121 protein-coding genes, 3 pseudogenes and 1 riboswitch (1 of these 125 cut by a window edge) are annotated in these 108691 nt (G+C 65.6%); of the genes and pseudogenes, 61 read left to right on the top strand and 63 right to left on the bottom strand.

Annotation, left to right across the window (positions count from 1 at the left end):
* From rplV to rpsL, 11 genes are all read right to left on the bottom strand, one after another.
* Positions 1 to 320: the 5' portion of a 50S ribosomal protein L22 gene (rplV, locus tag KK488_RS06930; RefSeq protein WP_214622431.1), read on the bottom strand. It extends 61 nt beyond the left edge of the window; only the first 320 of its 381 coding nucleotides appear in the window; the start codon lies at positions 318 to 320; the stop codon falls past the left edge of the window.
* Positions 320 to 598 (bottom strand): 30S ribosomal protein S19, encoded by a 279-nt coding sequence (gene rpsS, locus KK488_RS06925; RefSeq protein WP_214622430.1) that lies wholly within the window; start codon positions 596 to 598, stop codon positions 320 to 322. Before rpsS ends, rplV begins: the two co-directional genes overlap by 1 nt.
* Before the next feature lie 3 nt (positions 599 to 601).
* Positions 602 to 1438 (bottom strand): 50S ribosomal protein L2, encoded by an 837-nt coding sequence (gene rplB / locus KK488_RS06920; protein ID WP_214622429.1) that lies wholly within the window; start codon positions 1436 to 1438, stop codon positions 602 to 604.
* A 12-nt stretch (positions 1439 to 1450) separates the two neighbouring features.
* Complete coding sequence (locus KK488_RS06915) at positions 1451 to 1771, bottom strand: 50S ribosomal protein L23 (protein ID WP_214622428.1); 321 nt, start codon at positions 1769 to 1771, stop codon at positions 1451 to 1453.
* The gene (gene rplD / locus KK488_RS06910) at positions 1764 to 2390 is read right to left on the bottom strand and encodes a 50S ribosomal protein L4 (protein WP_214622427.1); all 627 of its coding nucleotides are present in this window, start codon (positions 2388 to 2390) and stop codon (positions 1764 to 1766) included. Before rplD ends, KK488_RS06915 begins: the two co-directional genes overlap by 8 nt.
* Positions 2391 to 2392: 2 nt before the next feature.
* Entirely contained in the window at positions 2393 to 3157 is a 765-nt protein-coding gene (gene rplC, locus KK488_RS06905) for a 50S ribosomal protein L3 (protein WP_214622426.1), read from the bottom strand.
* 243 nt (positions 3158 to 3400) lie between these two features.
* The gene (gene rpsJ / locus KK488_RS06900; protein ID WP_129403764.1) at positions 3401 to 3712 is read right to left on the bottom strand and encodes a 30S ribosomal protein S10; all 312 of its coding nucleotides are present in this window, start codon (positions 3710 to 3712) and stop codon (positions 3401 to 3403) included.
* Positions 3713 to 3854: 142 nt separating this feature from the next.
* On the bottom strand, positions 3855 to 5045 hold the full coding sequence (gene tuf, locus KK488_RS06895; RefSeq protein WP_214622425.1) for an elongation factor Tu: 1191 nt from the start codon (positions 5043 to 5045) through the stop codon (positions 3855 to 3857).
* A 111-nt stretch (positions 5046 to 5156) separates the two neighbouring features.
* Positions 5157 to 7250 (bottom strand): elongation factor G, encoded by a 2094-nt coding sequence (gene fusA, locus KK488_RS06890; RefSeq protein ID WP_214622424.1) that lies wholly within the window; start codon positions 7248 to 7250, stop codon positions 5157 to 5159.
* Positions 7251 to 7355: 105 nt separating this feature from the next.
* Positions 7356 to 7826, bottom strand: a complete 471-nt coding sequence (gene rpsG, locus KK488_RS06885; protein ID WP_214622423.1) for a 30S ribosomal protein S7 — start codon at positions 7824 to 7826, stop codon at positions 7356 to 7358.
* Between the two features lie 15 nt (positions 7827 to 7841).
* The gene (gene rpsL, locus KK488_RS06880) at positions 7842 to 8213 is read right to left on the bottom strand and encodes a 30S ribosomal protein S12 (RefSeq protein WP_214622637.1); all 372 of its coding nucleotides are present in this window, start codon (positions 8211 to 8213) and stop codon (positions 7842 to 7844) included.
* 371 nt (positions 8214 to 8584) lie between these two features.
* On the opposite strand from rpsL, the gene KK488_RS06875 reads away from it, so the two are divergent.
* From KK488_RS06875 to ubiB, 3 genes are all read left to right on the top strand, one after another.
* Positions 8585 to 9112, top strand: a complete 528-nt coding sequence (locus KK488_RS06875) for a DUF1993 domain-containing protein (protein WP_214622422.1) — start codon at positions 8585 to 8587, stop codon at positions 9110 to 9112.
* 208 nt (positions 9113 to 9320) lie between these two features.
* Entirely contained in the window at positions 9321 to 10052 is a 732-nt protein-coding gene (locus tag KK488_RS06870; protein WP_214622421.1) for a class I SAM-dependent methyltransferase, read from the top strand.
* Positions 10053 to 10193: 141 nt separating this feature from the next.
* The gene (gene ubiB / locus KK488_RS06865; RefSeq protein WP_214622420.1) at positions 10194 to 11786 is read left to right on the top strand and encodes a 2-polyprenylphenol 6-hydroxylase; all 1593 of its coding nucleotides are present in this window, start codon (positions 10194 to 10196) and stop codon (positions 11784 to 11786) included.
* A gap of 258 nt (positions 11787 to 12044) precedes the next feature.
* On the opposite strand, the gene KK488_RS06860 is transcribed toward ubiB, so the two are convergent.
* On the bottom strand, positions 12045 to 12731 hold the full coding sequence (locus tag KK488_RS06860; RefSeq protein ID WP_214622419.1) for an aspartate/glutamate racemase family protein: 687 nt from the start codon (positions 12729 to 12731) through the stop codon (positions 12045 to 12047).
* Positions 12732 to 12853: 122 nt separating this feature from the next.
* Between KK488_RS06860 and KK488_RS06855 the strand changes: the two genes are divergently transcribed.
* The 10 genes from KK488_RS06855 to KK488_RS06810 all read left to right on the top strand — a co-directional run bounded on the left by KK488_RS06855 (position 12854) and on the right by KK488_RS06810 (position 22287).
* The gene (locus tag KK488_RS06855; RefSeq protein ID WP_214622418.1) at positions 12854 to 14029 is read left to right on the top strand and encodes a hypothetical protein; all 1176 of its coding nucleotides are present in this window, start codon (positions 12854 to 12856) and stop codon (positions 14027 to 14029) included.
* Positions 14030 to 14069: 40 nt separating this feature from the next.
* Positions 14070 to 14543 (top strand): hypothetical protein, encoded by a 474-nt coding sequence (locus KK488_RS06850; protein WP_214622417.1) that lies wholly within the window; start codon positions 14070 to 14072, stop codon positions 14541 to 14543.
* Positions 14544 to 14590: 47 nt separating this feature from the next.
* Entirely contained in the window at positions 14591 to 15853 is a 1263-nt protein-coding gene (gene coaBC, locus KK488_RS06845; protein ID WP_214622416.1) for a bifunctional phosphopantothenoylcysteine decarboxylase/phosphopantothenate--cysteine ligase CoaBC, read from the top strand.
* Positions 15834 to 16292, top strand: coding sequence for a dUTP diphosphatase (gene dut / locus KK488_RS06840; RefSeq protein WP_214622415.1), 459 nt, complete (start codon positions 15834 to 15836; stop codon positions 16290 to 16292). The genes coaBC and dut overlap by 20 nt, the downstream gene beginning before the upstream one ends.
* Positions 16293 to 16356: 64 nt before the next feature.
* Positions 16357 to 17115, top strand: coding sequence for a HesA/MoeB/ThiF family protein (locus tag KK488_RS06835; RefSeq protein ID WP_214622414.1), 759 nt, complete (start codon positions 16357 to 16359; stop codon positions 17113 to 17115).
* Positions 17112 to 17486 carry a DsrE family protein gene (locus KK488_RS06830; RefSeq protein ID WP_214622413.1) on the top strand — a complete coding sequence of 125 codons (375 nt, stop codon included), beginning with the start codon at positions 17112 to 17114 and terminating at the stop codon, positions 17484 to 17486. Before KK488_RS06835 ends, KK488_RS06830 begins: the two co-directional genes overlap by 4 nt.
* Before the next feature lie 3 nt (positions 17487 to 17489).
* On the top strand, positions 17490 to 18743 hold the full coding sequence (locus KK488_RS06825) for an MgtC/SapB family protein (RefSeq protein WP_214622412.1): 1254 nt from the start codon (positions 17490 to 17492) through the stop codon (positions 18741 to 18743).
* On the top strand, positions 18691 to 20208 hold the full coding sequence (locus KK488_RS06820) for a PepSY domain-containing protein (RefSeq protein WP_250890151.1): 1518 nt from the start codon (positions 18691 to 18693) through the stop codon (positions 20206 to 20208). Before KK488_RS06825 ends, KK488_RS06820 begins: the two co-directional genes overlap by 53 nt.
* 58 nt (positions 20209 to 20266) lie before the next feature.
* On the top strand, positions 20267 to 21985 hold the full coding sequence (locus KK488_RS06815; RefSeq protein WP_214622411.1) for an FAD-dependent oxidoreductase: 1719 nt from the start codon (positions 20267 to 20269) through the stop codon (positions 21983 to 21985).
* The gene (locus KK488_RS06810; protein WP_214622410.1) at positions 21982 to 22287 is read left to right on the top strand and encodes a UBP-type zinc finger domain-containing protein; all 306 of its coding nucleotides are present in this window, start codon (positions 21982 to 21984) and stop codon (positions 22285 to 22287) included. The genes KK488_RS06815 and KK488_RS06810 overlap by 4 nt, the downstream gene beginning before the upstream one ends.
* A gap of 18 nt (positions 22288 to 22305) precedes the next feature.
* Here the strand turns inward: KK488_RS06810 and KK488_RS06805 are convergent, their stop codons facing one another.
* A complete protein-coding gene (locus KK488_RS06805) occupies positions 22306 to 23175 on the bottom strand; it encodes a pirin family protein (protein WP_214622409.1) in 870 nt (289 codons plus the stop codon).
* Positions 23176 to 23481: 306 nt separating this feature from the next.
* Here KK488_RS06805 and KK488_RS06800 point away from each other — a divergent pair, with 306 nt between their 5' ends.
* Positions 23482 to 24564 (top strand): branched-chain amino acid aminotransferase, encoded by a 1083-nt coding sequence (locus KK488_RS06800; protein WP_214622408.1) that lies wholly within the window; start codon positions 23482 to 23484, stop codon positions 24562 to 24564.
* 145 nt (positions 24565 to 24709) lie between these two features.
* Here the strand turns inward: KK488_RS06800 and KK488_RS06795 are convergent, their stop codons facing one another.
* Together KK488_RS06795 and KK488_RS06790 are read right to left on the bottom strand one after the other, a co-directional pair.
* The gene (locus KK488_RS06795) at positions 24710 to 25486 is read right to left on the bottom strand and encodes a pyridoxamine 5'-phosphate oxidase family protein (RefSeq protein WP_214622407.1); all 777 of its coding nucleotides are present in this window, start codon (positions 25484 to 25486) and stop codon (positions 24710 to 24712) included.
* Positions 25487 to 25583: 97 nt separating this feature from the next.
* Positions 25584 to 26552, bottom strand: a complete 969-nt coding sequence (locus tag KK488_RS06790; RefSeq protein ID WP_214622406.1) for a proline iminopeptidase-family hydrolase — start codon at positions 26550 to 26552, stop codon at positions 25584 to 25586.
* 105 nt (positions 26553 to 26657) lie between these two features.
* Between KK488_RS06790 and KK488_RS06785 the strand changes: the two genes are divergently transcribed.
* Positions 26658 to 27554, top strand: coding sequence for a pirin family protein (locus tag KK488_RS06785; RefSeq protein WP_214622405.1), 897 nt, complete (start codon positions 26658 to 26660; stop codon positions 27552 to 27554).
* A 72-nt stretch (positions 27555 to 27626) separates the two neighbouring features.
* Here the strand turns inward: KK488_RS06785 and KK488_RS06780 are convergent, their stop codons facing one another.
* The gene (locus KK488_RS06780) at positions 27627 to 29159 is read right to left on the bottom strand and encodes a TetR/AcrR family transcriptional regulator C-terminal domain-containing protein (RefSeq protein ID WP_214622404.1); all 1533 of its coding nucleotides are present in this window, start codon (positions 29157 to 29159) and stop codon (positions 27627 to 27629) included.
* A 220-nt stretch (positions 29160 to 29379) separates the two neighbouring features.
* Here KK488_RS06780 and KK488_RS06775 point away from each other — a divergent pair, with 220 nt between their 5' ends.
* On the top strand, positions 29380 to 29922 hold the full coding sequence (locus KK488_RS06775) for a hypothetical protein (RefSeq protein ID WP_214622403.1): 543 nt from the start codon (positions 29380 to 29382) through the stop codon (positions 29920 to 29922).
* A gap of 291 nt (positions 29923 to 30213) precedes the next feature.
* Here the strand turns inward: KK488_RS06775 and KK488_RS06770 are convergent, their stop codons facing one another.
* A complete protein-coding gene (locus tag KK488_RS06770) occupies positions 30214 to 31104 on the bottom strand; it encodes an SDR family oxidoreductase (RefSeq protein ID WP_214622402.1) in 891 nt (296 codons plus the stop codon).
* A gap of 203 nt (positions 31105 to 31307) precedes the next feature.
* Here KK488_RS06770 and KK488_RS06765 point away from each other — a divergent pair, with 203 nt between their 5' ends.
* Both KK488_RS06765 and KK488_RS06760 read left to right on the top strand, forming a co-directional pair.
* A complete protein-coding gene (locus KK488_RS06765) occupies positions 31308 to 32243 on the top strand; it encodes an SDR family NAD(P)-dependent oxidoreductase (RefSeq protein ID WP_214622401.1) in 936 nt (311 codons plus the stop codon).
* A gap of 139 nt (positions 32244 to 32382) precedes the next feature.
* Positions 32383 to 33372: a zinc-dependent alcohol dehydrogenase family protein gene (locus tag KK488_RS06760; protein WP_214622400.1), complete on the top strand. Its 990-nt coding sequence runs from the start codon at positions 32383 to 32385 to the stop codon at positions 33370 to 33372.
* Positions 33373 to 33481: 109 nt separating this feature from the next.
* Here KK488_RS06760 and KK488_RS06755 read toward each other — a convergent pair whose 3' ends face one another.
* The 6 genes from KK488_RS06755 to KK488_RS06730 all read right to left on the bottom strand — a co-directional run bounded on the left by KK488_RS06755 (position 33482) and on the right by KK488_RS06730 (position 40125).
* Complete coding sequence (locus tag KK488_RS06755) at positions 33482 to 34315, bottom strand: dioxygenase family protein (protein ID WP_214622399.1); 834 nt, start codon at positions 34313 to 34315, stop codon at positions 33482 to 33484.
* 132 nt (positions 34316 to 34447) lie between these two features.
* On the bottom strand, positions 34448 to 35617 hold the full coding sequence (locus KK488_RS06750) for an amidohydrolase family protein (RefSeq protein WP_214622398.1): 1170 nt from the start codon (positions 35615 to 35617) through the stop codon (positions 34448 to 34450).
* 491 nt (positions 35618 to 36108) lie between these two features.
* On the bottom strand, positions 36109 to 37035 hold the full coding sequence (locus KK488_RS06745) for a TauD/TfdA dioxygenase family protein (RefSeq protein ID WP_214622397.1): 927 nt from the start codon (positions 37033 to 37035) through the stop codon (positions 36109 to 36111).
* 289 nt (positions 37036 to 37324) lie between these two features.
* Positions 37325 to 38548, bottom strand: a complete 1224-nt coding sequence (locus KK488_RS06740) for a glycerate kinase type-2 family protein (RefSeq protein WP_214622396.1) — start codon at positions 38546 to 38548, stop codon at positions 37325 to 37327.
* Between the two features lie 4 nt (positions 38549 to 38552).
* Entirely contained in the window at positions 38553 to 39509 is a 957-nt protein-coding gene (locus KK488_RS06735; protein WP_214622395.1) for a D-2-hydroxyacid dehydrogenase, read from the bottom strand.
* A gap of 112 nt (positions 39510 to 39621) precedes the next feature.
* Positions 39622 to 40125, bottom strand: coding sequence for a MarR family winged helix-turn-helix transcriptional regulator (locus KK488_RS06730; protein ID WP_214622394.1), 504 nt, complete (start codon positions 40123 to 40125; stop codon positions 39622 to 39624).
* A gap of 269 nt (positions 40126 to 40394) precedes the next feature.
* On the opposite strand from KK488_RS06730, the gene KK488_RS06725 reads away from it, so the two are divergent.
* The gene (locus tag KK488_RS06725) at positions 40395 to 40820 is read left to right on the top strand and encodes a c-type cytochrome (protein WP_250890150.1); all 426 of its coding nucleotides are present in this window, start codon (positions 40395 to 40397) and stop codon (positions 40818 to 40820) included.
* Positions 40821 to 40937: 117 nt separating this feature from the next.
* Here the strand turns inward: KK488_RS06725 and KK488_RS06720 are convergent, their stop codons facing one another.
* Positions 40938 to 41111: a YegP family protein gene (locus KK488_RS06720; RefSeq protein ID WP_214622393.1), complete on the bottom strand. Its 174-nt coding sequence runs from the start codon at positions 41109 to 41111 to the stop codon at positions 40938 to 40940.
* Positions 41112 to 41191: 80 nt separating this feature from the next.
* A complete protein-coding gene (locus KK488_RS06715) occupies positions 41192 to 42313 on the bottom strand; it encodes an NAD(P)/FAD-dependent oxidoreductase (RefSeq protein ID WP_214622392.1) in 1122 nt (373 codons plus the stop codon).
* A gap of 126 nt (positions 42314 to 42439) precedes the next feature.
* On the opposite strand from KK488_RS06715, the gene KK488_RS06710 reads away from it, so the two are divergent.
* The 10 genes from KK488_RS06710 (at position 42440) to KK488_RS06665 (ending at position 52569) form a co-directional block, all read left to right on the top strand.
* On the top strand, positions 42440 to 42913 hold the full coding sequence (locus KK488_RS06710) for an A24 family peptidase (RefSeq protein ID WP_214622391.1): 474 nt from the start codon (positions 42440 to 42442) through the stop codon (positions 42911 to 42913).
* Positions 42914 to 42963: 50 nt separating this feature from the next.
* Positions 42964 to 43986 carry a Flp pilus assembly protein CpaB gene (gene cpaB, locus KK488_RS06705; protein WP_214622390.1) on the top strand — a complete coding sequence of 341 codons (1023 nt, stop codon included), beginning with the start codon at positions 42964 to 42966 and terminating at the stop codon, positions 43984 to 43986.
* A gap of 1 nt (position 43987) precedes the next feature.
* Complete coding sequence (locus tag KK488_RS06700) at positions 43988 to 45559, top strand: type II and III secretion system protein family protein (RefSeq protein ID WP_214622389.1); 1572 nt, start codon at positions 43988 to 43990, stop codon at positions 45557 to 45559.
* Positions 45560 to 45573: 14 nt separating this feature from the next.
* Positions 45574 to 46233 carry a CpaD family pilus assembly lipoprotein gene (locus tag KK488_RS06695; protein ID WP_214622388.1) on the top strand — a complete coding sequence of 220 codons (660 nt, stop codon included), beginning with the start codon at positions 45574 to 45576 and terminating at the stop codon, positions 46231 to 46233.
* A 1-nt stretch (position 46234) separates the two neighbouring features.
* Positions 46235 to 47542: a CpaE/TadZ family protein gene (locus KK488_RS06690; RefSeq protein WP_214622387.1), complete on the top strand. Its 1308-nt coding sequence runs from the start codon at positions 46235 to 46237 to the stop codon at positions 47540 to 47542.
* A gap of 71 nt (positions 47543 to 47613) precedes the next feature.
* A complete protein-coding gene (locus tag KK488_RS06685; RefSeq protein WP_432653842.1) occupies positions 47614 to 48609 on the top strand; it encodes a type II secretion system F family protein in 996 nt (331 codons plus the stop codon).
* A gap of 16 nt (positions 48610 to 48625) precedes the next feature.
* Positions 48626 to 49609 carry a type II secretion system F family protein gene (locus KK488_RS06680; protein WP_214622385.1) on the top strand — a complete coding sequence of 328 codons (984 nt, stop codon included), beginning with the start codon at positions 48626 to 48628 and terminating at the stop codon, positions 49607 to 49609.
* Positions 49610 to 49702: 93 nt separating this feature from the next.
* The gene (locus KK488_RS06675) at positions 49703 to 50761 is read left to right on the top strand and encodes a mannose-1-phosphate guanylyltransferase/mannose-6-phosphate isomerase (RefSeq protein ID WP_214622384.1); all 1059 of its coding nucleotides are present in this window, start codon (positions 49703 to 49705) and stop codon (positions 50759 to 50761) included.
* Between the two features lie 262 nt (positions 50762 to 51023).
* Positions 51024 to 52028 carry a UDP-glucose 4-epimerase GalE gene (gene galE / locus KK488_RS06670; RefSeq protein WP_214622383.1) on the top strand — a complete coding sequence of 335 codons (1005 nt, stop codon included), beginning with the start codon at positions 51024 to 51026 and terminating at the stop codon, positions 52026 to 52028.
* A gap of 64 nt (positions 52029 to 52092) precedes the next feature.
* Positions 52093 to 52569: a MarR family winged helix-turn-helix transcriptional regulator gene (locus KK488_RS06665; RefSeq protein ID WP_214622382.1), complete on the top strand. Its 477-nt coding sequence runs from the start codon at positions 52093 to 52095 to the stop codon at positions 52567 to 52569.
* 18 nt (positions 52570 to 52587) lie between these two features.
* On the opposite strand, the gene KK488_RS06660 is transcribed toward KK488_RS06665, so the two are convergent.
* Positions 52588 to 53487, bottom strand: coding sequence for a CHAD domain-containing protein (locus tag KK488_RS06660; protein ID WP_214622381.1), 900 nt, complete (start codon positions 53485 to 53487; stop codon positions 52588 to 52590).
* A gap of 236 nt (positions 53488 to 53723) precedes the next feature.
* Positions 53724 to 56534, bottom strand: coding sequence for a DNA polymerase I (polA, locus tag KK488_RS06655; protein ID WP_214622380.1), 2811 nt, complete (start codon positions 56532 to 56534; stop codon positions 53724 to 53726).
* A gap of 481 nt (positions 56535 to 57015) precedes the next feature.
* On the opposite strand from polA, the gene KK488_RS06650 reads away from it, so the two are divergent.
* Genes KK488_RS06650 through ruvC form a run of 3 tightly spaced genes read left to right on the top strand, consistent with a single transcriptional unit; the run spans position 57016 to position 58606 of the window.
* Positions 57016 to 57759: a YebC/PmpR family DNA-binding transcriptional regulator gene (locus KK488_RS06650; protein ID WP_214622379.1), complete on the top strand. Its 744-nt coding sequence runs from the start codon at positions 57016 to 57018 to the stop codon at positions 57757 to 57759.
* Positions 57759 to 58109: a DUF3147 family protein gene (locus KK488_RS06645; protein ID WP_214622378.1), complete on the top strand. Its 351-nt coding sequence runs from the start codon at positions 57759 to 57761 to the stop codon at positions 58107 to 58109. The genes KK488_RS06650 and KK488_RS06645 overlap by 1 nt, the downstream gene beginning before the upstream one ends.
* Positions 58106 to 58606 carry a crossover junction endodeoxyribonuclease RuvC gene (gene ruvC, locus KK488_RS06640; RefSeq protein WP_214622377.1) on the top strand — a complete coding sequence of 167 codons (501 nt, stop codon included), beginning with the start codon at positions 58106 to 58108 and terminating at the stop codon, positions 58604 to 58606. The genes KK488_RS06645 and ruvC overlap by 4 nt, the downstream gene beginning before the upstream one ends.
* On the opposite strand, the gene KK488_RS06635 is transcribed toward ruvC, so the two are convergent.
* From KK488_RS06635 to KK488_RS06625, 3 genes are all read right to left on the bottom strand, one after another.
* Positions 58603 to 58941, bottom strand: coding sequence for a DMT family protein (locus tag KK488_RS06635; RefSeq protein ID WP_214622376.1), 339 nt, complete (start codon positions 58939 to 58941; stop codon positions 58603 to 58605). The genes ruvC and KK488_RS06635 overlap by 4 nt on opposite strands.
* 73 nt (positions 58942 to 59014) lie before the next feature.
* On the bottom strand, positions 59015 to 59563 hold the full coding sequence (locus KK488_RS06630; protein ID WP_214622375.1) for a MarR family winged helix-turn-helix transcriptional regulator: 549 nt from the start codon (positions 59561 to 59563) through the stop codon (positions 59015 to 59017).
* Between the two features lie 77 nt (positions 59564 to 59640).
* Complete coding sequence (locus tag KK488_RS06625) at positions 59641 to 60291, bottom strand: VOC family protein (protein ID WP_214622374.1); 651 nt, start codon at positions 60289 to 60291, stop codon at positions 59641 to 59643.
* 230 nt (positions 60292 to 60521) lie between these two features.
* Here KK488_RS06625 and KK488_RS06620 point away from each other — a divergent pair, with 230 nt between their 5' ends.
* Complete coding sequence (locus tag KK488_RS06620; protein WP_214622373.1) at positions 60522 to 61217, top strand: cysteine hydrolase family protein; 696 nt, start codon at positions 60522 to 60524, stop codon at positions 61215 to 61217.
* A gap of 40 nt (positions 61218 to 61257) precedes the next feature.
* Here KK488_RS06620 and KK488_RS06615 read toward each other — a convergent pair whose 3' ends face one another.
* Genes KK488_RS06615 through KK488_RS06575 form a run of 9 tightly spaced genes read right to left on the bottom strand, consistent with a single transcriptional unit; the run spans position 61258 to position 65983 of the window.
* Positions 61258 to 61713 carry an SRPBCC domain-containing protein gene (locus KK488_RS06615; RefSeq protein WP_214622372.1) on the bottom strand — a complete coding sequence of 152 codons (456 nt, stop codon included), beginning with the start codon at positions 61711 to 61713 and terminating at the stop codon, positions 61258 to 61260.
* Positions 61703 to 62176 (bottom strand): hypothetical protein, encoded by a 474-nt coding sequence (locus KK488_RS06610; protein WP_214622371.1) that lies wholly within the window; start codon positions 62174 to 62176, stop codon positions 61703 to 61705. The genes KK488_RS06615 and KK488_RS06610 overlap by 11 nt, the downstream gene beginning before the upstream one ends.
* A 24-nt stretch (positions 62177 to 62200) precedes the next feature.
* On the bottom strand, positions 62201 to 62854 hold the full coding sequence (locus KK488_RS06605; RefSeq protein WP_214622370.1) for a glutathione S-transferase family protein: 654 nt from the start codon (positions 62852 to 62854) through the stop codon (positions 62201 to 62203).
* Positions 62851 to 63339, bottom strand: a complete 489-nt coding sequence (locus KK488_RS06600) for a VOC family protein (RefSeq protein WP_214622369.1) — start codon at positions 63337 to 63339, stop codon at positions 62851 to 62853. The genes KK488_RS06605 and KK488_RS06600 overlap by 4 nt, the downstream gene beginning before the upstream one ends.
* Positions 63340 to 63386: 47 nt before the next feature.
* A complete protein-coding gene (locus tag KK488_RS06595; RefSeq protein ID WP_214622368.1) occupies positions 63387 to 64151 on the bottom strand; it encodes a VOC family protein in 765 nt (254 codons plus the stop codon).
* Between the two features lie 42 nt (positions 64152 to 64193).
* On the bottom strand, positions 64194 to 64574 hold the full coding sequence (locus KK488_RS06590; RefSeq protein ID WP_214622367.1) for a DUF1428 domain-containing protein: 381 nt from the start codon (positions 64572 to 64574) through the stop codon (positions 64194 to 64196).
* Positions 64571 to 65242: a glutathione S-transferase family protein gene (locus tag KK488_RS06585; protein ID WP_214622366.1), complete on the bottom strand. Its 672-nt coding sequence runs from the start codon at positions 65240 to 65242 to the stop codon at positions 64571 to 64573. The genes KK488_RS06590 and KK488_RS06585 overlap by 4 nt, the downstream gene beginning before the upstream one ends.
* A 48-nt stretch (positions 65243 to 65290) precedes the next feature.
* A complete protein-coding gene (locus KK488_RS06580; protein ID WP_214622365.1) occupies positions 65291 to 65521 on the bottom strand; it encodes a DUF4287 domain-containing protein in 231 nt (76 codons plus the stop codon).
* Between the two features lie 27 nt (positions 65522 to 65548).
* Positions 65549 to 65983 (bottom strand): VOC family protein, encoded by a 435-nt coding sequence (locus KK488_RS06575; protein ID WP_214622364.1) that lies wholly within the window; start codon positions 65981 to 65983, stop codon positions 65549 to 65551.
* 81 nt (positions 65984 to 66064) lie between these two features.
* On the opposite strand from KK488_RS06575, the gene KK488_RS06570 reads away from it, so the two are divergent.
* Positions 66065 to 66778, top strand: a complete 714-nt coding sequence (locus KK488_RS06570) for a winged helix-turn-helix transcriptional regulator (protein ID WP_214622363.1) — start codon at positions 66065 to 66067, stop codon at positions 66776 to 66778.
* A gap of 620 nt (positions 66779 to 67398) precedes the next feature.
* A pseudogene (locus KK488_RS06565) lies at positions 67399 to 68124 on the top strand (magnesium chelatase domain-containing protein); the annotation flags it as partial.
* An 84-nt stretch (positions 68125 to 68208) separates the two neighbouring features.
* Here the strand turns inward: KK488_RS06565 and KK488_RS06560 are convergent.
* Both KK488_RS06560 and KK488_RS06555 read right to left on the bottom strand, forming a co-directional pair.
* A complete protein-coding gene (locus KK488_RS06560) occupies positions 68209 to 69129 on the bottom strand; it encodes a hypothetical protein (protein ID WP_214622362.1) in 921 nt (306 codons plus the stop codon).
* Positions 69130 to 69155: 26 nt separating this feature from the next.
* Positions 69156 to 69389: a DUF6471 domain-containing protein gene (locus tag KK488_RS06555; RefSeq protein WP_214622361.1), complete on the bottom strand. Its 234-nt coding sequence runs from the start codon at positions 69387 to 69389 to the stop codon at positions 69156 to 69158.
* A 96-nt stretch (positions 69390 to 69485) separates the two neighbouring features.
* Here KK488_RS06555 and KK488_RS06550 point away from each other — a divergent pair, with 96 nt between their 5' ends.
* Positions 69486 to 70442: an IS1595 family transposase gene (locus KK488_RS06550; protein ID WP_214622360.1), complete on the top strand. Its 957-nt coding sequence runs from the start codon at positions 69486 to 69488 to the stop codon at positions 70440 to 70442.
* Here the strand turns inward: KK488_RS06550 and KK488_RS06545 are convergent.
* From KK488_RS06545 to KK488_RS06535, 3 genes are all read right to left on the bottom strand, one after another.
* Entirely contained in the window at positions 70439 to 70723 is a 285-nt protein-coding gene (locus KK488_RS06545; RefSeq protein ID WP_214622359.1) for a hypothetical protein, read from the bottom strand. The genes KK488_RS06550 and KK488_RS06545 overlap by 4 nt on opposite strands.
* A 77-nt stretch (positions 70724 to 70800) precedes the next feature.
* Entirely contained in the window at positions 70801 to 71337 is a 537-nt protein-coding gene (locus KK488_RS06540; RefSeq protein ID WP_214622358.1) for a Panacea domain-containing protein, read from the bottom strand.
* Positions 71338 to 71391: 54 nt separating this feature from the next.
* Positions 71392 to 71823: a hypothetical protein gene (locus KK488_RS06535; RefSeq protein WP_214622357.1), complete on the bottom strand. Its 432-nt coding sequence runs from the start codon at positions 71821 to 71823 to the stop codon at positions 71392 to 71394.
* 65 nt (positions 71824 to 71888) lie between these two features.
* On the opposite strand from KK488_RS06535, the pseudogene KK488_RS06530 reads away from it, so the two are divergent.
* Positions 71889 to 72686 (top strand): annotated as a pseudogene (locus KK488_RS06530) (ATP-binding protein); the annotation flags it as partial.
* 18 nt (positions 72687 to 72704) lie between these two features.
* On the opposite strand, the gene KK488_RS06525 reads toward KK488_RS06530, so the two are convergent.
* From KK488_RS06525 to KK488_RS06480, 10 genes and pseudogenes are all read right to left on the bottom strand, one after another.
* Entirely contained in the window at positions 72705 to 73202 is a 498-nt protein-coding gene (locus KK488_RS06525; protein WP_214622356.1) for a hypothetical protein, read from the bottom strand.
* Positions 73202 to 73975: an exodeoxyribonuclease III gene (xth, locus tag KK488_RS06520; protein WP_214622355.1), complete on the bottom strand. Its 774-nt coding sequence runs from the start codon at positions 73973 to 73975 to the stop codon at positions 73202 to 73204. The genes KK488_RS06525 and xth overlap by 1 nt, the downstream gene beginning before the upstream one ends.
* Before the next feature lie 115 nt (positions 73976 to 74090).
* Positions 74091 to 74414, bottom strand: a complete 324-nt coding sequence (erpA, locus tag KK488_RS06515) for an iron-sulfur cluster insertion protein ErpA (RefSeq protein WP_214622354.1) — start codon at positions 74412 to 74414, stop codon at positions 74091 to 74093.
* 105 nt (positions 74415 to 74519) lie between these two features.
* Complete coding sequence (locus tag KK488_RS06510) at positions 74520 to 75149, bottom strand: M23 family metallopeptidase (protein ID WP_432653841.1); 630 nt, start codon at positions 75147 to 75149, stop codon at positions 74520 to 74522.
* A gap of 158 nt (positions 75150 to 75307) precedes the next feature.
* Positions 75308 to 76114: a ferritin-like domain-containing protein gene (locus KK488_RS06505; RefSeq protein WP_214622352.1), complete on the bottom strand. Its 807-nt coding sequence runs from the start codon at positions 76112 to 76114 to the stop codon at positions 75308 to 75310.
* The gene (locus KK488_RS06500; RefSeq protein ID WP_214622351.1) at positions 76105 to 76842 is read right to left on the bottom strand and encodes a sulfite exporter TauE/SafE family protein; all 738 of its coding nucleotides are present in this window, start codon (positions 76840 to 76842) and stop codon (positions 76105 to 76107) included. Before KK488_RS06500 ends, KK488_RS06505 begins: the two co-directional genes overlap by 10 nt.
* Before the next feature lie 235 nt (positions 76843 to 77077).
* Positions 77078 to 79267: a TonB-dependent receptor gene (locus tag KK488_RS06495; protein ID WP_250890148.1), complete on the bottom strand. Its 2190-nt coding sequence runs from the start codon at positions 79265 to 79267 to the stop codon at positions 77078 to 77080.
* Between the two features lie 121 nt (positions 79268 to 79388).
* Positions 79389 to 79853, bottom strand: a complete 465-nt coding sequence (bcp, locus tag KK488_RS06490) for a thioredoxin-dependent thiol peroxidase (RefSeq protein WP_214622633.1) — start codon at positions 79851 to 79853, stop codon at positions 79389 to 79391.
* Between the two features lie 73 nt (positions 79854 to 79926).
* Positions 79927 to 82626 (bottom strand): annotated as a pseudogene (locus KK488_RS06485) (bifunctional [glutamine synthetase] adenylyltransferase/[glutamine synthetase]-adenylyl-L-tyrosine phosphorylase); the annotation flags it as partial.
* Between the two features lie 36 nt (positions 82627 to 82662).
* A complete protein-coding gene (locus tag KK488_RS06480; protein WP_214622350.1) occupies positions 82663 to 83400 on the bottom strand; it encodes a class I SAM-dependent methyltransferase in 738 nt (245 codons plus the stop codon).
* Between the two features lie 188 nt (positions 83401 to 83588).
* Here KK488_RS06480 and KK488_RS06475 point away from each other — a divergent pair, with 188 nt between their 5' ends.
* Both KK488_RS06475 and KK488_RS06470 read left to right on the top strand, forming a co-directional pair.
* On the top strand, positions 83589 to 84905 hold the full coding sequence (locus KK488_RS06475) for an SAM-dependent methyltransferase (protein WP_214622349.1): 1317 nt from the start codon (positions 83589 to 83591) through the stop codon (positions 84903 to 84905).
* Complete coding sequence (locus KK488_RS06470; RefSeq protein ID WP_214622348.1) at positions 84902 to 85411, top strand: GNAT family N-acetyltransferase; 510 nt, start codon at positions 84902 to 84904, stop codon at positions 85409 to 85411. The genes KK488_RS06475 and KK488_RS06470 overlap by 4 nt, the downstream gene beginning before the upstream one ends.
* A 44-nt stretch (positions 85412 to 85455) precedes the next feature.
* On the opposite strand, the gene tgt is transcribed toward KK488_RS06470, so the two are convergent.
* Together tgt and KK488_RS06460 are read right to left on the bottom strand one after the other, a co-directional pair.
* On the bottom strand, positions 85456 to 86637 hold the full coding sequence (tgt, locus tag KK488_RS06465; protein WP_214622347.1) for a tRNA guanosine(34) transglycosylase Tgt: 1182 nt from the start codon (positions 86635 to 86637) through the stop codon (positions 85456 to 85458).
* Positions 86638 to 86677: 40 nt separating this feature from the next.
* Positions 86678 to 87874, bottom strand: coding sequence for an acyl-CoA dehydrogenase family protein (locus KK488_RS06460; protein ID WP_214622346.1), 1197 nt, complete (start codon positions 87872 to 87874; stop codon positions 86678 to 86680).
* A 95-nt stretch (positions 87875 to 87969) separates the two neighbouring features.
* Here KK488_RS06460 and KK488_RS06455 point away from each other — a divergent pair, with 95 nt between their 5' ends.
* Positions 87970 to 88563 carry a TetR/AcrR family transcriptional regulator gene (locus KK488_RS06455; protein ID WP_214622345.1) on the top strand — a complete coding sequence of 198 codons (594 nt, stop codon included), beginning with the start codon at positions 87970 to 87972 and terminating at the stop codon, positions 88561 to 88563.
* Positions 88564 to 88569: 6 nt separating this feature from the next.
* Here the strand turns inward: KK488_RS06455 and KK488_RS06450 are convergent, their stop codons facing one another.
* On the bottom strand, positions 88570 to 88755 hold the full coding sequence (locus tag KK488_RS06450) for a hypothetical protein (RefSeq protein ID WP_214622344.1): 186 nt from the start codon (positions 88753 to 88755) through the stop codon (positions 88570 to 88572).
* A 98-nt stretch (positions 88756 to 88853) separates the two neighbouring features.
* On the opposite strand from KK488_RS06450, the gene KK488_RS06445 reads away from it, so the two are divergent.
* From KK488_RS06445 to KK488_RS06410, 8 genes are all read left to right on the top strand, one after another.
* Positions 88854 to 89765: a MipA/OmpV family protein gene (locus KK488_RS06445; RefSeq protein ID WP_214622343.1), complete on the top strand. Its 912-nt coding sequence runs from the start codon at positions 88854 to 88856 to the stop codon at positions 89763 to 89765.
* 48 nt (positions 89766 to 89813) lie between these two features.
* Positions 89814 to 89922: riboswitch (TPP riboswitch) on the top strand.
* Positions 89923 to 89973: 51 nt separating this feature from the next.
* On the top strand, positions 89974 to 90387 hold the full coding sequence (locus tag KK488_RS06440; RefSeq protein ID WP_214622342.1) for a DUF2065 family protein: 414 nt from the start codon (positions 89974 to 89976) through the stop codon (positions 90385 to 90387).
* Positions 90388 to 90405: 18 nt separating this feature from the next.
* Complete coding sequence (gene thiC / locus KK488_RS06435) at positions 90406 to 92316, top strand: phosphomethylpyrimidine synthase ThiC (RefSeq protein ID WP_214622341.1); 1911 nt, start codon at positions 90406 to 90408, stop codon at positions 92314 to 92316.
* Between the two features lie 755 nt (positions 92317 to 93071).
* A complete protein-coding gene (locus KK488_RS06430; protein ID WP_214622340.1) occupies positions 93072 to 94106 on the top strand; it encodes a reverse transcriptase/maturase family protein in 1035 nt (344 codons plus the stop codon).
* A gap of 82 nt (positions 94107 to 94188) precedes the next feature.
* Complete coding sequence (locus KK488_RS06425) at positions 94189 to 94608, top strand: DUF4440 domain-containing protein (RefSeq protein WP_214622339.1); 420 nt, start codon at positions 94189 to 94191, stop codon at positions 94606 to 94608.
* Between the two features lie 50 nt (positions 94609 to 94658).
* Entirely contained in the window at positions 94659 to 94886 is a 228-nt protein-coding gene (locus tag KK488_RS06420) for an AbrB/MazE/SpoVT family DNA-binding domain-containing protein (RefSeq protein ID WP_214622338.1), read from the top strand.
* Positions 94887 to 94888: 2 nt separating this feature from the next.
* The gene (locus KK488_RS06415) at positions 94889 to 95278 is read left to right on the top strand and encodes a type II toxin-antitoxin system death-on-curing family toxin (RefSeq protein WP_214622337.1); all 390 of its coding nucleotides are present in this window, start codon (positions 94889 to 94891) and stop codon (positions 95276 to 95278) included.
* Positions 95279 to 95309: 31 nt separating this feature from the next.
* Complete coding sequence (locus tag KK488_RS06410; protein ID WP_214622336.1) at positions 95310 to 95711, top strand: DUF4440 domain-containing protein; 402 nt, start codon at positions 95310 to 95312, stop codon at positions 95709 to 95711.
* A 22-nt stretch (positions 95712 to 95733) separates the two neighbouring features.
* Here KK488_RS06410 and KK488_RS06405 read toward each other — a convergent pair whose 3' ends face one another.
* On the bottom strand, positions 95734 to 95970 hold the full coding sequence (locus tag KK488_RS06405; RefSeq protein WP_214622335.1) for a hypothetical protein: 237 nt from the start codon (positions 95968 to 95970) through the stop codon (positions 95734 to 95736).
* A gap of 329 nt (positions 95971 to 96299) precedes the next feature.
* Here KK488_RS06405 and KK488_RS06400 point away from each other — a divergent pair, with 329 nt between their 5' ends.
* Entirely contained in the window at positions 96300 to 96722 is a 423-nt protein-coding gene (locus tag KK488_RS06400) for a hypothetical protein (RefSeq protein ID WP_214622334.1), read from the top strand.
* A 53-nt stretch (positions 96723 to 96775) separates the two neighbouring features.
* Here KK488_RS06400 and KK488_RS21575 read toward each other — a convergent pair whose 3' ends face one another.
* From KK488_RS21575 to KK488_RS06390, 3 genes are all read right to left on the bottom strand, one after another.
* Positions 96776 to 96910, bottom strand: a complete 135-nt coding sequence (locus KK488_RS21575) for a hypothetical protein (RefSeq protein ID WP_284732144.1) — start codon at positions 96908 to 96910, stop codon at positions 96776 to 96778.
* A 92-nt stretch (positions 96911 to 97002) separates the two neighbouring features.
* A complete protein-coding gene (locus KK488_RS06395; RefSeq protein ID WP_214622333.1) occupies positions 97003 to 97314 on the bottom strand; it encodes an alkylphosphonate utilization protein in 312 nt (103 codons plus the stop codon).
* A gap of 58 nt (positions 97315 to 97372) precedes the next feature.
* Positions 97373 to 98149 (bottom strand): transglutaminase-like domain-containing protein, encoded by a 777-nt coding sequence (locus KK488_RS06390; RefSeq protein ID WP_214622332.1) that lies wholly within the window; start codon positions 98147 to 98149, stop codon positions 97373 to 97375.
* A gap of 247 nt (positions 98150 to 98396) precedes the next feature.
* Between KK488_RS06390 and KK488_RS06385 the strand changes: the two genes are divergently transcribed.
* Positions 98397 to 98768, top strand: a complete 372-nt coding sequence (locus KK488_RS06385; protein ID WP_214622331.1) for a hypothetical protein — start codon at positions 98397 to 98399, stop codon at positions 98766 to 98768.
* A 106-nt stretch (positions 98769 to 98874) separates the two neighbouring features.
* Here the strand turns inward: KK488_RS06385 and KK488_RS06380 are convergent, their stop codons facing one another.
* Positions 98875 to 99330, bottom strand: coding sequence for a pyridoxamine 5'-phosphate oxidase family protein (locus KK488_RS06380; protein ID WP_214622330.1), 456 nt, complete (start codon positions 99328 to 99330; stop codon positions 98875 to 98877).
* Positions 99331 to 99487: 157 nt separating this feature from the next.
* Here KK488_RS06380 and KK488_RS06375 point away from each other — a divergent pair, with 157 nt between their 5' ends.
* From KK488_RS06375 to KK488_RS06345, 7 genes are all read left to right on the top strand, one after another.
* Positions 99488 to 101053: a DUF1570 domain-containing protein gene (locus KK488_RS06375; protein WP_214622329.1), complete on the top strand. Its 1566-nt coding sequence runs from the start codon at positions 99488 to 99490 to the stop codon at positions 101051 to 101053.
* Positions 101054 to 101102: 49 nt separating this feature from the next.
* On the top strand, positions 101103 to 101912 hold the full coding sequence (locus KK488_RS06370; RefSeq protein WP_214622328.1) for a DODA-type extradiol aromatic ring-opening family dioxygenase: 810 nt from the start codon (positions 101103 to 101105) through the stop codon (positions 101910 to 101912).
* A 77-nt stretch (positions 101913 to 101989) separates the two neighbouring features.
* Complete coding sequence (locus KK488_RS06365; protein WP_214622327.1) at positions 101990 to 102487, top strand: hypothetical protein; 498 nt, start codon at positions 101990 to 101992, stop codon at positions 102485 to 102487.
* A 59-nt stretch (positions 102488 to 102546) separates the two neighbouring features.
* Positions 102547 to 103110 carry a 2'-5' RNA ligase family protein gene (locus tag KK488_RS06360; RefSeq protein ID WP_214622326.1) on the top strand — a complete coding sequence of 188 codons (564 nt, stop codon included), beginning with the start codon at positions 102547 to 102549 and terminating at the stop codon, positions 103108 to 103110.
* A 40-nt stretch (positions 103111 to 103150) separates the two neighbouring features.
* Entirely contained in the window at positions 103151 to 103303 is a 153-nt protein-coding gene (locus tag KK488_RS06355; protein ID WP_214622325.1) for a hypothetical protein, read from the top strand.
* 3 nt (positions 103304 to 103306) lie between these two features.
* Complete coding sequence (locus KK488_RS06350; RefSeq protein WP_214622324.1) at positions 103307 to 103603, top strand: DUF3175 domain-containing protein; 297 nt, start codon at positions 103307 to 103309, stop codon at positions 103601 to 103603.
* A 133-nt stretch (positions 103604 to 103736) separates the two neighbouring features.
* Entirely contained in the window at positions 103737 to 104684 is a 948-nt protein-coding gene (locus KK488_RS06345; protein ID WP_214622323.1) for a DUF481 domain-containing protein, read from the top strand.
* Here the strand turns inward: KK488_RS06345 and KK488_RS06340 are convergent.
* Entirely contained in the window at positions 104672 to 105130 is a 459-nt protein-coding gene (locus tag KK488_RS06340; RefSeq protein WP_214622322.1) for a cupin domain-containing protein, read from the bottom strand. The genes KK488_RS06345 and KK488_RS06340 overlap by 13 nt on opposite strands.
* Before the next feature lie 61 nt (positions 105131 to 105191).
* Here KK488_RS06340 and KK488_RS06335 point away from each other — a divergent pair, with 61 nt between their 5' ends.
* The 4 genes from KK488_RS06335 (at position 105192) to KK488_RS06320 (ending at position 108285) form a co-directional block, all read left to right on the top strand.
* Positions 105192 to 105791, top strand: coding sequence for an SOS response-associated peptidase family protein (locus KK488_RS06335; protein WP_214622321.1), 600 nt, complete (start codon positions 105192 to 105194; stop codon positions 105789 to 105791).
* Between the two features lie 138 nt (positions 105792 to 105929).
* Complete coding sequence (locus tag KK488_RS06330) at positions 105930 to 107186, top strand: gallate dioxygenase (RefSeq protein WP_214622320.1); 1257 nt, start codon at positions 105930 to 105932, stop codon at positions 107184 to 107186.
* A 165-nt stretch (positions 107187 to 107351) separates the two neighbouring features.
* The gene (locus KK488_RS06325) at positions 107352 to 107516 is read left to right on the top strand and encodes a hypothetical protein (protein WP_214622319.1); all 165 of its coding nucleotides are present in this window, start codon (positions 107352 to 107354) and stop codon (positions 107514 to 107516) included.
* Between the two features lie 184 nt (positions 107517 to 107700).
* Complete coding sequence (locus KK488_RS06320; RefSeq protein WP_250890146.1) at positions 107701 to 108285, top strand: PAS domain-containing protein; 585 nt, start codon at positions 107701 to 107703, stop codon at positions 108283 to 108285.
* Positions 108286 to 108691: the final 406 nt, after the last annotated feature.

The raw sequence follows: 108691 nt of genomic DNA, 5'->3' as shown, positions 1-108691 counted from the left end.
CGGGTCGACTTGCCACGACCGCGCGCATGGAAGCGCTTCATCGTGAACGACTTGCCGACCGAAGCCTCGGCGACGACGAGCGCGTCGACGTCGAGATTGTGGTTATTCTCCGCGTTCGCGATGGCGCTGGCGAGCACCTTGCGGACGTCGACGGCCATGGCGCGCTTCGAGAAAGCAAGGACATTGAGTGCGTCCTCGACCTTGCGGCCGCGGATGAGAGCCGCAACGAGGTTCAGCTTCTGCGCCGAACCACGGATCTGCGTGCCGACCGCGAGCGCCTCGGTGGCGCCCACGCGGCGGGGGGATTTTTCCTTGCCCATCAGCGCTTGCCCTTCTTGTCAGCGGCGTGGCCGGGGAAGTAGCGCGTCGGCGCGAACTCACCCAGCTTGTGGCCGACCATGTCCTCGTTCACCGAGACGGGAACGTGCTTGCGGCCGTTGTAGACGTTGAACGTCAGGCCAACGAACTGAGGCAGGATCGTCGAACGACGCGACCAGGTCTTGATCGGACCTCCGCGGCCCGAATTCTCCTGCGCGGTTTCTGCCTTCTTGAGCAGATGCAGGTCCACGAAAGGACCTTTCCAGACGGAGCGAGCCATCGCTTACCTCTTCTTCTTAGCGTGACGCGACCGGATGATCATCTTGTCGGTCGACTTGTTGTGACGGGTGCGGGCACCCTTGGTCGGCTTGCCCCACGGGGTAACCGGATGACGGCCGCCCGAGGTGCGGCCTTCACCACCGCCATGCGGGTGATCGACCGGGTTCTTGGCAACGCCGCGGGTCAGCGGGCGACGGCCCATCCAACGGGTGCGACCGGCCTTGCCGAGATTCTGGTTCTGATTGTCGGGGTTCGAGACCGCGCCAACCGTCGCCATGCAATCCGAGCGGATGTAGCGCTGCTCACCCGAACCGAGACGCACCATCACCATGCCGCGATCGCGGCCGACGAGCTGGGCATAGGTACCCGCCGAGCGGCAGAGCTGCCCGCCCTTGCCCGGCTTCATCTCGATGTTGTGGATGATCGTACCGACCGGCATCTGACCCAGTTCCATCGCGTTGCCCGGCTTCACGTCGGTCTTCTTGCCGGCAACCACCTTGTCGCCAGGCGCGAGACGCTGCGGCGCCAGGATATACGCCTGGGTGCCGTCGGGATAGGTCACCAGCGCGATGAACGCAGTGCGGTTCGGGTCATACTCCAGGCGCTCCACCGTGCCTTCGACGTCCCAGAAACGACGCTTGAAGTCGATGATGCGATAGCGCTGCTTGTGACCGCCCGCGATGCCGCGCGATGTCACATGGCCCTTGTTGTTGCGGCCGCCGGTCTTGCGCTTGCCTTCGGTCAGCGCCTTGACGGGCTTGCCCTTGTGCAGGCTGGACTTGTCGACGAGGATCAGGCCGCGCTGGGCCGGGCTCGTCGGATTATATGTCTTGAGTGCCATCTATCTCGCGCCTCAAATACCGGTGGTGACGTCGATCGACTGGCCTTCGGCCAGCGTCACAACAGCCTTCTTCACGTCAGACCGGGTGTAGGGCTTACCCTTCCACTTCTTGGTCTTGCCCTTGGTCACGATCGTGTTGACCGACTTGACGTTGACGCCGAACAGCGCTTCGACCGCCGCCTTGATCTCGGGCTTGGAAGCGTCCTTCGCCACCTTGAACACAACAGCGTTGTGCTCAGAGACCAGGGTCGCCTTCTCGGTGATGTGCGGCGCGACGATCACGTCATAATGACGCGTCGCGATGGCCGCAGTTGCTGCCTGCTTCTTAGCCATTGAAGCGCGCCTCCAGCTGCTCGACTGCAGCCCGGGTCAGCACCAGGCTGTCCGCGCGCAGGATATCATAGACATTAGCGCCGATGGCGGGGAGCACATCGATGCCGACGAGATTGGACGAGGCCTTCGCGAACGAGACGTTGATTGCCTCGCCGTCGATGAACAGCGCCTTGTTGAGGTTCAGCTTGGCGAGCTGACCGGCGAGCGCCTTGGTCTTGCCGTCCTGGACGTCGAGATTGTCGAGCACGGTGATCGCGCCCGTCTTGGCCTTGGCAGAGAGCGCCATCTTCAGGCCGAGTGCGCGAACCTTCTTGTTGAGCGAGTGCCCGAAAGTGCGCGTGCGCTGACCATGGGCCTTGCCGCCGCCGATGAAGATGGGCGCACGGCGATCGCCGTGACGCGCCGTGCCGCCGCCCTTCTGGCGACCGAACTTCTTGCCCGTGCGAGCAACATCCGAACGCTCGCGCGTTCCGGACGCAGGCGCGCGACGCTTCTCGAGCTGCCAGGTGACGACGCGGTGCAAGATGTCCGCACGCGGCTCGAGGCCGAACACGTCGTCGTTGAGTTCAACGTCGCCGGATGCCTTACCGCCGTCCAGGGTGATAACCTTGAGTTTCATGATCAGCCCTCCTGGCCTTCAGTGGCCTCGGGCGCCGCGACGTCCTCGACGGGCGTCTCGATCTCGGGCTCCTCAGCGACATTAGTGTTCGCCGCCGACTTGATGCTGGCCGGATACGGCGCATCGGCGGGACGATCGATCTTCACGGCATCCTTGACAAGCAGCCAGGTGCCCTTCGAACCGGGGACGCTGCCCTTGACGAAGAGCAGGCCGCGCTCGACGTCCGTGCGGACGATCTCGAGATTCTGCTGCGTGCGCTGACGGTCGCCCATGTGGCCGGCCATCTTCTTGTTCTTGAACACGCGACCCGGATCCTGGCGGTTGCCGGTCGAACCATGGGCACGGTGGCTGATCGACACGCCATGCGTGGCGCGCATGCCGCCGAAGCCCCAGCGCTTCATGGCGCCAGCAAAGCCCTTGCCCTGCGTGTGGCCGGTGACGTCCACCATCTGACCGGGAATGAAGTGGTCGGCGGCGATTTCCGCGCCAACATCGAGCAGGGCGTCCTCGGCGACACGGAACTCGGCGACCTGCGCCTTGGGCTCCACTTCCGCTTTGGCGAAATGCTCGCGTTGCGGTTTGGCGACATTCTTCGCCTTGGCCGTGCCAGCACCCAGCTGAACGGCCACATAGCCGTCCCGATCCATCTCGCGACGGGCGATGACCTGATTGCCTTCGAGCGCCAGGACGGTGACGGGCACGTGGCGGCCGTCGTCCTGGAACAGGCGGGTCATACCCACTTTCTTCGCGATCACGCCTGTGCGCATGATCAAATCCTTCCAATAGAGGCCCATGTGTTTGACGACAGGGGCTTATCCAACGAAAAAACCGCCCAGGATGCGCAACTGCGCCCAAGCGGCCAACCCGATGTTGCGATGCGTTTCCCCGTCCGGGCTGGATGCTCTCTTGCCCGAAGACCGGGAGAGAACGACGGAGGACGCGGCCCGGGCTCGCCCGGCGGTATCCATGTCATCGCGAGGCAACCCCTAAGGGACGCCTCGCTATGGCCATCAGGCCAGTTTGATCTCGACGTTCACGCCGGCGGCGAGGTCGAGCTTCATCAGCGCGTCGACAGTCTGCGGCGTCGGCTGCACGATATCAAGCATACGCTTGTAGGTGCGAACCTCGAACTGCTCACGGCTTTTCTTGTCCACATGAGGGCCACGGTTGACCGTGAACTTCTCGATGCGGGTCGGCAGGGGAATGGGACCGCGAATGAGAGCACCCGTACGACGGGCTGTGTCGGCGATGTCGCCGGTCGCCTGGTCGAGCACACGATGGTCGAATGCCTTCAGACGAATACGAATATTCTGCGTTTCCATTATCCACTACCGATGTGAAAGAGCCAAAACAAAACCGCCTCACCCTGATGATCCCGGCACCTGAAGCGCTCAGGGATCCGCGCGAAGCGGCGAAAATAGCAAGCCGTCCGAATCACCCGACCCGGACGGCTTGCTGCCTATATTACTTCGTGACGGCCGACACAACCCCCGAGCCGACCGTACGGCCGCCCTCGCGGATCGAGAAGCGCAGGCCCTGCTCCATCGCGATCGGCGCGATGAGCTTGACGCCCAGCTTCACGTTGTCGCCCGGCATCACCATCTCGGTGCCCGCAGGAAGGACGACCTCGCCCGTGACGTCCGTGGTGCGGAAGTAGAACTGCGGACGATAGTTGGCAAAGAACGGCGTGTGACGGCCACCCTCTTCCTTCGACAGCACGTACACTTCCGATTCGAACTCGGTGTGCGGCTTGATCGAGCCCGGCTTGCAGAGAACCTGGCCACGCTCAACTTCCTCACGGCCAACGCCGCGGATCAGCGCGCCGATGTTGTCGCCGGCTTCGCCCTGATCGAGCAGCTTGCGGAACATCTCGACGCCCGTGACGGTCGTCTTCTTGGTGTCCTTGAGGCCGACGATCTCGACTTCCTCGCCAACCTTGACGATGCCGGTCTCGACGCGACCGGTGACGACCGTGCCGCGACCCGAGATCGAGAACACGTCTTCGATCGGCATCAGGAAGGGCTTGTCGACCGGACGGTCGGGCTGCGGAATCCAGTCGTCGACGGCAGCCATCAGCTTGAGAACGGCGTCATGGCCGATCTCGTTCTGGGTACCGTTGAGGGCACAGACAGCCGAACCGGCGATGATCGGAATATTGTCACCGTCGAAATCGTAGCTGGAAAGCAGCTCGCGGATTTCCAGCTCGACGAGCTCGAGGATCTCGGCGTCATCAACGAGGTCGACCTTGTTCATGAACACGACCATCTGCGGCACGCCGACCTGACGGGCGAGCAGGATGTGCTCGCGGGTCTGGGGCATCGGGCCGTCGGTCGCGGACACGACGAGGATCGCGCCATCCATCTGGGCGGCACCGGTGATCATGTTCTTCACATAGTCAGCGTGACCCGGGCAGTCGACGTGCGCATAGTGGCGCTTCGTCGTCTCATATTCGACGTGCGCCGTCGAAATGGTGATGCCGCGCTCGCGCTCCTCGGGAGCCTTGTCGATGTTGTCGTAGCTCGTGAAGGTGGCGCCGCCGGTCTCGGCCAGCACCTTGGTGATGGCTGCGGTCAGCGAGGTCTTGCCGTGGTCGACGTGACCGATGGTGCCGATATTGCAGTGCGGCTTCGTCCGCTCAAATTTAGCCTTAGCCATTTTCCTACCTACCTCTTTTCGCTCAATAGCTTGGTTTCAACCGCTCGGGGAAGCCTTGCGAAGGCGCCCCCATAACAGCAAATTTTCATAAATCCAGTCCGAAACGCCGGATCAGGCGAGCTTCGCCTTCACCTCGTCGGCCACATTCTGCGGCACCTCGTCATAATGCGAGAACTGCATCGAATAGTTGGCGCGCCCCTGCGTGAAGGACCGCAACGTGTTCACATAGCCGAACATGTTGGCAAGTGGCACCATCGCCTCAACGACCTGCGCGTTGCCGCGCGAGTCAGTGCCCTGGATCTGACCACGCCGCGAGTTCATGTCGCCGATGACATCGCCGAGATATTCCTCCGGCGTCACCACCTCGACCTTCATCACAGGCTCGAGCAGCTTGATCCCCGACTTCTGCGAAGCCTCGCGCATCGCGCCGCGACCTGTGATTTCGAATGCCAGCGCCGACGAGTCAACGTCGTGATACGAGCCATCGTACAGCAGGATCTCGAAATCGATGATCGGGAAGCCGATGAGCGAACCGGTCGCCGCCGTCTCGCGCATGCCCTTCTCGATAGCGGGAATATATTCCTTCGGAATGTTGCCGCCCTTGATCTCGTCCTTGAAGACGATGCCCGAGCCGCGCTCGCCGGGAGTTATCTTCACCTTCACGCGACCGAACTGCCCGGTGCCGCCCGACTGCTTCTTGTGCGTGTAGTCGATATCGACCGGCTTCGCGAGATATTCGCGATAGGCCACCTGAGGTGCACCCACATTCGCCTCGACCTTGAACTCGCGCTTCATGCGGTCGACCAGGATTTCGAGGTGAAGCTCGCCCATCCCCTTGATGATGGTCTGACCCGACTCGTGATCGGTCGAGACGCGGAATGAGGGATCCTCGGCAGCGAGACGATTGAGCGCGATGCCCATCTTCTCCTGGTCGGCCTTGGTCTTGGGCTCCACCGACAGCTCGATGACCGGCTCGGGGAACTCCATGCGCTCCAGGATGATCGGCTGACGCTCGGCGCACAACGTGTCGCCCGTCGTCGTTTCCTTCATGCCGGCCAGCGCAACGATGTCGCCGGCATAGGCCGCATCGATGTCCTCGCGCGAGTTAGCATGCATGAGCAGCATGCGGCCGATCTTTTCCTTCTTGTCCTTGACCGAGTTCAGATAGCTGCCCTTGGTCAGCGTGCCCGAATAGACGCGCAGGAAGGTGAGCGAACCCACGAAGGGATCGTTCATGATCTTGAACGCAAGGCCGGCGAACGGAGCCTCATCGCTCGTCGCGCGGCTGTCCGGCTCGTTCGTGTCGGGGTTAACGCCCTGCACGTCCTCGATGTCGAGCGGGCTCGGCAGATAGTCGACGACGGCGTCGAGCAGGGGCTGCACGCCCTTGTTCTTGAACGCCGAGCCGCACAGCACGGGAACGAAGCTCTGGTTCAGCGTGCCCTTGCGGATCAGCTTCTTGAGCGTCGCGACGTCGGGCTCGTTGCCTTCCAGATAGGCTTCCATCGCCTCATCGTCCTGCTCGACGGCAAGCTCGATGAGCTGATTGCGATAGTCGGCAGCCTTGTCGGCGAGATCGGCCGGGATTTCCTCATAGTAGAACTCGGCGCCCAGCGCTTCATCCTTCCAGATGATGGCGCGGTTCTGCACGAGGTCCACGAGGCCCTTGAAGTCGCCTTCGGCACCGATCGGGAGATACAGGACAGCCGGCTTGGCGCCCAGGCGATCGATGATCGTTTGTACGCAATAATAGAAATCGGCGCCGGTGCGGTCGAGCTTGTTGATGAAACACATCCGGGGAACGCCATACTTGTCGGCCTGGCGCCAGACAGTCTCCGACTGCGGCTCAACGCCGGCAACGCCGTCGAACGCAGCCACCGCGCCGTCGAGAACGCGCAGCGAACGCTCGACCTCGATGGTGAAGTCGACGTGTCCGGGCGTGTCGATGATGTTCAGGCGGTGCTCGGGGCCCTTGCCTTCGTCAGCCTTCCACAGGCAGGTCGTGGCAGCGGACGTGATCGTGATGCCGCGCTCCTGCTCCTGCTCCATCCAGTCCATTGTGGCAGCGCCGTCATGGACTTCGCCGATCTTGTAGGACTTGCCGGTGTAATAAAGGATGCGCTCGGTCGTCGTCGTCTTGCCGGCGTCGATATGCGCCATGATGCCGAAATTGCGATACCGCTCGAGCGGGTGGCTGCGGGCCATGAGTCTTACTCCGTTGCCGCGTCAGCGCGGCTGTTTGGCGAGGCTTCTGAAATTGGGAAGCGGGGCAGAACCATCCGGCTCGCCCCGTTTCTCCTTATATAGTGCTTACCAGCGGTAATGCGAGAAGGCGCGGTTCGCTTCGGCCATGCGATGCGTATCTTCGCGCTTCTTGACGGCGTTGCCGCGGTTGTTGGCAGCGTCCATGAGCTCGCCCGAGAGGCGTGCAGCCATGGTGGTCTCGCTGCGGTTGCGCGCGGCGGTGATCAGCCAGCGGATGGCAAGCGCCTGGGCACGCTCGGGGCGCACCTCGACCGGGACCTGATAGGTCGCACCGCCGACGCGACGGCTGCGGACCTCGATGCCCGGCTTCACATTGTTGAGCGCGTCGTGGAAGACCGCGATCGGATCCTTCTTGGCGCGAGCCTCGACGGTCTCGAGCGCACCATAGACGATCTGCTCGGCGACGGCCTTCTTGCCGTCGTACATGACGCTGTTCATGAACTTGGAGAGAACCTGATCACCATACTGGGGATCGGGCAGGATGACCCGCTTTTCGGGACGACGACGACGTGACATGGTTCTGTGTCTCCCTTACTTCGGACGCTTGGCGCCGTACTTGGAACGGCTTTGCTTGCGGTCTTTGACGCCCTGGGTGTCAAGAACGCCGCGAAGAACGTGATAACGCACGCCGGGAAGGTCGCGCACACGGCCGCCGCGGATCAGCACGACGCTGTGCTCCTGGAGGTTGTGACCCTCGCCCGGAATGTAGCTGATGACCTCACGCGCGTTGGTCAGGCGCACCTTGCACACCTTGCGAAGCGCCGAGTTCGGCTTCTTGGGAGTCACGGTATAGACACGGGTGCAGACGCCGCGCTTCTGCGGGTTCTGCTCCATCGCAGGGACCTTCGACTTGGCCTTCTGCGGTTCGCGGCCCTTGCGGACCAGCTGGTTGATCGTTGGCATGAAGCCCTTCACCTTTCGTTGCCGGAAAATCCGGCGGTTACTTTGCCGTCCGCCTCGCTTGCGCTGTCGCGCCGGAATCATCCGAAACGACAAGGGCCCCGGTGGTCAACGACCCCCTGGCCCCGCAAGAGCATAGGCAATGTTCAGCTCTGCTTGCCCCTGCCAATGACCGACCGAATCCTAGGAAAAGAGCGGGTTCACGGGCTGTGAAGCAGGCGGCCCTATAACCGCGAGGTCCCGGATGGTCAAGCACGGCCACCAAAACGCCCCTCAAGGCCCGACGGTGCGTCACAAAAGTTTCAATTCGCAACGCTTGATTTGAGCGACATCCTCGCGCAAGTCGGGGCCACCTGACCACAGGAGAGTCTCAGATGACCATCTCGATGCACGACGTCTCAGTCCCCGTCCTCGTCAATACCCTCACCAACATGCGCAACTGGCTCGACAAGGCCGATGCCGCTGTAGCCGAAGACAAGCTCCTCGGCGCCAGGCTGATCGAGGACATGCGTCCGCTCACCGCGCAATATCAGATGGCGTCGGACAGCGCGAAGAACGGCATTGCCCGCCTCGCCGGCCTCGGCGCGCCGAGCATGCCCGACACGGAAGAGACATTCGCGCAGCTCAAGGAGCGCTGCGACAAGACCATCGCCTTCGTCCAGAGCGTGACGGCGAGCCAGCTCGACGGCGCGGAGACCCGCGAGGTCATCCTCAAATTCCCGAGCGGCAACGGCTATCGCTTTGACGGCCTGGGCTATCTCACCAAGTTCATGCTGCCCAACTTCTTCTTCCACGCCACAACGGCCTACGCGATCCTGCGGGCGCAGGGCATCGCGATCGGCAAGCCCGATTTCCTCGCCCATATGGGCCAGCCTAATCTGACCCCCGCCGAGCCGGCCTGAGAGACGTGATTTTCTCCGTTCTTCCTGAGTAGGGGCTGAGTAGCTCCGACAGGAGCGTAGCGAAGACCCGTATCGAAGGGCCGCGCACTGGTCCTTCGATACGCCACTTCGACAAGCTCAGTGGCTACTCAGGACGAACGGGTGGTGGGGACTGGGGAAGCCAGCTTTGCTCTGGCACCGCGCCGCCCGAGCCGCTAGAGCCCGCCGCATGAGCGAGACAGTATCTTTCGGCTATCGCGACGTCGCACCCGACGAGAAGACCAAGCTGGTCGGCGGCGTCTTCTCCAATGTCGCCAAGAGCTACGACATCATGAACGATGCCATGTCCGGCGGCATGCATCGCCTGTGGAAGGACCAGTTCGTCCGCCGCATCAAGCCGCGCACGGGCGAAGCGTTCCTCGACATGGCCGGCGGCACCGGCGACATCGCCTTCCGCATGGCGAAGCATGGCGCACTGGTGACGGTGTCGGACATCAACGAGGACATGCTCGCCGTCGGCATGGAGCGGGCGCGCAAGCGCCGCATCGAGGGGCTGACCTGGCTGCCGCAGAATGCCGAGCAGCTGGTCTTCGACGACCGCAGCTTCGACGGCTACACGATCGCCTTCGGCATTCGCAACGTGACCGACATTCCCGCCGCCCTGTGCGAGGCGCATCGCGTCCTCAAATTTGGCGGCCGCTTCTTCTGCCTCGAATTCTCGACCAACGTCTGGCCGGGCTTCTCCGACGTCTACGACGCTTATTCGCACAAGCTGGTGCCCCAGCTCGGCAAGCTGATCGCGCAGGACGAGGAAAGCTATCGCTACCTGATCGAATCGATCCGCCGCTTCCCGCCCATGCCCAAATTCGCGAAGATGATCGAGGAAGCGGGCTTCACGCAGGTCAAGGTCGAGCCGATCATGGGCGGGCTGGTCGCGATCCATTCAGGCTGGAAGGCGTGAGGGTCTTGTCGACATTCGCCCCTCCTCTTCAGAGGAGGGGTTGGGGTGGTGCTGGACGCTACCGGTTGATCGCTATGCGAGCGACGCTGCGCATCGCCACCGCCCCCTGCCCCTCCTCTGAAGAGGAGGAGTGATTACGTTATGACCGGCCACGTCACGCATCTCTGGCGGCTGCTCAAATGGGGCCGCACGCTGGCGCGCCACGGTGCGCTCACCGGCATCGAGAAGGATCGCAACACGCCCCCGCCGGTGCGCCGCCTCGCACGGATCGCCCGTTTCGGCGCGCGTGTACCGAAAGAACCGCGCTATGCCGAGGCGTTCCAGGCGATCGGCCCGGCCGCGATCAAGCTCGGCCAGTCGCTGGCCACCCGTCCCGATCTGGTCGGCGAGGATGCCGCACACGATCTGTTGACCCTGCAGGATGCGCTGCCACCGGTCCCCGTCGCGGCGATCCGCGCCGAGATCGAGGGCACGTTCGGACGGCCGCTGGAATCGCTCTACAGCAGTTTCGACGATGTGGCCGTCGGCGCCGCCTCGATCGCACAGGTGCACAAGGCGGTCACCACCGAGGGCCGCGTCGTCGCGGTCAAGGTGTTGCGGCCGGGCATTCGCGAGCGGTTCAGTCGGGACATCGAGACCTATGAATGGGCGGCCGCGCATCTCGAGCAGCTCGGCGGCGAGGCATCGCGCCTGCGCCCCCGCTTGGTCATCGCCAATCTGAAACGCTGGACGGCGCGCGAGCTGGACCTGCGGCGCGAGGCCGCTTCCGCCTCCGAGCTGGCCGAGCATATGGCCGCCGTGCCCGGCTACATCATCCCACAGATCGACTGGGATCGCACCAACGGCCGGGTGATGACGCTGGAATGGATCGACGGCATCAAGATCAGCGACCGCGCCGCGCTGATCGCCGCCGGGCACGACGTCAAGGATCTCGCCAAGCGGCTGGTCAACACCTTCCTGCGCCAGGCGATCGCCGACGGCTTCTTCCATGCCGACATGCACCAGGGCAATCTGTTCGTGACGGCTGATGGCAGTATCGCGGCCATCGACTTCGGCATCATGGGCCGCATCGACCGGCGCGCGCGCCTGTGGCTCGCCGAGATTCTCTACGGGCTCATCACCGGCAATTATCAGCGCGTCGCCGAGATCCATTTCGAGGCGCAATATGTGCCGGCGCACCACACGGTCGGCGAATTCGCCACGGCCCTGCGCGCGGTCGGCGAGCCGATGCGCGGCAAGCCGGTCTCCGAGCTCTCGGTCGGCCAGATGCTCGACGGCCTCTTCGCCATCACCCGCGATTTCGACATGCAGACCCAGCCGCACCTGTTGCTGCTGCAAAAGACGATGGTGATGGTCGAGGGCGTGGCCACCATGCTCGATCCGCAGATCAACATGTGGGATGTCTCCGGCCCCTATGTGAAGGCCTGGCTGCGCGACGAGCTCGGCCCGGAAGCCAAGCTGGCCGATTCGCTGTTCGACGTCGCCGAGACGGTGAGACGCCTGCCCGGCCTGATCCGCCGGCTGGAGGACGCCTATCCCGATCCCGGCGGCGCCCCGCCCCCGCCGCCACTGCCGGACGTGCAGGTGCTGGAACTCAGGCGCGGATCGGTCTGGCGCTATATCACCGTGGCGATCATCGCCGCAGCGCTGGGCGCGACCGCGATGTGGGCATTCGGACGCCTGCATGGGCCGCACGGGCATCCGACTCGGCCACCGGTCGAGCTTCCGGGCTGATCCGGGATTCGCTCGGCTGAAGAAGAGTCCTGCGGCGTAAATTTCCGCAAAAAGATGGCCTCGCAAAATTGGCTGTTTTCCGGCATTTTCCTGCGAAACTTCACGAAGCTCGTGCATATCGCGCATGTGAGAAACGCAAAAGTCCGCCGCGAGGCGCGCCAGGGCTTTGATTTTCCTGGGATTTTGACGCGATCAAAGAACGGGGAGCATCGCGCGCCCTGTGAAGATCTTACGCAGATCGGGCGCCTGTAGGACAGGTCAGGCGAAATCCGCGACGCTCGCTTTGTCCATCGCCACCCGCCCGATCACCTCGGCATGGACCAGAGCGCTGTCGAGGATCGGGTAGCCGGGATTATCGGCGAAGGCGACGGACAGGTCGGTGCCACCGAGGATGACGACATCGGCACCGCGATCGATCAGCTTGCGGCCCTGCGCGTGGAAGAAGGCGATCTGCTCGGGCGTTGCCGCGGCGGCGACGGCGATGCCGAGATAATTGGCATGCACCGCCTCAAGATCGTCGCCCTCGGGCACGATCACCCGCGCGGCCTGCACGCCGTAGATGCCCGAGTTCATGACCGCGCGCGTGCCCATCACGCCAACCGTCCCGTAACCCCGCGCGGCCAGGCAGGCGTCGAGCGCGGGGACCGTGCTGATGATCGGCAGGGAAGAGAGGGGCTTCAGCTGCTCGATGCAGAAATGCCCGCCCATCGAGGTGATCGCCGCCGCCTCGCACCCGCCTGCCCTGAGCTGGTCGATATAGCGCGCGAAAATCACTGCCTGCAGGTCCGGACGGCCGGCTTCCATGTTGGCGATCATCTCGCGCGTGTCTGCATTGGCGATGGTAAGGTGCAACCGCTCGCCGGCTTGTGCGCACTGGCGCGACAGGGCGTCATAATAGACCAAGGTCGCGGCGGGGCCGATCCCGCCAATCAGGCCGATATGCATGCACTTCCCCCCGCTTGCCGTCCGGGATTGCCCTATCGCCCGCATGAGCGCGGGGCAACGGCCGCGAGATGATCCGGGCGCTTAACCGCGTCTTAGCGGCGGTACGCGATAAGGCGCCTGCCATGCCCGCACCGCAGCCGATCGTTCCCGCGAGCCCCATCGCCTCCCGCTTCGCCGGGCTGAGGCCGCGCCAGGCGATGCTGGTGCTCGGCCTGCTGCTGGCGCTGATCCTCGCCGGGCTGATCAGGGACCAACCGCGCGTCGGCCCGACGACCTCCCCCGTCAAGATCAGCGGCTCGGCGCGCCCCACCGATCTCGCGGGCGACGACATCCTCCTCTATCGCGTGATCGTCGACCAGCTACGCGAGGGACGACCTTATTATCCCGCCGCCACGAGGCTGCTGCGCGAGAATGACTATCCACTCCGTCCTTTCGTCGCGGTGCGCCTGCCAACCCTGGCGACAGCTCTTGCCGCAATCCCGGACTGGCTCGGCACGGCGCTGCTGGCCCTGCTCGGCGCGGGCACGATCTTCGCCTGGACGCTGCGCCTCGCCGCCTCGGGCGTGGGCGAGGCGGTGGTGCGGACGGGCTCGCTGCTGCTGCTCGCCGGCTGCCTGACGATCGCCGCGCCCAAGCTCACCGTCTTTCACGAGAGCTGGGCGGCGTTGCTCGTCGCGCTGTCGCTGGCGCTGCATCGGCCCGGCCGTTGGGGCGCGAGCGTCGCGCTGGCGCTGGCCGCCGTGCTGATTCGCGAGCTGGCGCTGCCCTATCTGCTGCTGATGGGCGCCGCGGCGCTGACGCGGCGCACCTGGATCGAGGCCGGCGCCTGGGCGGGCGCGGTTCTCCTCTTCGCCGCCACGTTGGCCTGCCATGCCGTCGCGGTCTGGGCGGTGGTGCTGCCCGACGACCCGGCCTCGCCCGGCTGGCTCGCGGCCGGTGGCTGGCAATTCGTCATCGCCGCGCTGCGCGCCGCCTCGATCCTGGGCTATCTGCCGGCGCCTCTGGCCGCTTTGCTCGTGCCGCTCGCCCTCATCGGCTGGCTCTCGCGCCGGGACGCCTCCTGCACCCTCGCCGGCCTGTTCATCGCCGGCTTCATGTTGATCATGACGGTCCTCGGCCGGCCGGGCAATTTCTACTGGGCCGCGATGATCGTCCCGATCCTGCTCGCCGGCCTCGCCTTCGCGCCGGGCGCGCTGCGCGATCTGGTCGGCGCGGTGCTTGGCGCGCATCGTGAAGGCCCGACCGTCCGGCAAGAGGCTATGGCATCGATGCCCCGCTCCTGCCATAACAAGCCATGATCAGCCGATCTGCGGTATCAGCCATGTCGGATTTCGCCATATGATCGAGCCGAGCCATGCCTTCCCCGTTCGCCGCATCCTTTTTGCGGCGGTTCTCACCACGCTCTGCGCATCGCTTATGATGCCCCTCCTCATCGTCCTGCCGCCGGCATTGTTCCACGGCGATCTCCGAACGATCCTCGGCTTTTCGATATTCTCGTTGGTCTTCGGCCTGTACGGTCCGTTCCTCGCTCCCGTCAGCGCATCATCCGCGCTGGCTTGTGCTGTCGCCTTGATCTCTGGACTCGTTGTTTTGGAACGCCGCCAGCCCATGACCCGCCGCAGGCTGGTGTGGGCCGTCGCCGGCCTCTTGCCCGGCGCCATCGTCGGCCCTCTGGCGGGATGGGAGTTCGGGACCGCTAAGCTCGTCATCGACTTTGCGGGCACGGTCGCGCCGATCTGGTGGCTTGCGATCGCCGGGATGACGACAGGTGCGCTTTCCTCGTTGATCGCATTAAGCCTGATGGACTTCTGATCCGCCGCTAGCCGCACTACATGGGAGCCGCTATGAACGCGCCCGTCATGACTCAACCTCGCATCCTCCTCATCGTCTCGGGCGGAATCGCCGCCTACAAGACGCTGGAGCTCGTCCGCCTGCTCAAGGGCAAGGGGATCGCCGTGCGCGCGGTGATGACCGACAGCGCGAAGCAGTTCGTGACGCCGCTCTCGCTTGGCGTGCTCACCGAGGATCATGTCTATGGCGACATGTTCGACCTCAAGGAAGAGCGCGAGATCGGCCATATCCAGCTCAGCCGCGAGGCCGACCTGATCGTCGTTGGCCCCGCGACCGCCAATATCCTCGCCAAGATGGCCGGCGGCATCGCCGACGATCTCGCGACCACGATCCTGCTCGCCACCGACAAGCCGGTGCTCGCCGTGCCGGCAATGAACGTGCGCATGTGGCACCACAAGGCGACGCAGCGGAATCTCGCGCAGCTCCGGGACGACGGCATCCACGTCATGGAGCCGGGCGTCGGCGCCATGGCCTGCAACGAATGGGGCAAGGGCCGTCTGCCGGAACCCGCCGAGATTGTCCTGGAAATCGAGCGCCTACTGGCCGAGGCGCCGGAGGCGGACGCGCATTATCTGTTGCCCGACACGAGCCGGACGATCAACGCGCCCGACCTCAGCCACAGCAATCTGTTCGGCCGCCATGTGCTGGTCACGGCCGGGCCGACGCACGAGCCGATCGACCCGGTACGCTACATCGCCAATCGTTCCTCGGGCAAGCAGGGCTTCGCCATCGCCGCCGCCGCCGCGCGGGCCGGGGCGAAGGTGACGCTTGTCGCCGGGCCGGTGGCGCTGCCGACGCCGCCGGGCGTGACCCGCATCGATGTCGAGACGGCGCGGGAGATGTTCGCGGCGGTCGAGGATGCGCTGCCCGCCGACGTGGCGATCATGGTCGCCGCCGTCGCCGACTGGCGCGCGGCCGACGAGGCGCCGCAGAAGCTCAAGAAGGACGGCACGGGCCTGCCCCACCCGCTCGCCCTCGCCGAGAATCCCGACATTCTCGCCACGCTCGGCGCGAGCAACCGGCGGCCGGGCCTGCTGATCGGCTTCGCCGCCGAGACCGAGAAGGTCGTCGAGCATGCCACGGCCAAGCGCGCAAAGAAGAATGCCGACTGGATCGTCGCCAATGATGTCTCGGGAAATGTGATGGGCGGCGAGCGCAACACCATCCATCTCGTCACCGCCACGGGCGTGGAAAGCTGGCCGGACATGCCCAAGGCCGATGTCGCGGCGCGACTCATTGAAAGGATTGCGGATGAACTGGCCGGCGGTTGATATCCAGGTGAAGCGCCTGCCCCATGGCGAGGGCCTGCCGCTGCCGGCCTATGCGACGGCGGGCGCGGCCGGCATGGATGTCGTCTCCGCCGAGGATGTTACCCTCGCCAGCATGGGCAGGCACGCCGTCGCGACCGGCCTCGCCCTCGCCATCCCGGAAGGCTTCGAAGTGCAGGTCCGCCCGCGCTCCGGCCTCGCCCTCAAGCACGGCATCAGCCTGCCCAACACGCCCGGCACGATCGACAGCGACTATCGCGGCGAACTGAAGATCATCCTGATCAACCTCGGCACCGAGCCGTTCGAGATCCGACGCGGCGACAGGATCGCGCAGCTGGTCGTCGCGCCGGTGCAGATCGGCAATCTGGTCGAGGTCGGCGAGCTGGACGAGACGGTGCGCGGCGCTGGCGGTTTCGGGTCGACCGGCGTGCGGGTCGGCTGATGAACCGGCGCGAAGCTCCGTCGTGCCCCTGCGAAGGTAGCGCGATGAAGCCGGGATCCCTCTGATGGACTTCACCGACGACCAGCTCGAGCGCTACGCCCGCCACATCGTGCTGCGCGAGATTGGTGGCGCGGGGCAGGCGCGGCTGCGCGGGGCGCATGTCGCGATCGTCGGCGCGGGCGGCATCGGCTGCCCTGCCATCGCCTATCTGGCCGCGGCGGGCATCGGCACCTTGCGTGTGATCGATCCCGACACCGTCAGCCTCTCCAATCTCCAGCGTCAGATCCTGTTCGGCACGGACGATCTCGATATGCCCAAGGCCGAGGCCGCGCGCGACGCCACGCGCCGGATCAATCCCGATTGCCATGTCATCCCGATCAACACCGCCATCGACGCAGGCAATGCCGACGCGCTGCTGCGCGAGGCCGACATCATCCTCGACGGATGCGACAATTTCGAGACCCGTCTCGCCGTCTCCGATGCGGCGACCCGGCTGCGCATCCCGCTCGTCTCGGCCGCCGTCGGCTCCTTCGAAGGGCAGATCGGCGTGTGGCGCGGCTGGGAGGAAGAGCAGCCCTGCTATCGCTGCCTCATTGGCGAGACGACAACCGATCCCGCCCGCACCTGCGCCGAGGAAGGCATTCTCGGCGCGGTGGCGGGCATCATCGGCACCATGGCGGCGCTGGAGGCCATCCGCGCCCTGGTGCCGTTCGGGACATCGGCATCGGGAAAGCTCATTGTCTTCGATCTGCTCGCGCGCCGCTTCCGCGAGATGACCATTCCCAAGGATCCCGCCTGTCACGCGGCACTCGCTCCCGCATGAACGAGCGGCCGCCTTTGGCGCTGGTGCTGGTGAGCGCAGATCCGGTCCGTCTGCGCGCCGCGTTGGCGTTTGCCCGCGCCGAAGTTGCGCTCGGCAGCGAAGCGCGCATCTTCCTGCAGGGAGAAGCCGCCGCCCTGCTCCGCCCGCCGATCAGCGCGCCGCAGGATGCCGCCTGGCGCGCGGCCGGCGAGCCCGGCCTCGCCGACCTGCTCGACGAAGCGCTCGACGACGGCGTCGCGATCAGCCTCTGCCAGAGCGGCCTGGCGCTGGCGGGTTTCGATGCGAGCGGGCTGGACCGGCGGATCGAACTGAGCGGGCCGGTCGCGTTTCTGGCGGCGGCGGGCCCGCATATCCGGCTGCTCTCCTTTTAGCCCGTGGCACCGACGCTGCCCCAGTCCCTGATCGGCCTCGTCGCCGCGCTGGCTGTCGGCCTGCTGATCGGACTGGAGCGCGGCTGGGCGCAGCGCGAGCGAGAGTCCGGCCACCGTGTCGCCGGCTTCCGGACCTTCGGCATCATCAGCCTCACGGGCGGCGTCGCCGCACTCATGCCCGATCTGCTCGCCGCTATGATCGCGCTGGGCGTGGTGGGTGTCCTGCTGATCGGTTTCGCCGCGAAGATCCGCGAGGATCGCCTCTCCGGGACCACCACGATCGCGGGCCTTCTGACCTTCGCGCTCGGGCTGGCCGCCGTGCGCTTATCCCCGGTCGTCGCGCTGGCGGCTGCCGGCGGCGCCTTCGCCCTGCTCAGCGCGCGCCACTCGATGCACGCGCTGTTGCGCGGCCTGACCGAAGCGGAGATCGAGGCTGTGGCACGGTTCGCGCTCGTCGCGCTGGTCGTCCTGCCGCTGCTGCCCAATGCCGATATGGGGCCCTATGGCGCGTGGAACCCACGCCGCATCTGGATGGTGGTGGTGATGGTCACCGCTTTCTCCTTCGCCGGCTATGTCGCCGCGCGGAAGTTCGGCAGCAATCGCGGTATCCTCGTCATGGCGCTGACCGGCGCGATCGTCTCCTCGACGGCGGTCACCGCCGATTATGCGCGCCGCCTGCGCGCTGAGCCGGCGCTGCGCGGCGTGTTGACCGCCGGCATCGCCCTCGCCTCGATCGTCATGTTCGTGCGAGTCCAGCTCCTGACTTTCCTGCTCGCGCCCCGCGCCCTGCCCAGCCTCGCCCTGAGCCTCGCGCCCGCGCTGATCGTCGCGGCCTTGCTCGCCCTCGTCGCCTGGCGCCGGCAGCAGTCCGCGCAGGACGGCCCGGCGGTCACGCTCGGCAATCCCTTCGATTTCCGCCCGGCGCTGCTGCTCGCCGCGCTGGTCGCCCTGTTCTCGCTGATCGCGCGCTGGGCCCTGGACACCTATGGCGGGCAGGGCGTGGCGGTGGTGCTCGGCCTCACCGGCATGATGGACGTCGACGCCGCTGTCCTCACGCTGTCCGGCATGCCGGAGGTCGCGCTCGACAGCAGGACGGCGGGCCTCGTGCTGGCCGTCCCGGTTCTCGCCAACACCGGTGTCAAGGCGGTGATGGCCATGGCGATCGCGCGGGGACGGAACGGCCTGATCGCGGCGTTCCCCCTGCTTGTCTCGCTGGCTGCGGCGCTCGCTGGCCTGGCGGCCTATCGGCTGCTCTGACGCCGTGCCGCGCCAGCGCCACCGCCGCCCCTTCCTCCATGCGGCCAAACGCTGGCTCTACATCATCCATCGCTGGATCGGCATCGCCAGCTGCCTGCTCTTCGCCATGTGGTTCGCCTCGGGGCTGGTGATGATCTACGTGCCCTATCCTTCGCTCTCGCGGGCCGAGAGGCTCGCCCATGTGCAGCCTATCGACTGGCGCCGCGTGACGCTCATGCCACCGACCGGTCCGAACGGCCCGCCCCGTGCGCTGGCGCTGGAGATGCGCGACGCCGTGCCGGTCTGGCGCATCGAGCATGCCGATGGCGAGCGCGAGACGCTGGCCGCGGCGCCGGGGACGCTGCCGCCGCCGGTGACCGCCGCTTATGCCGCCCGCGTCGCCAGTCGTTTCGGCGGCGCGCCGGTCGGCCGGGTCGAGCGAATCGAGCGCGACCAGTGGACCGTTGCCGGCGGGTTCGATCGCCACCGTCCGCTCTGGAAAGCCGCGCTGGCCGACAGGGCGGGAACGGAGCTGTATGTCTCCGCCTCGACCGGCGGCGTGGTCCAGTCCACCACCCGCACCGCGCGCTTCTGGAACTGGCTCGGCTCGGTGCCGCACTGGATCTACCCGACCATCCTGCGGCAGGACAATGCCGCCTGGCGGGGGGTGGTGATGTGGGTCTCCGGCCCCTGCATCGCTGCCGCGATCACCGGGATCTGGATCGGCATTTTGCGCACCCGCATCGGCAAGCGCCGGTTCAAAGGAGGGCGCATGGTCCCTTATCACGGCTGGATGCTGTGGCATCATGTCGCGGGGCTGGTGGGCGGGCTGTTCCTGCTGACCTGGATCTTCAGCGGCTGGCTCTCGGTCGATCCGGGCCGGCTCTTCACCTCCCCCGATCCCGATCCGCAGGCGGAAGCGCAATATGTCGCGGGGGCGCAACTGCCGGCAATCGACCTTGTCCGGCTCGGCCAGGTCGGGACCGGTGCGCGGCTGGTCGAGGTCTCGGCCTTCGCCGGCCAGGCGCTCGTCGCTCTGTCCGATGGCGAGGGCAAGCGCCGCATCCTGAGCGCGACGACGCTCGCACCCGCCCGCGCCGACCGCACCGTCATCGAGCAGGCCGCCCGTCGCCTCGTCCCCGATGGCAGGCTGGTTCGCTCCGACCTGCTCACCGCGCCCGATCTCTATTGGTACGGCCTCGGCGACCTGCCGGCGCTCCCCATGCTGCGCCTGCAGTTCGACGATCCCGCGCGCACCTGGCTGCACATCGATCCCGCCACAGGCGCGCTCTACGAACGCCTCGATGCGCGCCGCCGCGCCTATCGCTGGTGCTATGATATGCTCCACAAATGGGATTTGAACGCCCTCATGCTGCACCGCCCGCTCTGGGATCTGTGGCTGTGGACCTTCTCGATCCTGGGCCTCGTCACCTCAATCAGCGGCGTGTGGATCGGCTGGAAGCGGCTGGTCCATCGGCCGCGATAGGTTGACGAAGCGCGGCGCTCGTGAAACCTCTGGGGCCCGACAGCATGTGAGGCCCCGCATGAACGCGAGCAACGCCACGAACATTGGCACGAGCACGATCGCCACCCGGCAATATCAGATGTTTCCCGTGCTCAGCCCGGCGCAGATCGAGACGGCGCAGCGCTTCGCCAGCGGCCCCGCACGCCAGTTCGCACCCGGCGAATCGGTCTATGAGATAGGCGAGTTGGGCGTGCCGAGCTGGCTGGTGCTCGCAGGCGGCATCGATGTCGTGCGCCGCGACGGCCTTTCGGACGAAGCAACGATCGTCACCCATGGCCCGGGCCAGTTCAGCGGCGAGGTGAGCCAGCTCGCCGGGCGCGCCTCGCTCGCCGCCGGCCGCGCCTCCAGCGAGGGCTGCACCGCCGTGCCGTTCGATGCCGCGCATCTGCGCGCGTTGATGGTCGGCTCGGCCGATGTCGGCGAGACGGTCATGCGCGCCTTCATCCTGCGCCGTGTCGCGCTGATCGAGGAGGGCGGCGCCGGCTCGATCCTGATCGGCGATCCGGAGAGCGCGGCGATGATGCGCCTGCAGGGCTTTCTCACCCGCAGCGGCTTTCCCAACATGGCGCTCGATGCCTCGACCGAGGGCGAAGGCCGCGCGCTGGTCGAGCGGCTCGGCCTGCTGCCGGACGAGCTGCCGTTGATGGTCTGTCCCAACGGCCAGATGCTGCGCAACCCGACCAATGCGCAAGCGGCCGCCTGCCTCGGCATCACACCCGAGCTCGATCCCGACGCTGTCTATGACGTCGCGATCATCGGCGCCGGCCCGGCCGGTCTTGCCGCCTCGGTCTATGCCGCGTCCGAAGGGCTCTCGGTGCTGGTGCTCGACGAGCGCGCCTTTGGCGGGCAGGCAGGCGCCTCGGCGCGAATCGAGAATTATCTCGGTTTCCCGACCGGCATTTCCGGTCAGGCGCTCGCCGGACGGGCCTTCAACCAGGCGCTCAAGTTCGGCGCCGAGGTTGCGATCCCCCTGCGCGCGGCGATGCTGAATTGCGGCGCGGACGATGGCCAGCTCCATCGCCTGGCGCTGGACGACAAGCGCGACGTGCGGGCACGGACGGTCGTGATCGCCTCGGGCGCGCGCTACCGCCGACCGGACATCGCCAATCTCGAGCAGTATGAGGGATCGAGCATTTCCTACTGGGCGACGCCGATCGAGGCGCAGCTCTGCGCCGGCGAGGAGATCGCCCTGGTCGGCGGCGGCAACAGCGCGGGGCAGGCCGTGGTCTTCCTCGCCCCCAAGGTCGAGCGGTTGCACCTCATCGTGCGCCGGCCGCTCGAGGACACCATGTCGAAATATCTGATCGAGCGCATCGCCGCCCTGCCCAATGTCGAGATCCATGTCGGCAGCGAGATCGTCGGAATCGAGGGCGACGAGAAGGGCCGGCTCGCCGCCTGCACCATCCGCCAGCGCCGCACCGGCGCGGAGAAGGTCTGCGCGCTGCACCACATCTTCCTGTTCATCGGCGCCGATCCCAACAGCGCCTGGCTCGACGGCTGCGTCGCGCTCGATGACAAGGGCTTCGTCGTCACCGGCGCGGCCTGCCAGTCGCAGGGCGACGGCCGCGCCGTCCTGCCGCTGGAGACCAGCATGCCCGGCGTCTTCGCAATCGGCGACATCCGCGCGGGATCGACCAAGCGGGTGGCCGCCGCCGTCGGCGAAGGCGCTGCCGTCGTCGCGCAGATCCATGCGGCATTGGCAGCGACGGACTCCGCACGGGAAAGGGCAGACGCATGAGTGATGAATGCCGTCACATGGACACGATCAACGCGGTGATGCCGAGCGCCAAGGGCTGCGAGGAATGCCTTAAAACGGGCGGCTGGTGGGTGCATCTGCGCCTGTGCCGCAGCTGCGGTCATGTCGGCTGCTGCGACGATTCGCCCAGTCGCCACGCCACGGCGCATTTCCACGCGACCGGCCATCCGATCATCGAAGGCTATGATCCGCCGGAGGGCTGGGGCTGGTGCTTCGTCGACGAGGTGGTCGTCGAGCTGCCCGACCAGACGCCGCAGCAAGGGCCTATCCCGCGCTACGTCTGAGCGCGGGATAGGCAGTGATCAGGCCGGTTCGCGCAGGAAGCGGCCATTGTTGAAGTCGTCGACCGCCTGGACGATCTCTTCGCGACTGTTCATCACGAACGGCCCGTAGCCAACGATCGGCTCCTCGATCGGCGCCCCGGTCAGGACCAGCAACGTCGCCGCCTCATCCGCATGCAGCGTGACGGCATCGCCCTTGCGGCTCAGCAGCAGCACCTCCGCCTCGCCCGCCGGCTGCGCGCCATTGGCCGTCACCCGCCCGGAGAGAATGACCAGCAGCGCCGTATGCCCCTCGGGCAGCGGCAGCGCGAGGTCGGCGCCGTTCGACAGCGAGACGTCCCAGACATTGATCGGCGTGAAGGTGCGAGCCGGACCTTTGGCGCCCATCAGGTCGCCCGCGATGATCCGCGCCGAACCGGCTTCGCCGGGCAAGGCGACGCTCGGGATCTGCGCCGCGACGATGCCCTGATAGCCGGCCGGTGCCATCTTGTCCTTTGCCGGCAGGTTCACCCAGATCTGCACCATGCGGAACGGCCCGCCGGTCTTCGCGAAGCCCGGCGCATGATATTCCTCATGGATGATGCCGCCGGCGGCCGTCATCCACTGCACGTCGCCCGGCCCGACCACGCCGCCATTGCCGGTCGAATCGCGATGCTCGACCGCGCCGTCATAGACAATCGTCACCGTCTCGAAGCCGCGATGCGGATGCTCGCCGACACCGCGGCGCGCGACCGTCGGCTCGAAATGATGCGGCCCGGCATAGTCGAGCAGGAGGAACGGGCTGATCGCCTGGCCGAGGCCGTTATAGGAAAAGAGCGAGCGCACCGGGAACCCGTCGCCCACCCAATGACCCTGGTTGGTGCCGTAGCGGCCGAGGATCGTCTTCGTCATGTCATTGCTCCAGGGCGCCGGCCGCCTCGGGCCGGTCCAGTTGACCGGAATATAGGAAGGGCGGGTGCGCAACAGAAGATCGCCGGTCCGCATGATAGCAGAGGCATGACAGCGCTTGCGCTTCCTGTTACCGAGCGCGTCATTCGGAGCTCTCCGGGACCGGTGGGGAGGTGCGCGCGCGGATGGATCGTCAAGGATCGCCGTTTTCAAATTGCGCATTTTTCAAACGTTCTTGATGACAATTTTATTTTCTTATGTCATTTGAGGCGATGTTTAAGTAATAAAAGTTCTTCAGAGAGACGTGCAATGCTGGACTTCACGACCCAAACGCTGCCCAACCCCACCTCGCCCGAGGACCGCGCCGCCGCAATGGAGAGCCTCGGCTTCGGAACGCTCTTCACTGATCATATGGTGACGATCCGTTATACCGAGGGTCAGGGCTGGCACGACGCGGTGCTGGGTCCGCGCCAGCCGATCCCGCTCGATCCGGCGGCCGCCGTGCTGCATTATGCGCAGGAGATTTTCGAGGGGCTGAAGGCCTATCGCCTGCCCGACGGATCGGTCGCGAGCTTCCGCCCGGAGGCCAATGCCGCCCGCTTCAATCACAGTGCGACGCGCCTCGCCATGCCGCATCTGCCCGAGGAACTGTTCGTCGAGAGCATCCGCCAGCTCGTCGCCGCCGATGTCGACTGGGTGCCGGATGCCGACAAGGGCAGCCTCTACCTGCGCCCCTTCATGTTCGCCAGCGAAGCGTTCCTCGGCGTGCGCCCGGCGCGCGACTATATCTACTGCGTCATCGCCTCGCCCGTCGGAGGCTATTTCAAGAGCGGCAAGTCGGCCGTGACGCTCTGGGTCAGCCATGATTATGTCCGCGCCGTCCCCGGCGGCACCGGCGCGGCCAAGTGCGGCGGCAATTATGCAGCGAGCCTGATGCCTCAGTCGGTCGGCATCGAGCATGGCTGCGACCAGGTGCTGTTCCTCGACGCGGTCGAGCGCAAGTGGATCGAGGAGCTGGGCGGCATGAACATCATGTTCGTGTTCAACGACGGCACGATCGTCACGCCGCCGCTCAACGGATCGATCCTGCCCGGCATCACCCGCGATTCGCTCCATGCCGTCGCACAGGATGCCGGCTATACGGTGCGCGAAGAGCCCTACAGCTTCGACCAGTGGATGGAGGACGCGAAGAGCGGCAAGCTCAAGGAAGCGTTCGCCTGCGGCACCGCGGCGGTCATCACCCCGATCGGCGAGGTCAAGTCGAACCGCGGCGGCTTCATCATCGGCAATGGTGACGGCGGCGAGGTCGCGCGCACGCTGCGCGAGGCGCTGGTCGGCGTGCAGCTCGGCCAGAAGCCGGACACGCATGGCTGGATGACCAAGCTGGCGTGAGCGGAAGCCGAGGGCGCGCCCATCCGATCAGGTGAAACGGCTTCCCGTTCGTGTCGAGCGAAGTCGAGACGCGCCTAGCTCAGCCTCAACGTGTCTCGACTTCGCTCGACACGAACGGAGAGATTTCCCTCGATATCGCGAGTCTCTAGGCGCCCCGCACCAGCCGCACCGGGTCGATCTGGCCGGTCGCGCTGAAGCCGGCCCAGCCGGTGACGAGATCGAGATCGACGACGATCGCCGTGCCGATCTCGGCAAAGTCGTGGCGCTGCTCGACGACTGGCATGGCGTCGTAGATGCGCCGGCGCGTCGCCTCATCCTCGGCGATCCGGGCGCGGCCGGTGATCTGGTACATCGCCCGCGCCACCTCATCGCGATAGAAGAGCGCGACGTTCGGATTGTCCGCGACCGCCTCGGGCATACCGCCGCCGGCGCGCGCCCACAGGCCGAGGCTGTCCGGGCCCAGGGTCAGGATCGAACCACGCATCGAGAGATGCGGCCGCCCCTCCTTGTCGACATAGGCCATATACATGGCATGCTTTTCCGCCAGCGCCGTGTCGATCCTCTCCCGCAGCGCGTCGGACATCACCATCGGCGTGCCGCCGCTGGACGGCGGCGGGGTCAGCATCTGCTGGCAGAAGCGCGTGACGAGGCCATCCTTGCCCTCGATCGTCAGCGCAAGCGAACGGCCAGTGCCGCCCGGGCGGGCCCGACCGGCGAAGACGATCTTGCCGGGCTTGTCCAACCGCTCCCAGTCGAGCTGAGCGAATAGATCATTGCCGAGCCGCGCCGCGACGGCATCGCGTCCTTCGATCGTGCCGCCTAATATTTCGTGCGTCGCATCGGGCGCCAGCACGGCGGCCCAGGCGGCCGCATCGCTCGGCTTCTGCAGCAGGCTCAGAACGGTCTCGGCAATGTCGCTCATTTTAGTCCCCTCCATCCGCTCCCGCCCTGCTAACGAATCGGCCCCTGCTTGGGATCAGCCGCAGCGGTAATATTTCCGCGCTCAGGCGGCGAGCACATCAATCATGCGCCGCCAGCCAAGGTCGCAATAGATCCAGATAGGCCAGTGGATTGTCGTTCATGATCGAATGCGCCGCGCCGGGCACCTCGGCAAAGGTGGCGCCAGGCACGCGGCGCGCGAAGCCCGCGATCGTCCGCGGCATCGCCTCGTCATGTTCGCCTGCGACAAACAGCGTCCGCGCGCCGTCCAGTTTCCCGAGAAGGGGCGTTCCGTCATAGTCCTTCAGCGTCCCGCTCGCGCTGAATTCCGCCCAGCCCCACATATGATGATAGATATTCTCGCTGAAGCTGCGGGGTAGCGCTGCCTTGTAGGCCGCGATCTCCGGCGCGGGCTCGACGAGATTGACGAAGCGCCGATAGAAAATCTCCTTGGCCGCATCGCACTGATCGGCCGGCAAGCTGCCTGGCACATCACAGGCGGCCAGCGTCTTGCGCACCGCCGCGGGCAGGCGCGCCCGCAGCCGTTGCGCATCACGCAGCCACAGCGCCGTCGAAATCAGGGGCGACTGGATGATCACGCTCGCCAGCTCGGCCGGTCGCCGCGCGGCATATTCCAGGGCGATGGTTCCGCCCCAACTGCTGCCGAGCACATGCCAGCGCGCGATGCCGAGGGCTGCACGCACTGCCTCCAGCTCGGCCACGAAACGGGGCACCGTCCAGTTGTCGGTGTCGCCGGGCTGGTCCGATCGGCCGCTGTCGAGCTGGTCGTAAAGGATCACCCCGCGCTCGTCGGCCAGCGCGGTCCCGTTGAGGAAATACCAGTGCGCGCTCCCCGGCCCGCCATGGAGGAAGACAATCGGCGCACGCGGCCCGGAAAGATCGCCGTCGATGCGCGCATAGACGCGCCCGCCCGGCGCATCGATCATCGCCTCGCGCTGCGGCCGGATGCGGATGCCCGGCGCCAGCGGACCGGGCGCGGCGGTGGCAGGCGCGGCGGTGTCCGGGATGATGGCGGTCCGTTCGATCATGTCCTTGCTGGCTCCTGCATCAGGCAATAGCCCATTGATCCTTCTTGCATAGCGACTTGCCCGCCGCACGCTGCTAGCGTCGCTCCGGACCAGGGAGGAGCTGCCATGACCTTGCGCGAGACCGACATCGACGCCGTCGACATGATCATCCTGCCGCCGGTGCGCGATCTGGGCGATGGCTTCACCGTGCGGCGCGCGCTGCCCTCGGCGCATCAGCGCATGGTTGGCCCGTTCATCTTCTTCGACGAGTTCGGTCCGATCACGATGCGCGCCGGCGATGGCATGGACGTGCGCCCGCATCCGCATATCGGCCTCGCCACCGTCAGCTACCTGCTGGAGGGCGAAATCCTGCATCGCGATTCGCTGGGCTCCGTCCAGACGATCCGGCCCGGCGAGGTCAACTGGATGACCGCCGGTCGCGGCATCGTCCACAGCGAGCGCACCGGGCCGGAGGTGCGCGCATCAGGCGGCCCGCTGTTCGGTCTGCAGACCTGGGTGGCGCTGCCGACGGCGCATGAGGAGACCGCGCCGGAATTCTTTCATCATGGTGCCGCCGAGATACCCCAGGCGGAGGCGGACGGGGTCACGATCCGCGTCGTCGCCGGCACCAGCGACGGCATGACCTCGCCGGTACGCACCTTCTCGGACATGCTCTATGCCGACGTCGCCCTCGCCGAGGGTGCGCGCTACCAGCTCAAGGCCGAGCATATCGAGCGCGCCGTCTATGTGATCGAGGGCGCGATCGCGGTCGAGGGGCAGGAGGGCGGCTTCGCGGCGGGCGAGCTGGTCATCTTCAAGCCGGATGCCGAGATCGTGCTGCGCGCCACCGACCCCGCCCGCATCATGCTGGTCGGCGGCGAACCGCTCGCCGAACCGCGCAACATCTTCTGGAATTTCGTCTCCAGCTCGAAGGATCGCATCGACCAGGCCAAGGCCGACTGGAAGCAGGGTCGCTTCGACCGTGTGCCGGGCGACAGCGAGTTCATCCCGCTGCCGGAGTGAGGCCAAAGCATACCCCAGGGAAACCCGTTCGGCGTTTTAGGGTTGTGGGCGGCGGAAAGCCCCACCCAATCGCTAGTTGCGGTCCATCTCCTGGATGGCGCGCTCCCGCGCCACCTGCACCTCGGCATTGTGGGCCAGCGTCTCGAAGGCCGTCATGAAGCTGTCGAGCTGATCGGCGGGCAGGCCCTGGAACAGGAACTCGCTGCGTCGCTGGGCTGTCTCCTCGATGATGTCGTTGATCCGCCGCCCTTCTTCGGTCGGCGCGAAGAAGCCGTGGCGCCGGCCGGGCTTGCCGGTGCGCGCCACCAGGCCAATGTCGATCAGATGATTGACGGTGCGCCCCGCCTGGCTCTGGTCGCGATACAGGGCCAGCACGAGCTGCGGCCAGCTGATCGGCGGATTGCGGCAGACTTCCGTGTGCACCCAGGTCTCGAAATTCGAGAGGCCGGTGCGGCGCTTGTGCGCCAGTGCACCGCCGCGCAGCATGTAGGAGCAGAGCGTGATGAAGGGCGGCAGCACGCGCGAGCGATCGACCGCGACGCCATTCTCGTCGGGCAGCCCTTCCTCGACCATATCCTTGAAATCGACCTGTTCCGGCCCCTGGTTGAGGGCAACGAACTTGCGCTCCTGCTCGAACAGAGTGATCGCGCGGGCGAGCAGCGTATCGAGCACGCTGAACAGAGTGACGATCTGTTCGTCGCTGATGCCGAAGGTCAGCTCCCGATTGCGCAGTTCAGCCTGCCGCAGCAGCCGCTCGGCGAGCTGGCGGCCGGCGGCGCTGAGGCGGATCGGCGCGCGGATGCCACCACGCGACAGCAGCGAAACCTCGCCCATCCGTTTGATCGCCCGGCTGACCTGCGCCTTGTCGACACCGCAGGCCATGGAAATGGTCGCCAGCGTCTTGGGGCCCTGCGCCTGGAGGAGGAGCAGGATACGTCGGTCGAGTTCGTTGACATGCGCGGTGCGCGCGAAAGAGATGTTGGCGCTCTCGCGCGCATCCCGCAGGAACACCCAGAGGCTGGACTGGAAACGGCTCTGCCGGTCGTCCCGGCGCGCCGTCAGGCCGATCGGCTGCGAAGCGACGATGCCAGCCAGCACAACCTCGAGCTGCGCCTTGAAGCCATCCTGCGCACCCACGCCGTTCTGCTCGGCCAGCGCCGCGCCGATGGTGAAGCGATCGACCAGCAGCATGGCGGCACGCGCATCGGCCAGGGCAAAACCCGCCCCGCATAGCGCTGGTATGACGGCCTGCTCCGTCCCACCGATCGGCAGCATCGCCGGCATCTGCGCGAACAGCAGGCTGCCATCGCGCCGCGAGAGCATGGCCTCGCGCCCCGCCTTGGCTCGCTGACTCAGCAGTTCGCGCCAACCCGTCGCCAGTGCCGGGGCGGTGGTTGTGGCCGTCATCTCCTCGGCCATGGCCCGCAGCATCGCCTGGCGATCCGCAAAGAGCGCGGCAAGTTCGGCGGGATCGACGCCGATCTGCGCCGCCACCATCTCGGTCGTGCAGGCCATGAGCCCCTGCTCATCCAGCACAGCCAGCGCCGTCGCGACGATGGTGCCCTTGTCGACACCCGCACCCCGGCGAGCCAATCCGCGTCCCATTCTCATTCTCCGTGCAGCCTGCCCCACAGGCGCAATCCTATAGGATTGGCGCCATTTCGGCCGGTGGTCAATGTTTTGATTCACATGTTCAGTAAATGGCGGTTTGCGGCCAACCCCGGCCGTGGCGAGAGGGCTAGGATCGTTTGACGACTCGGGATAACCACGCCAGACAGACTCAATCAAGGAGTCACCGCCGAAACAGGCGCGGGAGGAGTGAGAGATGCTGACGGGACGGTTTATCTTGGGCGCGGCGGCAGCGGGCGTCGCGATGGCGGGCACGCCCCTGTTCGCACAGGGCAGCCTTCCGGACCAGCTCGCCGTCTGCGCCCGCATCGGCAAGAAGGACGCCCGGCTCGAATGCTATGATTCGATCGCGCGTGCCGCCTCGCAGGGAACCTACACGTCCAGCTTCGGCTCATCCTCGATCCGCACGCCGCAGGGCGCGCCGCCGCCCCCGCCGCCCGGCGCACCGGCCGTGGGCGCGGGTTTCGGCGCCGAGCAGATCGCCAGACCGCCTGCCGGACGTGACGAGAGTGAGGGCCAGAATGAGATCAGCGCCGCCGTCGCCTCGGCTCGCGACAATGGCGTCGGCATGTGGCAGATCGCCTTGGCAGACGGCGCCATCTGGCGGATGACCGAACGCGTCGGCAACTTCCGCCCGCCAGCGCCGCAGGAGACGGTGACGATCCGCAAGGGCGCTCTCGGCAGCTATCTCATGCAGGTCGGCAAGCAGGCGGCGGTGCGCGTGGAGCGGGTGCGCTAGGCGACTGGCGCGCTTCCCCCGCATCGGGCAAAGTCAAGATGGTGTCCGAGCGATGTGAGTGTGGCGCAGTGCATATTGCATCGTGCGGCGTGCATCATGACATGATTGAGCCGCGCGACCGGTCGCTCGCTGCTTCACGAGAGCGCGGGACCATCTTCGCCTCCAAACGCCTCGGTCGCGAGAGGGGTCGCGTTTCCCGGGAGCTCCGCCAATAAAAAACCGTTCGCCCCGAGCATGTCGAAGGCGAACGGAGGTGGGGAAGTCATTTACGAGAGCGTGCTTCCTGGCGATCTAATCGGCGCCCGGCATCTGCCCCTGGATCTTTTTGCGATACGCCATCCGCCGCGCATAATCGGGATGATCCGAATAGCTCATCAGCGCGTCGATGACTTCCTTGTCGCGCGCCATCTGTCCTTCGGCGAATTCGGGATAAGGCAACACCCAGAATTTGTCGTTGACCACCGCGTCAAGCACCACGCGGCCCAGGTCGACCGGGTCGAAGCCGTTCTCGATCACCTTCTTGAGGCCTGCGAAGACGGTTTCGTCGCGACCATAATAGCCGGTCTTGCCATATTTTTCCGGCCGCGCCTCGACCGAGCGATGGATGTTGGTGTTCACGCCGCCGGGGCAGAGCAGAGACACGCCGATATTGTATTTCGGCATCTCGACGCGCAGCGATTCCGCCAGCCCCCGCACCGCATATTTGGTGGTGCAGTAGATCGCCGTGGTCGGCAGGGCCACGAAGCTCGACATCGAGGCGGTGATCACGATATGACCGCCGCCCTGCTGGATCATGCGCGGCATGAAGGTCATCACGCCGTTGATGACGCCGCCCACATTGACGTCCATCTGCCAGTCCCAGTCGTCGAACGTGGCATTCTCGATCGGCCCGAACTGGCTGACACCCGCCGTGTTGCAGAGCAGGTCGACCGGGCCGAACACCGCTTCCGCCTCGTCGGCCGCCGCCGCATAGGCCGCGCGGTCGGTCAGATCGAGGCGGATCGGGTGAACCGCGACATTCTTCCTGCTGAAATAGCTCATCGCCTCGTCGAGATGATCCTGGCGGATGTCGGCGATCACCACCTTCATGTTCGCTTCCTCGGCGAACACCTTGGCCTGACCGAGCGCGACACCCGATCCGCCACCGGTGATGAAGGCGACTTTGCCTTCGAGGTTCTTCACACGCCTCTCCCTGTCCTCGGTCACCGCCCGGCCGTCCGGCCAGATCGATCGCTCCCGACATGACCGACGACTTACGACAAAGTCAACATCACTCCGCGTTCCTGCTTTGCATTTCTGTACTAATCGGCCAATTTCACCGCGTTGACGGACGACAAAGTCAACCGTAAACGCGGACGATCATCTGCGACAGGAGAGCACAGACTATGCAGGACGTGAGCGGCAAGACCGCCTTCATCACAGGCGGCGCGAGCGGCATGGGCTGGGGCATGGCCAAGGCCTTCGGCGAAGCAGGCATGAAGGTGGTGATCGCCGACATCCGCCAGGACGCGCTGGACGAAGCGATGGCGGGCTTCTCCAAAACCAACCTGGCTATTCACCCGATCCTGCTCGACGTCACCAGCCGCGACAGCTGGGCGCGGGCGGCCGACGAGGCCGAAGCGCGGTTCGGCAACATCCATGTCCTCGCGCTCAATGCCGGCGTCGGCGGCGGCGGGCTGGTGCAGGACATGACCTACAAGGATTGGGACTTCGGCCTGGGCGTCAACATCGGCGGTGTCGTCAATGGCCTCGTCACGATGCTGCCGCGCATGCTGAAGCACGGCGAGGAAGGCCATATCGTCGCCACCTCCTCGACTGGCGGCTTCTCGGCGGTCGGCGGCGTCGCGGTCTATTGCACAGCCAAGTTCGCGGTGGCCGGCATGATGGAGGTGGTCGCGACCGACCTCAAGGACACGCCGATCGGCGCCTCGGTCTTCTTTCCCGGCCCGGTGCAGACCAATCTCGGCCAGACGACCAATGCGACCCGGCCCGAGCATTTGCAGAATGCGGTACCGACGCCGATTGCCGTGGCCAAGGATGGCGAGCCGCCGCGTCGCCCGCAGCCGGGCTTCGACGCATCGCTGTTCATGAGCCCCGAGGAAGTCGGCGAGCGCGTGCTGCGCGGAATCCGCCGCAAGGATCTCTTCATCATGACCCACCCCGAGTTCCGCGACGGCATCGTCGCGCGGAATGAGGCGCTGCTGCGCGCCATCCCGGTCGAGGAGCCAAACGAAGCACGCGCGGCGCTGGTGCGGCAGTTCGGGACACTGATCTACAACCCGATCTACGACACGCAGCAGCCGCTGACGGAGAAGCTGTAACATCTTTGTCTCCCGCCCTCTTCAGAGGAGGGGTAAGGGGTGGTGGCGATGCGCAGCATCGCTCGCGCAGCGATAATAGCGGACCCCCCAACCCCTCCTCTGAAGAGGAGGGGAGCGAAAAGAAACAGGGAGAGAGACTATGGCCACAGTCGTTCGCGTGCATGAACTGGGCGGCCCGGACGTGCTGCGCTTCGAGGAGATCGAGATCGGCGCGCCCGGCCCCGGCGAGGTGCGCATCAGGGTCGAGGCAGTCGGCCTCAACCGCTCGGAAGCCATGTTCCGTGCCGGCCGCTATCCAACCAAGCCCGCGCTCCCGACCCTCATCGGTTATGAGGCCTGCGGCATCGTAGAGGCACTGGGCGAGGGAGTCGCAGGCTTTACAGTCGGCGATCGCGTCTCGGCTCTCCCGATGTTCCAGCTTGGCCAATATGGCGTCTGGGCGACCCAGGCGATCGTCCCCGCCCGCTGCCTGCTCCCGGCGCCCAAGGGCCTGACGCCCGCCGAGGCCGCTGCGGTGTGGATGCAGTATATGACCGCCTTCGCGATCATCGAGGTCGGTGAAGCCACCATCGGCGACTATGTCATCATCCCGGCCGCCTCCAGCAGCGTGGGCATCGCCGCGATCCAGCTCGCCAACTGGGCCGGCGCCGTCTCCATCGCCGCGACGCGGACCAGCGAGAAGGCGCTGGCGCTCAAGGCCCTCGGCGCGCAGCATGTCATCGCCACGCAGGAAGTCGATCTGGCCGAGGAAGTGATGAAAATCAGCGGCGGTAAGGGCGCGCGCATCGTGTTCGATCCGGTGCAGGGCCCTTATGTGCAGACGCTGACCAGCGCCATGGCCGAGCGCGGCATCCTCTTCATCTATGGCGGCCTTTCCGAGCAGCCGACGCCCTATCCGCACTGGAACATGGCGTTCAAGGGCCTCTCGATGCGCGGCTGGGTGGCGTCCGAAATCTGGAACCATCCGGCCCGCTACAAGGCGGCGCAGGAGCGCATCCTGCTCGGGCTGAAGCTCGGCCATCTGAAGCCGGTGATCGCGAAGACCTTCCCGTTCGAGCAGATCGTCGAGGCTAATCGCTTCCTCGAATCCAACCAGCAGATCGGCAAGGTCGTCGTGACGATGACCTGAAAGTCTCCTTTCGCCATTCCCGCGAACGCGGGAATCCAGGGGCGGTTATGCACATCGGCTGGGGCTGGATTCCCGCGTTCGCGGGAATGACGTGGATGGCGAGCCCCCGTCACCGAAACAGCGGCGTGATCCCTCGATTGCCCTGGCTGATCATCCCGATCGTCGCCTTCGCCGTCAGCACGCCGTTGATCTGCTCGACCGTCATCGGCTCGGACTTGTCAGCGAGGAACAGCCCGTCCTGGACGTTGCGCACGCGCGCGTAGGACTTGGGCAGGCCCGGCGCCGTCATCATGACATGCGACTTGTAGGGCTCCACATCTGCGAAGAGCTGATCCAGCAGCGGGTCGGGGAAATAGAGCTGCGCGGTCAGCACGTCGCGGCCATGATAGGCCTTCACATGGATGTGGGTGGTGCGGGCGCCGACGATGACCGGCGGCGGCACCGCGATCACTTCCCAGCCCGGCACGATGGTGTCGAACTCGACATAGCCCTTCTCGTCGGTGATCTGGTGGCCGCGCAGGAAGGTCTGGCCGGTGGTGTCGACTGTCTGGAGATCGCCGCCGGCATTGGAATAGAGGCCGGCCGCATCGGTCTGCCAGATGTCGATCACCGCGCCGGCGAGCGGGAAGCAGCGATTGGCGACCGGCGAGAGCATGCCGCCCAGGGTCAGGCCGAGCCGCACCCGCTCGCCGGGATGACCCTCGGCGATGGCGCTGCGCAGCGGCGAGCTGTCGTAGTAGTAAGGCCCCTCCACCGCGGTCGAAGTGCGCACGCAAGTGAACTGCGCCTGGCCGTAGCTGCGGTACAGCGCCTCCCATTCCTTCTGTGTGATCGGCTTGCGGCCACCCAGCACTTCGGCCGCCTCGGACAGGCCGACGCCGCCCAATGTGCCGCCGATGATCGCGCCGGCGGCGCCGATGAAGACTCTCCTGTCGATGCTCATGGCTTGCCTCTCCCCTCCGCGCGCCGCTGGCCGGCGCTGCGGAGGACGGCAATCTACGCCTGTCGGGGTCACATGACGAGAGGGGAGAGCTTGCGCCCTCCCCTCCGTGTAGTCCCTGCTATGGGGAACCGCTTATTCGGCGGCGATCGCGTCCTGCTGGGGCGGGCCCTTGATGCCGTAGAGATTGGCGGCATTCTCCCACGTGAACTTGCGCACCAGCTCGGGCGTCGCCTTCTGGGTGAAGCCTTCCAGCGTCTTGATCGAGTTGGGCCAGATGCTGTCCGGATGCGGATAGTCGGTCGCCCAGAGCAGCTTGTCCTCGCCGTAGAACTCGGCCAGCGCGACAGCGGTCGGGCTCTGCTGGAACGTGCCATAGACCTGGCGCTTGAACAGCTCGGACGGCTTCATCTTGTGCGGGATGCCGCCGCGCGCATTCCAGAACTCCTCGCCTTCCCAGAGACGGAAGTGGCGATAGTCGAGCTCCTCGACCACCCAGGGCAGCCAGCCGATGCCGGACTCGGCAATGACGATCTTGAGGCCGGGGTGACGCTCCAGAATGCCCCAGGCGAACAGGTCGACGAACGGATCGAGGAACTGCTCGATGAACATCTTGACGTGCAGGAAGGTCGCGCCCGGGCTGCCCTTATACTTGTCGAAGGCGCGGCTGACGCTGGCGAACACGGTGACGTGGAACGACAGGATGATGTTGCTGTCTTCCAGCAGCTGCCACAGCGGCTCCCACTCGTCGCTCTCCAGACGCGGCTGCGCCATGGCGATCTGCAGATTGGCCTGCTTGAAGCCGCCGAGCGACACGATGTGCTGCAGCTCCTTGAGCGCCGGCTGCGGATAGGGCGGCAGCAGCGGCACGCCGATCAGGCGATCCGGTGCGGCCGAGCAGAATTCCTTGAGCCAGACATTGTACGCCGCGTAGCAGGCGTCGCGCATCTCCTCGTCCTCGAAATCGAGCGACGTGACGGGGCCGAACAGGACGTGCGCCCAGACGCCGTCGCGATCCATGTCGGCGAGACGCAGCTTGGCGACGGCGGGACGGCACTCGGTCTGGTCGACGATGCCGCCGCGATCCAGCGCGGTATAGACGGGCTTGGGGCCGGCGGGCGCATTGGCATGGCCGGACCAGGGGCCCATGACCTTGTCGTCGCACACCCAGACGGCGCGGCCGTCGCGAATCTCGACCTTGGGGCCGCGTGCCTTGAGATGATCGGGGAGGCGCTTCTCCCAGAGATCCGGCGGAAGCTGATTGAGATCGAGATGATCGTCACAACTGATCAGCGGATGGTCCACGAAAAAGCTCCTCTCATGCTCGCTCCGATCACAGCATTCTTATACCGCGAATCGGGCGACGATGTCGTTAGCGATCTAACTATATTGCCTCCGATGGTCACCGGATGCAAGGGGCGACGCGTTGTGCGGCGCAACCGAGTTTGGCAGCGAGGTCGATCCCGCATCGGGGCATGATTTTGCCCGGCCCGTTGCGCGGACGCATCCGTCCGGCGCGCAACAATCCGGCGAAGGTCACGAAGGTCACGCCTGAACTCAAATTTTTCTCCGCGCGACTCGCTGGCGCGCAGAGGATCGCGCCTCTGCTCGGGAGCAGCATGCTTGGAAATTGCCCGTGTAGGACAGCGGTTTGTTTTGGCCGGCCATGGAGATGGGTGCGCGCTATGCCTTCCCTCTCCGTCATTCCCGCGTTCGCGGGAATGACGGGATGGTGTTGGAAGAGCTGTGCTCCAACGCCTCCAACGGAAGGGCAGCCCGCGGCTCAGGTTTGCAGGTCAGGCCTGCTGCTTGGCTCGCGCGTCCGCCTCGGCCTGGTCGACCGGCAGCAGGGCGATGATCGCGCTGCGCTCTTCGCCGGACTCGTTGATGTTGGCGCGGCGCAGGTCGCGCTTGTAGCGCTCATAGTCGAACTCGGTGCCGCGGTGGAGCATGCAGCGATTGTCCCAGATCAGTATGTCGCCCTCGCGCCACTTGTGCGCGTAGATGAAGCGCTCCTGGCTGGCGAAATCGAGCAACTCCGCGAGCAGGGCGGTCCCCTCGGCATCGTCCATGCCCTCGATACGATAGGCATGGCTGCCGACGAACAGACATTTATGACCCGAGGGGCTGATCCGGACCAGCGGATGCTTCGCGCCCGGCCACTGCGTCTTGAGGCGCTCGACTTCCTGCGGATCGACGCCGCCCTTGATGCGGCTGGCGAGGAAGCTGTGCTCGGCGACCAGCCCCTCGATGCGGTCCTTCATCGCCTGGGGCAGTTCCTCATAGACCCAGCGCAGATCGACGAAATGGGTGTCGCCGCGCTCGGGCGGCACGATGACGCCGCGCAGCATCGACCATTTGCTGGGCATGTCGTTGAAGCTGCTGTCCGCATGGAACAGCTCGTTGCCCTTGGAGAATTTGGCGCGCAGCGATTCGCGCTCGATGATCTCGCCGTTCACGTCGAGATTGGACGCATCATAGAGGCCATAGGCCATGCGGCGCGGCGTATTGGGATCAAACGGCCCGGGCAGCTCCAGCGGCCCGAAGGCGCGGGCGAAGGCGAGATGCTGCTCGTCGCTGATCACCGGCCCACGAATGCAGGTGACGCCGAATTCGCGCATGGTCGCCTCGACGAGGTCGATGAGCTCCTGGCTGGCGGGTTGCGTGAGATCCGCACCGACGATCTCGGCCGCGAAAATGGGGTGCAGCTTGTTCACTTGCATGGCGTCGTCTCCCGGCGAGCGGCAGCGTTGCGCCGACTCGTTTTAATACGCCAGCTATTAATTCAAATCTGAATGGTTTGCAAACGGGAGCATCTGACTTCGAGTGGGCAACTGGATTGCCAGTGTCGCGCCCAACGTCATCCGTTCGCCCTGAGCTTGTCGAAGCCTGTCCTGAGCGCCTGCCTTGGCAGGCAGTCGAAGGGGGCCGTCCTTTTCGTCGACGGTGCGAAAAAAGAAGGACAGCCCTTCAACAAGCTCAGGGCGAACGGGAATAAGAAATCAGGACTGCTCAGGGATCGACCAGGATGATCCGCAGGTCGTTCACATTGGTCAGAGTGGGCCCCGGCACGAACAGGGCACCGATCTCGCCGAGCGCGCTGCCCGCGTCATTGCCCGCCTGCGCGGCATCGATGTCGACCTCCGCCTCGTCCAGCGCATGGAAGGTCTCGCCATCGACATAGGCCCCCGCGACGTCGCGATTGCCGTCGACGCCGTCCGTGTCCGCCGCCAGCGCCGCGAGGCCGGAAAGGCCCTTGATCGCCACGGCGAGCGCCAGCGCATATTCCTGGTTCGGCCCACCGACGCCCGATCCTGTAACGGTGACAGTCAGCTCACCGCCCGAGATGAGCGCGCATTTCCGGCCCTCGGCGCGCGCGCGCACTGCCGCCTCCGCATGGGTCTTCGCCACCTCGCGCGCGTCGCCGGTCGCTTCCTTCTCGATTATCTCCGCAGCATATCCCTGCGCCGCGACATAGTTCGCCGCCGCCGCGAGCGCATCGTCCGGCCGCACGATAACCTGGAAGCGGCTGTTCGCGAGCCGCGGGTCATCCGGCTTCACGCTCTCGCTCCAACCGCCCGGATCGGCAATGCCGTAGCGGGCCAGCACGGCCTGCGCGTCGGCGATCGTGCCCTTGTCGCCGACCGTCGGGCCGGAGCCAATATCTTCGGGCACATCCCCCACCACGTCCGACACGGCAAGCGTCAGCACCCGCGCCGGGAAGGCGGCCGCGGCCAGCCGGCCACCCTTGATGCGCGAGAGATGCCGCCGCACCAGATTGATCTCGCCGATATGCGCACCCGATCGCACCAGCGCGCGCGTCACCGCCTGCTTGGCGGGCAGATCGAGCGGCTCGGACGGAGCGGCGAGTAGGGCCGAGGCGCCGCCGGAGAGCAGCACCAGCACAAGGTCGTCGGCGCCCGCGCTCTCGGCCAGCTCCAGGCAGCGCGAAGCCGCCGCGAGCCCGGTCGCATCGGGCACCGGATGGCTCGCCTCGACCAGCTCGATATGCTTGAGCGGCGCGCCATAGCCGGTGCGCGTCACGGCGATGCCGGTCGCGTCCGGCCAATGATCCTCAACCGCCTGCGCCATCGGCACCGCGCCCTTGCCGGCGGCGATCACGATCACGCGGCCCTTGGGCTTCTCCGGCAGGGCGGCAATGATCGTCTCGGGCCGCTTGCAGGCCGCGACCGCCGCATCGAAGGCGCTTTCCAGCAGCGCGCGCCGGCTCGTCATCGGCTCACTTTCCGGCCAGGAAGGTCGCGATATTCTCGCCGGTGCGCTTCGCGAGATCGGTGACGGCCTGCTCGCTCAGCCAGGCGCTGTGCGGCGTCACGATCACGTTTGGGCGCCGGGCGAGCCGCAGGATCGGCGCATCGGCCGGCGGCGGCTCGACCGGCGCGACGTCGATGCCAGCGCCGCCGATCCGGCCGCTCGCCAGTGCCGCCTCCAGCGCCTCCAGATCGATCAGCGCGCCGCGCGCGGTGTTGATGATCATCGCGCCGCGCTTCATCGTCGCGAGGCTTTCGGCATTCAGCATGTGCCGCGTCTCGTCGGTCAGGGGGCAATGCAGGCTGATGAGGTCGCTGGTCGCCAGCACCTCCTCGAAGGCGAGCTTGCCTTCGCTCGCCGGCTGGCCCTTGCGACCCGCGAAGACGACCTCCATGCCGAGCGCGCGCGCCTTGGCCGCGACCGACTGGGCGATCGCGCCGCTGCCGAACAGGCCGAGGCGCTGGCCGGCCAGATCACGCACCGGCGCGGCGAACACGGTGAACGACTTGCCGCCGCCCCATGTCCCGTCGATCACCGACTCGCGGAACGGCACCAGCCCGCGCACCAGCGCGAAGATCATCATGATCACATGCTCGGCGACCGAGGTGCCGGCATAGCCGACGACATTGCGCACCTCGATGCCATTCGCCCTGGCCGCGACGCTGTCGACGACATCGGTGCCGGTGGCGGTGACGGCGATGAGCTTGAGGTCCGGCAGCGCGGCCTGCGTCGCTGCGTCCAGCTTCACCTTGTTGATGATCGCGACCTGCGCGCCGGCAAGCCGTTCGACGACCTGATCGGGATCGGTGAACTGATGCTCGATCCACTCGTGCGGGAAATCGGGGCGCGGAATCTCGAAGCCGCCCATCGTGATCTTGTCGAGATGGACGATGCGCGGCACCCCATTCTGATTGTCACCGCTCATCTTGTCCGCTCTCCCGACTGATCGATCGCGCGGCAATTATCGGCGCGGCGCCGGCAAGTCCAGCCGTCCAGTCAGAGAATCCTATCGCTGTAGGGAAAAGTGGCGCCGGTGCCTATTCCGTCCCGGCGCAGATCAGCCGCATCAGCTTGTCGGTCACTTCGTTGACCTGATCCAGCTCTTCGTCGCTCAGCGTCTTGAGGACGGTGGTGCGGAAGCTGTGCGCCACGCCCATGATCTCCTCCAGCGCCTTCTCGCCCTCCGGCGTCAGCTCGATGAGCTTGGTGCGCCGGTCGGTCGGGTCCTGGCGGCGGACAACCAGACCGTCCGCCTCCAGCGTGTCGAGCATGCGGGTGAGCGTCGGTCCCTCGATGCCGATGCGCTTGGCGATGGCGATCTGGGCGGTCGGCTCGGTCGCGCGGGCGATGGTCGAGAGCGCTTCCATGCGCGCCGTGCCGTAGCCGAGCGGGCGGAGCTGCTCGTCCAGCATCGCGCGATAGCGCCGCGCGACGAGGATGATCCGATAGGTGAAGCCATATTCGCGGTCGAGCCGCGTCGTGCCGTGAATCGTCGGCCTGTGATCAGGCGCCTTCTCCAGAGCATCGCGCTCGTCGTTCAACATCGACCCCTTCGATCATGTGATCACGAATGGTTTTGCACGTCATCGACTCGTTTGCCCGCCTCTGTCAACCCGGCCGGGTCACGCGTTTCATGCGCACATGCGCGCGCTTCGGCGCAATATGGTGATTAGGGAGTGCGGCGGCGCCCCGACCCGGCACGCACGGCTCGCCGATCAAGGGTTGACAGGCCCGGCTTGCTGCGGAGATGAAAAGGCGTCCGCCCGCCCGGGCAGGAGAGGACGACAATAGCATATCGGGAGTCGCCTTAATGCCCATGTTTTCCCGCGCCCGCCTGTCCGGCGCCCTTGCCTCTGCCACTGTGGTCGCTGCTCTGTTCGGTGCCTTCTCGGCCCAGGACCGCGCGATCGCCGCTCCCGCGGCGGCACCGGCGGGCAATGCGGCCAACGGCGCCAAGCTCTTCGCCCAGTGCAAGATCTGCCACTCGACCGATGCCGGCAAGAACGGCCTCGGCCCGTCGCTGCGCGGCGTCGTCGGCCGCAAGTCGGCGACCGCGCCGGGCTTCAGCTATTCGACGGCGATGAAGGGTGTGGGCGTGACATGGAAGCCCCACGAGCTGAACGAGTTTCTGCGTGGACCGATGAAAAAAATTCCGGGCACCAAGATGGCTTTCGCCGGCATCGCCAACGACCAGAACCGCGCCGACGTCATCGCCTATCTCGGCACGCTGAAGTAAGCTGAAGTAAGGAGCAGGCGGGACGGCGGCGGCGTCCCACCCCCCACCCTGAACCGAACGGGTTCGTTGGGCTGTCTGGATTCACCGGCTCGGCGAGCGTCCCCGAGCCCGGTCCGATCAATCTTCCTCGACAGGCGCGCCGGGGCCGTTCTTGAGGATCGATTCGATCGCGTTGCGCGCGCTGGCCTTGCTCGTATAGCCTTCGGTCCAGAAGATGATCTCGTTGTTATATTTGAACTTCGCGACGAACTCGCCGGCCTTGTTCTTCTCGATCACGAATTTGTGCGCCATGGCTCCACTCCTCCAATCGGTTGAGGCGTCCATGTCTAATCCCCGTGGGCCCGCCAGACCAGCGCAAAGGGCCGGCACCGCTATGCTTTGACAAGTCTGCCGGGCGCATAGAGCGATGCGTCGATGCCGGCCACCGCCGTCGGCATCGCGGCGCCGAGCGCGAGCGCCCCGCCGATCAAGGCGGCGGCCGGCGCGGTCTGGATGCCGAAGCCGCCCTGCCCCGCGAACCAGAAGAAGCCCGGCGCGCGCGGATCGGCGCCATAGACCGGCAGCCGGTCCGGCGCGAAGCTGCGCAGACCCGCCCATTTGTGCTCGACCGCCTCGATCTCCCAGTCGACCACCTGCTGGAACCGGTCGATGGCGATGGCGACGTCGAGCTCCTCCGGCGCGACGTCATGCGGCACGTCGGGCGTCTCGTCGTGCGGCGAGAGCCAGATCCGCCCGGCGCCCTCGGCCTTGAAATAGAAGCTGCCATCCAGCCCGGCGATCAGCGGAAAGCTCGCGGGGGCCTGCGGGCAGCGCAGCTGCACCACCGTGCGCCGATAGGGCGTGATGCCAAGGCCATCCAGGCCGCAGCGCCGCGCCACATCGTCGGCCCAGGCCCCGGCGGCGTTGACGATCATGCCGCAGGAGATGGCCGCGCCGTCGCTGGTCTCGGCAAGCCAGGCCGCGCCCTCTCGCCGCGCTGCGACGAGCCCGGTCGAGAGCCGCACCTCCACGCCGCCGCGCCGCGCCATCCGCCGGTAGGCACCAAGCAGGCCCGCCACGTCGATGTCGCACATGGAAGGCTCGGCGAGGCCGATCGTCCAGCCCTCGCGCAGGCCCGGCAAGTCGGCGAGAATCTGCGCGCGCTCGACCCGCGCGAGCGTCACGCCGCTCGCCGCGAAATCGGTCAGCATCGCCTCGGCAAGGCCGGCATCGCGCGCCTGACCGACATGAAACGCGCCGCGCGGAGTCATCAGCGGCCCGTCGGCAAAGGCCGGATCAGGCACGGCGAGCAAAGGCCCGCTCGCGCTGGTCAGCGGCTGGACGCCCGGGCCGCCATAGCTCTCTTCCCAGAAGGCGACCGAGCGGCCGGAAGCATGATAGGCCGGCTGCGCCTCCTGCTCGATCAGCAGCACGCTGGCATGCCCGGCAAGCTGCGCGGCGAGGCTGAAGCCCGCCATGCCCCCCCCGACGACGAGGATGTCCACAGATGTCATGATCGGCACTCCGGTGCCGAAGCCGCGGGGAGATCGGCGGGCATGGAGCGATGTGGGACGGGCGGGCAGGACTGCATCGCGGGCTGGTTACGATTTGGTAAGGCGTAAGGTCTAGCCTTTTCCAATATGCCTGGGGTGTGGGTTTCATATTTGCTGAGCGCAATTCTGGCGCTGCTTCTTCTATGGGGAGCGGTGACGGATCTGCGCAGCCGCGTCATCTCGAATCGCCTCAACCTCGTCATCGCCCTGCTGGCGCCTCTCTGGTGGGTGGCCAATGGCTGGTCGCTCTATCCCGAGGTCGCGCTGCAGATCGGTCTCGCTCTGGTTATCTTCGCCCTGTTCACCGGCCTGTTCGCGCTTGGAATGATGGGCGGCGGCGACGTCAAGATGCTGGGCGCGATCGCGCTGTGGCTGCCGCTGCCGGCGATGTCCAACCTCATCGTGCTGATGGCGCTGCTCGGCGGCGTGATCACGCTGATCACGGTGATCCACCACCGCATGACCCGGCGGATCGGCCGCCCCGAAATTCCCTATGGCGTCGCCATCGCCCTCGCGGGGCTTTGGGTAATGGGTCAACCGTATCTTAACCCTTCGATTTAATAATTGCACGGTCCGGGACCTTGGTCCCGTGTTTGGAGGCATTCGTCGACATGGAACCTAAGAAGATCGCGCTCCTGGCCGGCGCCCTCGTCATCGCCGTCATGGCGGCGTTCCTGGCCCGGTCCATGTTCACCGGCGGCGGTGCCGGTACGCCCGAAGCGACGGCTGCCGCCATGCCCAACCCGGCCGACATGCCGCATGTGCTGGTTGCCACCAAGGCGCTGCCGGTCGGCACGATCGTCGGCCCGGATGCCTATCGCTACCAGCCCTGGCCCAAGGAGCTGGTCGAGGAAGCCTATTATATCGAGGGCCAGGGCACGACCGCCGAGAAGCTCGTCGGCTCGGTGGTGCGCTCCGCGATCACGGCCGGCCAGCCGGTGACACAGGGCGCGCTGATCAAGCCGGGCGACCGTGGTTTCCTGGCCGCCGCGCTCGGCCCGGGCATGCGCGCCGTCACGGTGCCGGTCTCGATCCAGAGCTCGGTCGCCGGCTTCATCTTCCCGGGCGACCGTGTCGACCTCATGCTGACGCAGAGCGTCGCTGGCGGCGGCGACGGCGCTCCGCTCAAGGTCGCCGAGACGATCCTCAAGAATCTCCGCGTGCTCGCCACCGACCAGCGCACCAACGCGATCGGTCCGGACGGCCAGCCTGTCGTACAGACCTATTCCAACGTCACCATCGAAGTGACGCCCAAGATGGCCGAGAAGATCAGCGTCGCGCAGACGATCGGCGCGATCTCCATGTCGCTCCGCTCGATCGCCGACAGCAATCAGCAGCTCGAGGAAGCGCTTGCCTCCGGCGAGGTCGACGCACCCAAGGACGGCGACGCCAATGGCGAGAAGACGATGATGGCGGCGCTCGCCAATCGTCCCTCGGACAGCCGCTCAAGCTACTCCACCGGCGCCGACGTGTCGCGCTGGCAGCGCAGCAGCGTCCCCGCCAAGCCGGTCGACCCCAATGCCGCGGTCATCGCCCGCGGCACAGGCGGCGGCGCGCCGGGCATCAGTTCCGGTCCCGTCGTGCGCATCGCGCGCGGGGCCGCCGTCACCACCGTCGAGGTTGGGAGCAAGTAAGATGACCAAGGCCCTCAGCCCTTCGGTGGCGCGCATCGCCACCGGCGCCCTCGCCGCCGCGCTCGCCATCGCGGCCAGCGCCACCCTGACGCCGCCACGCCTGCTCGCTGCCGGCGCCCAGCAGGAGAATGGCGCGCTGCTGCTCGCCATCGGCGAAAGTCGCGTGATCAACCTGCCGGAGAATCTCTCCGACGTCGTGATCGCCGATCCCGCCGTGCTGGATGTGCATGTCCGCTCGCAGCGGCAGATCTACCTGATTGCCAAGGGTCCGGGCGAAACGAACGTGTTCGTCACCTCGACCAACGGCAAGATGCTTTATGCCAATGCCGTCCGCGTCGGCAACAACATCACCAGCATCGACCAGATGCTCACGCTCGCCATGCCGGACGCCCATGTCCAGGTCAGCACCATGAACGGCATGATCCTGCTCACCGGCACGATCGCCGCGCCCGAAGACGCCGCCGAGGTCCAGCGCCTCGTCCAGGCCTTCGCCGGCGACAAGACGCAGGTCGTGAGCCGCCTCAAGACCGCGACGCCGCTGCAGGTCAATCTGCAGGTCCGCATCGCCGAGGTGAACAAGACGCTGGCGAAGAATATCGGCTTCAATCTCGCCACGATGGATACCACGAGCGGGTTCAAGTTCGGCATCGGCCAGGGCCGTACCGCGATCAACGACGTTTGGAACGTCGGAGGCCCGCTCGCCGTGGGCAATGGCCTTAAGGCGCCTCAGGGCTATGCGATCGATCCGAATACCGGTCTCTTCAAGACAACGAAGGAGGCGATCGGCACCGCCATCACATCGCAGACCAGCGGATCGACGCTTGGCTTTGACACGAAGCTCTTCGGCCTGGACATCCTCGGCGCGCTCGACCTTGCGGAAACGCAGGGTCTGTCGACTACGCTCGCCAACCCGAACCTGACGGCACTGTCGGGCGAGACCGCCAGCTTCCTGGCCGGCGGCGAGATCCCGATCCCGCTGTCGAGCTCGCTCGGCAATGTCTCGGTCGAGTTCAAGCAATATGGCGTCAGCCTCGCCTTCACGCCGACCGTGCTGGCCGACGGCCGCATCTCGATGCGCGTCCGCCCGGAGGTCTCGCAGCTCGACGCGAGCGCGGGCGTTCGCCTCAACAGCTTTACGATCCCCGGCGTCTCGACCCGCCGCGCCGAAACGACGGTGGAGCTCGGCTCCGGCCAGAGCTTCGTGATCGGCGGCCTGCTCTCGACCTCCTCCTCCAACACGATCGACAAGGCGCCGTTCCTCGGCGACCTGCCGATCCTGGGCAATCTCTTCAAGTCGAAGGGCTGGCGCCGGCAGGAGACCGAACTGGTGATCGTGGTGACGCCATATCTGGTGAAGCCGGTCAACGCGCGCGACATCGCCCTGCCGACCGACGGCTATCGCAACCCGACGGACGCCCAGCAGATTTTCACCAGCCAGCTTCATGACGGCGACGGAAAGAAAAAGCGGCCTGTGCCGCAGGCCGCCGCGCCCACGACCGTCACGCCCGACCAGGTCGGCACCAAGACGTCCAAGGGCAAAGGCAAGGCGGCCGCGCCTGGCTTCAGCTTCTGACGAGGGAAGGACTTATGATGGACAAGATGCGCTTCTTCCTTCGCCGCGGTGCTCCGGCACTGACCCTGGGCATCCTGCTGACGCTCTCGCCGGCCACCGCCGGCAAGGTCGAACGCGGCTTGGAGCCGAAGCACCAGCCGGTCGTCGAGCGCACCGATTTCGTGTTCGATGTCGTGGCCGACAGTTCCGGCGCGCTCAGCCCGTCCGAGCAGAAGCGCCTCTCCGTCTGGTTCAAGGCGCTGGGCCTCGGCTATGGCGATCATGTCTCGCTGGCGGGCGCCAATACAGGCTCGCTCGCCATGCATGACGGCATCGCCCAGGTCGTCGGCCGTGAGGGCCTGCTGATCGAAGGCGAGGCGCCTGCGACCGTCGGCGAACCGGCGGCCGGCGCCGTGCGCGTCGTCGTCAGCCGGTCCGTCGCCACCGTCCCGGGTTGCCCGAGCTGGCGCGACAAGGGCGAAGCCGACTTCACCGCCGGCCTCAGCGACAATTATGGCTGCGCCACCGCCAGCAACCTCGCCGCGATGATCGCCGACCCGCAGGATCTCGTGCAGGGTCATGAGCGCGGCATCGACGACAAGGGCGTCGAGAGCGGCAAGGCGATCAAGGCATATAAGGACAAGGCACCGACGGGCGCTGGCGGTCTGCAAGCCATGTCGGCAGGAGGAAGTTGAGATGAACGCACCCTGGAAACCATCCGGTCCCAATGGCCGCGACCCCTTCCATGCCTATGTCTGCGACGAGCATAGCCTCGATCTCATCCGCGCCGTCGTCCAGGAAATGGGCTGGCCGATCGAGAAGGTGTACAAGGGCGGGCTGCGCAATGCGGTCCAGTCGCTGTCCATGTCGGCGAGTCCCAACGTGCTGTTCGTCGATCTCTCGGAATCGGGCGATCCGCTGAACGACATCAACAGCCTCGCCGAGGTCTGCGAGCCCGGCACCGTCGTGATCGCCAGCGGGCAGGTCAACGACGTACGCCTCTACCGCGATCTCGTCGCCAGCGGCATCCAGGACTATCTGCTGAAGCCCCTCTCGGCGGACGCCCTGCGCGACACGCTGGCGAGCGCGCAGGCGGTGTTCCTCGCGCCCAAGACCGACATGGTCGACGATCGCCCGCACCTGATGGTCACGGTGATCGGCACGCGCGGCGGCGTCGGCGCCTCGACCGTCGCGACCTCGCTCGCTTATCTGAGCAGCACCAAGGGCAAGCGCCCGACGGCGCTGCTCGATCTCGACGTGCATTTCGGCACCGGCGCGCTCTCGATGGACCTCGAGCCCGGCCGCGGCCTCACCGACGCGGTCGAGAATCCGAGCCGCATCGACGGCCTGTTCATCGAGCGCGCGATGGTGCGCGCCAGCGAGACGTTGGCCCTCCTGTCGGCCGAGGCGCCGATCAGCCAGCCTTTGATTACCGATGGATCGGCTTATTATCAGCTCGAGGAAGAGCTGCGCGGCGCCTTCGAATGGACCTTCGTCGACCTGCCGCGCCCGATGCTCGTGCAGCACCCGCATCTCGTCCACGAATCCAACGTCGTGGTCGTCGTCACCGAGTTCACCCTCGCCGCCGCGCGCGACACGATCCGTGTGCTCTCCTGGCTCAAGTCCAATGCGCCGAGCTCGCATGTCGTCGTCGTGGCCAACAAGGTGCAGGCCGGCCACGTCGAGATCGCGCGCAAGGATTTCGAGCATTCGATCGAGCGGCCGGTCGACATGATCCTGCCCTATGACGCCAAGGTCACGACCCAGGCCGCCAAGCTCGGTAAGACCGTGGCGGAGAGCGGCAAGTCTAGCAAGCTGGGCCAGACGCTGCTGCAGCTGAGCCAGACGCTAACCGACACGGGCGCCACAGAGGTGGTGAAGGACAAGACGCTGCTCGCCAAGAAGAAAACCGGCGGATCGCTGCTGAGCCGCCTGCTCGAGGTCAAGCTGCCCAAGCCGGGCAAGGCGAAGACCAAGGCGGACGCCGCTCTGGTCGAAGACTGAGCCGATGGCTTCGGCGCACAGTGAGCCTCGGCCGCGCGCCGTCGCAGGATGATTGAGTGGATGGGACGATGATCGACGCAAGGCTGCTCCTGCTGATCCTGCTCGCCCTGGCGATGGTCGCGATGCTTTTCTTCGCGTTCGCCGGTCCCTCGCCTGAGCGCGCCCGCGCGCGCCGCATGACCGCGATCAAGGGTCGTCACGCCGCTTCGGATCTCAACCAGCTCGAAGCGCGCATGCGCAAGGCGATCGGCTCCCGAAAGGTGGAGAAGCATCAGCTCCTCACCTCGATCATCCCCAATCCCGAGCAGCTTGCCAGGCGCCTTGCCATGACCGGCAAGAAGTGGACGCTCAGCCAGTATATGGCGACCTCGGCGGGGCTCGCGATCCTGTTCTTCGGGCTGTTGTCGCTGCGCGGCTTTTCCCTGCTGCCCTCGCTGCTGGTCGGGCTTGCGGCCGGCTTCGGCCTCCCGCACTTTTTCGTCGGCAAACTGATCGCACGGCGCGTCAACAAGTTCACCGCCAACTTCCCGGATGCGCTCGACCTTCTGGTCCGTGGCCTGCGCTCGGGGCTTCCGGTCGGCGAGACGATGAACGTGGTGGCGCAGGAGATTCCCGGCCCGGTCGGCGAGGAATTCAAGCTGATCACCGAGCGGATCAAGATCGGCAAGAGCACGGACCAATCCTTGCAGGAGACCGCCGTGCGCCTCGGCACACCGGAATTCCAATTCTTCTGCATCACGCTCGCCATCCAGCGCGAGACCGGCGGCAATCTCGCCGAGACGCTTGCCAATCTGGGCAGCGTGCTGCGCCAGCGCGCGCAGATGAAGCTCAAGATCAAGGCAATGTCCTCGGAATCCAAGGCGTCGGCCTATATCATCGGCTCGCTGCCCTTCCTTGTGTTCGGCCTCATTTCCTGGATTAACTTCCAGTATATGACGCCTTTCTTCACCGGCGATCCCAATGCGTTGTTCGGCCTCGGCCTGATGCAGATGGTCGCGATCGGCGGCATGGGCTGGATGGGCATCGGCGTGTTCATCATGGCCAAGATGATCAACTTCGAGATCTGAGGGAGCGCGCGACACCATGCAGTCCCAGGGCGCAACCCTTTACGGCCTGACCGCCACCGACATCGGCACCCTGCTGGCCGCAATGGCGACCTTCGCCGTGCTCGTCGCCATCTATGTCGCCTCCACCGTGCGCGACCCGATGACGAAGCGCGTCAAGGCGCTGAATGAGCGGCGCGAGCAGCTCAAGGCCGGCATCACCGCCTCGGCCAGCAAGCGGCGCGCCAAGATCGTTCACCAGAACGACACCACCGATCGCATGCGCGTCCTGCTCTCGTCGATGAAGGTGCTGCAGGACGATCAGCTCAAGGTGGCGCAGAAGAAGCTCGCCCAGGCCGGCATCCGCTCCAAGGAATGGGCCATCGCGATCATTTTCGGCCGCATGGCCCTGCCGATCCTGATCGGCGTCACCGCGGCGCTGCTGATCTATGGGGTCGATCTGTGGCCCGACTGGTCTTCGATGCGGAAGTTCGGCACCTTCGCCGGCGCATTGCTGCTGAGCTACAAGGCGCCCGATCTCTACGTCAACAATCTGATCACCAAGCGCTCGGCGGAGATCCGCAAGGGCATTCCGGACGCGCTCGATCTTCTGGTCATCTGTGCCGAAGCGGGCCTCACCGTGGACGCCGCCTTCGGGCGTGTCGCCAAGGAACTGGGCGCCGCCTATCCCGAGCTTGGCGAGGAATTCCAGCTCACGGCAATCGAACTGAGCTTCCTCACCGAACGCCGCATGGCGTTCGAGAATCTCGCCGAGCGCGTGAAGCTCGATGCCCTCAAGGGTGTCGTCACCACCATGATCCAGACCGAAAAATACGGTACGCCGCTCGCCTCGGCGCTGCGCGTCCTCTCGGCCGAGTTCCGCCACGCCCGCATGATGCGCGCCGAGGAAAAGGCCGCGCGCCTGCCCGCGATCATGACCGTACCGCTGATTCTCTTCATCCTGCCGACCTTGTTTGTCGTCATTCTCGGCCCGGCCGCCTGCTCGATCAGCAAGGCATTCTGAGGAAGTCCGGGAACGTCTCGGGCCGCGAAGCGCTTGCAGCTTCGCGTCGCCTGCGTCACTAGGCGAACCAACGCCATTCAGGAGATTCTAGCTGTGCCCGTTAAACAGCCCATCACGCCTGTCATCCTGTCCGGTGGATCGGGCACGCGGCTGTGGCCGGTGAGTCGGGGCGAGCGGCCCAAGCAATTCATCGCGCTGACCGACGAGCGCACGATGTTCCAGCTCACTCTGGCCCGGATCGCGGGACTGGCCGGTGCGACGGCGCCGGTGATCGTCGGCAATGCCGCGCATGTCGACCTCATCCATGACCAGGGCGACGAGGGCATGACCCTCATCCTCGAGCCGATGGCGCGCAACACCGCGCCCGCCATCGCGCTCGCGGCGATCGCCCTGGAGGAGCAGGACAGCGCGATGCTGGTCATGCCGAGCGACCATGTCATCGCCGACGTCGCCGCCTTCCATGCCGCGATCGCGCGCGCGCGCGATCTGGTGGCGCAGGGCTGGCTGGTGACCTTCGGCATCGAGCCGGACGCGCCGGAGACCGGCTTTGGCTATATCGCGCTCGGTGACGAGCTGGCCGATGGCGTCAGAAAGGTCGCGCGCTTCGTGGAGAAGCCGGACGCCGCGCGCGCGGCGCAGATGCTGGCCGATGGCGGCCATGTCTGGAATGCCGGCATCTTCCTGTTCAGCGCGCGCGCCTATCTGGCAGCACTGGCGCAGCATCAGCCGGCGATGCTGGCTGCGGCCCGCGCGGCGATGGCGGGCGCCAGCCATGGCGGCAACATCATCCAGCCGGCCGCCGAGGCGTTCGCTGCCTGCCCGTCGGACTCGATCGACTATGCGGTGATGGAGCGAGCCGACAAGGTCGCCTGCGCGCCGGTCGCCATGGGCTGGTCGGATGTCGGCAGCTGGGATGCGCTGCATGCGCTCGCCCCCAAGGATGCGGCCAACAATGCGCTGCACGGCCCGAGCTATGCGATCGAGGCGACGGGCTGCCTCATCCGCAGCGACGGTCCGCACGTCACCGTCGTCGGCGCCAACGATCTTATCGTCATCGCCACGGGCGACGAGATTCTCATCCTGCCGCGCGGCAAGTCGCAGGACGTCCGCAAGGCTGTCGCTGCGCTGGCGGAACGGGTGAACAAGCCGTGACAGGACAGCCGCGGGACGACGGGAAGCACCGCCACTGGTTGGTAGCGCTCGCGATCCTCGTCCTCATGATGGTCGTCGTGCCGGTAGTCGCGCGCTTCTATTGAGCGGTCAGTGCGTGCGAGCATGCCTCAAGACGCCGTTCGCCCTGACAGTGTCGAACGGCGAACGGAGAAAAGGATGGCGAAGACACTTGATTACACGACTTCCTAATATCCCTGCGCCATAGGAACGCCATTCCGAGACCCCGGAGGCCATGATCCAGATGACCGACAAACCCACCATCCTCGTCACCGGCGGCGCCGGCTATATCGGCAGCCATGCGGTGCTCGCCCTGATCGACGGCGGCTGGCCCGTGGTCGTGGTGGACAATCTCACCACCGGCTTCCGCTGGGCGGTCCACGAGAATGCCGTGTTCGTCGAGGGCGACATTGGCGACATCGCCTTCATGGAAGGCGTGCTGCGGCAGCATGACGTCAAGGGCATCATGCATTTCGCCGGCTCGATCATCGTGCCGGAATCGGTCGAGAATCCGCTCAAATATTATCGCAACAACACCGCCAACAGCCGCGCCCTGATCGAGGCCGCCGTCAACGCGGGCGTACCCCATTTCATCTTCTCGTCGACCGCGGCGACCTACGGCATTCCCGAGGTCAGCCCGGTGCGCGAAGACAGCCCCAAGCGGCCGATCAATCCCTATGGCCAGTCCAAGCTCATGACCGAACTGATGCTGGCCGACGTCGCCTTCGCGCATCCGCTGAACTATTGCGCGCTGCGCTACTTCAACGTGGCGGGCGCCGATCCGCAGGGCCGCTCGGGCCAGTCGACCGCGGGCGCGACGCATCTCATCAAGGTCGCGGTCGAGGCGGCGCTGGGCAAGCGCAGCCATGTCGCCGTGTTCGGCACCGACTATGACACGCCGGACGGCACCGGCGTGCGCGACTATATCCATGTCAGCGATCTCGCCGCCGCCCATGTGCTGGCGCTCGAGGCGCTGATCGCCGACCCCGGCCGCAACCTCACGATGAATGCGGGCTACGGCAAAGGCTTCTCCGTGCTCGAAGTGCTCGACGCCGTCGATCGCGTCACCAACATGAAAGTGGCGCGCCGCATGGAGCCGCGCCGCGCCGGCGATCCGCCCGCGCTCATCTCGGACAACAAGGCGATCCTCGCGACCCTGCCCTGGAAGCCGGCCCATGCCGATCTGGGCGAGATCGTGACGCACGCGCTCGCCTGGGAGCGCAAGCTGAGCGAGCGCACAGGCGGTTGAAAGTCAACAAACTTTGATAGTCAATTTAGTTGACTGTCAACCCGAATCACGCTATCGTCGCATCATGGACCAAGACACGCCCTGGTACGACAATGTCGTCATCGCCGCCCTCCTGCGCCACGCACGCACCACCTACGGCAAAGCGATGCGCGACGCGCTCGACGCAGCAGGCTATGACGACATCCCCGGCAACGGCCTCTACATCATCGGCGGCCTCGCGATTGGCGCGGGCGGCGTCCCCATCCGCCAGCTGATGCGCGAGCTCAGCATCACCAAGCAGGGCGCCGGGCAGCTCGTCGATACGCTCGTCTCGCGCGGCTATCTGCAGCGCACACCGGACGAGGCCGATCGCCGCCAGATCATCGTCACCCTCACCGAGCGCGGCCAAGCGGCAGCCGAGGCACAGGCAGCCGCCCGTGCCCGCATCGACGCCGAGCTGCTCGCGCGCGTCGGCCCGGACGACGTCGCTGCCTTGCGTCGGGCGCTCGGCACGCTCATCAACATGCGCCACGAAGCGGAGCTTGAGGACCCCGCACACTGACGCACACGGGAACGCCGCTCAGGCCATTTCTTCCTGCCGCGCCCGGTCCGCCCAGCGCTCCGCCCATTTGCCGACGAGCTTGTGCGGTTTCTCCCCGAACAGGTCCTTGCCGAGCTTGCGCGCCTTGCTGTCCAACTTCGCGGACCGCTTGCGCGCGAGGCGGGCGAGCCGCTCCAGCATCTCCGCGTCGCCGCGCCGACGGGGCTGGGCGGCCAGCATCGCCATGAACACATCGAGATCGTGCCGCTCGCCGAGCATGTCGGCCAGAGCCATCGACCGCGTCGCGCGCGTCTGCGCCGGGCCCGGCCCGACGTCGCGCAGCAATCGCATGTGATGCGCATGATATTTGACCTGCTTGCGCCATTCATGGCTGCAGGCGGGATCCCCGGTCTTGGCCAGATCCTTCATCGCCGTGCGCGCTGCCTTCAGCGTCCTGGCAAAGCCGCCGCCGATCGCCTGCCAGTCGTCGGCCGTGAGCGTCCAGCCCGCCGCGCGCACCCGCGCCGCCACCAGCCGCTCTTCGCATTCGTCGAGCACCTGGCGCAGCGGCCGCGCTTTCTCCGGCGGTTGGGCGAGGCGCCTGCGTAGCCGCCGCACCGCGTCCGGATCGAGCTTGTCATCCTCCCCCGCCAGCGCATCGAGCGTGTCGATCAGCACCATGCTGTCGCGCGCTCCGGAGATCGACCTGCCGATGTCGCGAAAAGCCGCATTCTCCCCGTCGAACGCAGCGAACTCCGGGCGCACCAGCCGGATCAGCGCGCGCACCGCCTTGCCGCGCCGCCGCACCTCATGGACGATCCGCCCGGTTTCCAGCTCGCGCGAGCGGATCGCGACCAGAGCCGCATCGATCTGCTCGCCGCCGATGCGCTTGAGCCCGGCCTCGACCGTCCCGTCTGCCTCCTCGAACCGAAAGGGCATGCGCTATCCGATCCTCGCTCCCCACACGGGCTGGAGCTTATGCGAAGGGTCGGCGCGGGTCCAGCGGAGGTGTGCAAGGGTGACGCGGCCTAATTCTCCCCAAGCTCGCCTTGGGGAGGGGGACCATCCGAAGGATGGTGGAGGGGCGTCGCCGACAGGCGATGCGCGCCTCTTTCCGCTCCACCATTTGCCACGCAAATGGTCCCCCTCCCCGAGCAAGCTCGGGGAGGACCAAATCAGTGCGCCGCGCCCCAGCTCGGGCCGGTGCCGATCTCGACGCCGAGCGGCACGGAGAGCTCGACCATCGGCGCCGCCGCGCCGGCCATCACGCGGTGGATGATCGGGCTCGCCGCCTCGACATCCTCCTGCGGCACCTCGAAGACCAGCTCGTCATGCACCTGCAGCAGCATCTTCACCCGATCCAGCCCCGCCTCGCGCAGCGCCGGTCCCATGCGCACCATGGCGCGCTTGATGATGTCGGCGCTGGTGCCCTGGATCGGCGCGTTAATGGCGGCGCGCTCAGCGCCTTGCCTGACGTGCTGGATCGGCGACTTGATCTGGTTGAACCAGGTCTTGCGGCCGAACAGCGTCTGGGTGAAGCCCTTGTGCCGCACGCTCTCCAGCGTCTCGTTGATGTAGGCGGAGATGCCGGGGAAGCGATCGAAATAGCGGCTGATCATCGCCTGCGCCTCGTCCGCGTCGATCTCCAGCCGCTGCGCGAGGCCCCAGCGCGAGATGCCGTAGAGGATCGCGAAGTTGATCGTCTTGGCCCGCCCGCGCGTGTCGCGATTGACCTCGCCGAACAGCTCCTTGGCCGTCGCGGCGTGAATATCCTCGCCGCGCAGGAAGGCCTCGCGCAGGGTCGGCACGTCGGCCATGTGCGCGGCCAGCCGCAGCTCGATCTGGCTATAGTCGGCCGCGAGAATCACATTGCCCGGCTCGGCGATGAAGGCATCGCGGATCTGCTTGCCGGTCTCGGTGCGGATCGGGATGTTCTGGAGATTGGGGTCGTTGGAGCTGAGCCGGCCGGTCTGCGCGCCGGTGAGGCTGTAGCTCGTGTGGACGCGGCCTGTATCCGGATTGATCTGGGTCTGCAGCGAATCCGTATAGGTCGACTTGAGCTTGGCGAGCTGCCGCCAGTCCAGAACCAGGCCCGCGATCGTCGCGCCCTCCGCCTTCATCTTCTCGAGCACGGTGACGTCGGTGGAGTAAGCGCCGGACTTGCCCTTCTTGCCGCCCTTGTAGCCCAGTTTCTCGAACAGGATGGCGCCCAGTTGCTGGGTCGAGCCGATCTGGAAGGGCTGGCCCGCCTCGGCGTGGATCTCCTCCTCCAGCCGCGCCATCTCCTGCGCGAAGCGGCCGGACAGGCGCGAGAGATGATCGCGGTCGACCTTGATGCCCGCCCGCTCCATGCCGGCCACCACCGGAATCAGCGGCCTGTCGACCAGCTCGTAGACGCGCGTCGCCGCCTCCTGCGCGAGGCGCGGCTTGAAACGGGTCCACAGCCGCCAGGTCACGTCGGCATCCTCGCCGCCATAGCGGGTCGCGGCATCGAGCGGCACCTGCGCGAAGCTGATCGCCTTCTTGCCGGTGCCGGTCACCTCCTTGAAGGTGATGCAGCTATGCTCCAGCACCGCGTGCGCCACCTCGTCCATGCCGTGCCCGGCGAGCGATTGCCCGGCATCGAGATCGAAGCTCATCACCATCGTGTCGTCGATCGGCGACACGTCGAGGCCGTGGCGGATCAGCACGTTGATGTCATATTTGATGTTGTGGCCGATCTTGAGGACGGCCGGATCGCAGAACAAGGGCTTGAGCTGCGCTACCACCTCGGACAGCGACAATTGCTGCGGCACCTCGCCGAACATGTCGTCGCTGCTCCTGTGGCCGATCGGGATGTAGCAGGCCTTGCCCGGCGCGGTGGCGAGGCAGATGCCGACCAGGTTGGCCGCCACCGAATCCAGCGAATCCGTCTCGGTATCGATCGCGATGATGCCGCTCGCATGGCTTTCCGCCACCCAGGCGGCGAGCCGCTCGGGCGTCGTCACCATCTCATAGCCATCGCAATCGATCGGCGGCAGGTCGATGAAGTCCGGCGTGCCCGGATCGGAGAGCGCCGCGGCGGCGGCGACCGGGTCGGGCTTCTCCTTGCCCGGCGCATGCGCGGCCATGCGCGAGAGCAGGGCCTTGAAGCCCTGATCCTCCAGGAAATTGCGCAGCGGCTCGGGCGGGATGCCGTCCAGCTTCAGCTCGTCGAGCGTATGCGGCAGGTCCATCTCGCAATGGAGCGCGACCAGTTGGCGCGAGAGCCGCGCCATCGGCTCATGCTCGATGAGATTGTCCCGCATCTTGCTGGGCTTCATCGTTGGCGCGGCAGCCAGCACCGCGTCGAGATTGTCATATTCGACGATCAGCTTGGCCGCCGTCTTGGCGCCGATGCCCGGCACGCCCGGCACATTGTCGACCGCGTCGCCCATCAGCGCCAGCACGTCGCCGAGCTGATCCGGCCGCACGCCGAACTTCTCCAGCACATAGGGCGCGCTGCGCCGCTCGTTCTTCATCGTGTCGAGCATGTCGACGGCCGGCCCACCCTCGCTGGAGAGGGCGATGAGCTGCATCAGATCCTTGTCCGAGGACACGATGGTGACGTCCCACCCGGCCTCGATCGCCTTGCAGGTGTAACTCGCAATGATGTCGTCCGCCTCGAACCCGTCCTCCTCGATGCAGGGCAGCGAGAAGGCGCGCGTCGCCTCGCGGATCAGCGGGAACTGTGGAATGAGGTCTTCCGGCGGCGGCGGGCGGTGCGCCTTGTACTGGTCGTACATCTCGTTGCGGAAGGTGTGCGATCCCTTGTCGAGGATCACCGCCAGATGCGTCGGCCCCTCCTCCTTGTCGAGCGCGTCGGCCAGCTTCCAGAGCATCGCGGTATAGCCATAGACCGCGCCCGCCGGCGTGCCATGCCGGTTGGTGAGCGGCGGAAGCTGGTGATAGGCGCGGAAGATATAGCCCGAGCCGTCGACGAGATAGAGGTGATTCCGAGTGGCCATGGTGGGGGGATAGCGCGCGGCGCGATGCGCTGCAAACGCGGCGGGCGACATTGCCCCCGTCGTCGCGCCGCCGTCGCCGGCCCGGCTTGATCCGGAGATTGACCGTTCCTCCCCAACGTTGCGCCATCCGTAAATCCACCAATAGACATACCTATCATGGTAGATTTATCCCTGCCCACGCGGATAGGCTCGACCAGCGCCCAGCGACCCGGCGAAGGTCGATCGCCCTCCGCATCTGTGGGAGGGTTAGGCAGGAAGGGCAGCCTTCCTGCCTAATTCGAGACCAACTGCCGCCTCATCATTCCGACGATTCAAGGATGACGCCTCATTGCAACCGGCCCCGCCGCCGCAATGAGGGAGGAGACCGCGCAAGAAGTTGGTGGAGTTCCGGCCGCCATATCCACCGCCCCGTTGCCTCATCGCGCCCGCCGCGATAGGAGGCGCGATCATTTTTCCCGATCCAGCAATCGAAGAAGTCGACATGGCAGGCCACAGCAAGTTCAAGAACATCATGCATCGCAAGGGTGCGCAGGACAAGAAGCGCGCCGCGAGTTTCTCCAAGCTCAGCCGCGAAATCACCGTCGCGGCCAAGATGGGCACGCCCGATCCGGACATGAACCCGCGCCTGCGGCTCGCCGTCAACGCGGCCAAGGCCGTGTCCATGCCCAAGGACAATATCCAGCGCGCCATCGACAAGGCGAGCCGGAGCGATGCGGAGAATTACGAGGAAGTGCGTTATGAGGGCTATGGCCCGGGCGGCATCGCGATCATCGTCGAGGCGCTGACCGACAACCGCAACCGCACCGCCACCAATGTCCGCACCGCCTTCTCCAAGAATGGCGGCAATCTCGGCGCGTCGGGTGCGGTCAGCCACGGCTTCGACCGCATGGGCCTGATCACCTATCCGGCCAGCGTGGGCGATGCCGACACGATCTTCGAGGCGGCGCTGGAAGCCGGCGCGGAGGACGTCACCTCGGGCGAGGACGAGCACGAGATCTGGACGGCGATGGATGCACTCCACGAAGTTGCCAAGGCGCTGGAGGACAAGCTCGGCCCGGCGGAAGGCGCCAAGCTTGCCTGGAAGCCGCAGACCACCGTCGAGCTGGACGAGGCCAATGCCGCCACTCTGCTCAAGCTGGTCGACACGCTCGACGACGATGACGACGTGCAGACCGTCTGGGGCAATTATGAAGTGCCCGACGACGTGATGGCGAAGCTCGGCTGATGCTCTCCCTGATCGCCAAGGCGCTGCTCTCGGGCGCGCTCATCGTGGCGATCGCGGAAATCGGGAAACGCCAGCCGGCCCTCGCGGCGCTGGTCGCATCGCTGCCGCTCGTCTCGGTGCTCGGCATGATGCTGCTCTGGTACAGCCGGCCCGACGCGGAGAATATGGCGCGGCATGCGGAAGCGACCTTCTGGTATGTGCTGCCCTCGCTGCCAATGTTCCTGCTCATCCCGGCACTGCTGCGGCAGGGGGTCAATTTCTGGGTCGCGCTGCTCGCCGGCTGTGCGCTCACGGTCGCGCTCTATCTGGCGATGACCGCCATCGGCCCGCGCTTCGGCCTGCGGCTTTGATCATCCTCGGTCTCGATCCCGGCCTCGGCACCACCGGCTGGGGGCTGATCCGGGCTGAGGGCAATCGCCTCTCGCACCTCGCCAATGGCCAGATCAGGACGGATACCAGGGAAGCCCTCGCGCAGCGCCTCGTCGCGCTCGATGCTGCACTCACCGCCCTGATTGCTGCGCACAATCCCGATCATGCCGCAGTCGAGGAAGTGTTCGTCAACAGCAACCCCCAGTCGACGCTCAAGCTGGGCCAGGCACGCGGCGTCGTTCTGCTCGGCGCGGCGCGCTCGGGCATGAGCGTCGGCGAATATGCCGCGCGGCTCGTCAAGAAATCGGTCGTCGGCGTCGGCAATGCGAGCAAGGATCAGGTCCACGCCATGGTCGCCCGCCTGCTGCCCGGTGCAGCGATTTCAGGCCCGGACGCGGCCGATGCGCTCGCCGTCGCGATCACGCACGCGCATATGTTCCGCAGTGCGCAGCAACTGTCCGAGCGCGCGAAGCTCTAGCTCCGCCCCCAGAACAGGAACGCCACCGCGCCCATCAGGCAAGCGAAGGCGCCGAGATGTCGCCAGCTCACAGGTTCGCCCAGCACCGTCACCATGAACACCCCGAAGACAATCAGCGCGATCGCCTCCTGCGCGATCTTGAGCTGGCCCGCGCTCCAGCCACTGGCGTAACCGAGGCGATTGGCGGGTACGGCGAGGCAATATTCGAAGAATGCGATGCCCCAGCTGATCAGGATGACGACCAGCAGCGGCTTGGTCATCCCGCCCTTGAGGTGCCAGTACCAGGCGGTGGTCATGAAAATATTCGAGGCAAGCAGGAGCGCGATCGTAGGCATCGCGCGTTGATGCCAGCGCGCCATCGCAAAGACCATCCTCAAATCCGACAAGGTCGCCCGAACGACCGGCGAGTCAGGGCACGCGCGCGACCCGCTCGAACATTCGCTGCAGCAGTTCCGCACATTGCTTCAGTTCGGCATCGTCGAGATCGGCGAGCATCTTCTGGCGCTCGGCATCGAGCACCGGCTGGATCTTGTGCACCACGGCGAGCCCCTCGGGCGTCAGCGAGACCAGCTTCGAGCGGCCGTCGCGCGGATTGTCGATCCGCTTGATCAGGCCATCCGCCGCCAGCCCCTCGATCACGCGCACGAGCGTGGGCCATTGCACGAACAGCCGCTGGCCGAGATCGGTGAGCGTCACCGGCTGCGGGCCGAAAGCGATCGTGAACAGCGCCTGCCAGCGCGCGCGGCTCTGGCCGGTCTCGGACCGCAGGCGATTGTCGATATGCGTGACCCAGGAGCGCCCGGCCATGACCAGCAGGCGTGAGAGGCGATATTCCCGGTCCAGCCGCGTGTCGTCCGGATAGAATCGGTTATAGCCCTCCGCCCAGTCATCGAAGTCGCCAACGCGCCCTTCCGATGCCTTGTCGTCGACCTTCTTTGCGCCTGCCGAAGCGGCCATGATCCCTCCATCCATTCCCCCAACTGCCTATCCTTGTAGCTGGTCGGCGCGAGAATGAAATGTTTTGGTTGGGTTATTCAACGATCCGGCGTGATCTGCGCCATCAGCGCGATCAGCCGGCCATGCGGATCGGCGATGTGCGGCGCATCGGGATCGGCGAAGAAGGCCATCCAGAGCTCGCCGCCCTGCTCGTCGCGGTGGATGATGTGGGGAACGGCGGTGCTGACCGCGCCCCGCGCCACCAGCGCCGCGTGCGCGCCATGGATGTCCGGCACGGTGAAGTAGGGAATGGATTCGGATCTGACCGGCCCCTGCTGCAGGTAGAGCCGCGTGCCCCCGCAATCGAAGAAGGCCATCCCGCCGGTGGTGAACAAATGAGTGAGGCCGAGCACGTCGCGATACCAGGCGACGGCCGCCTCTATGTCGCTCACCGAGCGGGAGAGCTGGCCGATCGACCCGAGCCTGAGCGCTGCCATGTCCTGCTTCTCCCTTTCCTTCAGCGGACTGTCCCCGGCTATACCCTGCCAGCGCCGCAACGCGCGGAGCCCCGACAGGCCCAGCTTCCCGGCGGCGTTGCCGATGTGGAACTTGACCGCGTCGCGCGAAACCCCCTGCCGCTGCGCGATGGCCCGCACGCTCATGCCGTGGCGCAGCATCTCGACCGTGCGCCATTCGGCGGGAGTCAGGACATCGTCATGGCGCGGCCGGCCGCGCGGTCTGCGGATCATGCGTATCCTCTCGGACGGATCGACATTCAGTTCAGGCCGAGGCGAAAATGGTGTTTTTGCGTGGCCCGGAGCGCAGCGTACTTAAAGTATGTGAGCACCCGAAGCGCGCAGAAGCGCCATTTGCAGCCCGGCATGGGCTGGATCTCGATGCGCCCTAGCATGGCGCCGCGGCAATTTCCCTCCCCCGCTGCGGCGAGATCGCTTATGCTGGGCGAAAAGGAGAGAGCCCCATGCACAAGATCATGCTCGATGCCGGTCTCATCGCGCGCCTGACCGCCGATCGCGGCCGACCGCACGTCATCGAGAGCCTCGACCCCGCCCGCACGGCCCATGTCGTCATCGACATGCAGAACGGCTTCGTCGAGCAAGGCGCGCCGGTCGAAGTGCCGATCGCGCGCGAGATCGTGCCCAATGTGAATGCGATCGCCCAGGCCGTCCGCGCGGCCGGAGGCGTCAATTATTTCGTGCAGTTCACCACACCGGTCGGCGATCTCGACAGCTGGTCGACCTTCTATGCGCGCTTCTCGAAGGGCGTCGCCGAGGGCCATCAAGATGCCTTCACGCCCGGCGCGCACCACTGGCAGCTCTGGCCGGCGCTGGATGTGGACGCGAGCGTCGACCGGACCATCGAGAAACGCCGCTTCGGCGCCTTCATCCCGGGCACCTGCGATCTCGACGCGCAGCTGCGGGCGCGCGGCATCGATACGCTGATCATCACCGGCACGCTGACCAATTGCTGCTGCGAATCCACCGCGCGCGATGCGATGCAGATGAACTACCGCGTGATCTTCGCCACCGACGCGAATGCCGCGCTGACCGACGAGGAGCATAACGCGACCCTGCACAACATGGCGTTCCTCTTCGCGGATGTCATGTCGACGCAGGAGATTGTCGCGCTGCTGCAGCCGGCGATGGCGGAGACCTGAGAATAGCCGATCCGTTCGTGTCGAACGGAAGGAACATTGCTCAGGCCGCCTCGCACAGTTCCTTGAGCTGCTGCGCCACCGCGCTCCAGCCTTCGCTGAAGCCCATCGCCTTGTGCTGCTCATAGGCGTCCCGCGTCCAGTGCAGCGCGGAGCCGGTATAGCGCGTGCCCTCGCCTTCCGGCGCGATTTCCCAGATGCCGACCATGAACGGACCCGCCGGCTTCCAGCCCGTGGTGAAGGCATCGGTCACGACATAGCGCTCGCCCGGCACGACCTCCAGGAACACGCACTCCTGCGGCATCACCTCGCCGTTCGGCCCGTGTATCGTCATGGCCGCGCGACCGCCCGAGCGCCAGTCCTGCTCGACGATCTCGACGCGCCAGGGCTTGGGGCACCACCATTCCTCCTGCCGGGTCGTGAGGATGTCCCAGACCTTGTCCGGCGGCGCGGCGATATGGGTCGTCACGCTGAGGATCATGTCGTCATCATTGACCATGGACGGGCGCCTTTCTGACCTTGCGAAAACTGCGTCGTGCGATGAGCGCCATGGGAAGGCCCACGAGCACGATATGCGCGAAGAGCGCCGACGCCACGGTTGCGGGATCGAGCGTCGGCTGGGTGGCCGGCCAGCGCAGCGGCAGGACCATCCAGTACATCACCAGATAGAGGATCAGGCCATAGACCGGCCCGGCGATCCACGGGCTGACCCGGTCGAGCAGGCCACGTCCCGCGATCAGCCCGAATACCGCGACCATCACCGCCATGATGGCATAATGGACCGCCAGCCCGGCCAGCGGGCCGGAGATGCCCCAACTCAGCACCTGCGGCCCGAACGGGCCGGCGGCGACCGAGCGCAGCACACCGCCGGGCCGGCCGCCCAGCGCCATGGCGAGGGCCATGGCGTAACCGATGTCGAGCGTCCCGCAGATCGCCAGCGCCTTCCAGAAATAACCGCGCATTCCCCCTCCCCGGATGTGACCGGCTCAATCCCGATCCGGCGCGCCGGGCGGGAAATAGCCGCGATAAGGCCGCGCTTCCTCGATGCAGTTCGCGACCGACGGCCGCGCGTTGAGCAGCGCACGATAGTCGCGCAGATGCCCCAGCGCATCCGGAATCTCCCGCACCCAGTCGGCATAGAAGAGCGCCGGCGCGGCCGCGCAATCGGCGAGGCTGAAGCCGTGGCTGCTGGCCCATGTCCGCCCGGCCAGGCGCACGTCCAGCCAGGCATAGATGGCGTCAAGCGCCGCCTCCGCCTTCGCGATCCGCGCCCGGTCCGGCGACGCGCCATCGATGAGATATTCCTGCACGATGGCGTTCATGGGCGTCATGACATGATTGTCGAACACCCGGTCCATGAACCGCACATCGAGCGCATCGATGGCATTGGCCGGGACCAGCGGCGCGCGCTCATAATGGCGCAGGTCGAGATATTCGATGATCGTGGTGGATTCGATCACCGGCACGCCCTCGTCGACGAGCACGGGGAACTTGCCGAGCGGCCAGTGACCGTTCAGCTCCCTCATCGCCTCCTCGCTCTCGATCATCTTATAATCGAAGGGCAGTTCTTTCTCGTGGAGCGCGATGAGCACTTTCCAGCAATAGCTCGAGAAGGGATGCGCATAGAGGGTGTAGCTCATGCCGGCTGCGCCTCCGCGGCCGCCTCCAGCGCGGCGATGTCGATCTTGCCCATCGTCATCATCGCCTGGAACACCCGCCGCGCCACCGCCGGATCGGGATCGGCGGTCAGCTCGGTGAGGCGCTTGGGCGTGATCTGCCAGCTGACACCCCAGCGATCCTTGCACCAGCCGCACCGGCTTTCCGCGCCGCCGTTGGACGTGATCATGTCCCACAGCCGGTCGGTCTGCGCCTGATCGTCGGTATGGATCTGGAAGCTGACCGCCTCGCTATGCTTGAACATAGGCCCGCCATTGAGGCCGACGAACTTCTGCCCGCCCAGCGTGAACTCGACGACCAGAACCTGGCCTTCCTGGGCGGAGGGATTGTCCGCCGGCGAGCGCATGATCTTGTCGACATGACTGTCGGGCATCAGCGTCACATAGAAGGCGGCGGCCTCCTCGGCGGCGCCGTCGAACCAGAGGCAGGTGGTCATATAGTGCGTCATGGCCGTATTCCTTTCGGCAATGGGGGGATTGTGAGTATCTCTCGGTCTCAGAGCGGCCCCGACAGCGCGAAGGTCGCGCCCTGCGGGTCGGTGCCGATGACGATATTGCCGCCGCCCGGCACCTCATGCGGCCCCATCATGATGCTGCCGCCATGCGCCTTCACCGCGTCGATCGAGGCATTGATGGACGGCACGTGGAAATAATGCAGCCAGTAGGCCGGCCGGTCCTTCTGCTCGACGGTCGCCCCGATGCGGATGTCGCCGGCATAGAGGAAGCGATAGTCGCCCATGGCGCCCATCGGCATGCTCTCCGGATTGGTCCAGCCGAACAGGCCCTCGTAGAAGTCGTGCGCGGCCTTCTGGTCCGGGATGGACAGCTCGTTCCATTCGCAATGGCCGTCCTTCCCGGTCGCGAAGGCCGTACTCACCGCATCGACGGCGCCGCGCATCACATAGAAGAGCGCGCCCTGCGGATCGGTCGCCATGGCGAGCCGGCCGGCGGAAATGTCGACCGGACCCATATGGACATTGCCGCCGCGTTCCTTGATCCCCGCGACCGCCGCATCGACATCATCCACGCCGATATAGCCGACCCAGACCGGACGGGCGCCGTGATCGGCCATGTCCTTGTCAATCGGCAGAACCCCGCCGATCATCGCGTCAGGCGCGGAAATCATCCGATAGTCCATGCCGGGCGACGCGCTTTCGTCGCTGATCTTCCAGCCGACCACCGCCTCGTAAAAGGCCTTCGCACCGGGCACGTCCGGCGTCATCAGCTCGTACCAGATGAATTCGCCATGCTTGTTTCTCATCGCATCTCTCCTTGAGCTATTCGAAGCGAATGCTGCCGGCGGTCAGCCGCCGCGATCCTGTCCCTCGATCGATGCCTGATCGAGGATCGTCGAGAAGCCGCCATAGATCATCCGTGCGCCGGCCATGGGATTGTCCTCCGGCCCCTTCATGCGCTCGTCCTTCATCAGGGCTTCCCAGCCCTTGTCGCGCGTCGCCTTGTCCGGCCATTCGATCCAGGAGAAGACGACATCCTCGCCGTCCTCGGCGACCACGGCGGTGCGGAAGTCGTTGGTCTTGCCGACCATGAGATCGTCGTTCCAGCTCTCGACGACGCGCAGCGCGCCATATTCGATGAACAGAGGCGCGGCCATGCTGGCCATCGCGGCATAGTCGTCCTTGCGGCCCGGCTTCACCGGGCAGACGAACCCATCAATATAGCTCATGCGGGCACTCCTTCTTCATCTGGCACGAAATCGGCCAGCTGCGCGGCCAGCGCCGCCTGGAATGCGGGCCGGGCCTCGCCCCGCGCGACATAGTCCTGCAAGTTTTGCGGGATGGACAGCCTGTCGGCCGACAGGTTCCGCAACGCCTCGACCATCATGAGATCGCCGACGGTGAAGCGGCCTTCCAGCCAGTCCTTGTCGCCCAGCGCGACCGAGAGATGCTGCAGCCGGCGCTCCATCATCTCGACCTGGGCCGGGCGGCGCAGCAGCGCCCATTCCTGGTCCGCGCAGAAGCCGTCGATCGTCACCATGTTCATGATGTAGGGCTCCATGCTGTTCAGCGCGGAGATAAGCCAGGTCTGGGCGCGGACCCGGCCGACCGGATCGCGCGGCAGCAACCGCTCATCCTTCTCGGCGATGTGTAGCACGATCGCGCCGCTCTCGAAAATCTCGACATCGCCTTCCTTGTAATAGGGCACCTGGCCGTAGGGCTGCTCGCCGAAATAGCTGGTCGGTCGCTCGACCGCGCTGATCAGGCGGGTGCGATAATCGAGGCCGATCTCCTCCAGCGCCCAGCGGACGCGCAGATCGCGGACATGGCCCCGGGCAAAGGGAGGAACCCAGGCAAAGCCCGTGACCTCGATGGCGGCATCGTCTCTCTGTGGCATGGTAAAACCTCCTTGGGTGCAAGGTCGGCGGAGGGGCCGGTCAGCCCCTCAATTCTCGCCTTCCGACTTGATGCCCTTGAGCAGGGCGTAGATCGCCATGGCGTGGCCATGACCGAGGCCGAAGTCCCGCTTGAGGTCGGCGACGATCGTGCCCGCCTTGACCTCGGGCTTGAGCTGACCGTCCGTCAGATAGCCTTGCCAGTCGGCATAGGCGCGGAAGTCCGCGGGCGACTGTCCGGTCTTGGCCTGGATAGTGTCGAGGTAGGATTGGAACGACATGGCTTGCCTCCCCTCGTTCCGGCGGCGTCAGGCCGAGGCTTCGGCGCCGGCACTCGCCGCCATCGCCGCCTCGACATCCATCCAGGTGACTTCCCAGATGTGGCCATCCGGATCCTCGAAACTGCGGCCATACATGAAGCCATGGTCCTGCACCGGATTGGGGTCGGCCGCGCCGCCGCCCGAGACCGCCTTGGCGACGGTGCCGTCGACATCGGCGCGACTCTCCTCCGTGAGGCAGAGCAGCACCTGCGCGGTCTCATGAGCATTGGGGATCTTGCGGCTGGTGAAGCCGCTGAAACGGGGGTGCGTCAGCAGCATCACGCAGATCGTCTCGGAAAACTTCATCATCTGCGCGGTATCGTCGCGAAAATGCTGATCCGCCGTCGCACCGATCGCCTCGTAGAACGCGATCGACCGGCTGAGGTCCGTCACCGGCAGGTTCACGAAAATCATCTTTTCCATGTCAGGCACTCCCTCTCATTCCTTGACGAGCGATTCGCTCAACCTTGACAATCATGTCCTTGGAAATTACATATTGCAACTATGAAGTTAGAAAAAACAACCAACCGGTCCAGATTGGCGACGAAAGGTGAATCCATCCGCCGCTACGACGACGCGTGCGGCACAGCCCATGGCCTTGAATTGCTTGGAGAAAGATGGGCTCTTTTCGTCGTGCGGGAGCTTATGCTGGGACCGCGTCGGTTCAGTGACCTGCGCGGCGATCTGCCAGGCCTGAGCGCCAATGTGCTGACCCAGCGCCTCATCGAGCTCGAAGCGCGCGGCATCATCGAGAAGACGACGCTGCCGCCGCCGGCCAATGTGCAGGTCTATGGCCTGACCCCCTGGGGCTATGAGGCGGAGATCATCGTCAAGGAGCTGGGCCGATGGGCCGCGCGCTCGCCCGCGCACGATCCCAACCTGCCGATCAGCCCGGTCTCGATCATGCTGTCGATGCGCACCCTGCTGGTGCCCGAGCGGGCGAAGGGACTGGATTTTGTTGTCGGCTTCCGCTTCGGCTCGCTCGCTTTCCGCGGCCATGTCCGCAACGGCGAGATCGCCATCACGCGCGAGGAACCGAAAGATGCGGCGGCGATCTTCACCGGCACCGCGCCGGGCCTGGGCGCCTACGTCCATGGGAAGGTGCCGCCAGCCGAGCTGGAACCGGCTGGCCTCCTCAAGGCCGAAGGCGACCCGGAGCTAATCTCGCTCTTCCCGATCCTGTTCGAGCTGCCGGTGAAGGTGGGGGCCGAGGGTTGAGAAGCGTTCGTTCGCCGTCCAAAGCCCTTCATGCAACAGCCGTTCGCCCTGAGCTCGTCGAAGCCTGTCCTGAGCGCCTGCCTTGGCAGACAGTCGAAGGGGGCCGTTCTTTCTTGTCGCGTTCCAGAAGAAAAACAGCCCCTTCGACAAGCTCAGGGCAAACGGGTTTAGGCGGCGTGGACAATTCGAACGACGGCTGTCCGGCGTCTTCTACCGAAACTCGCCAGTCGGGGCGCGACGACACTGCCGTCATTAGCCCCTCCTCTTCAGAGGAGGGGTAGGGGGTGGTGGCGATGCGCCAGCATCGCTCGCTCGGCGATCAGACGAACTGTCCAGCACCGCCCCAACCCCTCCTCTGAAGAGGAGGGGCTAATGGCCGTTCACCACGACAAACTAACCGAAGCGACTGCTCAGGGTGCAGCCATCCGGCGTCGATTGTCAGCGCGCAAGAACGGACAATCATTGAAGCGGGAAGTGGTCCACGCGGCCCAGGTTAAGGTCAGTCCGGCGCCTTCGACGACCGCGCGTCTGCCCAGACCGGGAAGTGCGGCGGAAAGAAAGATTCCCCTCGACACCCCGCGCCTCTCCCCGCATATCCCAGCTAGGGGGAAGAACATATCATGATCGCAACGGTCGCTACCGTCGCCTTTCTCGGCCTGGAGGCGAGGCCGGTCGAGGTGCAGTGTCAGCTCGTCGCGGGGCTGCCGAACTTCATCGTGGTAGGCCTCGCCGACAAGGCCGTGGCCGAGAGCCGCGAACGCGTGCGCAATGCCATCGCCGCGATCGGCCTGTCGCTCCCGCCCAAGCGGATCACCGTCAACCTGTCGCCGGCCGACCTGCCCAAGGAAGGCTCGCATTACGACCTGCCGATCGCGCTGGCGCTGCTCGCCGCGATGGGCGTGGTCGATGCGGAGGATCTTGCCGAGCATCTCGTCGTCGGCGAGCTTGGCCTTGATGGCCGCGTCGCCCCGGTGCCCGGCGTCCTCCTCGCCGCGCTCCATGCCGCTTCGCGTGGGCTGACCCTCATCTGTCCCGCCGCACAGGGTGCCGAGGCTGCCTGGGCCGGGTCGGAGGGCGTCCTTGCCGCACCGGACCTGCTCGGCCTGATCAATCATCTCAAGGGCAGCACGATCCTGCCGCGCCCGCAGCCGGGCGAGGCCGAGCCGCCGCGCCAGGGGCCGGACCTCGTCCAGGTGAAGGGCCAGGAGACCGCCAAGCGCGCGCTGGAGATCGCCGCGGCCGGTGGCCACAATCTGCTGATGATCGGGCCGCCGGGCGCGGGAAAGTCGCTGATGGCGAGCTGCCTCCCCGGCATCCTGCCGCCGCTCACGCCGGCCGAGGCGCTCGGCATTATGTAGCAAACGCACCAAGCCAACTAGCTCATGGTTTGGATACGCGCGCCACCAAGGGGAAGGCGCGTGATTAGCACGCTAAATGCGGTAGTTGTGCTTTGTGCCGCCTTCTTCGGTCATTGCCCCCCATCCCATGTCGCACTTAAAGCAGAAAGCGGTTTCGCACTCTCTGTTCCGAGCATCTCGGTATCGGACCCGGCCTTGCAGCCACCAAGCGAGAAAACCTTCAACTGGAATAGTTTTCTGGAAAATCTCCTCGGTTCGCGCCTTCCACTCTTCCGGAAGAGGCTTCCGCCGGGTGAGGATGGTGCCTCCATTGAACAGAATTGGGGCGCTGGAACCATTAGCTTCAATCGGCTCTATCGGTCCTGTCGTCATGAAATGATCCATAAATCGGCGTCTTTTGATGGCCAGCCCATGAGGGCTGTCATCGTCCATGAACGGCTCGGACGGTATTCCGTTGGTCAGGCACAATCTGTATTCGACAGCATCAATGAGAGCCGGAGAAGCACCTTTGTTTTGGAGTTGAATAACCCATTCAAACCTTTCTCCTCGACTTCGCCAGTCTTGAGGATTGACCGAAACACTTTTTACGAAAATCCAAGGGCGGTAAGCATCGTAAGCAATCTTATTCGCTTCAAGCATGGCCTCGGTAGCGTTGCCGGTGTCATCAACGGCTTTCCAAGTCGCGTCGAGAGTGGATTTGACGAACACCACGCCAATGGCCGTCACCACGAGAGTCAGAAAAGATATTACCGCCGATGCGAGAGCGGAATTTGCGGCACGCTGCTGGGCGCTCAAATCCTGTTCGGTGCTGGCTTGCTCTTTGGCGGCCTCTACCTTTTCATAAATACAATCAAACGCACCCGGCCCTGCTCCACAGACGCGCTCAGCGTCGGCCTTAGCGCTTGCTTGATAGGCGGCGGGGGTTTGATAGCGGCGTTCGGTCTCGCTGCCCTGTAGCCACCCCAATCCCCATGCGATGCCGATCACCAGCATCAGCCCGACAAGAGGGATGATCCAATTTACAGGTTTAGCGAGCTCACTTCGATTGCGGTCAGACATTGCAGCAGGAACGCAGCGGTGAAGCCGCCCCGGCTGATCTTATTGTTGAGATTGCGCTCATTCTCGACGACGCCAAGCGCCGCCAGCTTTTCCGCCAGTTGAGCATAGGTAACCCCCCTCCGCTTCAACTCTCCTTTTAGCAGGTTCTTTGCGCGAGTCTCGAACTCAACCGTTGCCGCATCCGCCTTAGCCATGGGCGCTCCAATCATCATCAAAAACGATGATATACACCCTTGACTTTGATGTGTAAACCATCATATCCAGTGCATAACATCGCCGGATTCGATGACATGCAGCACTTTCTCCTCTCTTCCAAGGCCCGCACGATCAGCCTCAAGGCTGTTTTCACGATGGGCGAGGACAAGGCGTATCGGACCTTTTGCCAAATGCGCTGGGCCGAGACGGACGGCGAGGCTGTGTGCCCGCGCTGTGGCTGCGTTGAGAGCTATGACATTCCGACGCGCCGCAAGTTCAAGTGCGTTGCCTGCCATCACCAGTTCAGCGTCACCAGCGGCACGATGTTCGCCTCGCGCAAGATGAGCTTCACGGACCTTCTGGCGGCTATCGTCATCTTCGTGAACGGTGCCAAGGGCGTTGCAGCGCTTCAACTGAGCCGCGACCTGTCCTGCCAGTATAAGACCGCTTTCGTGCTTACCCACAAGCTGCGCGAAGCGATGGCGCGCGAGCAGATCGGCCGCAAGCTGGATGGCGTGGTCGAGATCGACGGCGCATTTTTTGGCGGTCACGTGAAGCCTGAGAACGTAAAGGCCGACCGCAAGGACCGCCGCCTGTCCGAGAACCGCTCGGGCAAGCGCATGTGCGTTGTCATCATGCGCTCGCGCAACGGCAAGTCGCTTCCCTTTGTGGTTCGCAATGAAGGTGATGCCGTCCCATTCGTCCGCGACCATGTCGGAACGCTCGCCACCATCCACGCCGACGAAGGCACGGGCTGGGACGCCCTGCATGCCGGCTGGGACACGAAGCGCGTCAATCACTCGGTCCAGTTCTTCGATGACGGCGCCTGCACCAATCAGGCGGAAAGCTATTTCAGCCGCCTTCGTCGCATGGAAGTCGGGACGCACCATCATATCGCGGGCCAGTATCTCTATCAGTATGCCCGCGAAGCTTCGTGGCGCGAGGACAACCGCCGCATCGATAACGGCATGCAAGCTGCAATGGTATTGGATGCTGGTCTGGCGAGTCGTGTTAGCCGGAATTGGAAGGGCTACTGGCAGCGCGCGGCCTAAGCGACCTTCGCCAGATTGGCCGTAAAGAGCGCAAGCTGGCTTGGCGTCAAAGTACGCGGCTGCTCAGCTTGCACGCAAGCTATGACACGCGCAGCTAGTCCGGAAGAAATACAACCGCGATCAAGCGCGGCCTGTAGTTCTTGCTCGCGAAAAGTCGTGACCCTGCTCGCGTCCAGAAAACAAGCGTGCTTCAATGCCGCGTGGTCATTCGCTGCGAGCGGCACTTGGGCGATGCCGTGATAACGAGCGTCGGTGTTGATCCAAGCGAAGAGATTGGCCACGTCGCAAATGCAAATGACCAACTTATTTTTTGGTGGGTTGGTCAGTGTCGTATGAACGACGTAGAGATGCCCAACGTTCACAGAACGCCGTAGGCGGCAAACGCCTGTGCATCCTCTATGATGGCTTCCCGGTGGGGGTTGGCATCATCAATGAACTTTTCATAGTCCATTGGCCCATTACTAGCCGCCTCCGCCCACGATTTCTCTTGGTGTGTAAGCTGGGAAAGATATCCAAAACTCTTGGTCTTGCAGAACGCAATCGCCTCATCGAGACAATCTCGATCACTTTCTGAAAGCGCGTCGTCTGAGGCTTCGCGCTTCCCCGCCAGCCTGGGATACTGCGAAACGTCGATCGCGGCCTTAAAGGCGTCTGGATCACCAGAAAGCCCAAGGTTTCCCTTGATAAAGTCATATAGCGTGGAAGGGACGGGGCCATTGGGCATTGCCACAAAAGTATCCGCAACAATAGGACGTCCATAGCGGTTTAGGTGCGCCTTCTCTGCAAAGAAGAGTACCTTGGACGCATAAAAGACGGTTATGTTGGGCCAGCGGTTCGCGACGAACGCTAACGCTTCCGTGCCCTTCCGTTCGTCAAATTGGAAACGGAGTGCCATGAGGCGCATATAGGGACAAAACATGAATCTGTCACTAACGGATTTCAAAGCACCTTATCTTACTACTTCCCACTGTAGCCAAAGCCCCGTCTCTTCCACCGACCGCACCAGCCCCGTCTCTCGCTTGTCTCGCAGCACATGCCCGACACGGCGCGTCATCACGTCCAATATGCCCTTGTCATGCTCTAGGCCGCGTTGCTGGACGATCATGGCGGCAATCTCGCGCGTGGACAGCGGACCCTTGGCAACGCGCAGGATGGACAGCACAGCCCGGCTCATCTCCCCGCGCTTGCTCCACGACTTGGGCGGGGCGAACACCTTGGGTAAGATGCTCTCCTGCACGAAGTCTGGCGCGAACAGCCGTATCGTGGCGTCCACATGCTCAAGGTCTGTGCTGAGTTGCTGTAGCCGGGCATGACAGCGGGCAATCTCCCCGGTCATATCCGCGCGCTTCCGTTTCAGTTGCTCAAGGGCGTAATCCGTCATGGATTCACATTAGCCGCTCAATGCGGTAAAAGCGCCGGTATGCTTGGTGCGTTTGCTACATAATGCCGGAGGCGCTGGAAGTCTCGATGGTCGCCTCGGTCGCCGGCACGCTCTCGGGCGGACGGATCAGCCAGAACCGCCCCTATCGCGCGCCGCATCACAGCGCCTCCATGGCGGCGCTCGTCGGCGGCGGGCTGCGCGTCAAGCCGGGCGAAGTCAGCCTGGCGCATCTCGGCATCCTGTTCCTCGACGAGTTGCCGGAGTTTCAGCGCGCCGTGCTGGACAGCCTGCGCCAGCCGCTGGAGACCGGCGAGGTCAGCGTCGCGCGCGCCAACGCCCATGTCACCTTCCCCGCCCGCGTCCAGCTCATCGCGGCGATGAATCCCTGCCGCTGCGGCCATCTCGCCGACCCGGCCCTCGCCTGCGCGCGCGCGCCGCGCTGCGCCGCCGACTATCAGACCAAGGTCTCCGGCCCGCTGCTGGATCGCATCGATCTGCACGTCGAGGTGGCAGCTGTCACTGCCGCCGATCTCGTGCTGCCGCCGCCGGCCGAGGGCTCGGCGCAGGTCGCGGGCCGCGTGATCGCCGCGCGCGCCATCCAGACCGCCCGCATGCCCGATTGCGACGGAGCCCGCACCAATGCCGAGCTCGAAGGCAAGGCGCTCGAAGCGGTCGCCACGCCCGACACGGCCGGACGCGACCTGCTGGCGCAGGCGGCCGCCGCGATGAAGCTCAGCGCGCGAGGCTATACGCGCGTGCTGCGGGTCGCCCGCACCATTGCGGATCTGGCGGGAGCGGATACGGTGAGCCGCATCCACATTGCCGAGGCCCTGAGCTATCGGCGCCGGGCGCCGGTGAACTGAGCGCGGCTCGATCGCGCGTCATTCGGCCGGCGCGACGTCCGACACGAAGCTCTGCTGGCATTTCACCGTGCCCGGATCGCGCAGCTCGACGCGCGCGTAGATCGCCGCGTCATCACCATTGCCCGTCAGCGGGACGACGCTCAGCCAGATCAGCGGCTTGGCTTCCATTCCGCCCGGCGCCGGCGCCATGACGGCATAGCGATGCGCCGCGCCGCCATAACGGTAGATTTCCGTCTGCCCTTTCGCCAGCAGCTGCTCGCGCGGCTGCGTCGGCACCGGCCAGGCGCTGCTCTCGCTGATCGTGATCTTGTCGGTGCGCGATCCGATGGTCACGCTGGTCACGTCGATGCCGATCTTGTAGTCGACGACCCGCTCGTCGGCGAGTAACCGGAAGGTGCCGTACCGGAAGCAGATGAGCTGCGCGTCGCCCGCTTTCGTCTTGCGCGGCTCCGCCCAGCCGTGCGCCGATCCGCCGAGCATCGCCAGCACGAGCAGGGCGGCGGCGAGCGGGCGCATCAATCCTTCAGCCGCACCCAGACCGGCGCATGATCGCTGGCCTTCTCCCGCCCGCGATAGATCTTGTCGACTTGGGCATCGACCAGCCGGTCCGCCGCAGCCGGGGACAGCAGCAGATGGTCGATGCGGAACCCCGCGTCGCGCGGCCAGGCGTTCATCTGGTAATCCCAGTAGGTCCACACGCCGCCATTGGGATGGCGCGAGGCCAGTGCGTCCGTCCAGCCGTCGGCGAGCATCGCTTTGTAAGCGGTGCGGCTCTCGGGCTGCATCAGCGCATCGCTCGCCATCGCTTCGGGCTTCCAGACGTCGCGGTCGAAGGGGATGACATTATAGTCGCCGGCCAGCACGGCGGGCACTTCCTCCGCCCAGATCTGCGCGGCGCGGGCGCGCAGCCGGGCCATCCAGCGGATTTTGTAGTCGAACTTGGGCCCCGGCACCGGATTACCGTTGGGCAGGTAGATGGAGGCGATGCGCACGCCGTTCACCTCCGCCTCGATATAGCGGCTATGCTCGTCCTCCGGCTCGCCTTCCAGGCCGCGCGTCACCTCGGCCGGCGTCGCCCCCCTGGCCAGGATGGCGACGCCGTTGAACCCCTTCTGCCCATGCCAGATGGCGCCATAGCCGGCCTCCTCGATGTCCTTGATCGGGAAGCCGTCATCCTGCGTCTTGATCTCCTGCAGGCAGGCGACGTCAGGCTGCGTCTCGGTCAGCCACTCGACGAGGCGCGGCAGGCGCGCGCGGATACCGTTGATGTTGAAGGTCGCGATGCGCATCTCTACTCCCGTCATGCTGAACTTGTTTCAGCATCCATCGAGCCTCATGGACTGGCTCTGGCGCGAAATGGACCCTGAAACAAGTTCAGGGTGACGTAAATTGGAAAGGGCGGCTTTAGACCGAAAAGCTCGTGCCGCAGCCGCAACCGGCCGTGGCGTTTGGATTGTCGACCTTGAACGACGCGCCGCCAAGATTGTCGACGAAGTCCACGGTGCCGCCGCGCACCAGATCGATGCTCATCGAATCCACCACCAGCCGCACGCCGTCTGTCTCGACGACGAGATCGTCCGCCTCGGGCTCATCGGCGAGGCCGAAACGATACTGGAAACCCGAGCAGCCGCCGCCCTCCACCGCCAGGCGGAGAATCGCGGGCTTGCTCTGCCGCTGGGCGATCCAGGCGACGCGCGCCGCGGCCGAGGAAGAAAGAGCGATGTCCATGGCGCCAAGATAGGGCGGTGGCAGGCTCGCCGCAATATCCGCGCAACACAAAGAAAAAGCGCCCGGTCCGGGACCGGGCGCCTCGTCGGACCAGCTGTGTGGGATTTACCGGTCCTTGTTATCCGTGCTCTTGCGCGCTTCCGGACCGCCCATGGCGATCTGGCGCTCGTCATGCGCCTTGGCCTGGGCCAGCGCGAGCTCGTAATTCGTGCCTTCGATATAGGGCATCGGGTTCACGGCGGCGCCGGCGATGCGCACTTCATAGTGAAGGTGGCTGCCGGTCGAGCGGCCGGTCGAGCCCATCAGGCCGATCAGCTGGCCGCGGCGCACGCGCTCGTTGGGCTGGGCGATCAGCTTGGACATGTGGCCGTAGCGGGTCTCGAGGCCGTTGCCATGGTTGATCTCGACGAGATTGCCATAGCCGTTCGACCATTCGGCGCGGGTCACGATGCCGTCGGCAGTCGCATAGATCGGCGTGCCGAGCGGACCCGGAATGTCGATGCCCTGATGCATGCGCTTGTGGCCGTTGAAGGGATCGGAGCGGGTGCCGAAGCTTGAGGTCAGGGAGACCGAGTCAACCGGCTGGCGCGAGGGGATGGAGGCCTTGGTCTTCGTGCTCTGCTCGGTGGGCGCATCCATCTGCTGCCAGGCGGAGAAGAGCGAGGAAAACTGCGCGTCATTGGCGGATTCGCCAGCGAAAGCAGGTGCGGAAACCATCATCGCAACGATCGCCATCAACTTGGCAGCGCCTCGTACGAGGCCATCCTTCGCGATAGCGACGGCAAAACTCTGAATCATGCAGACCCCGTGATGGGCTCCGTGGGATGAGCCCTCAAAGATTTTTTGTTTCCGGTACATGTGCACCGGTTGGGGACGTTCGACCTGATAAAGGGTTAACCCGCAAGGGGGCCGTAGAAATCGCGCGTTAAACCGGCCTGACTCCGCGCCGAGTCGTTGAACGGTGGCTTAACGGTGCCCCGAAAATGGCGCCGCACCAGATTTTGGTAGCTTTCCTGCGGGTTCTGGCCGGCTCGGTTCATCGACCACAAAAACCATTTCGTCCCTGCAGCGACATGACGAATCTCGTCGTCAACGATTCGTTGCAGCATCGACGCAGTCCGCTCATCGCCGAAACGCCTGAAACGCACGATGGTTTCGGGCGTGATGTCGAGCGCACGGGCCTCCAGAACCAGCGGAACGATCGCGAGACGCGCCGCGACGTCGTGCGCCGTTTCGATCGCCGCCTCCCACAATCCGTCATGGGCCGGGAGAGCGCCATAATGGCTGCCCAGCTCATGAAGGCGGCGGGCGAGCAGCGCATGATGCATCGCCTCGTCGGCGCCCACCCGCAGCCAGTCGTCGGCGAAGTCGCGCGGGAAATCCGCGCCAAACCGCGCCACCATGTCGAACGCCAGGTCGATCGCGACGAACTCGATATGGGCTAGCGCATGCAGCATCGCGGTCCGCGCGCGCTGCGACCCGCCCTTGCCGCGCTTGGGCATGCGGTTGGGCGGCAGCAGCTCGGGTGTCCCGGGCCGTCCCGGACGATCCGGCACCGCCGCGTCGAAGCGATGCGCCAGCCGCCCCAGCCGCCAGTCGCGCGCCGCCTTGCGTGCCATCATCACCTTCGCGCGCGGATCGCTGCAGCGCAGCACGGCGACGCAGGCTTCGCCCAGCGATGACGCCTCCGTCACATCCATGCCTGCGCCGCCTTCACCAGATAGCCTATGCCCACCGCCGTCACGACGAGTGCCGTGTAGCGCTTGAAATTGACGTCGCTGATCCGGTCCAGCACCCAGCCGCCGCAGATCGTGCCCACCATGGAGAGCGGGATGGCGAGCACGAAGACCCAGAGCGGCGGCATGCCTCGCTCATGCGCCGCAAGCAAGGGCGCGCCATAGACGAGGATCTTGGCGAGATGGCTGAAAACCTGGGTCGCGGCCTTGGTGGCGACGATCTGGTGGCGGGTCAGCGCCGTGCGCACGAAGAAGATGTCGAGCAGCGGACCGGCGACGCCCGCAGTCAGGTTGAGCCCCGTCACCATGAAGCCGGAGATCATCGCGTGCGGCATCTTCGCGGCATCGAGCTGGATCCATTTGCGCGGCAGCCAGACCAGCATTGGCACCAGCCCGAGCAGCAGGAAGAGCATCGGCCGGGACGGCGCGTAGCCGACCAGCGACACCAGCGCAGCCGCAGCAAAGGAAGCGACCGCATAGTTGCGCAGGATGGTCCAGTCGACATACTGGCGATGCACCACCGCGCGCCAGCCATTGGCGACAAGCTGGAGAATGCCGTGCGTCACGAAGGCCGCCGACACCGGCAGCACCAGCGCCAGCGCGCCCATCAGCACAAGCCCGCCCGCCATGCCGAGAATGCCCGACAGAAACGCGGTGACGAAAGCGGTGAGGACGATGAAGGCGCCGGTCATTGCCCGGCGCTTTGGGGCTTAACGGCAGGACGATCAAGGGCCGGAACTTCACGAACATCACACGTGTCGCGCATGGAGATTTTCGGCAAAGTCATGCCGGAGCCGGCCGAGGCCCCGATGTCGGGTCGGCCTGGTTCACGATGCAAAGAGCGGGAGCGGTGCGGGATGGCCCGGCACCGGTCGTGGGCGTAGCACGGCGGGCGATCCGTAGGACAGAGCCTGCATGTGGCGCCCCTCAGCCGCCCGATCCGCCGAACATCCTCGTGATCGAGAGGCGCGCCGCACGTGGTTCCAGCGGGTGGACCTGAAAATCGGCCACCCCCTCCGCCGGCTCGCCGGGCAGGCGGGTGGTGTAATAATAGTCGGCGGCGTCGTCATGGCTGTTGAAGATGTTGAAGATGCTCGCCGTCACCTTCCAGCCGCCGGGCAGCGCATAGCCCACATCGAGATTGAACTCGCTATAGCCATTGTCCTGCGGGAACTGGTCGCCGTCGCTCAGCGAGTGGGTGCCGAGGCGACGCCACTGCAGCCCGCCCGACCAGCGCCCGAGAGTGTCGACCAGCACGCCGGCCGAATAGATGAAGTTGGGCGCGTCGGCGATATAGGGGCCGTTGAGGCCATAGGCGGCAAGATCCTCGGTATGATAGCGCGGCCGCGAGAAGGCGAGATCGGCGTTCAGCTCCAGCCAGCGGACCGGATGATATTGCCCGGAAATCTCGATGCCCTTGCGGCGGCTGGGCGCGCCCGCCTCGTCCTGCCCGGCGTCGGGATTATAGACCAGCTCCGATCCGAAATCCTGCTGGAAGGCCGCCACCTGCAGCATGAGCCTGGGCACGATGTCGGTGCGCAGGCCGATCTCGACGCCGGTCGTCGCGGCGAGCAAGGGCGTCGCGCCGCCGGCGAGCGGGATGCCCTGCGTCGGCAGGATGCCGAACACGCCGCGCACGTCGTCCGAGTGAAAGCCGCGGCCATAGCTCACATAGAGCTCGGTCTTCGCCCATGGCCCCAGGATCAGGCTGCCCTTGGGCTGGAACAGCCACTGGTGCCCCTTCCCCCGCGCGCCGGTGACGATGCTATGATCATCGGCGCGATAATATTCCTCGCGCACGCCGACCACGGTGCGCAGCCACGGCGTCCAGCGCGTCGTGTTCTGGAGATAGGGCGCGAGGTCGAGCAAGTGTACGCGATCCGCGTTGCAGTATCCGTCCATCGTCGGATAGGCGATGACCGAGCCGTCATCCTGCTCGAGATTGCAGTAGCTCAGCACGCTCGTGCGATGCAGCGTGTGCCGGCGATCGACGAAGTTTGTGTCATACCGGCCCTGCAGGCCGACCAGCGTCTCGCTGTCGAGCGACCCAAGCTTGCCGTGCAGCGTGTAGGAGACCACACCGCCGAGCGTGGTGCGCTCCTCGTCCTGCTGCTCCTGATCGCCATTGACCGGATCGTCGAGATAGTGGGTGAAATTGTTCCACAGCGTCATCGTCGCGTGGATGCCGTAGAGGCTCAGCGAGAGCTTGCCCGGCCCCAGCGGCTTGTCGAGATGCGCGGACAGGCTGTAGCGTAGCGAGCGGCTGGCGTCGGTGGGGTCGAGCGTTCCGAAGCGGTCGATCAGCCCCGCCTCGACCGCCCGCTGCGGCTGATCGGTGATGAGCAGGCCGGAGCTTCGATAATACATGCCGGTAAGGCTGAACCCGTCACCGCTCGTGCCCCGGCTATAGCGCAGCAGGGCGTTGACCTTCCTGAAGTTCTGCGCCGGCTGCCAGGGCCCGTCGAGATGGGCGAGCTCGACTGCGCCGAGCAGGCGGCCGTCCGCCCCGACATGCCGCGTGCCGGCGCCGAACAGCGACTGGACCTTGTCCGTGCCGGCGGTCACCGTCACCTGCGCCGGGATCTCGTTGACCAGCCGCGTGTGCGACGAGGCGACCGAGCCGAAATCGCCGATCGCGGCATAATAAGGCCCCTTGGTGTAATCGATCCCGGCGACAAGCTGCGGGATCAGGAAGGCGAGGTCGGAATAGCCCTGGCCATGCGTGTTGGTCGGCCGGTTGACCGGCATGTCGTCGACGAAATTGGCGAAATCGGTGCCGTGGTCGAGATTATAGCCACGGATCAGATATTGGTTCGCCTTGCCCTCGCCCGAGTGGATCGTGACGACCAGGCCCGGGATGCTCTCATAGAGCTGGCCGGGGCGGACGATCGGCCGCAGCTCGACTTCCTTCGCGGTGATAGAGCCCTGGCTGGCCGTGGCGGCGCGGCCCATCAGATCGAGCCGCGAGGCAGTGACGACGATGTCGCGATTGTCCGGTGCCGGCGCATCGGCAGCGGCATTGGCGGCATCCGCCCCGGCCTCCTGTGCGCGGACCGGCAGGGACGGGAAAGCGGTGGCCGTCAGCAGGGCGAGGGCGCCGAACCAGACTCTGGGCAAACTTATCTTCCGATGATTGCGGTTCCTGGCGCACAGGCGTGGCGCGTTTTCGCGCGCGAGTCACACCGTTTACGGTTCGCGCAAGGTTACAGTCACCGTAACAAACTGCCGGACAAGGCGCTTATCCCAATGCCTTCCCCGCCGCCAGCACCTCGGCGGCATGGCCCTTGACCTTCACCTTGGGCCAGACCCGGACGATCCTGCCGTCCTTGTCGGCGAGGAAGGTGGCGCGCGCGATGCCCATATATTCGCGACCGTACAGGCTTTTCTCTACCCAGGTGCCGAAGGCCTCGCAGACGCTGCCGTCGCCATCCGAGGCGAGGGTGACGGCAAGGCCGTGCTTCTCGGCGAAGCGATTGAGCTTCTTCACCGGATCCTTGGAGACGGCGATCACCGGCACGCCGAGCGTACCGAAATCGTCGATCAGGCCGGAGAAGTCGATTGCCTCGGTCGTGCAGCCGGGCGTGTCGGCCTTGGGGTAGAAATAGACGACCAAGGGCTTGCCACGATAGGCGGAGAGCTTGAGCGGCGCGCCGTCGGCGCCGGTCAGGGTGACGTCGGGCAATGTGTCGCCTTCGCACAGCATGGGCTCGTCCTTCACTTGGTTCCTGATTTTGCTCCTCTTATCCATGTGGGGGCAGTCCTCCAATACGGAGAGATCAGGTTTTCGCCCCCTCCGCCATCACGCGCCAGCTCGCGCCGATGACCTGCCGCGCGTCCTCGATGCGCGCGAGTAACCCCTCCCAGTCCAGCGCGCCGCAAGCCTTGGCGACGAGCCAGCGGCTTTCCTCGGCCGGTTCACTCGATTGCGGCGTCACCAGCCGCGAGACGATCAGGTAGCGCGTCAGCAGGGCATGGGCGTCGCGCAGGGCGGGATCGAGCAGCCCGGCCTCGACGAGCTGCTCCAGCGCCAGCGCCAGATTGGGCGAGAAGCCGGTGCGATGGGTGAGCTGCGTCACATGGATCAGGAATTCGAGATCGATGAGGCCGCCGGGCGCCAGCTTGACGTCGAGCGGCCCGGCCGGCGGCTTGTGCGTGGCGATGTCGCCGCGCATCTTCACCGCATCGCGCAGCAGGGCCTCCGGATCGCGCGGCTGCCGCAGCGCCGCATCGACGATGCCCTGCAATTCGGCCCGCGCCGCGGCCGATCCGAACACCGGCCGCGCCCGGCACAGGGCGAGATGCTCCCAGGTCCAGGCACTCTCGGCCTGATAGCGCGCGAAGCTCTCCAGGCTGACCGCGAGCGGCCCCTGATTGCCGGACGGGCGCAGCCGCGTGTCGACCTCGTAAAGGGCGCCGGCCGCCGTCGGCACCGAGAGGGCATTGATCACGCGGGTGGCCAGCCGGTTGAAATAGAGCGTGCCGCCGAGCGGACGCCGGCCGGTCGATTCGGTCGCATAGTCCCCGGTGAAGAGAAAGATGAGGTCGAGATCCGAGGCATGGGTGAGCAGCCCGCCGCCGAACCGGCCGAGCGCGAGGATGACGAGCTCGCTGCCCGGCACCTGCCCGTGCGCGTCCTCGAACTCGGCGATCGCCGCCTGCGCCAGCACCTCGACCGCCGCTTCCGCCACGCGGGCATAGCCTTGGCCGACCGCGATCGGATCGACCTCCCGGCTCAGGATCTGCACGCCGAGCGCGAAGCGCCGCTCGCCCACGGCGTGACGGACATGATCAAGCCGCCCCTGCAGATCCTCGCTGGTGTCGCGCCGCTTCATGTCCGCGACCAGCGCCGGTACGTCGGGCGGCAGATCGAGCGCGCTCTGGTCGATGAGGCCATCGAACAGGGCCGGGCGCCGCCCGAGCGCATCGGCCAGCACCGGCGCATGGGCGAGGATCAGCACGAGCAGCTCGGCAAGGCCGGGCCGCGCGACCAGCAGGCGCAGCAGATTGACGGCGCTCGGCAGGCCGGAGATTACCTGATCGAGCTTGTGGAGCGCGGTGAGCGGCGCGGGCGCCCGGGCAATCTCGCGGATCAGCTCGGGCAGCAGATCCTCCAGCGCCTCGCGCGCCGCCGTGCTGCGCAGTGGGCGCAGACTGCCGTCGCGCCAGCGCGCGATCTGCTGAATGAACGGCGCCGGCTCCTCGATGCCGATGTCGCGCAGGCGCAGGGCAAGGGCGCGTTCCTCGTCGGGCAGGTGGACATCGGCGCCCTCCTCCTCCCCGACCAAAGTGTCGAAGGTCCGGCCGGTCGCCTCGACATGGGGGCGCAGCATGGCGAGCAACGCCTCGCCGTCCGCCAGCCCGTGCAGCCGCGCGACATTGTCCATCGCCGCCGGATCGCCCGGCAGGCTGTGGGTCTGGCGATCGTCGACCATCTGCAGGCGATGCTCGATCGTGCGGAAGGTCACATAGGCCGCGTCCAGCGCCGCCACCGTCTCCGGCGCGATCACGCCCGCCTCGCTGAGCACGCGCAGTGCATCGCGCGTCGCGGGCGCGCGCAGGGCCGGATTGCGACCGCCGTGGATCAGCTGGTGTGCCTGCGCGAAAAACTCGACCTCGCGAATGCCGCCTCGCCCGCGCTTGAGATCATAGCCCGGCCCGAAGCGCTGACCGCTGGCATAATGGGCGCGGATCCGCCGGCTGACGTCGCTGATCGCGCGGATCGCGCCAAAGTCGAGGCTGCGTCGCCAGACGAACGGGCGGATCGCGGCGAGGAAGGCGCGGCCGAGATCGATGTCGCCCGCCGCCGCCCGCGCCCGCACGAAGGCCGCCTGCTCCCAGCCCACCGCCGCGCTCTCATAATAAGAGATGGCGGCATCGACCGGCAGGATGATCGGCGAGACTTCGGGCGACGGGCGCAGCCGCAGATCGACTCGGAAGACGTAGCCGTCCGCCGTGCGCTCGGAGAGCAGGGCGACCATCCGCCGCGCCACGCGCAGCGCCGCCTCCTGTGGCTCCTCACGCCCGTTGTGCGGCATCGTCTCGGGATCGAAGATCAGGATCGGATCGATGTCCGAGCTGTAGTTGAGCTCGTGGCTGCCATGCTTGCCGAGCGCGATCACCGCGATGCCGCGCGGCGCCTCACCGGGATAGCGCTCGGCGAAGGCGGCAGCGAGCGCGGCGTCGACGGCGGCGTCGGCGAAATCGGAGAGGTGCCGCGTGACGGCATCGAGATCCCACAGCGCGGCGAGATCGGCGAGGCCCGCGACGAGCGCCGCGCCGCGCCGGCGCAGGCGCAACCGCCGGTCGGCCGGCTCGTTGCCCGGCGCCGCCAGCGCCGCCTCCCAGGCCGGTTGCGCGCCGTCCGCATCCAGCCGCGCGACCAGATCGGGGAACGTATCGATCTGGCGGGCGAGGAACGGCGAATGCGCCCGGGCGCGCGCAACGGCGTCGGTCAAAGCGATGATACTGTCCTTCTGTCTATGGCGCCGTTTTACATCGCGCGACCGGGCCGGTCACTTCTTCGGCTTGATGAACTTCAGCGCATATTGGTCGGTCTGGCCTTGCACCGCCTTGTCGAAGATCGGCAGGCTGTGATCGTCGCTTGGCCGGTTCAGGAACTTGCCCTCCTCGACCAGCTGGAAGCCGGCGGCGGTCACCTCGCGGATCACCTGCGCCTTCTCGATCCGGTGGAGCTTCTCGATGCCCGCCGCATCGGTGCCGGGAGGCGCCTCGTGATCGAGGATGAAATAGGTCCCGCCAGGCTTCAGCGCCGCGAAGACGGCGCGGTTGAACTTGTCGGTATCCACAACACCGAACTTGGCGATCTTGAGGTCATGATAATTCTGCGTCACCCAGGCCAGGTCGAGCGGCTCGGGAAAGCGGACCGCGCCGAAGGTCAGCGCGTCGATCGAGACATTGCCGAACTTGCCGCTGCTGGTCAGTTTCTGGTCGGCCTCGACCGCGCCTTTCCAGCCGGCATTCTCGATGCCGTAGATATGGCCGCCCGGACCGACCGCCTTGCTCAGCAGGCGCGTGAAATAGCCGCCGCCGGGGAAGAACTCGCCCACCACCATGCCGCGCTTCACGCCGGCGAAGGCAAGGGTCTCGGCCGGCTTGCGATTGGCGTCGGCGGCGACATCGTCGGCCGGGCGCTCCTTGTCGGCGAGGAGCCGCGTATATTGCGATGGCGACGGGCCGCCGGCGGCGAGCGCCCCGATCGACCCGGTGGCGATAATCAACAGGACAGCCAATGACGTGCAGCGCATGAACCATTCCTCCCCTTCTCAAGGTGCGGCGGAAAGCACCACGGATCGTGCGCGCTGTCAAAAAGAAATCCGGTCCGGGCGCGGCGCGGGCAGCGCAGAAAATCATCGCCTTTTGCGGATCGACGCGGCAAGAGCAGGGCGGAGACAGGATCAACCGAGGACCGACGCCTTTCATGACGAGCGAACTCAACGCTACCAAAGCCGTCATCGGCGAACTTGCCCGCCATCTGAATGTCGATATCTGCCTCGAGCTGTGGGACGGCTCGATCATCCCGCTCGGGGCGAATGCGCAGGAGCAGATCCGCTTCGCCATCACTTCGCCGAGCGCGATGCGTCGCCTGCTGCGCGAGCCCTCGCTGATCACGGTCGCCGAGCTCTATGCGGCGGGCGATCTCGACATTGTCGGCGGCGATCCGATCGACGCGATGCGCCATGTCGATCATCTCCAGTTCCGCTTCCTGCCCGGCAAGGTCAACAAGATGCGCCTGCTCAAGGCGGCGCTGCCGATCCTCGCGAAGAGCTATTCGGTGCCGTCGCTGGTCAAGCGCTTCACCAAAAAGGTCGGCCTCGCCCCTTCCAGCGGCCGCGACGACCGCGAGCTGATCGGCTTCCATTACGATCTCTCGAACGCCTTCTACGAGCTCTTCCTCGACGAGAATATGGTCTATTCCTCGGCCTATTTCCCGACGCCGGAGAGCTCGCTGGACGAGGCGCAGCTGACCAAGCTCGACCTCATCTGCCGCAAGCTGCGCCTGCAGCCGGGCGACCGGCTGTTCGATCCCGGCTGCGGCTGGGGCGGGCTGCTCTGTCATGCCGCGCAGCATTATGGCGTGCAGGCCTATGGCACGACGCTCTCGCAGGAGCAGTATGACTATACCAGCGCGAAGGTCGCCCGGCTCGGCCTTGGCGATCAGGTGACGCTGGAGCTGCGCGACTGCCGCAGCCTGCCGGACGACAGGATCTTCGACAAGATCGCGCAGGTCGAGATGGTCGAGCATGTCGGCATCGCCAACCATCATGAATTCTACCGCTATCTGCGCCGCCACATGCGCGAGCGCGGCGTCTATTTCGGCCAGGCGAGCTTCCGGCGGAACACCGAGAACCCGGCCGATTTCCCCAAGCTGACGCCCTACATGAAGTTCATCGTCGAATATATCTTCCCCGGCGGCGAACTCGACCATATCGGCATGACCTGCGGCGCGCTGGAGCGGGCCGGGTTCGAGGTGCATGAGGTCGAGGCGGTGCGCGAGCATTTCGGCTACACCACCGAGCATTGGGCGCGCCGCCTCTATGCCCGCCGCGAGGAAGGCGCCGCGCTGGTCGGCATGCCCCAGACGCGGCTGTGGCTGCTTTATCTCTCACTCTGCGCCCTCTCCTTCCACCGCGGCGCGCTCAACGCGTTCCAGGTGGTCGCGACGAGCCGCTATGTCGGCCCCTCCGGTGTCGCGTTCGACCGGCGGACGGAATATCTGGGAGCGAAGCGGGTTTGACCTCGGTCCGCCTCGCCCGGGCCGTAAGGGGCGACGCGGCCGACCTGATCCAGGCCAACATCGAGAGCCGCGCGATGCACGAGCCCTGGGCCAAACCGTTCATGAACATGGACGGGTTCGACCGGTGGTTCGAGAGCGCAAGCAACGAGAGCGAGGTGGCGCTGGTCGCCCGCACGGAAGATGGCGAGATCGTCGGCGTGCTGCGCTTCAGCCAGATCTTCCTCAAGGACTTCCGCAGCGCCTATCTGAGCTATTATGGCGCGATCCGCACGAGCGGGCAGAGGCTCATGACGCAGGCACTGGTGCAGACGCTGGCCTTTGCCCGCAACGAGATCGGCCTCCATCGCATCGAGGCCAATATCCAGCCCGACAACGCGCGCTCCATCGCGCTCGTGCGCCGGGCCGGCTTCCAGCGCGAGGGCTTCTCGCCCCGCTACCTGCGCATCAACGGCGAATGGCGCGACCATGAGCGCTGGGCGGTGCTGCTGGATGCGCTGCCGCGCTAGAGTCCGTCGCGATCGGTTTGGACAGGCTCCAGTCTGGACGAGATCTAGAAGGCTTTCGACGCATAATCCGCGCGGAAGCGATCGGCAAACGAGGTCAGCGCTCCCTCCACAATCGCGCCCCGCAGCCCGGCCATCAGCGCCTGATAGAAGTGCAGGTTATGCTGCGTCATCAGCATCGCGCCGAGCATCTCGCCGGCCTTGACCAGATGGTGCAGATAGGCGCGGCTTACATTGGTGCAGACCGGGCAGTCGCAGCGCGGATCGAGCGGCCCCTGATCCTCGGCATAGCGCGCGTTGCGGATGTTGAGCGGTCCCGCCCAGGTGAAGGCCTGGCCGTTGCGGCCCGAGCGGGTCGGCAGCACGCAGTCGAACATGTCGATGCCGCGCTCGACTGCGCCGACGATGTCGTCCGGCTTGCCGACGCCCATCAGGTAGCGCGGCTTGTCCGCTGGCAGATGGCCAACGCAATGGTCGAGACAGGCGAACATCGCTTCCTGCCCCTCGCCCACCGCGAGGCCGCCCACGGCATAGCCATCGAAGCCGATGTCTATCAGTGCCTGAGCCGACTGCTGGCGCAATTCCGCATCGAGCGCGCCCTGCTGGATGCCGAACAGCGCCGCCCGCTCGGCATGCGTGCCACCGGCATCGAACCCCTCGCGCGAGCGTCGCGCCCAGCGCATCGATCGCTCCATCGCCTGCTCCTGCACGCCGCGCGTGGCTGTGGTCGGCACCAGCTCGTCGAAGCACATGACGATGTCCGACCCCAGCAGGCGCTGAATCTCCATGGACCGCTCCGGCGTCAGCATGTGCCGCGATCCGTCGATATGGCTGGCGAAGGCGACGCCCCGCTCGCTGACCTTGGCGAGATTGGAGAGGCTCATCACCTGATAGCCGCCGCTGTCGGTCAGCATCGGCCGCTCCCAGCCGGAGAAGGCATGGACGCCGCCCAGCGCCGCGACCCGCTCGGCGCCCGGCCGCAGCATCAGGTGATAGGTGTTGCCCAGGATGATGTCCGCGCCGCTCGCCCGCACTTCGGCCGGACGCATCGCCTTCACCGTCGCCGCCGTGCCGACCGGCATGAAGGCGGGCGTGCGGATCATGCCGCGCATCATCGCGATCGCGCCCGTGCGCGCCTTGCCGTCGCTCGCATGGACGGCGAAGGCGAAGCGCGTCGGGCCGGGATCGGCGGGCACGCGGAAGGGCGCGGCGGCTTGGGTCTGGGTCATGTCCCGCGCCATAACGGCTCGCGCGTGGAAGAAAAGCCGCTCAGAAGAAGGGCGATGGATTGGGCGCGCCGAACAACGCGGCGCCATGGGTCTCGACCATCGTCTGGCTGACCGTCACATGCTGGTTCGCGGTCAGCGCGTCACGCAGCAGCCGGCCCATCACCGCCTCCTTGTGAATCGCCGCCGTGCCGACGAGGTCGAAGAGCGTATGGACGACGTCGCAGGCGGTGCGGGTCGCATGGATCATCGACAGACCGAGGGTCGCGCGCACCGTTTGCGGCGCCTCACCGGTCGCGGCGAGCGCGGCGACGAAGGTCTGCGCGCTCTCGAACACCAGCGCGCGCGCCGCCCGATAGGCGGCATGCGCCTGCGCGATCGTGCCGCAGACCTGCGGAATCGTGCTCATCCCCCGCGCCGGCGGCGGGAAGGCGACGGTCTTCGCCTGCGCGAAAGCCAGGGCCTCATCGAGCGCACGGGCCATGATGCCGAGTGGGATGGCGGCGAGCGTCGCGGTGAAGTTGAGCGGATGGGCATAGTTGGCGATGTCGCGCCGGCGGATCTGGGTGAATGGATCGAGCGTGTGGCGCTCGGCCACGAACACGTCCTTGGCCACCCAATGATGGCTGCCGGTCCCCGAGAGGCCAGTGCTGTGCCATGTGTCCTCGATGGTCACCTGCGCGGGCTTCACGAAGGCGATGCGGGGCATCACGCCGCCCCATTGACCGCCTTGCGCCGGGCGCCCGTCCTCCTCGAACACCACGCCGGTGGCGAAGAACAGATCGGCATGGGTGGAACCGCTACCGAAAGGGAAACGGCCGTTGAGCACATAGCCACCCTCCACGCGGTCGAGCCGCCCCGGCCCCGGCGGAGCGAACCCGGCGATCGCCAGGTCGAGCCCGGGAAGCAGTTCGTCCGCCACGGCGGGGGCCATCACGCCGGCGAAATAGCCGCTGTCCGCGCCGATCTTGACGCACCAGCCGACCGAGGCATCCGCGGCCGCCAGCACTTCGAGCACTTCGATCTGCTCTGGCAGGCTCATCTGCGGCCCCCCGCGGGCGGCCGGCATCGCCATGCGGAACATGCCCGCCGCGCGCAGCGCGGCAACCACGTCGGGCGGTAGCCGGCGCGCCCGCTCGATGTCGGCCGAGCGTGCCGCCAGGCCCGGCGCGAGCGCCCGCGCGGCGGCAAGGATCGCGGCGCCATCCATTGCGGGTGCTTCGCTTTGACCGGTCGTCATGCTGACCATATCCTCTCCCCTCGCTTGACAAGCAGCGACTCGCGCGTCACTTTACATATGTAAAATGCCACTTGAATTTACATGTGTAAAGTCCGTTGATCGCCACGCAGCCCAATGCCCCCGAGACACGCGGGCGAATCCTCGATGCCGCCGCCGACCTGCTCGCGGGCGGCAAGGTCGCGTCGATGGCGGAAATCGCGCGCACGGCGGGGGTGTCGCGCCAGACCGTCTATCTCCATTTCGGCGATCGCCGGCACCTCTTTGGTGATCTCATTTCGCACTTCATCCGGCGCAGCGGCTTCAGCCAGCCGGTCACGCTGCCTGCTGCCCAGCCCGCGCGCGACACGTTCGACCAGTTCTTCCGCCATTTCGTCCACGTCGTCTGGCATGTCGGGCCGGCGCTGCGGCCGCTCTGGGCGGCGATGGCGGCGGACGACGAGATCATCGAAAGCGTGAAGCTGGGCGACGCGCTGGTGACGGCCGCCTTTCACCGGCTGTTCGCAAGGCTCGAAGAGGAAGGCTGCCTCGCCCCGATATGGACGGCGACCGAGGCGGCGGAGGCCGCCTGGTCGATGTCGCTCTACTGGCTGACGGTCGGTCACATGCGCGCGATGCGCGGCTGGAGCGAGGAGGAGATCGTGTCGATCCAGCTCAAGATGCTGCGCGCCACCTTCCTGCGCGCGTTGTGATGCGCCTCAATCGTCCTTGCTGACCACGTGCGCGCGCAGCGGCGTGCCGAGCGGACCGAAAGCCGAGAGGCGGCTGTAGCGGCCGATGAAGCGCATGCAGCCGGCGCTGCCCTCGACAGGCAGCAACGCACCGTCCGCCAGGTGAAGGGCGAGCGTCACGCGTTCGGCGCTGATGGTTGATCTGCGGCTCATGGGATAAGGTTAACGGCCAGCCATTAAGAAGCTGTGAGCGCGCGGGCTTTCCCTGATGCGCCGCAACCAAAAATGCGTTAAGCCGTTGCCTTGCCTATATGACCCGCCAGATCGCCGCGCTGATCGCGCTCCCCGCCCTGCTCCTCTCCCCTGCGGTTCACGCGCAACAAAGTGCCACACCGGCCGCAGCCGCGACGGAGGCGCCGCCGTCCGATCCGCTGTCACAGGGCCCCGATGGGCCGGCCGCGCCAACGGTGTTCGATAGCGACTATCTCACCATCGGCGTCGGCGCCGCTTATGGGCCGGGCTATGAGGGATCGAATTCCTATGTGGTCTTTCCCGTGGTCGGGCTGCAGGGGCGCATCGCCGGTTTCACCATCTCGCCCCGCCCCGCAGGCCTGGCAGTCGATCTCATCAAGGATCCGGACGACAGCAAGATCGCCTTCAATCTCGGCCCCGTGGTGCGCACCCGGCTCGACCGGACCCAGCAGATTCGTGACCCCGCGGTGCTGGCGCTGGGCAAGCGCGATGTCGCAGTCGAGACCGGCGTGACGGCCGGGTTCACCGTCAGCCGCATCACCAATCCCTATGACAGCCTGTCCTTCGGCACGGATGTCCGCTGGGACATTGCCGGGGCACACAAAGGCACGGTGATCCAGCCCAGCATGTCCTATCTAACGCCGCTGTCGAAGGCGATCGCGGTCGCGGTCACCCTTTCGGCCGAGCATGTCGACGATAAATATGCCCATTATTATTATGACGTGACCGCGGCTGGTTCTGCCGCATCGGGCATGCGTCCCTATCGGGCGCATGCGGGGTGGAAGGGTGCCTCCCTCTCGCTGGTCAGCTTCTACGATCTGGACGGCAATCTCGCCGATGGCGGCTTCGCCCTGGTCGGCGGCCTCTCCTATGCGCGCCTTCTGGGCAATTTCGCGCAATCGCCGATCGTCTCGCAGCGCGGATCGAAGGACCAGTTCCTGATCGGCGGGGGCGTCGCCTACACCTTTTGAGTGGTTTGTCTCAACGGGCTAGGAAGGTCCGCCCGGTTGCGCTAAAGCAGGCCATCCCCGGGGAGCCATGCTGTGGCTGAGAGGGATGGGTAGCGCCATCCGACCCGTCGAACCTGAACCGGCTCATACCGGCGGAGGGAGTGGCGGCCTGACCTGTCGGACCTCCTTCCCCCTCGTGCGAGCCAGACGCGAAGGAAGGAGGCTGCCCATGAACACACTGTCGGTGCTGACGCTCCACCTTGCGCAGGCGATCGGCCTCTACCTCATCCTGATCGGCCTGTCCGGCCTCGCCGCGCCGCAGCGCTGGGAGGCGATGATGCGCGAGCTCGCGGGATCGGCCGCGCTGCAGATGGCGATCGGTTTGCCGGTCTTCGCGATCGGCGTCACGCTCGTGCTCGTCCATTACAGCTTCCACGATCCGCTCGCCGCGATCGTCTCGATCGTCGGCATCGTGGCGCTGATCGAAGGCGCGCTGCTCATCGCCGTGCCGGGGCCGCTGATGCACCTCGGCTTCCTGGCCCTCGACTTCACCCGCGCCTGGGCGATCGTCTCGCTCATCCTGGGCATCCTCCTCGGCTATGCAGGCCTCGCCGGCCATGCGGGCCATCCCCATATCGTCTGAAGAAAGGTCTCTCCCCCAATGGCTGACATCCCCGCAAAGGCCGAGATCGGCGTCACCACCGGCCCGATCCGCGGCAGCCGCAAGGTCCATGTCGCCGCCAAGTCGGGCAGCGGCATCCGCGTCGCCATGCGCGAGATCGATCTGGAGCCTTCCTCCGGCGAGCCGAGCATCCGCGTCTATGACACGAGCGGGCCGTACACCGACCCGAACGCCAATATCGACATCATGGCCGGCCTCCCCGCCCTGCGTCGCGACTGGATCCTCGCGCGCGGCGACGTCGAGGCCTATGACGCCCGCGCGATCAAGCCCGAGGACAATGGCCAGCTCGGCCCCGACCGCAGCGGCGGGGTCCGCCCCTTCCCCAATGTCGTCCAGCGCCCGCTGCGCGCCAAGCCGGGCATGAATGTCAGCCAGATGCACTATGCCCGCCGCGGCATCATCACGCCCGAGATGGAATATGTCGCCGAGCGCGAAAATCTCGGCCGCGATCGCCTCGCGCAATATGTCCGCGACGGCGAGAGCTTCGGCGCCTCCATCCCCGATTATGTCACGCCCGAGTTCGTTCGTGACGAGGTCGCCCGTGGCCGCGCCATCATCCCCTCGAACATCAACCACCCGGAATCCGAGCCGATGGCGATCGGCCGCAATTTCCTGGTCAAGATCAATGCCAATATCGGCAACAGCGCCGTCGCATCGGACGTCGCCAGCGAAGTCGACAAGATGATCTGGTCGATCCGCTGGGGCGCCGACACGGTCATGGACCTCTCGACCGGCCGCAACATCCACGACACGCGCGAGTGGATCATCCGCAACAGCCCCGTCCCCATCGGCACCGTCCCCATCTACCAGGCGCTGGAGAAGGTCGGCGGCATCGCCGAGGAGCTGACCTGGGAGATCTTCCGCGATACGCTCATCGAGCAGGCCGAGCAGGGCGTCGACTATTTCACCATCCACGCCGGCGTGCGCCTCGCCTACATCCCGATGGCGGCGAAGCGCGTCACCGGCATCGTCAGCCGCGGCGGCTCGATCATGGCGAAATGGTGCCTCGCGCACCACAAGGAGAGCTTCCTCTACGATCATTTCGACGAGATTACCGAGATCATGAAGGCCTATGACATCGCCTATTCGCTGGGCGACGGCCTGCGCCCCGGCTCCATCGCCGACGCCAATGACGAGGCGCAATTCTCCGAGCTCTACACGCTGGGCGAGCTCACCCACCGCGCGTGGAAGGAGGATGTGCAGGTGATGATCGAGGGGCCGGGCCATGTGCCCATGCACAAGATCAAGGAGAATATGGACAAGCAGCTTTCTGTGTGTGGGGAAGCTCCTTTCTATACCCTCGGCCCGCTCACCACCGACATCGCGCCCGGCTACGACCATATCACCAGCGGTATCGGCGCCGCGATGATCGGCTGGTACGGCACGGCGATGCTCTGCTACGTCACGCCCAAGGAGCATCTCGGCCTGCCCGATCGCGACGACGTCAAGGTCGGCGTCGTCACCTACAAGCTCGCCGCCCACGCCGCCGATCTCGCCAAGGGCCACCCCGCCGCACAGGTCCGCGACAATGCCCTCTCAAAGGCCCGCTTCGAGTTCCGCTGGCGCGACCAGTTCAACCTCTCGCTCGACCCCGACACCGCCGAGCAATATCACGACCAGACCCTCCCCGCCGAAGGCGCCAAGAGCGCGCATTTCTGCTCCATGTGCGGCCCCAAATTCTGCTCCATGCAGATCAGCCAGGAAGTCCGCGACTTCGCCAATAAGCAGAACCAGGGCGTGGAAGGCTTCATCGCTACCGGCCCGAGCGGCGCGGAGACGGCGGAAGCGAGCCGGGCGGCGGCGCTGAAGGGCATGGAAGAGATGAGCGCGAAGTTCCGGGAGGCGGGGTCGGAGCTGTATATGGGCGCTGGTGGACGGGAGCATGATTAGCGGCAGAGTAGCTCTATTCAGCAACCGCATTTGGTGCTATCTGGGTTGATGGCATACGACCCGATGTGGGTTGGCCTTCAGAAGCGGTTCACCCGGTTTCTAGAGTCAGATCGAGGTATCGGCCCAAGTCTCTGTTGAGGCGCGTAGCCGAGTCCTCGGGCACATGGCGAAAGCCGATCGTCCCATTGCGGATGCTCGGCCTGGCTACGACAAAGGAAACTGCAAAATGCCTCGTATCACTCACCAATCCTGCGAGGACGGGAAACAAATCTGTGAGGGGCCTTCTCGCGCCGGGCCGAAATTTTCGGCCATTTCGGCCGGATCGCCCAGCGCGAATGCGAAGCCGAGGGACTTTGTTCACGGTTTGTTCCTTAACGGACTTTTCGCACTTACGCTGTCCGTGCTATTGTGCAGTATGACTCCTCGGTCCATTTCATGGCGGAGTCAGATCGAGGTATCGGCCCAAGTCTCTGTTGAGGCGCGTAGCCGAGTCCTCGGGCACATGGCGAAAGCCGATCGTCCCATTGCGGATGCTCGGCTCCTGGTGATCCGCCAGCCTGAGTGATTTAGGTGAAGCTGGCGGCAACTAGATGGCAAATTCGCTCACGACAGCCTTATCCCGCAAGAACCTCGATGTCGTTTGGCGATATGAGAAGCAACGACTGCTGGGTTCCTGTTTTGGAGTAGATCGACAAACGGGGCGGGATTTCCAAGATCGGCTAGGCTACGAGTTTTTCCGCCTACGAGAACGAACGATGGGCGCCTTCATCCCCAAGGGTTTGCTGGCGATTGCAAAGCCTAAGCCCGGTGGCGGCAACCGCATTATTTGTGTTCCCACCATAGCAGATCGTGTTCTTCAGTTCGCTCTCCTGGCTGAATTCCGAGAAAGCTTAGAAAAACGCGGACTCTTGAATCCAGTGAGCTTCGGGTTGATCCGTGGCGCCAACCGAACCGTTAAGGACGCCCGTACGCGGGCACTCGCCCTCCGAACCTCACACGGTTGGGTCTATAAGGCAGATATAGAAAAGTTCTTTGACAATATACCCCGCGATGCGGTGCGCAAAGCGGCGACCGCCATCATTCCTCAGCGCTCACTTCACAAGGTGATCTTACCATTTATTGACACAGAAATTGAGGATGGCTTTGATCCTGATTGGAAGGAGATCGTCAAGAAAGCGGGGATCGTACCGGGAAAAGGCGTCCGACAAGGCATGCCGCTATCCCCTTATTTCGCTGGCATGATTTTGAAGGATCTCGACCAAAGCATTCAGAAACGCGGAATACCCGCCATCCGCTACGTCGACGACATAGTCGCCTTTTTCAGCTCTAAGAAGAAATGCGACGAATTTCACTCCTTTTTACAAGAACTACTGGACAAAATTGGACTCTCAGTTGGGAACGTTGGAGCTGCTGATTCGAAAACTCGCATTTATGAGCCGCACCAATCTGCATCATTTCTGGGTATGGAGATTTTTCGACATTCCGATTCAAATTATAGACTTCGGATTAGCGAGGCATGTATCCAAAATATTGGCGCGAAGTTTGCTCGAACGGAAGATATAGACACGCTTCTTCAAAAGAAGATAACATTGCCTAGGTTGGGCGGATTTCTTGACGCGATGGAGTCCGGCTACCTTCAAGCCTACGAAGGCGCCGACAACCACGGGGAGTTGGTTGGTGAAGTCCGTCGCATGAAAGCAGCTTCACTAGCAATTACACTCGAGCAGGCGCTCGGGGAGCAAGTTGCCAAATTAGGCCGAAAAGAACGACGTTTTCTCGGCATAGAGTAGTTTCCTTACTCTGATCTGACACCCTCGACGATCCTACCCACATCCGCCTGACAACCCGCGCGTGTCCCATTAAGCCTCTCTCATGACCGCCTCCCCCGACCTCCTCATCCGCACCCGCCGCGCCGCCTTCAACCGCGCCATCGCGGACGGTGACGCCGCCGCCATAGCCCCCATCCTCGCGCGCGATTGCGTCATGGTCACCGACACGGGCAGCGCCGTCATCGCCGGGCGCTCGGCGCAGGTGAAGGTCTGGCAGCGCGAGTTCGCACCGCGTCGGCCCGGCGCGCCCGCCCGCTTGGGCTATGTCCGCACTCCGCGCGAGATCACCGCCTCCCCCGTTGAGCCGATCGCGCTCGAACAGGGCGAGTGGCAGGGCAGCGAGTGGCAGGGCAGCGATGCGGCCACCGGCGCACTCGCCGCCGCCGACCTCTACACCGCCAAATGGCGCGAGGTCGGCGGGCAATGGGTCATCGAGGCGGAGATTTTCGTCACCCTCGCCTGAGCGTCGGCGGGAACATTGAAGCTTGCCGGGATTTCCGTTATAACATTCGTATGAACACGCCGCTCAAGATCACCAAGGTCGGCAATAGCGCCGGCGTCATCCTGCCCAAGGAGTTGCTCGCGCATCTCAATGCGACCGTGGGCGAGACGCTTTCGGTCGTTCTGACGCCGCGAGGCATCGAGCTGTCTGCCGCCGATGCCGATTTCGACGCACAGATGGAGGCCGCGCGCGAAGTCATGGCGCGGCGCAAGCGGGCGCTGCGCGAACTCGCCAAGTAAGAGTGACCGCTCCTGCCGTCTGGATCATCCCCGCCGCCGCGGTGGCAATCCATGCCGAGCAGATTGCCGAGCATGGCGGCGGCGAAGGCGTGCGCGACATCGGCCTGCTTGAAAGCGCCATGGCCCGCCCGGAGAACCTTGCCGCCTATGAGCAGCCGGACATCGCCGCGCTCGCCGCCGCTTACGCTTGGGGCATAGCGCGCAACCACCCCTTCACGGACGGCAACAAGCGCACGGCGGCGGTCGTCAGCGAAACCTTCCTCACCCTGAATGGCTGTCGCCTTACCGCGACCGACGCCGAACTGGTCGTCACCTTCCTCGCGCTCGCGGCCGGCGATCTTAGCGAGCCCGATCTTGCCGACTGGTTCCGCGCGCGCATCACGCTCGCCTGACAGCCCACCCCCGAGTCACTACACCACACTCATGACCGCCACCGCCGAACTCGCCATCCGCGCCCGCCGCGCCGCGTTCAATCGCGTGATTGCGCAGGGTGACGCCGCCGCCATCGGCCCGCTCCTCGCGCGCGACTGCGTCATGATCACCGGCACGGACAGCGCCGTTATCGCCGGGCGCAATGCGCAGGTGAAGGTCTGGCAGCGCGAGTTCGCCGCGCCCGCATCCCGGCCGGGCCGCCTCGTCTATGTGCGCACGCCGGGCGTCATCACCGTCTCCAGCGTCGAGCCGATCGCGCTCGAACAAGGCGAGTGGCAGGGCAGCGATGCGGCCACCGGCGCACTCGCCGCCGCCGGCCTCTACACCGCCAAATGGCGCGAGGTGTCCGGCCTGTGGGTCATCGAGGCGGAGATCTTCGTCACGTTGGGATGATCCCCCGAAACCGGCGAAACCGCTATTTGCGCATCCACTTCGCCACCGGATCAGCCACCCAGTGCTTCCCATCCTTGGGGCCATCCCAGGGATTGACAAGCGCCCATCGCTTCTGCGGAAGCGCATCCCCATGAAGCGCCTCACCCAGCGTCTGCCGCACAAGGCGTCGGACCTTCCGCTCCGCCTGCGCCTTGCATTGCGCTTCGCTCTGCGCAGTCGTGACGCCGATGATCGGCGATTTGCGGCGGCTCCGGCTCATGCCGCATGATATCGTGGCGGCACGAATGCCCCCAGCCCGCACCGTGCCGGACCGGAATAAGGGCTGTCGGGGAGACGGTCGGCGCGCCACCGCCGATGCTGGTGACGCAGATCGGTCCGGACGGCTCCAACACCACCGTCCCGCCGGGCGGGCAATTGAGGGGGGCGGCGGACGATTGCCCCGGTATGGAGGAAATTGCCGGCATCGCGCTTGCCTGAACCCGCATCGGAGGCAATAAACGATCCGGAACAAACCATGAATATCGAATCGGGGGCGATATGGGACATCATGGCTGGATCGTGCGGGCGCTTGCACTCATGATATTACTGTTGTCCGCTGCGCCGGGCCTCGCCACCGGAAAACCGGGCGCGGAAAAGCCGGACGAGGAGGGTGTCGTGATTCGGGAGGAAGGCGACATGCGGCCGGACTTTTCCCAGGTCACCTCGCGCGCAGCGGCCGAGCAGCTGGTCAAGCAGGGCAGGCTGGTGCGCATCCTCATCTTTCCCGCCGAGTTCGGCGGCGAGGACGTGCCCGAGAACCAGACCTATGTGCCGCCCGCGATCATCGAGGCGCTCGACATGGTGAAGTGCACGATGTCGCGCTTCATCGCCCGGGGGCTGATCGACTGGATGAGCGTCACGCAGGCGTGGCACGGCGAGAGCATCGTACCGGCCCGCATCACCTTTCACTGCATGAACAAGGGCAAGGGCGAAACGAAGGACAGCTTCACGCCGAGCGTGGACGTCTGGTAGCATGGGTTCGACCGATGGCCGCTTTGCGGGATCGGATGATTTGCCCGCGCACCTCAGCTGTTCTTCATGTTCTCCAGCCCCTTGACCACGCCGACCTTCTGCGTCGGCTGGGAGGCATTCTGCTTGGGCGGCTTTTCCGCCTTGGGCTTGCGAATTTCCTTGTTTGATTTCTTCTGGCTCTTGGCCATGACGCGTCCTTTCGGGGTGGGCAGACAGAGGCCCGCCGGACCACCCTACGCCTTTCCCCGCCCGGGCGCGCCTTTAATCGCGTCGCTCGCGATCAGCGCTTCTTGACGAACTCGGCGCGCAGCACGAGGCCCTTGATGCCCTCGAACCGACAGTCGATCTCCTGCGCGTCGCCGGTCAGGCGGATCGACTTGATGACCGTCCCCTGCTTCAGCGTCCGGCCCGCGCCCTTGACGACGAGATCCTTGATCAACGTCACCTGATCACCGTCGGCCAGCAGATTGCCGTTCGCGTCGCGCACCTCGACCGTTTCGCCGGCCTCCGCCGCGCCCTGCTTCGCCTTGAGATCGGCCGCGCTCATCCATTCGCCGCTGGCCTCGTCATACACATAGTCATCGTCGCTCATCGGTCGCGCCTCCTGAATGCGGAGACGCGCCTGCACCCAAAAGGCGGCAAAGTCACGCCTAGACCTGCGTCACCTCGACGCTCTGGCCGTTCATCGTCACCGCGCCGAAGGAGGTGAGGAAGGCAACGTCGGCCGCGTCCCGCCCGACGCCGATCTTGGCCATCTTGCCTTCCTTGGCCATGCCGGTCGCGTCGATCAGGTGCCAGGCACCGCCCAGGAAGATCTCGGCGACGGCGTGGAAGTCCGGCGGATCGACGCCGATGGCATAGACGCTGGCGAAGCGGGCGGGGATGGTCGAGGCACGGGCCAGCGTCACCAGCATGTGCGCGAAGTCGCGGCACACGCCCTGGCGTCGCACGAAGGTCTCGAGCGCGGTGGTGGAGGCGTCGCTGGAGCCGGGCAGATAATGGAAGCGCTCCTGGATGAAGTCGCGCATCGCCGCGATCCGCGCGCCGCCCTGCAGCTCGCCGAACTCCTCCTCGACGAAGCTGCGGAACTGGGTGGCGGGGCAATAATGGCTGTCGAGCAGATATTGCACCGTCTCGCCCGGCAGCTGGTGCGGCGGCATCTTCCGCAGGCGGCTGACGTCGGCGATGGTCCGGCGGATGTCGACGGTTGCATGATAGTCGGCGGTGAACTGGCCCGCCGCGCGAATGAAGATGCGCTCGCCGATGCCGTCATGCGCCACCACCCGCGCGAAATGCTCGCACGGGCTGAGATCGAGCCGCGCGTTGGAAACCGACTGCTCGGGCAGGTGCGCCGCCTCCATCTGGAGGAGCAGATCGGTGGGTTCGGGAAGGTCGTAATCGAGCGCGGCGTGGATGTGGAGCTTCATGAGTGTGTCTATGCGCCAAACGGGAAAAGGTGTCGCCTCATCCCAGACTATTGTTGCCATCCCGCGACGCCCTGTCGGAGCGCAGGGCCTCGTGCGTGTGGCCCTTAACATGCCCATCGTCCCGATTGGAGACGGATTGCCTCCGGGGCGCATCAGCCCCGCGCCGGCGATGGAAGAAAAACGGCGCCTCGTTCGTTGTTCCTCCCGACAGGCGTTCCAGCGCCCCGCGAGGGAAGAAAGACGGATCATGGCCAGACACCTCATCATCGCCACCCTCATCGGCATGGCCGCTGCATCACCGCTCGCGGCGCAGCCGGCTCCGGCAGACTGGTGGCTGGTCTATGGCAAGGACGGCGCCGCGACCGTGCAGTTCATCGATCTCGCGGCCGTCGGCAGAACGGCGACCGGCGCGCACGTCGACATCCTGGCCGTCGATCGCGCCGGCAAGAAGACGCGGCAGGCCGTCACGATCGATTGCGCCGATATCCGGGAGGCCCGGAGCGTCCCCGCCTTCGTGTGCGGCACGGACGCCTATCGCGCGCAAAACGGTCTCAACATTCGCGATTTCCCGCCAACCGCGCTCGCCAAGATTTACTTCGACGTGCGCGCGAGCGGCTGAGCGGAGCCGCTTGCCTCTTCCCACATATGCGAGAGAGTGCCGATCTCCGCGCGCGTCACCGCCATTCGCCATGCGGCCGGTCGAAGGCGCGCATCGGGCAGCCTCGTCAGTCGTCAGTGGCCATGGATTCGTCGAGGACGAGCTCTCCTTCATCCTCCCCGTCCCAATAGTGAGCGCGCTGGCCGATGACCTGGATGAGCACGAGGCCCGGCGTCTCGACGCCCTGGGGCCACCAGCGCTCCAGCCCGGTCGTCCAATGTGCCTCTAGCTGGCTGCGGTCCCTGACGATCTGCGCCATCCCCTCGATCGCGATGAACAAGGGCCGCAGGCCGAGAAGGCCGCTCTTGCCCTGGTAGGTCAGGCTGACGTGCGGATCGCGCGTAATGTCATCGACCATCCGCGTATTCTCGTCCGCAAAGAACCAGCTGTCGCCGTCATACTCGACCGCGCGATTGTTGCTCATTGGCCGGGCGCCGATCGCGCCGCTCTCGGCGTGGGTGGCGAGCATCGCGAAATCTATGTCGCGCATCTTCTCGGCGAGATCCTTGAGAGTCTTGGTCATGGCGTCCTCCTCTTCGTCAAAGCGACAAACGCACAAGGGCTCGCACAGATGCATCGGCAGCGACAAGGCGAGTTGGAAGACGCGTGGGACCGCCTTGACGCCGGGCCTCATCAGCGCAATCTGACGCAACCAATGCGTTGATGGGGGTCACGCACCGATGAAGCTCTTTCTGCTCGCCGCGTTGCTCTGGGCGACGCCGGCGGCCTTGTCCGCCAAATGGCTCGAAGCATCGAGCAGCCATTTCATCGTCTATGCCGATGAGTCGCCGGTCGAGATCCAGCAATTTTCCGAGCAGCTCGAGCGCTTCCACGAGGGTGTCGCCTTCCTGCTCGACATCAGCCAGGCCAAGCCGAGCCCGTCCAACCGGGTCACCGTGTTCGTCGTCAGAAACGAGGCAGCCGTGCGCAAGCTGGCCGGGGACGGGCCGCGCTATCTCTATGCTTTCTACCAGCCCGGCGCCGGCAGCTCGATCGCCATCGTCCCGGCAATCGACGCGCATGGCGGCACGCTCGATTTCTCGATGGTGGCGCTGCTCCACGAATATACCCATCACATCCAGATCTCGGCCAGCGACTTCGCCTGGCCGCGCTGGTTCGTCGAAGGATCGGCGGAATTCTTCGCCTCGGCGAAGTTCCAGCGCGATGGCACCCTCATGCTCGGCCTGCCGGCGCAACATCGCGCCGCCGAGCTCTACCTCGCGCCGGACGTGACCGCGACCAACCTGCTCGACCCGAGCAGCTATCACAATGTCGACGGGAAACGGCAGGATGCTTATTATGGCCGCGCCTGGCTGCTCTATCATTATCTGACCTTCGGTCCGACCCGCAGGGGACAGCTCGCCGCCTATCTCGGCCTGCTCCGGCAGGGCAAAAGCCTGTCCGACGCCGCGAAGAGCGTGTTCGGCGATCTCGACAAGCTCGATCACGACATGGACAAATATCTCGGCAAACGGATGCTGACCGCCATCCGGCTCGGCCCCGAGCGGCTGAAGCCGGGGCCGGTCACCATCCGGGAGCTCAGCCCCGGCGAAGCCGCGATCATGCCGATCCGCATCCGCTCGCGCCGCGGCGTCGATGCGGCGCAAGCGGCCGAGCTGCTGCCGGAAGCGCAGACCGTGGCGACACGCTTTCCTAAGGATGCTGCCGTGCAGGCCGCGCTTGCCGAGGCATCCTTCGACGCAGGGCATGACGATGAGGCCATCATCGCTGCGGACGCCGCGCTCGCGCTCGATCCCAGCCAGGTGAACGCCTATATCCAGAAGGGGTTCGCCCTGTTCGACAAGGCCGGGAAAGCGGACAACAAGGCGGAGGCGTTCCGCAACGCGCGCCAGCCGTTCATCGCGCTCAACAAGATCGAGAACGACCATCCGCTGCCGCTCCTCTATTTTTACCTCTCTTTCATCAAGCAGGGCATCGAGCCGAGCGCCAACGCCAGGTCCGCTCTCCAGCGCGCGTCGGAGCTTGCGCCGTTCGATCAGGAGGTGCGCTTCCTGCTCGCGCAGCAGGACATCCACGACAAGAAATTCGCCGAGGCGATCCGCAATCTCGAGCCGCTCGCTTATGATCCGCACGGCGGCAGCGGCCCGGATGCGGCGCGCAGGATGCTGGAGGCCCTCAAGGCCGGCGATCATCTCGACGGCCCGGGCGGCGCTCTGGTGATCGCCCCGCCTCCGGGTGAGCTCTCACCGGGGCAGAAAGACGATCCGGCGCCCAAGAAAAACTGATCGTCCCCCGTCTTTACATATCGGTCATGCCGCTCCCATCTAAGCGACCATGACCAAGTCCGCGCCACCGCTCACCCAGCCCAGCCTGTTCATTCCGCACGGCGGAGGGCCATGCTTCTTCATGCCCGATCCGGACGGGGTGTGGCGCGGCATGGAGACCTATCTGCGCGGGCTCGCGGCGAGCCTGCCGGAGCGGCCGAGGGCGATCCTGCTGATCTCCGGGCACTGGGAGACGCGCGGCGGTTTCGGCCTCACCGGGGCCGAGCACCCCGGCCTCATCTATGATTATTACGGCTTCCCGCCACACACTTATGAGCTGACCTATCCCGTACCCGGCGCGCCCTGGCTGGCGGAGCGCGCAGCTGGCCTGCTGCGCGACGCCCGGCTTCCGGCTGCAATCGATCCCGCGCGCGGCCTCGACCATGGCGTATTCATTCCAATGAAGGTCGCTTTCCCAGACGCCGACATTCCGCTCGTCCAGATGTCGATCGAGGCGGGCTACGATCCGGCGTTGCACGTGCGCGCGGGCGAGGCGATCGCGCCGCTGCGCGACGACGGCGTGCTGATCATCGGCTCGGGCATGAGCTTCCACAATCTGCGCGCCTTCCGCGATCCGCGCGTGGAGGCCCCCTCCACGCTCTTCGATCAGTGGCTGACCCAGGCCGCCACCGCGCCCGCCGCCGATCGTGCCGCCCTGCTCGCCCACTGGGCAGACGCACCCTATGCGCGCCTCTGCCATCCGCAGGAGGATCATCTCATTCCGCTGATGGTGGCGGCCGGCACGAGCGGTTCGCCGGGCCGCCGGGACTATGGCGAGATCGTCATGGGCAGCGCGATTTCGGGGTACAGCTTCGCCTGAAAAGGGCGTCGCAGCAGGGACTCGCGTCGCTCTGTGCACTAGGATAGGCTGACTGTCCTACCAGGGGGAGTCGTGTCATGATGCTCGGATTGTCTTTGCCGGAATTCACCTTGTTGCACGTCGTCATCAGCCTTGTCGGCATTGCCGCGGGGCTGATCTTCTTCGGCGCACTCAGCAGCGGGCGCTGGCTCTCCCGCGCCAACGGGCTGTTCCTGACCTTCACGATCCTGACCAGCGTCACCGGCTTCCTGTTTCCGCCCAAGCCGATCGGCCCACCCTTCATCTTCGGCGTGGTGTCACTCGTCCTGCTGGCGATCGCGCTCTTCTCGCTCTTCGTGCAGCAGGCGCGCGGGCCCGGGAGGATTATCTTCCTGGTCACCGCGCTGATCGCGCAATGGCTGAACATGGTAGTGCTGGTGGTGCAGAGCTTCCAGAAAATCCCGGCGCTCAATGCGCTCGCGCCGACCGGCGCCGAGCCACCCGTGCTCGCGGGGCAGGCGCTGATGCTGCTAATCATCCTGTTCTTTGCCTGGCGCACCATTCCGGCGCGGATCGGCCACGCCATCCTGCGCTGACTCGACTCTGGCGGTCATTGAGAACATAATAGGAACATTATCCGATTCGGAGATGCCCTATGCCCGCGCTGATGCAGCCAGCCATTCTTCATCGCTTCTTCTTCGCCCTGATGCCGGATCAGATCACGGCGCGCCGCACTTATGCGTTCGCCGAGCGGGAACTGGGAGCGAAAGGGCTGCTGGAGCCCGATCGCCATCATGTGACGCTGTGGCTGACCGAGGACTTCCCGTTCGTCCCCGGCGCGCTGGTCGACGGGCTACTGCGGGCAGGCGAGGCGGTGCGCGCGACGCCATTCGATCTGGTGCTGGATCGCCTCTCCGGCGGCACCGGGACGGTCGCGCTGCGCCCGAGCCGGGTGGTGCGGCCATTGCGGGATTTGCAAAGCCGGATCGCCAGAGCAGCGGAGGAGCAATCCACGCCCGTTCGGCCCGACTGGTCATTCAGCCCGCACGAGACGCTGACCTATCGCAAGGGTACGCCGTTCAGCCGCGCGGTGCCCTGCTTCCAGTGGAAGGTGACGGAGTTCGTGCTGGTGCATAGCCATGTCGGCCTGCACCGGCATGACGTCATCGGCCGCTGGGCGCTGCGCCCGCCCGAGGCAGCGCAGGGCCGGCTGCTCTGACGATCAGGGAACGGATGGCGGGGCCACACATTATCTCGCCATGATCCGCAAGCTCGCATCCGGCGACTATCGCATCTACTCGCGCCACAAGGATGCCGAGACCGGCAAGCGCCGCAATCTGGGTACCTTCGCCACGCGCGAAGCCGCGCAAAAGCATGAGCGCGAAATTCAGTATTTCAAGCGCCACGGTTGACCCGTGGCTGGTCGCAGCGCCCCTCGCAAATGGTCGCAGGATGTCACCGAGCACAACGATGCGCTGGACCTGAAGCGCGACGTCTTCACGCTGAGTGATCCCCGGAAGATCGCCCTTTCGCTCAAGCAATCTGCCGAGGCGAGCCACCGGCGCAAGAGCTCGCCCTTTCGCTCGGCGATGTCGATGCTGACCTTCTATATCAATCGCGCCGGCCGCGGGCTGGACGACAGCCAGCGGGAGGTTCTCGAGCGCGCCAAGGACGAGCTTCGCGCTCTCTTCGATCGGGCGCCCAAGGCATAATCGATTGCCCGCGCCGACCGGCGGCGATTCATCGAAGGCCCGCTCATATCCGTCGCGTCGCACCTTTCGCGGGCTGGACAGCATCGCTGCGCCGCAGCAAGAAGTGCATGAAATCGCAGCATGGATTGCTCTCATGGTCCTGTCCATTTTCCACTGGCCACCCCCGATCGCCGCGTTGACGCTGGCCCTCGCAGTCCTCACCGTGCCCGCTCAGGCCGAGCTGCCCCCCTCGGTCGAGGCGATGATCCGCGAGGCGGGGCGCACCGACAAAGCAACCCTCGTCGCCGTCGTGCGCATGGCCAAGGCCACCAATCCTGACGATGTCGCCGCGATCGAGACGCTCGGCGCGACCTTCATGGCCGATCTCCAGCGCAAGTCTGATGCCGCGCAGGCCGCAGCCAAGGCGGCCGAGGAAGCACGCCTGTCCTCGCTCGGCCTGTTCGACGGGTGGAGCGGCCAGGGCGAGGCCGGCTTCGGCGTGACGACCGGCAACACCGATCAGCTCAACGTCCTGCTCGGCATCCGGCTCGCGCGCGACGGCCTGAAGGCGCGCCACAAATTCGCGACGTCGGTCGACTATCAGCAGACGGACGGGCATCGCAGCCAGGAGCGCTATTCGGCCAGCTACGCCCTCAATTACCTGTTGAAGGACGGACTCTACGTCGCCGCGTCCCTGGGCTGGGAGCGCGACGAGTTCGCCGGCTTCTCGCACCGCTTCACGGAATCGGTGGGCCTCGGCTATCGCGCGATCAACAGACCGAACATGACCCTGGACATCGATGGCGGTCCGGCCTTGCGCCAGACATTCTTCGTTGACGGGACCGACGAGGAGGATTTCGGCGCGCGCGGGTCGCTCGTCTATCGCTGGACGGTACGGCCGGGGACGATCTTCTCTCAAGAGGCCTCGGTGGTCAGCAGCGGCGGCAACACGACGCTCATCTCGACATCGTCGCTGAACACCAAGCTGACCAGGATCTTCTCGGCGCGCATCTCCTTCAACGTGCAGAGCGAGACCGACCCGTTGCCCGGCCGCAAACCGACCGACACGGCGACTCGCGCCTCGCTCGTTTACAGCTTCTGAAGCGGTGCTCGCCCCTCTCCGGGCGACCAGTCCGGCTCCGCAAGGACGAAGCCGGCAAAATCGAAGGCCGGCGAGACGATGCAGGAGACCAGCGCCCAGCCGCGATCCGCTTCCGCGGCCTGCCAGTGATGGGGCGCGATGATATGCTGCGGCATTTCGCCGAGCAGGACGTCACCTCCCAGGCGCCGCGCAGAGACCGGGCCGGCATCGCCCGGCGCGGTCGAGAGCAGCAGCGAGGTGCCGGCGTGCCACAACCAGATTTCGGCGGCATCGACACGGTGCCAGTGCGACCGCTGCCCCTTTTCCAGCAGGAAATGGATCGCCGTGGCAGTCGGCCGGTCGCCGCTTGCGGCCTGCGCGCGCCATGTCTCGTTGTACCAGCCGCCCTCGGGATGCGGCCTGAGATCGAGGCGCTCGATCAGTGCTCTGGCTTGGGGGTCGGTCATGGGAGAATATTGGCCTGCTCCTCGGCTTGTCGGCAAGGCTTTTGTCAGCCAACGATCGGTCATGACCCAGCTCTACCGCCTCGATGCGACAGCGGCCCGGATCGGCGCAGCCTTCTCCGCGGATCCGGGACGCGACCCCTGGGACGGCGGCTATGTGACGCCGGGCCAGTTCGCGCCGGCAATCATCGGCACGCGCGACCGAGGGCGTCGATTGGTGCCGCGCCTGTGGGGCGTACCCCCGCCCCCCGCCGCCGCCCTGACAGGCGGCGCGCCGGTGACGCAGGTGCGCAACCTGGAGAGTCCGTTCTGGATCGGCACGCTGCGGCATAGCGAGTATCGCTGCCTGGTGCCTGTCACCGCCTTTCAGCTGTGGAGCCAGAAGAGCGATCCGCAAACCGGCAAGCGGATCGCCCATCGTTTCTCCCTCCCGGCAGCGCCGATCTTCGCGCTGGCCGGAATCTGGCGCGACAGCGAAGTGCTGAGCTTCGCCCTGCTCGCCTGCGAGCCCAACCGGCTGGTCGGCGCGACCAATCCGCGCACCATGCCGGTCATCCTTCATGCGGAGGATCATGAGGCCTGGCTCCGGGCCGACTGGCGGCTCGCGCAAAAGCTGATCGCGCCGTTTCCATCGCAATTGATGCAGGTCAACGCCGTTCCGTGACCACTGGCTATCATTCCCCTGTTCGCGGCAATGACGGGAACGGGAGCGCCCGCGCGCTTCCAAAATTTTCCGTTTGTGTTGCATACAAGTTTCCGGCAATCTGACGCGGATCGCCCTGCGCGACATTAGGAGAGACTCATGGCCAGGATCATCGGCGGTTTCGCCGTCTCGCACACGCCCACCATCGCCTTCGCCAAGGATGCGAACAAGCAGACCGATCCGGTCTGGGCGCCGATCTTCGAGGGTTTCGAGCCGGTCAAGCAGTGGCTGGCGCGCGAGAAGCCCGATGTGATCCTGTATGTCTACAATGATCATATGACCTCCTTCTTCACCCATTATTCCGCCTTCGCGCTCGGCATCGGCGAGGAATACGCCCCCGCCGACGAAGGTGGCGGTCAGCGCGATCTGCCCGCGATCAAGGGCGATCCGGAGCTTGCCAAGCATATCGCCGAGTGCCTGGTCGCCGACGAGTTCGATCTTGCCTATTGGCAAGGCATGGGCCTCGATCACGGCGCCTTCTCGCCGCTCTCGGTGCTGCTCGAGCATGAGCATGGCTGGCCCTGCAAGATCGTGCCGCTCCAGTGCGGCGTGCTCCAGCATCCCATTCCCAAGGCCAAGCGCTTCTGGAACTTCGGCAAGTCGCTGCGCCGCGCGATCCAGAGCTATCCCAAGGATATCAAGGTGGTGATCGCCGGCACCGGTGGTCTTTCCCATCAGGTCCATGGCGAGCGCTGCGGCTTCAACAATACCGAGTGGGACATGGAGTTCATGGAACTCCTCACCAACAATCCGGAGTCGCTGCTCAGCGCGACCGTCACCGATCTCGCCAAGAAGGGCGGCTGGGAAGGTGCCGAGGTGGTAATGTGGCTGCTGATGCGCGGCGCGCTCAGCCCCAAGGTGAAGAAGCTTCACCAGAGCTACTTTCTCCCGTCCATGACCGCTATCGCGACCATGTTGTTCGAGGATCTGGGTGACGAGACGCCGCCCGCCGAGAGCGACGAGGCGCTGCGCGCCAGGGCCAAGCATGAACTGGCCGGCGTCGAGGAGATCGAGGGCACCTATCCCTTCACGATCGACCGCGCGGTCAAGGGCTTCCGCATCAACCACTTCCTGCACCGGCTGATCGAGCCGGAATTCCGCAAGCGCTTCGTCGAGGATCAGGAAGGGCTGTTCACCGACAGCGACCTGACCGACGAGGAGAAGGAGCTGATCCGCAGCCGCAACTGGATCGGCATGATCCACTATGGCGTGATCTTCTTCATGCTGGAGAAGATGGCGGCAGTGCTCGGCATCGGGAATATCGATGTCTATGCGGCCTTCAAGGGCCTGTCGGTCCCCGACTTCCAGAAGACGCGCAATGCGGCAATCACCTATTCGGTGGCCGGCAAGAAATAAGACTGATCAGCGACGAAGGCTGATTTGGGGCGGGACGGGGCGACTCATCCCGCCCTTTCTTTGTATAGCCGGCGGCGCGCAGGACAGTCCTGGCGTGAGGCGGGGCATATCCATGGCGCAACCGGCCAGCCTGTCTTATCAAGCGGCGCAACACACGGAGACATGATGGCCGACCTGTATCGCAAGGCGCTGGAAGCGGAGCGCAAGAGCCTGTGGGCCACCTGCCGCCTGAAGGGCCTCGCCAAGGACACGCCGGAGCGGCAGCGGATCGCCGAGCTGGATGCCCTGCTGCGCGAGCATGAGGCGAAGCAGAAGGGCGGCAAGGGCTAGCCAGCAGATTTGCGACAGCGGCGTGTCGGGATGCGACATGATTGCGGACCTCGCACCTGTCTTGGAAGCTCGCAACTTTGACGTTGTCAGAGCAGAGCGATGCATCTGCGGCCCTCATTCTACGGCATGAAATGCAGCGCATCGAATTGCTGGATTCATCGACTGCTTGCCATTAGGCTGCCTCATGCCAGAACGCATGATGATCAATGGCAGCGAGATTGCGGCGGTCCTGACCAACCCTCGTGCGCAGGACAATCCAATCATCTTCTGCAATTCAGCGTTTGAAAAACTGACGGGCTACCCCGCCGACGAAATCCTGGGACGAAACTGCCGTTTTCTTGCCGGTCCGAATACGGACCGTAGCGCCGTTGCCCAACTTCGCGAAGCAATCAGCCGGGGCCGGCCGGTCATGGTCGAGCTGCTGAACTACAGGCGTGACGGAACGGCCTTTCGCAACGCCGTGACCATTGCTCCGCTGTTCGACGATCAGGGCGACCTCGAATATTTTCTGGGCACGCAGGTGGACCTCGGGTCGCTGGGCTCCTCGCCGTCGCGAGCTGAAAATGCGCGACGAAAGCTCGCTATCCTGAGCCCTCGTCAGCGTCAGGTGCTGGCGGAGCTGGCCGCCGGAAAGACCACCAAACAGGTCGCATTCGATTTCGGTCTCGCTGAACCGACCGTGAAAACGCACCGATCCGCACTGTTGCATCGCCTGGAAGTCAGAACGGTCGTCGAGGCGATCAGACTGGCCATCGAGGCCGGCTACTGACCTTGGGCTAGTCCAAAAGATGAAGCGCCAAACGATGTGGGAAAAACTACACATCTGCTGCGACTCGAAAGGCTTTATGCTACGCCTTTCCCCCCTAGGTCGGCATCGAGGAATCTTTGCCGGCTTTTTTTTGGCTTGGCGTTCCGTCAAGACCGGGCGGCATATTGAAGCGCGATAACCGTTTCCATCCGAAGCCCGATCGCGCCGGAACCTGGGGCGCGTGGACAAATCCGGGATGGCGGCTATCCGGAGATGTCATCCAGAAGCGCCTGTCGGGATCCGACCCACAGTCGGTCGCTCAGCGCCAGATGTCATGTGCCTGAAAGCTGCCGTCGCGCTTAACCCTTCGAAGCTTTGGCGGATTGTGGTCCCCTGCGGCGGGCAGTGCGCTCTATCCCGTCGACCA

It is taken from the genome of Sphingobium nicotianae, assembly GCF_018603885.1.
Lineage (GTDB): Bacteria > Pseudomonadota > Alphaproteobacteria > Sphingomonadales > Sphingomonadaceae > Sphingobium > Sphingobium nicotianae.
The sequence above is the reverse complement of the archived record's forward strand: the minus strand, read 5'-3'. Positions and strand labels throughout refer to the sequence as shown.

Excerpts from the sequence above, each read along its gene's own strand:
- KK488_RS06405 (WP_214622335.1), bottom strand. The coding sequence starts at position 95,970 with ATGAGCCGGAGCCGCCGCAAATCGCCGATCATCGGCGTCACGACTGCG.
- KK488_RS06720 (WP_214622393.1), bottom strand. The coding sequence starts at position 41,111 with ATGGCGCACAAATTCGTGATCGAGAAGAACAAGGCCGGCGAGTTCGTC.
- KK488_RS06650 (WP_214622379.1), top strand. The coding sequence starts at position 57,016 with ATGGCAGGCCACAGCAAGTTCAAGAACATCATGCATCGCAAGGGTGCG.
- rpsL (WP_214622637.1), bottom strand. The coding sequence starts at position 8,213 with ATGCCAACGATCAACCAGCTGGTCCGCAAGGGCCGCGAACCGCAGAAG.
- rplB (WP_214622429.1), bottom strand. The coding sequence starts at position 1,438 with ATGGCACTCAAGACATATAATCCGACGAGCCCGGCCCAGCGCGGCCTG.
- KK488_RS06830 (WP_214622413.1), top strand. The coding sequence starts at position 17,112 with ATGAACGAGCGGCCGCCTTTGGCGCTGGTGCTGGTGAGCGCAGATCCG.
- KK488_RS06610 (WP_214622371.1), bottom strand. The coding sequence starts at position 62,176 with ATGCGCGGTTATTTCTGGAAGGCGCTGGCGATCTGCGGGACGCTCGAC.
- KK488_RS06365 (WP_214622327.1), top strand. The coding sequence starts at position 101,990 with ATGATGCTCGGATTGTCTTTGCCGGAATTCACCTTGTTGCACGTCGTC.
- KK488_RS06460 (WP_214622346.1), bottom strand. The coding sequence starts at position 87,874 with ATGACGACCGGTCAAAGCGAAGCACCCGCAATGGATGGCGCCGCGATC.
- KK488_RS06800 (WP_214622408.1), top strand. The coding sequence starts at position 23,482 with ATGCTGGACTTCACGACCCAAACGCTGCCCAACCCCACCTCGCCCGAG.
- KK488_RS06340 (WP_214622322.1), bottom strand. The coding sequence starts at position 105,130 with ATGACCGACCCCCAAGCCAGAGCACTGATCGAGCGCCTCGATCTCAGG.
- KK488_RS06710 (WP_214622391.1), top strand. The coding sequence starts at position 42,440 with ATGCCTGGGGTGTGGGTTTCATATTTGCTGAGCGCAATTCTGGCGCTG.
- KK488_RS06795 (WP_214622407.1), bottom strand. The coding sequence starts at position 25,486 with ATGAGCGACATTGCCGAGACCGTTCTGAGCCTGCTGCAGAAGCCGAGC.
- KK488_RS06375 (WP_214622329.1), top strand. The coding sequence starts at position 99,488 with ATGAAGCTCTTTCTGCTCGCCGCGTTGCTCTGGGCGACGCCGGCGGCC.
- tuf (WP_214622425.1), bottom strand. The coding sequence starts at position 5,045 with ATGGCTAAGGCTAAATTTGAGCGGACGAAGCCGCACTGCAATATCGGC.
- cpaB (WP_214622390.1), top strand. The coding sequence starts at position 42,964 with ATGGAACCTAAGAAGATCGCGCTCCTGGCCGGCGCCCTCGTCATCGCC.
- KK488_RS06585 (WP_214622366.1), bottom strand. The coding sequence starts at position 65,242 with ATGCCACAGAGAGACGATGCCGCCATCGAGGTCACGGGCTTTGCCTGG.
- KK488_RS06510 (WP_432653841.1), bottom strand. The coding sequence starts at position 75,149 with ATGGCGATCGTTGCGATGATGGTTTCCGCACCTGCTTTCGCTGGCGAA.
- fusA (WP_214622424.1), bottom strand. The coding sequence starts at position 7,250 with ATGGCCCGCAGCCACCCGCTCGAGCGGTATCGCAATTTCGGCATCATG.
- rplD (WP_214622427.1), bottom strand. The coding sequence starts at position 2,390 with ATGAAACTCAAGGTTATCACCCTGGACGGCGGTAAGGCATCCGGCGAC.
- KK488_RS06355 (WP_214622325.1), top strand. The coding sequence starts at position 103,151 with ATGATCCGCAAGCTCGCATCCGGCGACTATCGCATCTACTCGCGCCAC.
- KK488_RS06505 (WP_214622352.1), bottom strand. The coding sequence starts at position 76,114 with ATGGATGTGACGGAGGCGTCATCGCTGGGCGAAGCCTGCGTCGCCGTG.
- KK488_RS06430 (WP_214622340.1), top strand. The coding sequence starts at position 93,072 with ATGGGCGCCTTCATCCCCAAGGGTTTGCTGGCGATTGCAAAGCCTAAG.
- KK488_RS06745 (WP_214622397.1), bottom strand. The coding sequence starts at position 37,035 with ATGCAAGTGAACAAGCTGCACCCCATTTTCGCGGCCGAGATCGTCGGT.
- KK488_RS06560 (WP_214622362.1), bottom strand. The coding sequence starts at position 69,129 with ATGCTGGTGATCGGCATCGCATGGGGATTGGGGTGGCTACAGGGCAGC.
- KK488_RS06690 (WP_214622387.1), top strand. The coding sequence starts at position 46,235 with ATGAACGCACCCTGGAAACCATCCGGTCCCAATGGCCGCGACCCCTTC.
- KK488_RS21575 (WP_284732144.1), bottom strand. The coding sequence starts at position 96,910 with ATGGCCAAGAGCCAGAAGAAATCAAACAAGGAAATTCGCAAGCCCAAG.
- KK488_RS06715 (WP_214622392.1), bottom strand. The coding sequence starts at position 42,313 with ATGACATCTGTGGACATCCTCGTCGTCGGGGGGGGCATGGCGGGCTTC.
- KK488_RS06500 (WP_214622351.1), bottom strand. The coding sequence starts at position 76,842 with ATGACCGGCGCCTTCATCGTCCTCACCGCTTTCGTCACCGCGTTTCTG.
- KK488_RS06390 (WP_214622332.1), bottom strand. The coding sequence starts at position 98,149 with ATGAAGCTCCACATCCACGCCGCGCTCGATTACGACCTTCCCGAACCC.
- KK488_RS06410 (WP_214622336.1), top strand. The coding sequence starts at position 95,310 with ATGACCGCCACCGCCGAACTCGCCATCCGCGCCCGCCGCGCCGCGTTC.
- KK488_RS06680 (WP_214622385.1), top strand. The coding sequence starts at position 48,626 with ATGCAGTCCCAGGGCGCAACCCTTTACGGCCTGACCGCCACCGACATC.
- KK488_RS06445 (WP_214622343.1), top strand. The coding sequence starts at position 88,854 with ATGACCCGCCAGATCGCCGCGCTGATCGCGCTCCCCGCCCTGCTCCTC.
- KK488_RS06535 (WP_214622357.1), bottom strand. The coding sequence starts at position 71,823 with ATGACGGATTACGCCCTTGAGCAACTGAAACGGAAGCGCGCGGATATG.
- KK488_RS06525 (WP_214622356.1), bottom strand. The coding sequence starts at position 73,202 with ATGCGCCCGCTCGCCGCCGCCCTGCTCGTGCTGGCGATGCTCGGCGGA.
- KK488_RS06450 (WP_214622344.1), bottom strand. The coding sequence starts at position 88,755 with ATGAGCCGCAGATCAACCATCAGCGCCGAACGCGTGACGCTCGCCCTT.
- KK488_RS06775 (WP_214622403.1), top strand. The coding sequence starts at position 29,380 with ATGCTGACGGGACGGTTTATCTTGGGCGCGGCGGCAGCGGGCGTCGCG.
- KK488_RS06850 (WP_214622417.1), top strand. The coding sequence starts at position 14,070 with ATGATCGAGCCGAGCCATGCCTTCCCCGTTCGCCGCATCCTTTTTGCG.
- KK488_RS06660 (WP_214622381.1), bottom strand. The coding sequence starts at position 53,487 with ATGCCCTTTCGGTTCGAGGAGGCAGACGGGACGGTCGAGGCCGGGCTC.
- KK488_RS06575 (WP_214622364.1), bottom strand. The coding sequence starts at position 65,983 with ATGGAAAAGATGATTTTCGTGAACCTGCCGGTGACGGACCTCAGCCGG.
- KK488_RS06805 (WP_214622409.1), bottom strand. The coding sequence starts at position 23,175 with ATGACGAAGACGATCCTCGGCCGCTACGGCACCAACCAGGGTCATTGG.
- tgt (WP_214622347.1), bottom strand. The coding sequence starts at position 86,637 with ATGACCCAGACCCAAGCCGCCGCGCCCTTCCGCGTGCCCGCCGATCCC.
- KK488_RS06740 (WP_214622396.1), bottom strand. The coding sequence starts at position 38,548 with ATGACGAGCCGGCGCGCGCTGCTGGAAAGCGCCTTCGATGCGGCGGTC.
- KK488_RS06875 (WP_214622422.1), top strand. The coding sequence starts at position 8,585 with ATGACCATCTCGATGCACGACGTCTCAGTCCCCGTCCTCGTCAATACC.
- KK488_RS06645 (WP_214622378.1), top strand. The coding sequence starts at position 57,759 with ATGCTCTCCCTGATCGCCAAGGCGCTGCTCTCGGGCGCGCTCATCGTG.
- ubiB (WP_214622420.1), top strand. The coding sequence starts at position 10,194 with ATGACCGGCCACGTCACGCATCTCTGGCGGCTGCTCAAATGGGGCCGC.
- KK488_RS06595 (WP_214622368.1), bottom strand. The coding sequence starts at position 64,151 with ATGAGAAACAAGCATGGCGAATTCATCTGGTACGAGCTGATGACGCCG.
- KK488_RS06395 (WP_214622333.1), bottom strand. The coding sequence starts at position 97,314 with ATGAGCGACGATGACTATGTGTATGACGAGGCCAGCGGCGAATGGATG.
- rpsG (WP_214622423.1), bottom strand. The coding sequence starts at position 7,826 with ATGTCACGTCGTCGTCGTCCCGAAAAGCGGGTCATCCTGCCCGATCCC.
- KK488_RS06320 (WP_250890146.1), top strand. The coding sequence starts at position 107,701 with ATGCCAGAACGCATGATGATCAATGGCAGCGAGATTGCGGCGGTCCTG.
- xth (WP_214622355.1), bottom strand. The coding sequence starts at position 73,975 with ATGCGCATCGCGACCTTCAACATCAACGGTATCCGCGCGCGCCTGCCG.
- KK488_RS06380 (WP_214622330.1), bottom strand. The coding sequence starts at position 99,330 with ATGACCAAGACTCTCAAGGATCTCGCCGAGAAGATGCGCGACATAGAT.
- KK488_RS06475 (WP_214622349.1), top strand. The coding sequence starts at position 83,589 with ATGACGAGCGAACTCAACGCTACCAAAGCCGTCATCGGCGAACTTGCC.
- KK488_RS06385 (WP_214622331.1), top strand. The coding sequence starts at position 98,397 with ATGGCCAGACACCTCATCATCGCCACCCTCATCGGCATGGCCGCTGCA.
- KK488_RS06915 (WP_214622428.1), bottom strand. The coding sequence starts at position 1,771 with ATGGCTAAGAAGCAGGCAGCAACTGCGGCCATCGCGACGCGTCATTAT.
- dut (WP_214622415.1), top strand. The coding sequence starts at position 15,834 with ATGAACTGGCCGGCGGTTGATATCCAGGTGAAGCGCCTGCCCCATGGC.
- polA (WP_214622380.1), bottom strand. The coding sequence starts at position 56,534 with ATGGCCACTCGGAATCACCTCTATCTCGTCGACGGCTCGGGCTATATC.
- KK488_RS06855 (WP_214622418.1), top strand. The coding sequence starts at position 12,854 with ATGCCCGCACCGCAGCCGATCGTTCCCGCGAGCCCCATCGCCTCCCGC.
- KK488_RS06335 (WP_214622321.1), top strand. The coding sequence starts at position 105,192 with ATGACCCAGCTCTACCGCCTCGATGCGACAGCGGCCCGGATCGGCGCA.
- thiC (WP_214622341.1), top strand. The coding sequence starts at position 90,406 with ATGGCTGACATCCCCGCAAAGGCCGAGATCGGCGTCACCACCGGCCCG.
- KK488_RS06870 (WP_214622421.1), top strand. The coding sequence starts at position 9,321 with ATGAGCGAGACAGTATCTTTCGGCTATCGCGACGTCGCACCCGACGAG.
- KK488_RS06725 (WP_250890150.1), top strand. The coding sequence starts at position 40,395 with ATGCCCATGTTTTCCCGCGCCCGCCTGTCCGGCGCCCTTGCCTCTGCC.
- KK488_RS06555 (WP_214622361.1), bottom strand. The coding sequence starts at position 69,389 with ATGGCTAAGGCGGATGCGGCAACGGTTGAGTTCGAGACTCGCGCAAAG.
- KK488_RS06665 (WP_214622382.1), top strand. The coding sequence starts at position 52,093 with ATGGACCAAGACACGCCCTGGTACGACAATGTCGTCATCGCCGCCCTC.
- KK488_RS06755 (WP_214622399.1), bottom strand. The coding sequence starts at position 34,315 with ATGAGCATCGACAGGAGAGTCTTCATCGGCGCCGCCGGCGCGATCATC.
- KK488_RS06635 (WP_214622376.1), bottom strand. The coding sequence starts at position 58,941 with ATGCCTACGATCGCGCTCCTGCTTGCCTCGAATATTTTCATGACCACC.
- KK488_RS06550 (WP_214622360.1), top strand. The coding sequence starts at position 69,486 with ATGCAGCACTTTCTCCTCTCTTCCAAGGCCCGCACGATCAGCCTCAAG.
- rplC (WP_214622426.1), bottom strand. The coding sequence starts at position 3,157 with ATGCGCACAGGCGTGATCGCGAAGAAAGTGGGTATGACCCGCCTGTTC.
- KK488_RS06860 (WP_214622419.1), bottom strand. The coding sequence starts at position 12,731 with ATGCATATCGGCCTGATTGGCGGGATCGGCCCCGCCGCGACCTTGGTC.
- bcp (WP_214622633.1), bottom strand. The coding sequence starts at position 79,853 with ATGCTGTGCGAAGGCGACACATTGCCCGACGTCACCCTGACCGGCGCC.
- KK488_RS06835 (WP_214622414.1), top strand. The coding sequence starts at position 16,357 with ATGGACTTCACCGACGACCAGCTCGAGCGCTACGCCCGCCACATCGTG.
- KK488_RS06425 (WP_214622339.1), top strand. The coding sequence starts at position 94,189 with ATGACCGCCTCCCCCGACCTCCTCATCCGCACCCGCCGCGCCGCCTTC.
- rpsJ (WP_129403764.1), bottom strand. The coding sequence starts at position 3,712 with ATGGAAACGCAGAATATTCGTATTCGTCTGAAGGCATTCGACCATCGT.
- KK488_RS06790 (WP_214622406.1), bottom strand. The coding sequence starts at position 26,552 with ATGATCGAACGGACCGCCATCATCCCGGACACCGCCGCGCCTGCCACC.
- KK488_RS06630 (WP_214622375.1), bottom strand. The coding sequence starts at position 59,563 with ATGGCCGCTTCGGCAGGCGCAAAGAAGGTCGACGACAAGGCATCGGAA.
- KK488_RS06815 (WP_214622411.1), top strand. The coding sequence starts at position 20,267 with ATGAACGCGAGCAACGCCACGAACATTGGCACGAGCACGATCGCCACC.
- KK488_RS06570 (WP_214622363.1), top strand. The coding sequence starts at position 66,065 with ATGAAGTTAGAAAAAACAACCAACCGGTCCAGATTGGCGACGAAAGGT.
- KK488_RS06620 (WP_214622373.1), top strand. The coding sequence starts at position 60,522 with ATGCACAAGATCATGCTCGATGCCGGTCTCATCGCGCGCCTGACCGCC.
- KK488_RS06540 (WP_214622358.1), bottom strand. The coding sequence starts at position 71,337 with ATGGCACTCCGTTTCCAATTTGACGAACGGAAGGGCACGGAAGCGTTA.
- KK488_RS06625 (WP_214622374.1), bottom strand. The coding sequence starts at position 60,291 with ATGATCCGCAGACCGCGCGGCCGGCCGCGCCATGACGATGTCCTGACT.
- KK488_RS06785 (WP_214622405.1), top strand. The coding sequence starts at position 26,658 with ATGACCTTGCGCGAGACCGACATCGACGCCGTCGACATGATCATCCTG.
- KK488_RS06345 (WP_214622323.1), top strand. The coding sequence starts at position 103,737 with ATGGTCCTGTCCATTTTCCACTGGCCACCCCCGATCGCCGCGTTGACG.
- KK488_RS06600 (WP_214622369.1), bottom strand. The coding sequence starts at position 63,339 with ATGACGCACTATATGACCACCTGCCTCTGGTTCGACGGCGCCGCCGAG.
- KK488_RS06360 (WP_214622326.1), top strand. The coding sequence starts at position 102,547 with ATGCCCGCGCTGATGCAGCCAGCCATTCTTCATCGCTTCTTCTTCGCC.
- KK488_RS06330 (WP_214622320.1), top strand. The coding sequence starts at position 105,930 with ATGGCCAGGATCATCGGCGGTTTCGCCGTCTCGCACACGCCCACCATC.
- KK488_RS06615 (WP_214622372.1), bottom strand. The coding sequence starts at position 61,713 with ATGGTCAATGATGACGACATGATCCTCAGCGTGACGACCCATATCGCC.
- KK488_RS06760 (WP_214622400.1), top strand. The coding sequence starts at position 32,383 with ATGGCCACAGTCGTTCGCGTGCATGAACTGGGCGGCCCGGACGTGCTG.
- coaBC (WP_214622416.1), top strand. The coding sequence starts at position 14,591 with ATGACTCAACCTCGCATCCTCCTCATCGTCTCGGGCGGAATCGCCGCC.
- KK488_RS06580 (WP_214622365.1), bottom strand. The coding sequence starts at position 65,521 with ATGTCGTTCCAATCCTACCTCGACACTATCCAGGCCAAGACCGGACAG.
- KK488_RS06810 (WP_214622410.1), top strand. The coding sequence starts at position 21,982 with ATGAGTGATGAATGCCGTCACATGGACACGATCAACGCGGTGATGCCG.
- KK488_RS06700 (WP_214622389.1), top strand. The coding sequence starts at position 43,988 with ATGACCAAGGCCCTCAGCCCTTCGGTGGCGCGCATCGCCACCGGCGCC.
- KK488_RS06605 (WP_214622370.1), bottom strand. The coding sequence starts at position 62,854 with ATGAGCTACACCCTCTATGCGCATCCCTTCTCGAGCTATTGCTGGAAA.
- KK488_RS06325 (WP_214622319.1), top strand. The coding sequence starts at position 107,352 with ATGGCCGACCTGTATCGCAAGGCGCTGGAAGCGGAGCGCAAGAGCCTG.
- galE (WP_214622383.1), top strand. The coding sequence starts at position 51,024 with ATGACCGACAAACCCACCATCCTCGTCACCGGCGGCGCCGGCTATATC.
- KK488_RS06765 (WP_214622401.1), top strand. The coding sequence starts at position 31,308 with ATGCAGGACGTGAGCGGCAAGACCGCCTTCATCACAGGCGGCGCGAGC.
- KK488_RS06370 (WP_214622328.1), top strand. The coding sequence starts at position 101,103 with ATGACCAAGTCCGCGCCACCGCTCACCCAGCCCAGCCTGTTCATTCCG.
- KK488_RS06735 (WP_214622395.1), bottom strand. The coding sequence starts at position 39,509 with ATGAGCGGTGACAATCAGAATGGGGTGCCGCGCATCGTCCATCTCGAC.
- KK488_RS06590 (WP_214622367.1), bottom strand. The coding sequence starts at position 64,574 with ATGAGCTATATTGATGGGTTCGTCTGCCCGGTGAAGCCGGGCCGCAAG.
- KK488_RS06440 (WP_214622342.1), top strand. The coding sequence starts at position 89,974 with ATGAACACACTGTCGGTGCTGACGCTCCACCTTGCGCAGGCGATCGGC.
- KK488_RS06695 (WP_214622388.1), top strand. The coding sequence starts at position 45,574 with ATGATGGACAAGATGCGCTTCTTCCTTCGCCGCGGTGCTCCGGCACTG.
- KK488_RS06780 (WP_214622404.1), bottom strand. The coding sequence starts at position 29,159 with ATGGGACGCGGATTGGCTCGCCGGGGTGCGGGTGTCGACAAGGGCACC.
- rpsS (WP_214622430.1), bottom strand. The coding sequence starts at position 598 with ATGGCTCGCTCCGTCTGGAAAGGTCCTTTCGTGGACCTGCATCTGCTC.
- KK488_RS06420 (WP_214622338.1), top strand. The coding sequence starts at position 94,659 with ATGAACACGCCGCTCAAGATCACCAAGGTCGGCAATAGCGCCGGCGTC.
- erpA (WP_214622354.1), bottom strand. The coding sequence starts at position 74,414 with ATGGACATCGCTCTTTCTTCCTCGGCCGCGGCGCGCGTCGCCTGGATC.